This is a genomic window from Pseudomonas sp., from assembly GCF_050739935.1.
GTDB lineage: Bacteria > Pseudomonadota > Gammaproteobacteria > Pseudomonadales > Pseudomonadaceae > Aquipseudomonas.
On the sequence record NZ_JBOICF010000111.1, the window covers coordinates 1 to 89,759 of the forward strand.

Below are 89,759 nucleotides of genomic sequence, written 5' to 3' on the forward strand. Positions count from 1 at the left end.
CCACCGGACAGGTCCACTGTCGTTTCGACTTCTTCACCACAATAGGGACAATCGTAGAGCGCAGTTTCCAGCATCGCGGCCTCCCGAGTGACTTGTGCGTATAATTGCCGGTCTATTTACAGGACCAGCGCGTGTTCGAGCCGTTTTTCGAACCCCGGCCCTACCTATTACCCTAGCCGTTTCCAACAAGAGAGCATGATGGGCGAATTCGATGCCATCCGACCGTACGACGACACCGAAGTAAAAGCCGTACTCGATCGGCTGCTGGGTGACAAGGCGTTCCTCGCGATCCTCACGCATTTCCGTTTTCCGCGTCTGGCCGGCTCCCTGGGCTGGATCCTGCAGCCTGCTATCGCGCGCAAGCTGCGCCGCCAGTTCGCCGGTATCGACTCGGTAGCGGCCTTGCAAGACAAGGTCGAACATTACGTCGACCATACGATCGAACGCGCCACCGATGGTGTGACCTACACCGGTGTTGAGCAGTTCAAGTCCGGGGTGGCCTATCTGTTCCTGGCCAACCATCGCGATATCGTGATGGACCCGGCCTTCGTCAATTACGCCGTCTACCACGCAGGCCTGCCAACGCCGCGAATCGCCATTGGCGACAACCTGCTGCAGAAACCCTTCGTCAGCGACCTGATGCGCCTGAACAAGAGCTTCATCGTGCACCGCTCCATCACCGGACGCCGGGAAAAGATGGCGGCGTATCAGTTGTTGTCGGCGTACATCAACCATTCGATTCGCAACGACTGCCAGTCGATCTGGATCGCCCAGGCCGAAGGCCGCGCCAAAGATGGCGATGACCGCACCGAATCGGCCATCCTCAAAATGTTCCACATGAGCCGCAAGGACGAGCCGTTTGGCGAAGTGATTCAATCGCTGAACCTCACGCCCGTGTCGATCAGCTACGAATACGACCCTTGCGACCACGCCAAGGCCCGCGAGCTGTTCATTCGCGCCACCACTGGCAGCTACACCAAAGCGCCAGGCGAGGATGACGTCAGCATTGCGCTGGGCATCACCGGCTACAAGGGCCGGGTACACGTCAACTTCGCTCCGCCGATCACCGAGGTGTTCGAGGACACCAAACAGCTGGCGATCGAGATGGACCGGCAGATCCTCGGCGGCTATCGTCTGTTCCCGGTGCATTACCTGGCGTATGCGCAATGGGCTGACGCCGATCCGGACCTGAACGTGCCGACCGCCGCCCAAGTGTTCCCGGCCGATGAGCTGGAGCGCGCCCAGGAAGAATGGCAACGAAGACTGAATGGTTGCCCTGAAGAGCACCGTCCGTATCTGGTGCTGCAGTACGCAACGCCAGTGAGGAATCAGTATCGGGTCAAGGCGGGGTTGCCACTCTGATCGCTACCCCCTGAAAACGGCGACTGTTCAGGCGCCGTTTTTTATTGCCATGCCACATGGCATATCGACGGCGCAAAACCTGTGGGAGCGAACTCATTCGCGAGAGGCCCGTGCAGGTGATAGAGAGGCGTCGGATGTGCTGACCAGTCGCGAATGAATTCGCTCCCACATTAGTCAGCCAGCGCCGTTAAATTTTCGTACTCACCCACGACAACAACAGCCCAAACCCAACGCAAGCTGCGCCGATCCGGTAGCTGAAGCGGATCATTCGTAGCGTCGGCACGTCCATCAGATGCATGGGTTCATCGATTGGCGCCTGTTCGGTTAGGTGGTTCAGGTGTGCGGTCTCGCGCTGCTCATGACTGCGCGTGGTGTACAGCAGCCAGATGCCGGGGCCCGCCGCCAGCAGCGCGAACAGGTTGATGACCATCCCGGGGGAATGCTGGATGAGCGACATGGGGCCTCGATGGCGCAGGATCAGGAGCGCCGCGGATTCGTAAGGATCTACTGAATACGGTATCGCCTGTCACCTTAACGTCACCTGAACCGGTCACTGTGTAGCGCCTTGAAGCGCCTCATCTGCCCCATCAGACCGGAGTTCCCATGCTGCACGCCCATAACCAGGATCGCCTTTACCTCATCGCCTCCAGCGATGAGCAACAAGCCTTGATCGATGGCCTGTCCTTCAACGTCCAGGATCGTCACTGGCTGGTCTACTGTGCCTTGGGCGGGCATCAACATCATGACTTGCCCGAGGTCGATCTGTTGACGGGGGTCAGCGTTCTGGATTTTTACCAGGCGGCCTGAGCCTTCCGACTGCCCCACTTCTCCGCCTACTGTGGCAGCGAATTCATTCGCGAAAAATGCTTCAGCCAATAGAGTTTCGTGGATTGTACCGACGCCTCGCGAATGCATTCCGTCCCACGGTAGGTATGCGAAATGCCCACGGTCTACCGCGCATTAAACGCGCATAAAAAAGCCCCGGCATCTTTCGATAACGGGGCTTTTAGATACAGGCTTACTGGCCCAGCAGTCGACCGATGGTCTGATCCTGGAACACGCGGGTCAGCGCGTCGCTGAGTACGTCGCCGATCAGCTTGGTGTTGGTCTCTTCGTTTGGCGCCATGCCGAAACGTTGATCCAGTGAAGCGGCATAACGGCCGTTATAGCTGTGGCCGTTGTTCTGCACATCGGCGCGGAACGTCGAGCTGATATTGGCTTCAGTGACGTACAAGCCTTCCTTGGGCGACTGATATTTCAGTTCGGCCAGGGTGACTGTCAGTTGAGGGCCGTTGCCACTCTGGACCGGGGTGAAACCCAGCAGGCGCACCGCAGCTTCGGCCTGGGCCTGCAGCTGTGGAACCAATTGCTGGCCTTCGACACTGATCGAACTGGTTTCTGGGTACAGACCGCCACGGGTTCCGAGGGTCGGCGAAGGGCGACCGTCGACTACCCGCACCACCACTTGCTGACCGTGCCCGACTGGCGCGAGCTGGGCGTTCAGCTTGGGTTGCGGGTTAAGTGACTGCGGACTGTGGGCGCATCCCACAAGCGTCAGACAGCCGACTGCAAGCAAACCGAACAAAACACGACGCAACATGCTCATCTCTCCATGGGCCAAGGCACAAATTGTGCCGCAGTATAACGACCTCCCGAGGTCGCTCACTAGCGTAAAGATACGACAAAGTGCCACTGTCGCGGTTCCCGCCCTTCCCGCCCTCAACATGATCAAAAGCCTCATCGCGACATCATCGCGCAACAGCAACGTCACGCCGATGTCATCGCCGCACGACATACTTTTCACAACCGTCCAACTCCGGAGTGCTCGCCGTGTACTTTCTGTGGTCCCTTTTTTCGCCGCAAGGCCGCCACCGCCACTACGCCCGCCTCGATCAGCACGGCATCTGCCTGTCGTTCAAGCACTGCTGCGAAGCGCCAAGAGGCCAGGGCTGGGTTGAAATCAGCGAGCCTAACCTGAGCTGGCTGCACCAGCCTCTGCCCCCAAGTGCCCGCGTCAGCCCCCGGATGCGGGCGATTACCGCCCGGCAATTGTTCAGCATCTGATCGAACGGCGAATAAACTCATTTTTTCTGGATCAATTCTGCGCGTTTCATCGCTATAATCTTCCCCCGATTATAAGGACGTCTCCTGATCGGGCCTCGCAGCATCGTTGATACCTGTTATCAACTCCTCCGTATCGCCCACAGAGAGCCTTCCACACAGACATGTGCAGCCCGGTGTGCCCGCTGTGCAGGCGCGAAAACGTCGACTCGCTCGAACCTTTCCCGCAGGCCATTGCCCACACTGTGTTCGAACCTGATCTGTCGGAGCTGCCATCGCGCAGCCCCTTTTTGAGGTTCGCGTCTCCAAAAGAGCGCGAAAAAAACGGGTTTTCACAACTTCACAAGAGTGTGGCGAGCAAATGAATAGTTACGCGTTTGTACATGCACCGTTAGCGTCTGACCCAACCCCCTTGCACAGGACCGACCGCATCGCAGCCTCCACAACCAGAACCTGAAGCCTGTCCACTACGGATTTGGTTGCATGATCGTGCGTGTTGACGATGGTCGAATGGCTGTCTGGTCCGAAAAATGAGTTCATGCTTTCTACCTAAAGCATCAACCAGGTCCTCTCAAGGCGTGCGCTGAATGCAAAAAATTGCGAAGAATCGGACATGACGATCCCGGTTGGGTGGTACGAGGCACTGCGCGAATACGCGCCGCCCGCCCCCCGACAACTGACCTCGGGAACCCATGCCGTCTATTTGGTGCTGCAGATTTTTTGGAGACGCGTTAATGGCGCATAACGAAGCAGTCGATGTGGTACTGGTCGGGGCAGGCATCATGAGTGCCACCCTCGCAGTGCTGCTCAAGGAGCTCGACCCGAGCCTCAAAGTCGAGGTTGTCGAGCTGATGGATTCCGGTGCCGCGGAGAGTTCCAACCCCTGGAACAACGCCGGTACCGGCCACGCTGGCCTGTGCGAGCTGAACTATACGCCGGAAGCGGCTGACGGCTCCATCGACACCAAGAAAGCAATTCAGATCAACACACAGTTCGAAGTTTCGAAGCAATTCTGGGCCTACCTGGCTCGCAAGGGCGACTTCGGCTCTTCGCGCTCGTTTATCACGCCGGTCCCGCACCTGAGCTTCGTGCAGGGCGAAAAAGGTATGGCGTACCTTAAAAAGCGCTACGAAGCACTGCGCAAGCACCATGCCTTCGCCTCGATGGAGTACACCGAAGACAAGGCCAAGCTGACTGAGTGGATGCCGCTCATGATGCCGGGGCGCCCCGCTGACGAGCCAATTGCCGCGACCCGCGTCATGCATGGCACCGACGTCAACTTCGGCAACCTGACCAATCAATTGCTCAAGCATCTGTCCCGCGCACCCGATGCGCAGGTCAAGTACTGCAAGCGCGTCACTGGCCTGAGCCGTAAAGGCAGTGGCTGGAGCGTGACCATCAAGGACGTCAACAGTGGTGGCACTCGCGAAATCGACGCCAAGTTCGTATTCCTCGGCGCGGGCGGCGCGGCACTGCCGCTGCTGCAAATGTCCGGCATCGAAGAAGGCAAGGGTTTTGGCGGCTTCCCGGTGAGCGGCCAGTGGCTGCGTTGCGACAACCCTGAAGTGGTCAAGCTCCATCAGGCCAAGGTCTACAGCCAGGCGGCCGTAGGTTCGCCACCGATGTCGGTTCCGCACTTGGACACCCGCGTCGTCGACGGCAAGACCTCGCTGCTGTTCGGTCCTTATGCCGGTTTTACTACCAAGTTCCTCAAGCATGGTTCGGTCATGGACCTGCCGCTGTCGATCCGCGCCGCCAACATCGCACCGATGCTGGCCGTCGCTCGCGACAACATGGATCTGACCAAGTACCTGATCAGCGAAGTGCGACAGTCCATGGAGCAGCGCCTCGATGCCCTGCGCCGTTTCTATCCGCAAGCCAAGGCCGAAGACTGGCGTCTGGAAGTAGCCGGTCAGCGCGTACAGATCATCAAGAAAGATCCGAAAAAAGGTGGCGTCCTGCAATTCGGCACCGAACTGGTTTCGGCCAAGGACGGTTCCCTTGCAGCGCTGTTGGGTGCATCCCCGGGCGCTTCGGTGACTGTCTCGATCATGCTCGACCTGATCGAGCGCTGCTTCCCGGACAAGGCCAAAACCGAATGGGCCGCCAAGCTCAATGAAATCTTCCCGGCTCGGGAAAAAGCGCTGGAAACCGACGCGCAGCTGTATCAGCGCGTCAGCGCCCAAAGCGATGAGAGCCTGGACCTGGTTTCAAGCAGTCCGGCGGCAAGCTTCGCCTGATTCAGAGACACTTCTGAATCGGTGAAAAAACTGAAAGCCCCGCCCACGCAGCGGGGTTTTCAGTTCCTGAAGGTCAGGCAGCGTCGGTCAGCTCATTCTGACGCGCACGGTGTAGGCTGCCATGGACTTGCTGCCCTTGATGACTGAAGCACTGCATTGCGCCGGCACGGTACCTGAAGACCTTGCACGGGCGAACTTTTCAGGCGATGGATCAAGGCCAAACCATGAGAACGTTGTCTTATGGCCAAGCGTGAACTCGCATTCCCGTGCTCCCTCTCTCATACGAAAGATCGCCAGATCGTTTCGGGGGTTATTCAAAACCAGACTGAACGACGTGGTGGGCGAGTCGTGCGCAATGACGTAAGCGGACAACTCCGTGTCGGGCGGCACCCAGCTTGCAGCTGCCAAATATAAATCAGCGCCGGAGTCATTCCACAGTTCGACGGTTATAGCCATTTTTTTTGGATATGCAGCGTAAGTGAACGATGCGATAGCCATGGTTGCCACAAGCAGCATCATGCTGCCCATGAATCGTTGTTTATGATTCATCTCGACTCACTTTATATTTGCCAATAAGGTATCGCGCAGCGTTAAGGCGCTAAACGCAGTTGGTCTACGTGGGCAACCGTTGAATGAGAAAACGCACGTTCATGCTTTTCTCATAATCCCAATCATCCAGCCTCATCGAGCAAGCGGCCCGTCTCTTGCCTACGCTGGAGGCTTCACTCGACGCACGCGGACCTGTCAGCGTGACCGCACCTTGCACGTAGGTCTGCGTGCCATATTTGATGTCGTACAAACAGGCTACTTGGCTGCCACCACTTCCCGCTGACAATACAAAGTTAATCTGTCCATTATGAGCATTTGCGGGAAAACGAAATTTTATATGCCCCTTCGGTTCGATCACCAGATCATCTTTCGGGAAGGCTCCCACATCCCAACTGTGAGAAAGCAGCTTGACGTCACGGCTCAGAAAACTCTTGATTTCTCCGTTAACGACCATCGTTTGCGCAGCGTGGACACCGGAACAAAATAACGACAACAGCGTGACGAGAGATATTTTTGCATACATGACTTGAATTCCATTTCACAAGATATTAGATCCGCAAGAGTCCTCCATGGAAACTGCAGACCACCAAAATATTGAGCACGATTACTTCATTGTGACCCGTAGATCGTAATTTTTGCCTTGCGCTTTTTTCGTGATAGTCGCCTGACAGTCTGCATGAAAGCTACCGACAGACACGGCTTTGGACCATAGGTAAGTTTCATATTGAGGTATTAGCCAGGCACCCACACGCTTTTGCCCAAGCCCACCGACAAACCGGCAGGTCTTCTCGCCAGCGCTGTACTTAAACCTGACTCGTCCTTTTCGATCGTCCCACACATTGACGCGAAACGTCCCTGAATGATGTTTGGGAATCATGTAGTCAGTCGCCTCATAATTACCAAATGGCCAAGAAGCCCCGGTCAAATGGAGATCTTCTCTCGTTTCATTTACGAGAGTTACATCAAAGCTCACCGGATCTGCAGCGTTCGCCCACCCAGCACATAGTGTAAGACAAAGCAGCGAGGCAAGAGGCGATATATATGTATTCATTACGGAATTCCATTTCAATAAAACGTCCATTGGGCGCACTTGATTGGCGCAGCAAAAGTATGGACCGAATAGAGATCAAAATATGGAAGAACGTTAGATTTGAAGAGCGGGAAGTTTCCGAAACAATTGTAATCAGCTTCGGTTTGAGAGGTTTTTAACTGCGGATTTGATTTGCAAGTGCCTGTCGCCAGGCACTGAAAGACGCCGATCAGCCTCGGGCTTTTTCGATCAATTCGATGTATTCCTCGGCATTGCGCTGATCCTTGATGAGCGCGACGAAGTCGTTACCCTGCTCATCCTTGCCATCCAAATCGTAGCCTGCTTCCTTGAAAAACCCCAGAAAGCGCTCGAAGTCGTGAACGCGCAGGCCGCGATAGGCCTTGATCAGCTTGTGCAGCGACGGCGAAGTCGCATCGACCGGTTCGAAATCCAGGAAGAGTTTTATCTGGGCATCGCCGATTTCATCGCCAATCACCTGCTTCTTATCTTTACGCATTGCTGACTCCAACTGACTTTGCGGGACATTTCACGGGCAGGCAGTTTACCCCTCGCCCGGTCACGGGCTCAACGCGCGCGTACGCTGCCGGTGTGCAAGTCGGCCCAGACATGACCATTGGCGTAGCTGAGGAACTGGCAATACACCTTTTCGTTGCGCAGCAGGTCGACCAGCACGCGGTATTGGCTCGCCGGGTAATACAGGGTCAAGGTTCGGCCGGCCTCGTCGTAAGTCGGCTTTTTCAGGCTTTTGTTTTCGCCATCGAAATGAATCAGCACTTCGGAAATCGTCGCGCCCTTGTTCATGGGCTTGCCCTTGAGGCGCAGGCTCAGTGGGGAGGTGACGGGAATGGGTTGCTGGTTCGACTGACGCTGACTACCGACAACGATCGAGTAGTCGGTGATCTGCAGCAATTGCTGCTGCTCGGGCTCGCCTTCACGCACGGACAATTCGTCGGGTGGCAGGTATTGAGCGTGCATCGGTTCAGCGAATGCGGGGAGTGGCAGGGTCAACAGCAACATCAACGCAGCTGTACTACGAAACGATAACGTCATGGGCGCCTCCCGAAAAAATTGGGAAGCACTCTAGCATGTGAAATGCCGAGTTTACGGAGATCTTGCCGAGCAATCGTGGGGGGAACAGCATCAATTCTGATCCGCCCACGGAACCGTAGGAGCCGGCCGGCTGGCGAAAGCAGCGGGTCAAATACGCATTGATTGCTGACGCATCGCCTTCGCCAGCAAGCCGGCTCCTACAATAAATCGCGAGGTTGCTTACATGCCTTTTACGGCGTAGATCCCGGCGGCATTACGCCAGTAGCCTTTGTAGTCCATGCCATAGCCGAAGATGTAGCGATCAATGCATGGCAGGCCGACGAAATCGGCTTTCAGATCCGGGCGTGCCTTGCGATTGTGATCCTTGTCGATCAGCACGGCGGTGTGCACCGCGCGAGCGCCGGCGTGTTTGCAGAAGTCGATGATTGCACCCAGGGTGTGACCTTCATCGAGAATGTCATCGATGATCAGCACGTCGCGATCGATGAACGAAACTTCAGGCTTGGCTTTCCAGAACAGCTCGCCGCCGCTGGTTTCGTTGCGATAACGGGTCGCGTGCAGGTAGGAGGCTTCCAGCGGGAAGCTCAGATGCGTCAGCAGCTTGCCAGCGAAAATCAGACCGCCATTCATCACGCAGAATACGACCGGGTTGCGGTCGGCAAGGACGCTGTTGATTTGCTCGCCTACGCGGGCGATGGACGCCTCGACTTCGTCGGTGGTGTAGAGGCAGTCAGCCTCGCGCATGACTTGACGGATATGCTCGAGATCAGCGGACATGACGCTCTCCAAGGGGGGCTGTGTAAGGAAAAGCGGGCAAAGGTACGCATCCGTCTTCGTCAGAGCAAGTGTTTCTGGACTAACGTTGCACAAACTCGTCACGAAAAGTGGCTGCGCTCGCCCATGCTGCGTTAAAAACAGGCTCGCAATGCTCATTTAGACCCCTAAACTCCGCTTGCTCGCCTCTTTTTGCCTTGTCTGGCCTTCGCTCGCCGACTTTATTGCGAAGAGTCTCCGTCTCATTAATGTAAGAAACCCGAAGCTAACCGGTAAGACAAGTTACAGCTGAATAGATTAATCTAAGCCGTTTTTTTTGCCCGCCCGCTGGAGCCTTCCCTTTATGCCCATTCGTGAGATCCGCCATCCGCTGATCCGTCACAAGCTCGGCCTTATGCGCCGCGCCGATATCAGCACCAAGAATTTTCGTGAACTGGCGCAGGAAGTCGGCTCACTGCTGACCTACGAAGCGACCAAGGACCTGCCACTGGAAACCTATGACATTGAGGGTTGGGCCGGGACCGTTCAGGTCGAAAAAATTGCTGGCAAGAAGATAACCGTAGTGCCGATTCTGCGCGCCGGCATCGGCATGCTCGAAGGCGTACTCAGCCTGATTCCAGGCGCCAAGGTCAGTGCCGTAGGCGTCGCGCGCAATGAAGAAACCCTCGAAGCGCATACGTATCTGGAAAAGCTCGCGCCGGAGATCGACCAGCGTCTGGCGCTGATCATCGACCCCATGCTGGCCACTGGCGGGTCGATGGTCGCCACCATAGACCTGCTGAAAAAGGCCGGTTGCCGCGACATCCGCGCCATGGTCCTGGTGGCCGCGCCGGAGGGCATTGCCGTCGTCGAAAAAGCTCACCCGGACGTCAACCTTTACACCGCATCCATCGACCAGCGACTGAACGAACACGGCTACATTATTCCGGGCCTGGGCGATGCCGGTGACAAGATTTTCGGCACCAAACAAAAGGACGCCTGATGAAGCAGGATGAGTTCAACGATCCACTGTGGCGTACCGTACTGTCGGGCGCTCAAATGTTGTTCGTGGCCTTCGGCGCGCTGGTGCTGATGCCGCTGATCACCGGGCTGGATCCCAACGTTGCGCTGTTCACTGCTGGCCTGGGCACGCTGTGCTTCCAGGTCGTGACAGGCCGTCAGGTGCCGGTGTTCCTGGCCTCGAGCTTCGCCTTCATCACTCCGATCATTCTCGCCAAGGGCCAGTTCGGGCTGGCTGCGACCATGGGTGGCGTGATGGCGGCGGGTTTTGTCTACACCTTCCTGGGCCTTGCGGTGAAGATTAAAGGCACCGGCTTCATCGATCGTTTGCTGCCGCCGGTGGTGATCGGTCCGGTGATCATTTCCATCGGCCTGGCAATGGCACCGATCGCAGCCAACATGGCCATGGGCCGGACGGGCGACGGCGCGGCAGAGCTGATCCCATATCACACGGCTATCGTGATCTCGATGGCGGCCCTGTTGACGACGCTGATCGTGGCCGTGTTCGGCAAAGGGATTTTCCGTCTGGTGCCGATCATTTCCGGTGTGTTGGTGGGTTTTGCGCTGTCGTTCTATTTCGGCGTGGTCGACGTAGCGAAGATCGCCGCGGCGCCGTGGCTGGACATCCCGCACTTCACTGCACCGGAGTTCAACTGGCAGGCAATCCTGTTCATCGTACCCGTGGCCCTGGCGCCGGCCATCGAGCACATCGGTGGGGTGATTGCGGTCGGCAGTGTCACGGGACGTGACTATCTGAAGAAGCCGGGCCTGCATCGCACGCTGCTGGGTGATGGCATCGCGACGACAGTCGCCGGGGCGTTCGGCGGACCACCCAACACCACGTACGCCGAGGTGACGGGCGCGGTGATGCTAACCAAAAACTACAACCCGAAAATCATGACCTGGGCGGCAATCTTTGCCATCGCGTTGGCGTTCATCGGTAAGTTCGGGGCGCTGTTGCAGAGCATTCCGGTGCCGGTGATGGGCGGGATTTTGTGTCTACTGTTCGGTTCTATTGCCGCGGTGGGGATGAATACGCTGATTCGCCATAAGGTCGATCTGGCTGAAGCGCGTAACCTGGTGATTGTTTCGGTGACGTTGGTGTTCGGGATCGGTGGCGTATTGATCGGCACCGGTAACGGCCCGGATGACTTTGGCATGAAAGGCATCGCGCTGTGTGCCGTAACCGCCATCGTGCTCAACCTGATTCTGCCGGGCAACGATGCCTGGAAGAACAAGCATCTGGACGATCAGCTGCCATAGCCTGAAGGCTTTAAGAGGGGCCTCATGATGAGGCCGCTCTTTCAGGTGTACGGCAATCCACTGTGGGAGCGAATTCATTCGCGAGATTTATTAACAGCCAGCCAATCTCTATCGGCTGTACCATTTTTCGCGAATGAATTCGCTCCCACAGTCAGATCAGTGCCAGACCTCACACTATCGCTGGCGCGCGCTCGCACAGGGTGTTCAACGCCTTGGCCCAGTTCCGATCATCGTTGAGGCATGGGATGAGAACAAGATCCTCCCCTCCCGCCTCCTTGAACTGCTCGGCTCCGCGAATTCCAATCTCTTCCAGCGTCTCGATGCAGTCGGCAACGAATGCCGGGCACATGACCAGAAGTTTCTTCACGCCCTGCCCTGCCAGCTCGGCCAGACGGGTTTCGGTGTAGGGCTCGATCCACTTGGCTTTCCCCAGGCGCGACTGAAACGACACTGACCACTTACCATCTGGAATGCCCATCAGTTTCGCGAACTCGGCTGATGAACGCATGCATTGCGCGCGATAGCACACGGCAAGAACCTCTGGTGTCGCATTCGCACAGCAGTTGCCACTTTTGAAGCAGTGGTTTCCGGTCGGGTCGAGCTTGTTGATGTGTCGCTCAGGCAGACCATGAAAACTCAACAACAAGTGATCGTAATACTGCGCCAGATGCGGCCGAACACTCTGCACCAACGCTTGCAGATACTCGGGCTGATTGAAGAACGGCGGCAGGAGGGCCAGCTCGAAGCTGAGCTTTTTATCGCGGATCACGCGCCTCGCCTCTTCGACCACCGTGGTCACCGTGCTGTCGGCGAACTGTGGATAAAGCGGAGCCAGGGTGACTTTCCGGATGCCCTGCGCGGCCAGACGCGTGAGCACTGTTTCAATCGACGGCTCGCCGTAACGCATCGCCAGCTCGACTGGGCCTTGCGCCCACTCTTTAGTCATCGCCTGTTGCAGGCGTTTGCTCAGCACCACCAACGGCGAGCCTTCGTCCCACCAGATCGAAGCATAGGCATGAGCCGACTGCTCCGGGCGTTTTATCAGAATCAGCGACACCAGCAGACGGCGCACGGGCCACGGCAGGTCGATAACGTAAGGATCCATCAGGAACTGGTTGAGGTAGCGGCGAACATCCGCAACTTCGGTGGAGGCTGGCGAACCCAGGTTAACCAGCAGCAACGCGTGATCGGTCATGCAACACCTTGATGTCAGTGGCGGCCTAAAAGATCTTCCAGGGCCGCGTGCAGATCGGTGAATCGAAAAATGAACCCGGCGTCCTGCAATCGGCTCGGGTGCGCGCGCTGGCCGCCCAACAGCAGGATCGACAACTCCCCCATCAACAAGCGCAAGGCAATCGCGGGCATGGGCATGAACGCAGGACGATGCAGTATCGCCGCCAGCGTCTTGGCGAAATCACGGTTGCGGACCGGTGACGGCGCGCAGGCATTATAAGGACCCTGGGCGTCTTCGCGGTTCAACAGAAAATCAATCGCGGCGATTTGATCGTCGATGTGAACCCAGGGCATCCATTGGCGTCCGCTACCGATCGGCCCGCCCATGCCCAGTTTGAAGGGCGGCAACAGGCGCTGCATCATGCCGCCATCACTAGCAAGCACCAGGCCGGTCCGCAGCAAAACCACGCGAATGTCCAGGGCCTGTGCTCTCTGCGCGGTTTCTTCCCAGGCGATGCACAGGCGACTGGCGAAATCTTCGCTGACCGGCGGGGACGTCTCGTCCAGCTCGCGCTCGCCACCGTCGCCGTACCAGCCGACCGCGGAGCCGGAGATCAGCACGGAGGGTTTTTGCTCGCGACGTTCGAGCCAAGTGATCAGCTGTTCAGTGAGGGTGATGCGGCTGTCCCACAGCAGCATTTTGCGCTTGCGGGTCCAGGGGCGCTCGGCAATCGGCGCACCGGCCAGATTGATGACGGCATCCACAGGCTGGTCGCCAAGGTCGTCCGGATGGGCGATGCCGCGCACGCTGGAACCGCAAAGACGGGCCACTTGATCGGGCCTGCGACTCCAGACCGTGAGTCTATGGCCCTGATCGAGCCAGTGTCGGCACAGGCGACGACCTATCAAGCCTGTACCGCCGGTCAGCAAGATGTGCATGAGTGTGTTCCTCGCGTGGCATTCGTCGCAAATCAGTAGTCTATTTCTTCACAAACAATGCGCTTGTGAACGAAGCGTAGGCCACGCTATAGAGAACGGCGCAAGCGGTGTACGTTCGATTGATCCGTTCGCACAGTTGAACGATTCTGGTGAAACGTCACACTCAAGATTGATCGCAACGCGATCACCGTCCTGAACGTCGAGGGACGATAAGTTATACCGAAAAACAACATTGTACAGGTTTTAACTACGGCGTAGTCTGTGCAGACAAGGTAACGAGGCCCCTATGACTGTACCCATCGCAATCATCGGTACCGGTATCGCCGGACTCTCTGCCGCCCGCGCTTTGCAAGCCGCCGGGCATGGCATTCACCTTTTCGACAAGAGCCGTGGCAGCGGCGGACGCATGTCCAGCGAACGCAGCGATGCGGGTTCACTGGACATGGGCGCGCAGTATTTCACCGCACGTGATCGCCGCTTCGCCGCCGCGGTTCAGCAATGGCAGGCCGACGGCCACGTCGCCGAATGGACGCCCACGCTCTATAACTTCCACGGCGGACAGTTGAGCCTGTCGCCCGACGAGCAAGTACGCTGGGTCGGCACGCCCCGCATGAGTGCTATTACCCGCGCCATGCTCGGCGACATGCCGGTCACATTTTCCTGCCGCATCACCGAAGTCTTTCGTGGCGAAGAACACTGGAACCTGCTCGACGCCGACGGCCGCAGCCACGGTCCGTTCAGCCAGGTGGTGATCGCCATTCCTGCGCCGCAGGCGACGACTTTGCTCGCGGCCGCGCCGAAGCTGGCCAGTGTCGTGGCGGGCGTGAAGATGGAGCCCACCTGGGCTGTTGCCCTGGCCTTCGACACTCCACTGGACACGCCGCTGGAAGGTTGCTTCGTGCAAGACAGTCCCATCGACTGGCTCGCTCGCAACCGCAGCAAACCGGGGCGCGACAGCAAGATGGACACGTGGGTGTTGCACGCTACCAGCGCCTGGAGCCGTCAGCATCTGGACATGGCCAAGGAGCAGGTGATCGATCATCTGCACGGCGCGTTTGCCGAGTTGATCAACTGCGCCATGCCAGCCCCGGCGTTTACCCTCGCCCATCGCTGGCTGTATGCGCGACCGGCGGGCGGGCGGGAAGTCGGTGCATTGTCCGACCCGGATCTGGGCCTGTACGTGTGCGGCGACTGGTGCCTGTCAGGGCGTGTCGAAGGCGCGTGGCTCAGCGGTCAGGAGGCAGCACGCCGCTTGCTCGAGCACCTCAAGTGAATCGCATCAACCCGCGCAAACTGCTGCTGTCGAAGTGGACAGCAGCCCATCCTCGAAATCGCGAAAAGCATTTTCTGGTGACGGAACTCTTCTGCGACGAAGAAGGTACTGTGCTGGAACTTGAGCTGCAGGCGGTGCTAACCAAGCGTAGCGAGCGAACGGCCTGGCAGGCGCTGAAGGATGACGAGCGTTGGTCGATGGGGTGGAAGTGAGTTCCCTGCTTCTCGCTGACACGCTACATCCGCTGTAGGAGCCCGCTTACTGGCGAACTACGTGTGTCAGCTAAATCATTCGTATCTGACCCACCGCGTTCGCTGCCGTCGTAACCTCCGACGTCTCCTACAGGTCCTGCGGCGCATATGAGTGGGATGCACATGCACCCCATTGTAGGAGCCGGCTTGCTGGCGAACCGCGGTGGGCCAGCCAAATCATTCCTATCTGGCCCACCGCGTTCGCTAGGGATGCACAGGTACCATTCCTTGTAGGAGCCGGCTTGCTGGCGAACCCGTCGTGTCAGGCGACTCATTCCTATCTGGCCCACCGCGTTCGCTGCCGTCGTAACCTCCGACGTCTCCTACAGTTCCTGCGGCGCATATGAGTGGGATGCACATGCACCCCATTGTAGGAGCCGGCTTGCTGGCGAACCCTTCCTGTCACGCGACTCATCTGTCACTGACCCACCGCGGTTCGCCAATAAGCCGGCTCCTATGACTGGAAGCCCGCCCCGCCATAACAAACCTTGTACAAATCATTTGACTTGTACAACCTCAAACCTATGATGAACACAAATTGTACAACCACGCAGGCTGTACAAGCTCATCGAGGTTGCCATGCCTGAACCTGCGGACCAAACGCCGGAACAAAAACCCAAGCCCAAACTGGGCGTCAGTGCCTGTCTGATGGGCGTCGAGGTTCGGTATAACGGTGGGCATAAGGAATCGCACCTGCTGACCCGGGCATTAAAAGAATATTTCGATTTTGTGCCTGCGTGCCCCGAGGTCGCCATCGGCCTGGGCATCCCTCGTGAAGCGATCCGCCTGGTGGGCGATCCTGAACACCCCCAGGCAGTGGGCACTGTTCACGAAGACATGAACGTCACCCTGCCACTGGCCGAGTATGGCGAGCACATGGCCAGCGAGATGGATGACATCTGCGGCTACATCTTCATGCAGAAATCCCCCTCCTGCGGCCTGGAACGGGTCAAGGTCTATCGCGAAAACGGCGCTCCCTTCGACGCAGGAGGACGCGGTATCTACGCCCAGGCGTTCTGCGCCAGACACCCCGACCTGCCGGTGGAAGAAGACGGCCGATTGAACGACCCGGTATTGCGCGAAAACTTCATTACTCGCGTCTTCGCCTATGCCGCCTGGCAGCAGTTGCTCAAGGACGGCGTCACCCGTCGCGCGCTTACCGAATTTCACTCGCGCTATAAATATCAACTGATGGCCAACGACCCGATTCAGTACAAGGCACTGGGTAACCTATTGGGCAACATGGGACGCAGCGACCCGACGGAGATCGCGCCACGCTATTTCAGCGAGCTGATGATTGCCCTGAAGAAACCGGCGACCCGTCGCACCCACACCAATGTCCTGCAGCACATTTGCGGTTATCTGCGCGACACCATCAGCGCGTCCGACAAGCAGGAGATCCAGACGGTCATCAATCAGTACCACCAGGGCATCGTGCCATTGGTGGTACCGCTGACGCTGCTCAAGCATCACTTCCGCCAACATCCGGACCCGTACATCGCCTTGCAGGTGTACCTGCAGCCGCATCCGGAAAACCTTAGCCTGCGCAATGCCATCTGAACCATGAAAGATACCCAATCCGGTCCGATCAATGATCTGCAGGACTATGCCGACGCGCTCGAAGAAGGCTGGCTGCCCATTCGCGAAGTCGCCCGCCTGACTGGCGTAAACGCCGTGACCCTACGTGCCTGGGAGCGGCGTTACGGCCTGATCGTGCCCCATCGCACACCCAAAGGCCATCGCCTGTACAGTACCGCCCATGTAGACCGGGTACTGACGATTCTCACCTGGCTCAATCGCGGGGTGTCGGTCAGTCAGGTCAAGCAGTTGATCGATCATCAACAGCCACCGGCGCCAAGCCTTGAAAACGATTGGCACCAACTGCGCCAGAGCCTGTTGCAGGCGATCACCACGCTGTCCGAGCGACGTCTGGACGACACGCTCAATCAGGCCATGTCGCTGTATCCTCCGCGCACCCTCTGCGAGCAGTTGCTGCTGCCGCTGTTGGCAGCGCTGGAGCAACGCTGGCAGGGCCAGTTCGGCGCGCAGCTAGAGCGGGTGTTCTTCCATTCCTGGCTGCGCAGCAAATTCGGGGCGCGCCTGTATCACAACAACCGCCAAGTAAGCGGCGCACCCTTGCTGTTGATCAATCAGTCCGATGTACCGCTGGAGCCGCATCTGTGGCTGACCGCATGGTTGGCGAGCAGCGCCGATTGCCCTGTGGAAGTCTTTGATTGGCCCTTGCCTGCGGGCGAGCTGGGGCTGGCCTGTGAACACCTCAAGCCCCGCGCGGTGCTGCTGTATTCCAGCAGATCACTGAATCTGAGCCAGCTGCCACGTTTGCTGAGCAACATCGACTGTCCGAAATTGATCATCGGACCCACTGTGCGCATTCATTCGGCCGAATTGTCGGTAACTGTCAGGGAGATCGCCGGACTGACCCTCGCCGAAGACCCTTTGACTGCCCTGAGCGCGCTCCAGCGACTGGACCTCATCTAAGGATTGAACAGCACATGCAAATGATCTGGCTGCGCACCGACCTGCGCGTACACGACAACACTGCGCTGAGCGCTGCGATGGAGCAGGGGCCGGTGCTGGCCGTGTACATGATCAGCCCTGCGCAATGGCACAGCCATGACGACGCACCGGCGAAGGTAGACTTCTGGTTGCGCAACCTTTCGGCGTTGAAAGACGAACTGAAGGCCCTGAATGTTCCGCTGCTGATCGTCCATGCCGACACTTGGGACAAGGCGCCCATGGCTCTGTTGGGCCCGTGCAAGACCCACGGTATCGAGCAGATTCACGTCAACGAGGAATACGGCGTCAACGAGGAGAAGCGCGATCGAGCGGTCGAGGCTGAGCTGGGCAAACAGGGCATCGGCTTCACGCGCCACGTCGATCAACTGTTCTTCAAGCCCGGCAGTGTGCTGACTAAAAGCGGCGGCTACTTCAAGGTCTATACCCAGTTCCGCAAGGTCTGCTATGGGCGTCTGCACCATTCGATGCCGTCACTGGTGCGTCTGCCGAAAAAGCAATCGCCCATGCACGTCAAAAGCGACGAGGTGCCCGAGAGCGTCAAGGGTTTCGCGACGCCTGCCCAGGAACTACGTGCGCTCTGGCCCGCCGGAGAGGACGAAGCGCGCAAGCGTCTGGAGCATTTCACCGACGATCAGGTGCATTACTACAATGATGAGCGCGATTTACCTGCCAAGCCCGGCACCAGCCAGCTTTCGGCGTATCTGGCCGCTGGCGTCGTCTCTCCACGGCAGTGCCTGCACGCTGCATTGCGTAGTAATAACGGTGAGTTCGAGACCGGCAATGTCGGCTCGGTGACCTGGATCAACGAGTTGCTGTGGCGAGAGTTCTACAAACATGTGCTGGTCGGTTTTCCTCGGGTTTCCCGTCATCGCGCCTTCCGCCCGGAAACCGAAGCGCTGAAATGGCGTCAGGCGCCCGAAGATCTGCAAGCCTGGCAACAAGGCCGAACCGGACTGCCGATCATCGACGCCGCCATGCGCCAGCTACTGGCAACCGGCTGGATGCACAACCGCCTGCGCATGATCGTGGCGATGTTTCTCACCAAGAATCTGCTGATCGACTGGCGTGAGGGCGAGCGCTTTTTCATGCAGAACCTGATCGACGGTGACTTGGCCGCGAACAATGGCGGCTGGCAATGGAGTTCATCGACCGGTACCGATTCCTCGCCGTATTTCCGCATTTTCAATCCGCTGAGCCAGTCCGAGCGCTTCGACCCCGAGGGGCTGTTCATCAAGAAGTGGGTGCCGGAACTGGCCGACCTGAACAAGCGCGATATTCACGCCCCCACGGCATCGGGCGGATTATTCGCCGTCGATGGCTATCCGGCGCCGATCGTCGACCTTAAATCCAGCCGCGAGCGCGCCTTGACTGCATTCAAATCCCTGCCTCATCGACAAGCAGAAACTCAACACCATGAGTGAATGCCTGCGCGATTAAGTCAATTGGCATTGATTAACGCGCGGTGCGCGGGCCACGCTCAGCATCAGATCAAATCGAGGCCGACAACGGGATCGACTTGCATAAATCTCGACTTGAACGCCGCGTCTGTCAGGCCAGTCCCCGACTACCGGCCCGCTGCTTTACACTGCCGCACATGACTGTCATTCCCCTGCTGCAACTCCCTGCGGAACCCGCCGAGCCCGTCGTCACCTGTTCAACCTGCGCAGCCTGCTGCTGCCAGCTGGAGGTGATGCTGATTACCGAGACTGGCGTGCCTGAGCGTTTCATCGATACCGACGACTGGGGCGGCGAAGTCATGCTGCGCCTGGACGACGGTTGGTGCGCGGCGCTGGATCGCGACACGATGATGTGCACGATCTACGACAGAAGGCCGCTGATCTGCAGGGAATTCGAGATGGGTGCGCCGGAATGCATCACCGAGCGGGAAGGGATTGCGACGGCTTATCTGTAAAAATACAAAAGACTAAAAGACCCCGTATACCACTGTGGGAGCGAATTCATTCGCGATGGGTCGGTATAGCCTACGAAAATTCGCCGTCTGTACTACCCAATCGTGAGTAAATTCGCTCCCACAGTTTCAAGCGAACGGAGCGCTTAGAACGGCATCGTGTAATGAATCGCGTAGCTTTCGATACCGTCGTTGTTTGTGGTCATACCGCCGTTGGAATAGTGAGTGGCACGCAGGCCGACTTCATGACCACCGGCGAATCGCAGACCGAAACCAATACGATCTTCAAACTGGAATGCGCTGCCCAGTTTGTTGCCTTCGACTTCCGTGCGCTGGAACACAGCAGCACCGATACCGGCTTCAACGTAGGGCTTCACACTGTCACCGGAGAATTCGTAAACGAATACCGGAGAAAACGACAGGCTGTTATTACTGGAATTCTTGTCGCCTTCCCAGTACGTATAGGCACCGCTCCAGTAGCCGGTCAGACGACCGACACTCGTCTGCCACCAACTTTTATCCCAATCAAATTGCGCGCCCAAACGATAGGTCATCGTCGATTCGCCGGTTTGCCCCACCGAGAACTCAACCCCATCTGCTTGTGCAATCGCACTTTGCCCCGACAACGCGGCCGCAATCGCAGCCAAACAAAACAGTCGCTTCATCTGAAACATCCCATTTCCGAGTGCAGTTAGAAATTTTTATATCAACAGACTGGCTATAGAAATCCGCCAGTGAACAATAGTTCAGCCTGAACCCGAGCTATTCACGTTTTTTTCACGAAACGAAGCTTCGCACACTGTCAGATTTTTTCCATAGTAAAGGTAGGATGTTTCTGAAATAGTCCGGATCACCGCTTGTCCAGAACTGTGTCGGCTGTGGATGACCGCTCGCCAGAAGCTCTCGCTGGCTGAGCAGACGCTGCAATTGACGCGCTACTGCGGCACCGGTGTCGATCAAGGTAATGGACGCCGGAATCATCTGTCGCAACAGCGGTTTGAGGAAAGGATAGTGGGTGCAGCCGAGGATAATGGTGTCGCAGCCCCCAGCGAGCAGTGGCTCGACATAGCCTTGCAATAGCTGGTGAATAATGGGGCTTGCCAGATCACCGGTTTCAATCAGCTCCACCAGACCGGGGCAGGGTTGGGTGATCACCTGCACATCGGCGGCAAAACGGTCCAGCAATGCGGCAAACTTCGCGCTCTGTAAGGTGCCTGTGGTCGCCAGCACGCCGACGACACCAGTTCGGGTCGCGGCCGCTGCCGGTTTGACCGCAGGCTCCATGCCGACTAAAGGCCAGTCCGGATAACGCTCGCGCAGATCGGACACAGCGGCGACGGTCGCGGTATTGCACGCCAGCACCAGCGCTTTGGCGCCTTGTTCACGAAAGAATTCGGCAATGGCGACGCAGCGCTGGCGAATGAATTCCGGGGTCTTTTCGCCGTAGGGAATATGCCCGCAATCGGCGACATAGAGCAGCGATTCATTGGGCAGCAACTGATGAATCTCGCCCAGCACCGACAACCCACCGACACCGGAATCAAAAATCCCAACCGGCGCGTCGCTGTCTCTAGCCATGCTCGACGATACTATTCATGGGTCGCACCACAGACGCTGCAACCCGGATCACGTTTGACTTTCAACTCGCGGAATCGCGTGCCCAATGCGTCGATCAACAATAGACGGCCGACCATAGGCTCACCGAATCCGGCCAGCAGCTTCAGGGCTTCCAGCGCTTGCAGGCTGCCCACCAGTCCTACCAACGGCCCGATGACCCCTGCTTCGCTGCAGGTCAGTTCGCTTTCACTACCGTGCCCATATAGACAGTGGTAGCACGGACTCTCGGCGCGACGCGGGTCGAACACCGACAATTGCCCTTCCAGGCGAATCGCCGCGCCACTGACCAGCGGCTTGCCTGCCGCGACACAGGCCGCGTTCACCGCCTCGCGAGTGATGAAGTTATCGGAGCAATCGAGCACCAGATCCACGGCCTCGACGGCGGCAGCCAACGAATCCTCGTCCAGTGCCGCGCGATGAGCTACCAGCGCGATTTCAGGATTGATGGCGGTCAGTCGGGTGATCGCCGAGTCGACCTTGCTCTGGCCCACGCTTTGGCTGTCGTGGATGATCTGCCGTTGCAGATTGGTCAGGTCTACCGTGTCGAAGTCCGCAAGATGCAACTCACCCACCCCGGCAGCCGCCAGGTACAACGCCACTGGCGACCCCAGACCACCGACACCGACGATCAGCGCCCGACTCTGCTTGAGGCGCAGCTGCCCGTCGATATCGACTTGCTGCAAAAGGATCTGCCGGCTGTAGCGCAGCAGCTCATTGTCGGTCAGCACGGCGCGCGCCCGAAGGTGATGCGTTCGTGGTCACCCAGATCGCGTCGGGTCTGGATCTGCTCGAAACCATGGCGATTGAGCAATTCGCGCACGGCCGGGCCCTGATCGTAGCCGTGCTCCAGCAGCAGCCAGCCGCCGGGTTCCAGGTGCCCAGGGGCTTGGGAGACGATCAGGCGCAGATCGTCCAGACCGTCCGAGCCGGACACCAGCGCGCTGCTCGGCTCGAAACGCACATCGCCCTCGACCAGATGCGGATCGTTCGAAGCTATATAAGGAGGGTTGCTCAGGATCAGGTCAAAACGCTTGCCTTCGACCGCGCTGAACCAATGACTGGTCAGCACTTGGGCGTTATCCAGATGCAGACGCTGGCGATTGCGCTCGGCAAGTTCGACAGCCTCCTCCACGCGATCGACCGCAGTCACATTCCACTGCGGGCGATCCTTGGCCAGCGACAGAGCGATGGCGCCCGTGCCGGTTCCCAGATCGAGCAGGCGATGAGAGATCGCGCCGGGCAGCAACTCCAGTGCGGTTTCCACCAGCATTTCGGTTTCCGGACGCGGAATCAGCGTATGTGTCGCAACTTCGAGGTCGATATTCCAGAAACCCTGCTGGCCCAGAATGTACGCCACCGGCTCCCCGGCGCGACGACGCTGCAAATAGCCAGCGAAGGCCTGAGCGGCCTCGGTGCTGACAATACGCTCCGGCCAGGTGTGCAGGAAACTGCGCGGCTTGCCCAGGGCAGCCGCCAACAGCAGTTCGACATCCAGGCGGGCTGTCGGAGAATCCGGCAGCTCAGCGTTTCTTAACAAGCTGGCGATGATGGTCATTTACTCACCCAGTGCCGCAAGTTGGTCTGCCTGATATTCGGCAAGCAACGGTTCTATCACTGCATCGACCCCGCCGGCCAAAACTTCATCCAGCGAATACAACGTCAGGTTCACGCGATGATCCGTCACCCGCCCCTGCGGAAAATTGTAAGTGCGGATACGCTCCGAACGATCGCCCGAACCCACCAGTAATTTACGCTCACTGGCGATCGCATTGGCAGCCGCAGCAGTTTGCTGGTCGTTGAGCTTGGCCGACAACCAGGCCATGGCCCGGGCGCGATTCTTGTGCTGCGAACGCTCTTCCTGGCACTCGACGACGATACCGGTCGGCAAGTGCGTGATGCGGATCGCCGAGTCGGTCTTGTTCACGTGCTGACCACCCGCGCCGGAAGACCGGTAGGTATCGACGCGCAAATCCGCCGGGTTGATTTCGATGGCTTGCTGCTCGTCGGGCTCAGGCAACACCGCGACGGTGCAAGCAGATGTGTGGATGCGGCCCTGGGATTCGGTCTCGGGCACACGCTGCACGCGGTGCGCACCGGATTCGAACTTCAGCTTGCCGTACACGCTCTCGCCTTCGACACGCGCGATGACTTCCTTGAAGCCGCCATGCTCGCCTTCGTTTTCGGAGAGGATCTCGACCCGCCAGCCACGACGCTCGGCGTAACGCGAATACATGCGGAACAGGTCGCCGGAGAAAATCGCCGCTTCGTCACCACCGGTGCCGGCACGAATTTCCAGAAACACGTTACGACTGTCGTTGGGGTCCTTGGGCAGCAGCATCTTCTGCAGATCGCCTTCCAGCACCGCCAGTTGATCCTTGGCCTCGCGCACTTCCTCGACCGCCATTTCGCGCATGTCGGGGTCACTGTCCTTGAGCAGCGCCTGGGCGCCTTCGAGGTCACTCTGCACTTTCTGCAGTTGCTTGTAGGTCTGGATCACGGGCTCGATTTCGGCGTACTCACGAGAGTAGGCGCGGAATTTGGTCTGATCGGAAATGACTTCGGCATCACCAAGCAGCGCGGTCAATTCCTCGAATCGATCGCTGAGCACGTCCAGCTTATTGAGCAGTGAAGCTTTCATTGCGGGGGTTTATCCGTGGAGCCCTCATCGAGGGCAAAGAGTTCCTGGGCCATGGCCAGCGCATCGACGCGGCCCTCGGCGGACAGCTTTTTCAATTGCACGCTCGGCGCATGCATCAATTTATTGGTCAGGCCACGCGCCAGCGCCATCAGCACATCTTCGGCATTGCTGCCATTGGCGAGCATGCGTTGCGCCTTTTGCAGTTCTTCGTCGCGCAGTCGTTCGCTCTGCTGACGATACGCCTTGAGCACATCAACCGCCGCCAATTCACGCAGACGCGACATGAAGTCATCGACGCCGACACTCACCAGTTCCTCGGCGGCCTGGGCCGCGCCCTGCCGACTCTTGAGGTTTTCGGCGACGACTTCGTGCAGATCGTCCACGGTATACAGGTAAACGTCGTCCAGCTCGCCGACTTCCGGCTCGATGTCACGCGGGACAGCGATGTCGACCATGAAAATCGGCTTGTGCTTGCGCAGTTTGAGCGCGCTTTCCACCGCGCCCTTGCCGAGAATAGGCAACTGGCTGGCCGTGGAACTGATGACGATATCGCTGTTGACCAGCTCTGCCGGGATATCGGCCAGCAGCACCGCATGGGCGCCGAACTCTTCGGCCAGAATGCTTGCGCGCTCCAGCGTACGGTTGGCGACCACGATACGCTTGACCCCCAGATCATGCAGATGGCGGGCGACCAGTGTAATGGTCTCGCCGGCGCCGATCAGCAAGGCCTGGCTGCGTTGCAGGTCGCTGAATATCTGCTTGGCCAGGCTGACGGCGGCAAAGGCCACCGATACCGGATTCTCGCCAATGGCTGTGTCGGTGCGCACATGCTTGGCCGCGCTGAAGGTCGCCTGAAACAATCGGCCGAGTAATGGACCGATGGTTCCGGCTTCGCGTGCCACCGCGTACGCCGATTTCATCTGACCGAGAATCTGCGGCTCGCCCAACACGAGCGAGTCCAGCCCCGAAGCCACACGCATCATGTGGCGCACGGCCGCGTCTTCTTCGTGCACGTAGGCACTGGCGCGCAATTCTTCGATGTTGAGGTGGTGATAATCGGCCAGCCAACGCAGCACCACGTCGGCGGTGAGCTGATCCTGTTCTATATAGAGCTCGCTGCGATTGCAGGTCGACAGGATGGCCGCCTCGCGGCTCTGGGTCAGACGACACAGCTGCTGCAATGCTTCAACCAACTGCTCAGGGGTAAATGCCACGCGCTCGCGGACATCCACTGATGCAGTCTTATGGTTGATACCCAGAGCAAGAAAGGCCATTCAAGGTCGCTGATGGTGACGTGAAGCCGGCAATTGTCCTACTTCAATAGATTCAGAACAACCACCGCAATACATTCAGAACGTCCGAGAACGGCTATTGTCCCTATAGAGATCCGCTTTGCAGCCATGCACCTGCGACAAATTGTCCAAGCGCGGGCCATAAATGGCGGGTCCTGGTTTTCTAAGTGGGCTGTGGGTTTGCTCCCTGCCTTGTGTCATGATGCTTTCAAACCGCAGGTAAGCCGCCCTCTCTCCTATATGAATAAATCCTCCGCGTTGTTCCTTGCCCTTGTCGTTCTTGGTGGCTGTCAGTCTACGGCCCCTGTTTCCACGGAGCCTGCTGCTCCGGCGAAAGAAGCGACGCCCACGCCTGATGCCAAGCCGCAGGTTTATGGTTCGTTCAGCCAGGAAACGGTTGTCAGTCTGCTGACCGCCGAACTCGCTGGGCAGCGCAATCGGTTCGATATTGCGCTGGACAACTACGTGACCCAGGCGATACAGACTCAGGATCCGGGAATTTCCGAGCGGGCCTTCCGTATCGCTGAGTATCTGGGCGCCGATCAGGCCGCGCTGGATACTTCGATGATCTGGGCCAGGAATGACCCGGACAACCTGGAAGCACAACGCGCCGCCGCCATCCAGCTGGCCCGCGCCGGTCGCTACGACGACTCCATGCGTTATATGGAGAAGGTTCTGCAGGGTCAGGGCGATACCCATTTCGATTTCCTCGCGCTGTCGGCGGCAGAAACCGACTCCGACACGCGCAAGGGCTTGCTCAACAGCTTTGACCGTCTGCTCGCCAAATACCCTAAAAACGGCCAGCTGATTTTCGGCAAGGCGCTGTTGCTGCAACAGGAAGGCGACAGCGCGGCTTCACTCAAGCTGCTTGAAGACAACCCGCCAGGTGAAGGTGAGGTCGCGCCGATTCTTCTGCGCGCACGCCTGCTGCAAAGCATGAATCGTGGCAAGGAAGCGATGCCGCTGCTGGAAAAGAGCATCAAGAAATACCCGGACGACAAACGCCTGCGCCTGACTTACGCCCGCATGCTGGTTGAGCAGAACCGCATGGAAGACGCCAAAGTGCAGTTCTCCAGCCTCGTTCAGCAGTACCCGGACGACGACGAACTGCGTTACTCGCTGGCGCTGGTTTGCCTGGAAAACAAGGCCTGGGATGAAGCGCAAGGCTATCTGGAAGATCTGGTCGCCCGTGGCAGCCACGTCGACTCGGCTCATGTGAACCTCGGCCGCATCTATGAAGAGCGCAGCGATCCGCAAAACGCGCTGAGCGAATATGCCCAGGTCGGTCCCGGCAGCGACTATCTGCCAGCGCAACTTCGCCAGGCCGATATTCTGATGAGCAACGGCAGCACCGCCGAAGCCTCGAAACGTCTGGCCCAGGCCCGTGCCGATCAGCCGGACTACACCATCCAGCTGTACCTGATCGAGGCCGAAACGCTGACCAACAACAACCAGAGCGAGCGCGGCTGGCAAGTGCTGACTCAGGCGCTCAAGCAATACCCGGACGATCTGAATCTGCTCTACACCCGCGCGATGCTGGCCGAAAAACGGGACGATCTGAAGCAGATGGAGACCGATCTGCGGGCGATTCTCAAGCGCGAGCCGGACAACGCCATGGCTTTGAATGCATTGGGCTACACCCTGTCCGATCGCACCACGCGCTACGCCGAAGCCAAGGAATTGATCGAACGCGCCCACCAGTTGAACCCGGACGATCCGGCCGTGCTCGACAGTCTGGGCTGGGTCAATTACCGACTGGGCAACCTCGACGAAGCCGAGCGCCTGCTGCGTGAAGCATTGGAGCGTTACCCCGATCACGAAGTCGCCGCGCACCTGGGCGAAGTGCTCTGGGCCAAGGGCGAACAGCGCGAAGCCCGCAAAGTGTGGGGCAAGGCCCTCGAACAACAACCTGACAGCCCGGTCCTGCGCAGCACCCTCAAACGCCTGACCGGCTCCGAGACTCTTTGATTTATGTTATTGCGCCACATACTCGCATTCAGTTTGATCGCCCTGCTCGCCGGTTGCGCCGGTATCACTTCCCATGAAGCCGTGCAGGGCAAGGGCGACGCCAGCAAATGGCGGGTCAACAAGGAACAGCTCGCCAGTCTTGACGGCTGGCAGATCAACGGGAAGGTCGGCATTCGTGCACCGAAGGACTCCGGCAGCGGCACGCTGTTCTGGCTACAACGCCAGGACTACTACGACATTCGCCTCTCAGGTCCGCTCGGTCGCGGCGCGGCGCGCCTGACTGGCCGCCCCGGCGCGGTTTCGCTGGAAGTCGCCAATCAGGGCCGTTACGACGCGCCTGATCCGGAAACCCTGCTCAAGGACCAACTGGGGTGGAAACTGCCTGTGTCGCATCTGGTCTGGTGGGTGCGCGGCCTGCCCGCCCCTGACAGCAAAAGCAGCCTGACCCTGGACGCTGACAGTCGCCTGTCCAATCTGGAACAGGACGGCTGGCAGATCGAATATCTGAGCTACACCGAACAAAACGGCTACTGGTTGCCTGAGCGGATGAAACTGCACGGCCAGGATCTGGACGTCACGCTGGTCATCAAGGACTGGCAACCGCGCAAATTGGGGCAATGACCATGTCCCGGCCACTGCTGACATTGCCTGCACCTGCGAAGCTAAACCTGATGCTGCACATTCTCGGCCGTCGAGCTGACGGTTATCACGAGCTGCAAACCATTTTTCAGTTTCTCGATTACGGCGATGAACTGAGCTTTGCCCTGCGCGAAGACGGCGAAGTTCGATTGCAGACGGAAATTGCCGACGTTCCCCACGACAGTAATCTGATCGTCAAAGCTGCTCGCACACTTAAAGAGCAATCCGGCTCGCCACTGGGCGTCGACATCTGGCTGAAGAAAGTGCTGCCCATGGGCGGCGGTATTGGCGGCGGTAGTTCGGATGCCGCCACGACGCTGCTGGGTCTCAATCACCTTTGGCAACTGGGCTGGGATGAAGATCGTCTTGCCGCGCTGGGGCTCAAGCTCGGGGCTGACGTGCCGGTTTTCGTGCGTGGACATGCCGCATTTGCTGAGGGTGTCGGCGAAATCCTTACCCCTGTTACGCCCGAAGAACCGTGGTATGTCGTGCTTGTGCCGCAAGTATCTGTAAGTACAGCAGAAATTTTTTCAGATCCACTGTTGACACGTGACACGCCGCCCATTAAAGTGCGCCCCGTTCCCAAGGGAAACAGTCGAAATGACTGCTTACCGGTTGTAGCAAGGCGTTACCCAGATGTTCGTAACGCACTGAATTTGTTAGGTAAATTTACCGAAGCAAAATTAACCGGAACTGGAAGTTGTGTGTTTGGGGCCTTCCCAAACAAAGCTGAAGCTGATAAAGTCTCGGCCCTTCTTACAGAGACCCTTACAGGGTTTGTAGCCAAAGGCAGCAACATCTCGATGTTGCACCGCAAGTTGCAAACACTGCTCTAAGAGAACCGAGTGCCAGGCACTCGTGCAACAGATACAGGGGCGTCGCCAAGCGGTAAGGCAGCAGGTTTTGATCCTGCCATGCGTTGGTTCGAATCCAGCCGCCCCTGCCATTTTCCTATAGTCATCCAGGCATACCCTAAGCCTCCAGGTACTGCGCGTGTCCAAGATGATGGTCTTTACGGGGAACGCCAACCCCGATCTGGCTCGGCGTGTCGTACGTCAGCTGCATATCCCTCTCGGTGACATCTCTGTCGGTAAATTCTCCGACGGCGAAATTACCGCTGAGATCAATGAAAACGTTCGCGGCAAAGACGTCTTCATTATTCAGCCGACCTGCGCTCCGACCAACGATAACCTGATGGAACTCGTCGTGATGGCTGATGCCTTCCGCCGCTCCTCGGCTACTCGTATCACCGCTGTTATCCCTTACTTTGGTTATGCCCGTCAGGATCGCCGTCCGCGTTCCGCACGTGTGGCTATCAGCGCCAAGGTGGTTGCGGACATGCTCACTGTCGTCGGTATCGACCGTGTGCTGACCGTTGACCTGCACGCTGACCAGATTCAGGGTTTCTTCGATATCCCGGTAGATAACATCTACGGCTCCCCGGTTCTGGTGGATGACATCGAAGACCAACGCTTCGAAAACCTGATGATCGTTTCCCCGGATATCGGCGGAGTCGTGCGTGCACGCGCTGTCGCCAAATCCCTGGGTGTTGATCTCGGGATCATCGACAAGCGCCGTGAGAAGGCCAATCACTCCGAAGTGATGCACATCATCGGCGACGTCGAAGGTCGTACCTGTATTCTGGTCGACGACATGGTCGATACCGCAGGCACCCTGTGCCACGCGGCCAAGGCCCTGAAAGAACATGGCGCCGCCAAGGTCTTTGCCTACTGCACACATCCTGTGCTGTCGGGTCGTGCGATCGAGAACATCGAAAATTCCGTGCTGGACGAACTGGTGGTTACGAATACCATCCCGTTGTCCGCTGCAGCACAAGCCTGTGACCGTATCCGTCAACTGGATATCGCACCGGTAGTCGCTGAGGCGATGCGTCGCATCAGCAATGAAGAATCGATCAGCGCGATGTTCCGCTAAGGGCCCTGCCCTTTCGAACCATCCGTTGACGAAAAGCGCCCCGCCCCAACAATCACTGTTGGGGCGGGGCTTTTTTGCCCATACCGTGTTGGCGCTGGTCGCAAACGTCGCTCGGTAATGGCTATTTTGGAGATACAAAATGAACGAGTTTACTCTGAACGCCCAAGCGCGTACTGACCTGGGGAAAGGTGCGAGCCGCCGCCTGCGTCACGCGAAGCAAGTTCCAGCCGTTGTTTACGGTGGTAACGAAGACGCTGCTTCGATCACCATCGAAGCCAAGGAAATGGCCAAGCTGTTCGAAAACGAAGCTGCTTTCAGCCACGTAATCGAACTGAGCGTTGATGGCGCCAAGCAGAACGTGATCGTTAAAGCGATGCAACGTCACCCTGCCAAGCAATTCATCATGCACGCCGACTTCATCCGCGTTGTTGCGGGCCAGAAGCTGACTGCAACCGTTCCTGTGCACTTCATCAACGAAGAAGCGCCGGTCAAGAAAGGCGGCGAGATCTCGCACACTACCACTGAGCTGGAAGTGACCTGCCTGCCTAAAGACCTGCCTGAGTTCATCGAAGTGGATCTGGGCGCACTGGAAGTTGGCGACAACGTCCACCTGTCCGACCTGAAAGCACCGAACGGTGTTGAGTTCGTTGCTCTGGCGCACGGTACCGACCTGGCTATCGCCAACGTCCACGCTCCACGCATCGTTCCAACTGAAGATGCTGAAGAAGGCGCAGCCGAGTAATTCATTACTCGCACGCCGGTTGAACCAGTGATGGTGCGCTGCATCATCACTCTCGACCCAAGGAAGAGCCCCTGACGTGACCGCCATCCAACTGATCGTCGGCCTGGGAAATCCAGGCCCCGAATACGAACAGACCCGGCATAACGCAGGGGCTCTTTTCGTTGAGCATATTGCCAGCGCCCAGCGCGTCAATCTGACCGCTGACCGCAAGTATTTCGGCCTGACGGCTAAATTCAGCCATCAGGGCCAAGACGTTCGTCTGTTGATCCCCACCACCTATATGAACCGTAGCGGCCAATCCGTTGCGGCGTTGGCGGGTTTCTTCCGGATCCCACCGCAGGCCATTCTGGTGGCTCACGACGAACTCGACCTGCCTCCGGGCGTTGCCAAACTCAAACTGGGTGGCGGCCACGGCGGGCATAACGGTCTGCGCGACATCATCGCGCAGCTCGGCAATCAGAACGGCTTTCATCGCCTGCGGCTTGGTATCGGCCATCCCGGCGATGCCAGCCTGGTTTCCAATTTTGTCTTGGGTCGTGCGCCGCGCGCCGAACAGGAAAAACTGGACGCCAGTATCGACTTTGCCCTCGGCGTGCTGCCGGATGTCCTCGCAGGCGACTTCGCCAAGGCGATGCGCGTCCTGCACAGCCAGAAGGCCTGACATCACTCGAGGGGAAACATCATGGGATTCAACTGCGGCATCGTCGGCCTGCCCAACGTCGGCAAGTCCACCCTGTTCAACGCCCTGACCAAATCCGGTATCGCGGCGGAGAACTTTCCCTTCTGCACCATCGAACCGAACAGCGGCATCGTCGCCATGCCTGATCCACGCCTTCAGGCACTGGCCGATATCGTCAATCCGAAGCGTATCCTGCCGACCACGATGGAGTTCGTCGACATCGCCGGTCTGGTAGCGGGCGCTTCGAAAGGTGAAGGTCTGGGCAACAAGTTCCTGGCCAACATCCGCGAAACCGACGCCATCGCCCACGTGGTCCGCTGCTTCGAAGACGAGAACGTGATTCACGTCTCCAACAGCGTCGACCCGAAGCGCGACATCGAGATCATCGATCTGGAACTGATCTTCGCCGACCTCGACAGCTGCGAAAAACAGCTGCAGAAAGTCGCGCGCAATGCCAAGGGCGGCGACAAGGACGCAGTGGTTCAGAAAGGCCTGCTGGAAAAACTCATCGCTCACTTCACCGAAGGCAAGCCTGCGCGCAGCCTGATGAAGAACATGGGCGCCGATGAGAAGGCCGTGATCAAGGGCTTCCATCTGCTGACCACCAAGCCTGTCATGTACATCGCCAACGTGGCTGAAGACGGTTTCGAGAACAACCCGCACCTGGACGTGGTTCGCGCCATCGCCGAAGAAGAAGGCGCCATGCTGGTGCCGGTCTGTAACAAGATCGAGGCTGAAATCGCCGAACTCGACGACGGTGAAGAAAAAGACATGTTCCTCGAAGCGCTGGGCCTCGAAGAGCCTGGTCTGAACCGCGTGATCCGCGCAGGCTACGAAATGCTGCACCTGCAGACCTACTTCACCGCCGGTGTCGAAGAGGTCCGCGCCTGGACCGTCCGCGTCGGTGCCACCGCACCACAAGCCGCTGGCGTGATCCACACCGACTTCGAAAAAGGCTTTATCCGCGCCGAATGCGTCGCCTACAACGACTTCATCCAGTACAAAGGTGAGGCCGGCGCCAAGGAAGCAGGTAAATGGCGCCTGGAAGGCAAGGACTACATCGTCAAGGACGGTGATGTTCTGCACTTCCGGTTTAACGTCTAGCCGCAATTGCAACGTATGTGATCGATCAAGGTCACCGCGGTCCTTGATCCTCCTCGAAAGCCCCCATTATTGGGGGCTTTCGCTTTGTAGCGACGACTCGCTCAACGCCAGCGAGCCAGCACACGTTCGGCGCAGCTGAGTAACGCGCGGATCTGCCGCTGGCGCACTGCGGAGCTGGACCACAATAGCCCGATAACGCGACGAGGACTGGGCACCGGCAGGCTTCGCTTGATAAGAGCATGCCCCTCTGCCCAGGGCCCTGCCCAATCAGGGACCAGGGATACCCCGAGACCCTGTTCTACGAACTGTGCGACATTGTCCAGCGCATTTACTTCGTAGTAACTCGGGATCTCGATCTGCGCTCGGTATAAGTAGTCTTCGGCGATACGTGCCCCCCAATAGCTGCGGTCGTAGCGTATAAGCCGCTCCTTGGCCAAAATAGCGTGCGGGTCATCGGGCATCAGCTGAGAGCTGGTGAGCAAAATTAACGGTTCCTCGTCAAGCGGTTGCCACTGACAGCTTTTTGGAATGCCGAAATGCGGCTCCACCATCAGCGCGGCATCCAATACGTCTTCACAAACCGCAAGATATAAGTTGCTGGAGGAATCCCGTTTGACTGACACCTTGGCGGTTGGGTGATGCTGGTCAAATTCCCGTAGGGTATGAGGCAGTAGACACGAGGCGGCAGAAGCAATGACGCCCAGCCTCAACTGCCCGACCATTTCCTGGCTGGTGGCCAAGCCGCGCAAGTCGTCAATATCGCGTATCACCGCCCGAGCCTGGGCAAATACACGAGCTCCGGCTTCGGTCGCCACAACCGTCCTGCCGACGCGCTGCACCAACGCGGTGCCAAATTCTTTTTCCAGCGCTTTCACGCGCAAGGTGATAGTCCCCGGTGCGAGATTGAGTTGGCGCGCGGCACCGGCGATGGAGCCGTGTTGGATCACCCCGATAAAACTTTTCAAAAAGACAGAATCCACTACCGTCCTCGCCTCTCTTTGCATGAGCCCGCTATAGGCTGATCAGGCGCGCAGATGACTCATTAAAGTCAAGGTCATGTTGCCCTCGCCTTACCGGGTATCTTATCCAGATATCCTGAGATTGAAGCCTGCCCCACCACCATTAGCCACAGTGCGGGCAAAGTCGAGACCCGGCCTGTCGATCAACCTGCATGCCACCCTTCAACATTCGCGCTGGTTGATACACGCCCGCAGTGTGCCGTCCCGCAAAAAGTCTACGACAGTGGTAATCGCCAGGCGCCGCAAGTCTTCAACGCTCTCGGGGCTGAAGAACGCCGCGTGGGGTGTAAGTAGCAAACGCCCATCCAGCCAAGGCTCCCGGGACGCCCAGGCAGCGATTAACGGATGGTCTCGGTCTGCTGGCTCGCTGGGTAACACGTCCAGGCCGGCCCCACTGAGCTGGCCGGATCTCAGCCCATCATGCAATGCGTCCAAATCCACCACCTCGCCTCGGGAGGTGTTGATGATCACCGCGCCAGCGCGGCATCGGCCGATGGTCTGGGCATTGATCAGGTGACGAGTGCTAGTGGTCAGCGGGCAATGCAGGCTGATGACATCGCTGGCGGACAGCAAGGCATCGAACGATGGCGCTTTCTCCAACCCCAACGCCAGATCCTGGCCTGGTGCTGCGAACGGGTCATGGAACATCACCCGCATGCCGAAGGCTTTCGCGCGCAGAGCGACCGCCATACCAATGCTTCCCAGGCCGACAATGCCGAGCGTTTGTCCACAGATCCGACGAATCGTGGCCCCCGTCAGGGCAAAGGGAGACCAGCTTCCCTGGCGAATTTGCTCGTCATAGGCAGCAATACCGCGGCGCAAGGTGAGCATCAGAGCAATGGCATGGTCGGCGATCTCACGAGTACCGTAGTCCGGTACGTTGCATACCGGGATCTTGCGTCGACTGCAGGCTGAAATATCGATGTGATCCGTGCCGACGCCAGCCTGCACCACAACTTTCACGTTCTGCATCTGTGCGATCAAGCCGGCCCCAAGCTTGTTGCGGCTGCGGCAATGAACGATGCCGTCGAGTTCGCTTAGTTCGGATGCACGGAGCTCGAGCTCCTCAGGACGGAATGTCAGAACCTGGGCAAGCTCTCCCGCCACGCTCTGCTCCAACGAGAGATCATCGGAAAACTGAGGATCAATGATGCCAATTTTGTACTGCCTACTCATGGTGACCTTCTTCTATGCACTGGCTCCTCGAATGCGGCGGCACATGAGGCGCAAGGAGTTTCGGGGGAATGAACAACACGACAGAACCTGGCCCGGCATATTCCCGTTGGCAGTGACGCGACGACGCCCCACCTTCCGCGCCAGGGCGTTCGACCGCCCGCCAACTTCATGCGCAGTGCGTTGCAAAATACCCAGGTTTGGATCAGGCGCGACCAATACCGGCGGGGGTGCTGCTGATAATGCGAGTTCACTGACGTTGGCGAATGACACGTTCACTCGACCGAGGTAGAGACCATGTGGCAGCCCGCTTGAGTGTTTGGCTGGCCTCGAATATGACGTGGGCAGGCGCCTCGTCCAAGGTGCAGAAACTGCGTTCAGACCTCAGGTTTTATGAGGTCCGTGGGCGACGTATGTCGCATTGGGCGTAATGATGACCATCGGCAGCGGATCCCTGCCCGTCATTCAAGTTGCCAGCGGCTCGTATGCAAAAAAGCTCCCGGAAGGGAGCTTTTTAAGCGCGATTATTTCAAGCCTGCTCAACCCGCCTTCGGATAATTCGAAGGAAACAGCGCACGTCTTGCCTCCTCATCCAGGTCTTTCTTGAAGGTCAGTTCCTTGCCCACATCACGCGCTCTCACGGCCGCCGGGCGGGCGTCGACGCGTTGGAACCAGCGCTTGAGATAAGGGAAGTCGGCCAGCGCATCTTCCGCCCCCTTCATCACGCGAGGCGCGCGGATCAGCCAACCCCAGGTGGAAATGTCGGCGAGGGTGTATTGATCGCCAACGATGTATTCACGGTTGGCCAGATGTGTGTCGAGGACCTCATAGTGGCGTTCGATTTCCCGACGATAACGGTTTACCGCGTAGTCATTCCCTTCCGGCGCCGCGTACTGGAAATGCACCGCCTGCCCGGAAAACGGCCCCAGCCCCGATGCAATGAAGAACAGCCAGGAAAGCAATTCCGGCTTGTCTTCGGGGGCACCCAGAAACTGCCCGGTCTTCTCGCCCAGATAAAGCAGGATCGCGCTGGAATCGAACACCCGCACTTCTTTGCCACCCGGACCTTCGGTGTCGATGATGGCCGGGACCTTGCCGTTGGGGTTCACGGCGCGAAACTCGGGCAGATGCTGCTCGCCCTTACTGGTGTCTACGGGCACCAGTTCATAGGGCAACCCCGACTCCTCGAGAAACAGAGCGACCTTGGCAGGATTGGGTGTCGGATGGAAATAAAAGCGAATCATGGCGTTCATCTCTTGTGGGCGTGAGTCGAAAAAGAAAACGATCTTGCGTTTTAGAACGATTGTTTTAGATTAGGCGAACCGGGAAGCAGTTCGCAACACCCGTGTTTGCCTCGCCAGGAAGTCAGTAATGGCCAGACCAAGAGAATTCGACGAAGCCATCGTCCTCGATGCCGCAATCCAGTGTTTCTGGGGCAAGGGCTTCGAAGCTACATCGATGCGCGATCTGATCGACCGCATGGGCATCACCGGTGCCAGTGTCTACAACGCCTTCGGTGATAAACGCTCGTTGTATCGCCGGGCGCTGCAGCACTACCTGGAAAGCAGCTTCGGCGAGCGGGTTCGCCGACTTGAAAGCACCCTGCCGCCTCGACAGGCGATTGAAATGTTTTTTGTGGAGGTCATCGATCGTTCGATGAACGACTCGTTGCATCGCGGCTGCATGATGGTGAACTCGGCCCTTGAAGTCGCGCCCGATGCCCCTGAGGCACAAGAAATCGTCAATGACTTCCTGACTCGCGCCGAGGGCTTTTTCCACCGCTGTGTACAGGCCGGTCAGAACGACGGCAGCATTTCCCGCGCACAACCCGCCGCAGACCTGGGCCGGTTGTTGCTCGGTGTCTTGTTGGGCATTCGTGTTCTGGCACGCGCCAAGCCTCAGCGCCCGTTGCTGGAGAGCGTCGTCAGGCCTGTCCTGGCTTTGCTCGATGCAGATGTGCCGGCCATGGCATCTGCTCCCACTCATCCTCCCGTCATGGAACAAAACCGATGATCGAGCTCTATTACTGGCCCACGCCCAACGGGCACAAAATCACCCTGTTCCTCGAAGAGACCGGTCTGGAATACCGCATTCACCCTGTGGATATCAGCGCTGGCGATCAGTTCAAGCCTGAATTTCTGGCGTTCTCGCCGAACAACCGGATGCCGGCGATCATCGACACCGCGCCGGCAGACGGCGGCGAACCGATCACGGTTTTCGAGTCCGGCGCGATTCTGTTGTATCTGGCAGAAAAGACCGGCCAGCTCATGCCTGCCGATGTTCGCGGCAAGAAAACCGTGACCGAATGGCTGATGTGGCAAATGGGTGGATTGGGGCCGATGGCCGGTCAGAATCATCACTTCGGCGTGTATGCGCCGGAAAAGCTGCCGTATGCGATAAACCGCTACGTCAACGAAACGAACCGCTTGTATGGCGTGCTGAATCGCCGACTTGAGGGCCGCACGTTCATCGCCGGGGATGACTACTCTATCGCCGACATCGCAGCGTATCCGTGGGTCGTGCCATGGCAGCGTCAGCAACAGAACCTGGACGACTTCCCGAACCTCAAGCGCTGGTTCTACGCGATCCAGGCCCGCCCTGCGACGGCGCGCGCATATGCCAAAGGCGAAGCGTTGTCTCAGAACCGCGCCTCGGTAACCGAGGAAGGCAAGAAGATTCTGTTCGGGCAGACCTCAGCAGGCGTGAACAAGCAGCCCTGAATTCATCTGTTGGCGTCGTCCTGGAGTCGTGCGTTGATCCAGGCGATAAATGCCTGCACAGCGGGTTTACGCACTGTTTCCGGCAGGCATACCAAGTGAAAACCGCGTTGTCGCTTCAGTACCGCTGGCGACAGCAGGTACATTTTCCCGTCCGCCACGTCCTGTTGGACGTAACGACGTTGCGACAACCCCACGCCCATGCCGTCGAGCACGCCCTGATAGATCAGCGACATGTCGTCCAGCGGCACCCGATGGGACGGGATCACCTCGCCCAGTCCAGCCACTTCGAACCAGTCAGGCCAGTCGTCCAGCCTAAGGGTATGCACCAGCAGCGAGGAAGAAGCGAAGGCTTCTTCGGCAGACATGCTGGCGAAACGATCACGCATCGCACTATTGCCGACGGCCACCATCTCATCGCTGAACAGCGGGGTGACGTGCAGTCCCGGTCATTGACCGTCGCCATAACGGACTCCCAGGTCCACCGAATCGCGAGCGAAATCGACGGCGTCAAACGCAGCGGTGAGGCGCAGTTCGACGTGCGGATGAGTGCGTTGGAAATCGGGTAACTGCGGAATCAGCCAGCGCACCAGAAAGGTTGTGTAGGCGCGCAAGGTCACGGGTGTACGGCTTTTGTTGCCGATCAGTACCTCTGTGGCATCGGCGATCAGTTCGAAAGCCCTCCCCAGCGAGCGCGCATATTGGCGACCCTGGGCTGTCAGAATCAGCAAGCCGCCCTCGCGCTCGAACAGCGTGACACCGAGAATGTCCTCAAGATTCTTGATGTGGCGCCCCACTGCAGTGGGTGTCACCAACAGCTCTTCCCCGGCCTGGGTCAAGGTGCCCGCTCGCGCGACGGTTTCAAAGGCGCGCAACGCGTTGAGCGGCGGAATTCGACGCACGTTGATCTCTCCTGGCAGGTTGGAAGGCAGAGCAAAAATACCGAGCGAACAAATTGTGCGCCCTTGGCAAAGGAAATGTCGATGGTGCGCGTCAGGGGCCGCCGAGTATTGTGCAAGGCACCAGAAGCAGCCTACTGCCACCATGTCAGCGTGCTGGTGCTGCCCTTCACCGGACAGCCAGACCAACAAGAAAAACAGTGGAGAAACCACATGCCCGCCCCCTCCTGTGCGCGTTTTCGCGTCGCCACAGACGCGCATCTGCATTGCCATATCGATGATGCCTACACCGATCCCTGGAGCACGCCTGATGATGTGCTGATGATCCATGGCATCGCCGAGGACGGACGCATCTGGGCGCCATGGGTGCCTTATCTGGCACGCCAGCACCGGGTGCTTCGGCCCGATTTACGTGGTTACGGCCAGTCGTCGCCACTCCCTGAGCAGACAACGTTTTCGATAACGGACTGGGCGGACGATCTGCAAGCGCTGCTGGACAGCGTGGACTGCCGACGCGTGCATCTTGTGGCGACCAAGCTCGGAGCGCAGATCGCGTTCGAACTGGCGCAGCGCGGCGATCCGCGGATCGTTTCCATGACGCTAGCCGGCATGCTCCCCTCCCCGAGCCGAGCGCTGAGCCCATGGCTGGACGAATGGGTTGCGCTGGTGGAAAACCACGGTGTGGAGACCTGGACCCGCGCCACCATGCAAGGACGGATGGCCGACGCCCTGTCGCCGGCCGCGCTTGGGTGGTGGATCGCGCTGATGAGTGCAGCCCCTTCGCGCACCGTCGTGGCCAGTTTGCGCATGCTCTCGACACTGCATGGGCCGAGCGCGCCAGAGTCAGTGACCTGCCCGACCCTGTTCATCGTCGCCGGCCAAAGCCCCTCTCCTTCCGAGGCCACCGGCACCTACAGCCAGCGGCCGGCCCAGGCCGAGATCGAGCAATTGCAGCGGCGCGTGCCTCACTCCTCGCTGATGCCCATCGCCGCCAACAGTTTTCATATCGCCGCCACCCACCCGGATGCCTGCGCACGCGCGACGGCGGCCTTCATCGAACACACCTTGGCGAATCCCCAATGACCCCGCTCAGCGCTCCACAGTCATCAGAAGAAGAGGTGAGCATGACCCCACAGACCCAGACCAGTCGCCTACGGCAGATCAAGACCGTACTGCGCGTCACCAGCGGCCATTTCCTGGAAATGTTCGACTTCATCCTGTTCGGTTTCTACGCTCCGCACATCGCCAGAGCGTTCTTCCCGTCCAGCGATGAATTTGCCTCGCTGATGCTCACGTTCGCCACTTTCGGCGCCGGTTTTTTGATGCGTCCTCTCGGCGGAATCATTCTTGGCGGATATATCGACCGTGTCGGAAGGCGCAAAGGCTTGATCGTCACCCTGGCGATGATGGCCGTGGCGACGTTGATCATCGGCTTCACGCCAGATTACTCCGCTATCGGGCTGTTTGCCCCGCTGCTGGTGCTCTTCGCGAGACTGCTGCAAGGTTTTTCCGCGGGTGCGGAGTTGGGCGGCGTAGCGGTCTATCTCGCAGAGATGTCCACTCCGGGTCACCGCGGTTTCTACGTGGCCTGGCAATCGGTCGCGCAGCAGGTCGGAGTGATTCTGGCAGCGCTGCTGGGCTATGCGCTGAATGCCTGGATGGCGCCTGACGTGCTCGCCTCCTGGGGTTGGCGAATTCCGTTTGTGATCGGCTGCCTGATGGTGCCGTTTCTGTTCATCATCCGCAGGTCACTGGAAGAATCTGGTGAGTTTCTGGCCCGCAAGAAACGTCCCGGAACTCGGGAAATCTTCACTCAACTGGGTCACAACTTCGGCACGGTGTTGACCGGCATCCTGTTGGTATCGATGACCAACGTGTCGTTCTACCTGCTTGCCGTCTACACCCCGACCTTCGGTGACAAGGTGCTGCATCTGTCGACCGCCGACAGCCTGCTGGCAGCGCTGGGCGTGGGTATCTCGAATGCCTTCTGGCTGCCGATCATGGGCGCCTTGTCGGACCGCGTCGGTCGTTGGCCGGTACTGATCGGATTCTCGATTCTGGCGATCGCCACCGCATATCCGGCCATGTCGTGGTTGGTTCAGACACCGAACCTGACGCACCTGCTGATCGTGTCGCTGTGGTTGTCGTTCCTGTATGCCGGCTACAACGGCGCGATGTACATCGCACTGGCCGAAGTCATGCCGCCGGAAATACGCACAGCAGCATTCTCTCTGGCGTTCGGGGTGAGCGCCGCGGTATTCGGTGGCTTCACGCCTGCCATCGCGACCTGGCTTGTAAGTGTGCTGAACAACCGCGCGGCACCTGGCATCTGGATGAGCGTAGGCGCCGCTTGCGGACTCATTGCCAGCCTTATCTTCGCGTACCGGCAATCGCAACGGCGCGCTGCAGCTACCGCACAAGCACAAGCCTGAATTCTTTGCGTGTTAGGAGAAACCTGAAATGTCCCAGCCAACATCCTCAAGCATCAGCCAGCGATTCGCCCGTTTCATTTGTGCGAGCGTGCGCGACAGCGTGCCAGCGAACGTTGCGCAGCTGACGCAAGATCGCATCCTCGATACGCTCTCCACAGCCATTGCCGCCACAGACCTGCCAGTTCCCACTGTGGCCGCACAGCTGGTGGGGAATAATGCCGGACCCGCCTCCATCATTGGCCGCACAGCCACGGTGCCGGCCGTCGATGCCGCATTCATCAACGCTTTGCTGGTCAACGGCCGCACGCAGGACGATTTTCTCTGTAAGTCGCACCCTGGTGCCGTCACGCTACCGGCCGCCCTGGCGATTGCCGACGAATTCGGCGGTTCGGGCGCTGACCTTATCGACGCTGTCGCAGTGGGCTACGAAGTAGTCGGCCGTATTTATCTGGGGGGCCCCGCCATGCTGCCCCAGTTCCGTGCCACCGGCGTCGCCGGGACCATCGGCGCTGCCGCCAGCGCAGCAAGAATGCTCAAGCTCGACGAAGCGCAGACAGCGAACGCTCTTGGTTGTGCAGCCGTGTTCGCGTCAGGTTTCGGGGCCGGCTTTCTGACCGGCACTATGGATGTGAAGCTGAATGTGGGCATGGCTTGCCGCAACGGTGTCACCGCGGCACTACTGGCGCGTGCGGGTGCTACCGCCAGTCCGCTGGCCTTCGAGGGCGAGGCCGGTTTTTACCGTGCATTCGCCCGCTCGCTCGATCATATCGATGCAGCAACGGCCGATCTTGGGGAGCGTTATCTGCTCGAGGATACCGTCTACAAGGAATATCCGATCTGCATCTTCATTCAAACCCCGGTCGCCCTGACCTTGGCGCTGGCTGCCCGCAGCCACATTGAGCCCGACAGGATCGATCGCGTCACGGTCACCGTTTGCGACCTGACCTACACCAACCCGGGGTTCACCAATCTGCCGCCTTATGCCAGCTCATTGAAGGCGAGGGTCAGCGCCAGATTCTGCATCGCCGCCGCTCTGCTGGGCCGACCTATCGACGAGTTCGGCTTCTATGAAAACTACGCCGACGCGCAGGTGCTGGCATTGGGTGAGCGTATCGATCTGGTGCTGGACCCTGCGCGCCAGGACACGGTGACGATTGAGATAGAGCACAACGGCGAGCGCTTGTTTATCGAAGGTTCCGAAGGCGCGACCCTCAAACCCAGCCGAGAGAAGGTGGTCGCGAAATACCGTCGCCTGGCAGAACCGGTCCTGGGCAACAACGCCGCTCGGGTGGAACAACAGGTGCTGGACCTGCCTGCAATGAACGATCTGCGAGAGCTCACCACCCTCCTTCGCGGGTGAGCCGTTATCCGAACCTGAACGCTTTTTTCTCATCACATCGACGGAGTACACATTATGAAAGGCTGGAGAGCACGACTCGGATTTCTGGTACCGCCAGGTAATCCGACGGTCGAACCGGAAATGCAGGCGCTAGCGCCTCAAGGGGTCTCGCTGCACTTCACCCGTATGACAGCCAGCGGCGCAGCCGGTACACATGAGGGCCAGGAAGAACGCAACCTCAGCCAGGTCGACAGCATCGAGTCATGCGCCACACTGCTGGCCATGGTTTCACCGCAGGTCATCGTCATGGCGCATACGGCAACCAGTTATACGCTGGGACGCTCGGCCGAGGCGGAGTTGATCGAGCGTATCGAGCGGCTCAGCGGCACTCGGTTCATCACGGCCTTTGGCAGTGTGCTGGCGGCGCTCGAACACCTGAATGTGCGCCGCATCGCCTATGCCACCCCATACAACGAAACCACCACACAGCAAGGCAAGCGACATCTGGAGGCTCACGGCGTTGAAGTGGTGAGTCACGGCCAACTCGCCAACGTGCGCAACATCTATGAAGAAAGCGATGAGCGTGCTTACGCCATCGCGCGAGCTGTGGATCGCCCCGATGCCGAAGCGGTATTTTTGAGCGGCGTGGGCATGCCGACGCTGGATGCACTGCAAACGCTGGAAAACGATTTGGGCAAACCGGTGATTTCAGCTGCCTCAGCGATGATGTGGAACGCTTTGCGAATCGCCGGCGTCTCCCAGCCCCAGCCGGGTTATGGTCGTTTATTGGGCTGAACCGTCGTCAGACGTTTTCTGCTCTGTCAGCGTTGCTCCCTGATAGGTAACGCTGACAGATTGTCTCACTGCTCATCTCACCGTCCAGTTCCCATAGCAGTTGCGGCGTTCGCAAAACCGTACCGCCGGCAAACCGAAGGGCTAAAGAACCCAGGCATCGCCCGCTATCCCAATTGGAACCTTGAGGTATTGTCGCTCAGCGCCCGACTGCCTTTGCTCAGCGTGTCCGCGGCATGATTCACCGCTCGCGCACCATCGAGCAGACGCCCCGCGGCCTGATCGACCTGCTGGATATTGCCGCTGACTTCATCAGCCGTCGCAGCCTGTTCTTCCACGGCGGTCGCGATCTGCGCCAGCGTGTCGGTGACGATCTGCACCGCGCTGGCAATTTCGCCCAGTCGCTCGCCCAGACCGGTCACCGATTGCGCATCGGTAACGGCCTGACCACAAGCTGCCTCCATCAGACTGACCGCCTGGCTCACGGTGGAACGCAAGCTGTCGACCGTCCCGGCGATCTGCGCGGTGGAAGCCTGGGTCCGTTGCGACAAACTGCGGACTTCGTCAGCCACGACCGCAAAACCCCTGCCCTGCTCGCCCGCCCGTGCCGCTTCGATCGCCGCGTTCAGCGCCAGCAAATTGGTCTGCTCGGCAATCCCGCGAATGGTGTCGACCACTGACTGGATCTGTTGCCCCTGTTCGCTGACCTTGCCCAGCGCGTTGGCGGTATCAGTCAGCTTCTGATTGAGCTGCTGAATGCTGGCCGTGGTGCGCTGACTGTCGCGGCTGCTGTCTTCGGCAATACGGCGGGTTTGCTGCGCGCTGCCGGAAGCCTCCTCGCAGCTTTTGGCAACGCCCAGTGAAGTCGCGGCCAATTGGGTCGCGGCGGCGGCAATCTGGCTGATCTGTTGCTGCTGATCTTCGACCTCATTGAGCGTGCTGCCAGACTGCGAATTGAGCGTCAGGACCGCCGAACCCAGTTGCTGGGTCTCGTGATTCACGCCCAGCAGGCTGGTACGCAACTGCACAACGGCCACGTTCAACGCTGTGCTGATCGCGGCCAGTTCATCGCGTCCTTCCACGGCCACCTCAACGCACAGATTGCCGTCACGCAACGACTCGGCCAGGGTCGTGATGCCCTTGGCACTGCGGCGAATCGAGGCCTGCAGGCACATGAACAGGTAGAGCGCGGCCAGTGCCAGAATGCTGAACGTAGCCGCGACCGGAATGAACTGCTTGATCGCGCGGTCGTGATAGTAATCCAGGCGGCTGTCCAGTTCGGTCAGCGACTGACTGCGCAACGCGGCGAGGGCTTCCAGCGTGGTGTCGACACTGCGCTCGAACGCTGCCGTGTCCAGTTTGATCGTGCCACCAAACACGCCTTCATCCAGCACCTTCAGCTCGCTGTCCAGACGCTGGAGGCTGTCGTTGTATTGGCGGGTCCAGGTTTCCATGCCCGGATAAGCCTTGCCTTGCAGCGATGCCACCGCTTTGACCAACTGATCGCGGGCATCCCCAATACGGCTGCGCAGATCGCGCATCTGCAAACGGCTTTGCAGCGAGAATTGCCCGGATGCGATGGACGACTGACCGATGCCGGCCATGCGACCGACGCGCTCGATCAAATCCGGCGCCTGCTGGGTAGCGACCTGCATCAGCAAATAGGTTTCGAGCCATGGATCGAGGATCAGGCCGTTGTCCATGGCGATCTGCTCGCGCAGGCTTTGCAACGCCGTCAGTGCAGAGGTGAAACGGTCGTAGCCATCCGGCCACCAACCGATCGTGCGTAACGACGCTGAATCCATGCCTTTGACCAGCGCCTGCAAGGCCTGATAGCGAGCCATGGTGTCCGGGCTGGCATTACGCCCCTTGAGTTCATCTGCCAGCCTGGCCAGCGTCTGATTCAGGGCCGGGTCGGCGGCATCGAGCGCAGCCATGGCGGCTTTCGCTGCCGGGGTCGGGTCATGCAGGATGTCAGCGGCTTTCCAGCGGGCCGCGAGATTGCGCTGCGAGGTCAGTTGGGAATCCAGAGCATCCAGCGCCAACAGCTGACGTACGCCGGATTGTTCGCCTGAGATCACCGCGAGCTTGCTGCGATAATCCTGTCCGATCATCCATAGGCTACCCGCCAGCGGCAGAATAAAAAGAAGGAAAAGCACCTGAAACTTACGTGCGAAACCAAGACGTCCGAGCAGGCGGATACCTGGCGACAAAAGACTTTGCATGTCCGACTACTCCTCACGGACAACCCGCCGCCGCAGCTCGTGACCACGACAGATGTTGCCTCACATTCTTACCGGCAAAATGCCATGTCTTTGATTCAAAAACGACAACCGCCTGTCCCCTGCGCGCAGATTGATCGGCGATTATTCTCGCGACGCACCAACATGCCGCGCGGAAACAACGTATGGCGAGGCATAAGCAAGAAATGGACCGATAGCATGAGGCCATCTAAATGGGCACAAGGACGAGAACGGTGCACAAACCATGCACAAAAGTGGGGCAAAACCACTCAGAGCACGTGACAAAACTGTCACCAGGGTGACGGGGTGCACCGGCTTTGCTGATGACGCTGAAGCGAAAACCCTAACCGATTGATCACACGCATAAAATTTTCAACGGGACGCTTGACACGTCCTCGATCTAAGCGAATAATGCGCGCCACTTGGCTACATAGCTCAGTTGGTTAGAGCATAGCATTCATAATGCTGGGGTCCGGGGTTCAAGTCCCTGTGTAGCCACCAAGTACCTGTTTACAGATGTCTTCATGAGTCTCTAAACAACCCCAAGAAGCCCGCATTGTGCGGGCTTTCTTGTTTCTGACTGTTTATATCTGTCCATACCTATATCTTCCCTCCGTGTATCCCGCTGTGTATCCTCGCGAAATAATTGAACCGAGGGGATACACGCCCAAATGAAGCGAACAGAGATAAAGCGCCGCCCGCTTTCCGACACCACCCTGTCTGGCCTAGAGCCTGATGTGAAGGAGTACCGGGAGCTGGACGGAAACAGCCTTTATTTCCGAGTGAAGCCGGATGGGCAGAAATCCTGGCAGCTCCGATACAAGAAGCCGGACGGCAAATGGTCCTGGCTTGGCTTGGGCGGTTACCCCGATGTCAGCGGATCACTCGCACGGCAGAAAGCTGCAGATCTGCGCTCAGACGCTGCCAGCGGTAAAAATCCGATCGTTACGAAGCAGGCCCGAAAAAAGGCTGAGGAAGCAAGTTCCGTTGAGACCTTCGAGCCGCTCGCCCGCGAGTGGTATAACTCGCGCCTCAGTAACTGGGACGCAGGCACGGCTAAACGCATCATTGGCGCCCTGGAGCGTCACGTGTTCCCTGTCTTCGGCAAACGCCAGTACGTGGATATCACTCCACTAGAATGGATGGAGTTTCTGCGCGGGATGGAGCAGCAAGGCATACTTGAGCAGATGAGCCGAGTTAGAGCCTACTGCCGTGATGCGTATGATCTGGCGCGAGTAACCGGTCGGGCAACGCACAATCCGCTCGATGGGCTTCAGAAATATCTTCAATCCGGCAAAGCCGAAAACTACGCTCATGTATCCCTTGAAGAACTCCCCGATCTGATTCGCGCGATAGCCGCATACCCGCACGCGCACGATGTGCGTCTGGGCCTGCGGTTGCTGAGCCTTTTCTCAGTGCGCCCGAGCGAGCTGCGCGAGGCGCGGTGGTCTGAGTTCGATTTCGTGAAGAAGGTGTGGACAATCCCGGTCGAGCGCAAGGGTCGGAAGAAAGGACTGGAGCACTTGGTCCCTCTCTCATCCCAGGCCATCGAAGCGCTGGAGGAACTGCGAAAGTACACCGGCAGCTATCCCCTGCTCTTCCCTGGTCGGAGCGATCACACCAAACCACGAAGCGACACCGTCTTTCTCATGGCGCTTAGGCGCATGGGCTACGAAGGTCGACAGACTGGCCACGGCTTCCGTCACATCGCATCAACGGTGCTCAACGAGAACGGTTTCGATGAAAACCATATCGAGGCCCAGCTATCGCACAAGAAACCGGGGGTTGCTGGCGTTTACAACAAAGCCCAGTACCTGGCCCAGCGCACGATCATGATGCAATGGTATGCCGATCATCTGGACAAGTTAGCAGCGGGCAATGTAGTAGCAATCAGGAGCGCTTGAAATGGATAACTTCGACGACTTTGATAACTTCGACGATTTGCCAGACCTTGGACATTGGAAGTCAGCTATGGAGTTCAGCGTGGAGCAAGCTGCACTTCTATTAGCAATGATTGATCCGTTCGATTATGAAAGCTTGCTCAAGGCAAAAGCTTCTAGAGTACCGCGATGGAAGAATGCGGCGGGCCATGCTATTGGAATTGTTTCAGCTATTCGCCAAGGCTTGATATCTCCAGTTGTTTGTAAGGGATTCAAACTAGAAGAAATGAGCGACTGGAACGGCAACAAATTCATGGAGCGCGTGCTGCAGACAGTTCGAGCGTCGGATCGTGATGCCGAGATAAGCATGCCGGATACCATCATCACGCGAGCTTCGCTTATTGCCTGGATCGAGAGCGAGAAGGTTCAGTTCACAAAGCCTCCAAAACCCATCACTAAAACCGTAGCCGTGCAAACCATCGCCAAGGTGATTGAGTCAGCCGCGCCACAACCAGCTCCACTAGCCTTGCCCTTATACAGTCACTCGTCAGAAGGTTTGGATCTGGTACAGGAGACCATCAAGCACTTCTGGGCAACCTATGACGAGGACGACATTAGCACCGCACCATCAAAGGAAGACATCCTCAAATTTCTAACAAGCAAGGGAGCATCCGGTCGTATGTCGGAGGCAGTTGATCTCATCCTACGGCCATTCAACCTACGGACTGCACATCTTAGAAATCGCAAAGCGCCCACCCGAGAAAACGAGTAAAACCGGGGGTTCCAGCCATGGTGCCCACCCGACAGAGTGGCTTGGGCGGGCAATATAGCCCGCCGTCGTGTGCCATGCACTGCACACCCAAGCAGGGTTGATTACCAACCGTCACCCACTGCCAACCTGCTTCCCGTCTTCATCCACATCGGGAAACAGATATGAGCAACATCATCCACGTAACTCCGGCCAGCGCTGACGCGCGCTCTACTTATGACCCGGCCACCACCATCATCCGAATGGACGAGCTGGAGGCCATCACCGGCATTAAGCGCCCTACCGTCTATAAGCGCCTCAAGGACGATCCAACATTCCCCAAGCCGGTGCCGCTGAGCAACAGCAAATCGCGCGGCGCTCCTGTGGGCTGGGTTCTGGCAGAGGTTCAGGCCTGGGTTCGCCAGCGAATTGCTCTGCGTGAGGTGGCCGCATAATGGACAAAAAAAAGGCCAACCATAAGGCCAGCCGCAAAGAATTTCCCCTTCAGAATACCAGCATCAATGCTCAACTGGCACGGCTCGTTGAGCGCCTACGCGCTGGCCAGTCTGACACCTTCACCATCACCCGCGAGCTGAACATATGCCGCCCCGGCGCCCGCATTTGCGACCTACGTAATCGCGGCTTCAAGATCCTGACGAACTTGGTCAGCCTCACTGATGAGTGGGGCCGTACTCACCCCCGTGTTGCTATGTACACCCTGATCGCCGAGCCTGGCGCGGAGGTAGCAGCATGACAGCAAAGATCATCCGCATGGACTTCGAAGGCCAGCCCGTAGCGTTCAACGCTGAAGGCTGGATCAATGCCACTGAGATAGCCGAGCGGTTCGGCAAGCGTCTTGACCACTGGCTGGAGAACAAAGACACCTTCGAGTACATCAAGGCCTTGGACGAGCTCATCACCGGGCAGGAATCGGCAATCGTAAATACCCGGGATTCCGGGTATTTGAAAACACGTCGTGGCAATGCTGGCGGCACCTGGGTTCATCCAAAGCTGGCCGTCATCTTTGCTCGCTGGTGCAAACCGAGGTTTGCCGTCTGGTGCGACATGCGAATCGACGAGCTGATCCGAGGCGAACTAAACACCAAGGCCATCGCCCGTCGTCAGGCGGCCGTGGGCTATCGCTGTCTGTGCGATGCGTTGTCGATCACCCGCGAGTCAGCGGGCAAGTCTCCAAAGCCTCACGTTTTCATGAACGAGGCCCGTCTCATCAACGAGGTGATCACCGGCAATTTCTCCGGGCGCGATCGCGACCAACTGAGCCAGGCTGAGCTGGAACTGATCATGCTGGTGGAAGGCCGAGACGTGTTGTTGATTGGCCAGGGCAAAGATTACGCGTCTCGCCGGACCGAGCTGAACGCCTATGTCCAGCAGTTACGGGCTAAAAGCTTGGGGAGGGTGGCGTAATGGTGGCGACATCTCTAAAGAACCCCGACCAGTGGCCGATATATGTGGTTGCAAGCAATCGTTCTCTCGGTTACCTTGCCGCTGTCGTTGTAAATCCAACGACCGGGCGTAGGAACCCGAAGAAATCAAGGCGCACAGGCGCCCCATCACGATTGCAGGCGCTTTTTTTGTGCCCGCTATCCAGTGTTATGGCGGCCGTGCGTGGGCAAGCTTCGGCTTGGTCGGATTCCTTGATTTCCGATATTCCTACCCCGCGCACGGCTGCCACCCAATCCCGTAGGAAGGATCGTGGCAGCTTCTCTAATCAAGGAGCTCGACCAATGACCAGCATCATTCCGTCCAAAATCCGCGCATACGCTCATCGCCGCATGGCCCTGAGTGCTCTCCGCGCAAACTCATCCCTCTCCGTTCGCTTGAAGCGCTTCAACCATCACATGAGCATCGTCCGCGCCCTGGAAGCGCAAGGCGGTGCGGCATGAGCGCGAAACTCAAAACCCTCTTGGAAATAGCCGACGGCTCTTTCAATCAGTTGGATGCGTGTCGCGAAACATTGCGGCAGTTGGAGTCGCTTCTATGGACCTTGAAAACCGAACTGGGCGAATCCCGGATCGGGCGCCTTGCAGCGATCGGCGCATACGTCGCGCTGGATCGCGGCGACCTCGTCGAAGCTGATCTTGGCCACTGGCGTGAGCAACTGGAAGCTTTGGAGGTGTCGGAATGAGCCGCCTTAGTGTCCTCGCCAATCGCCTCGAAAGTGGCGTGTTGGTGATCAACCGTATCTCCAAGATTTTGACCGACAACCTGTCCAGGGAGGGAAGCCGCCCAGAACCACAACTGGACATTCTTGATTCCGATGCGCTGTTGCGTGCCGTGGAGCTGATCAGCACTCAGGCTTACGACGACTTCTGCGAACTGATGAACGACTACCTACCGGCGGCAGGGGAGGATGCGCAATGAATCTGCACGCCCAACAAGATGCGGTGGTCGAGCTGCTCGCCGAGCTTCGCGAGACCCTGCTCGTTTTGGCCTTTGCCTCAGCCGTCATCGCTAGCCCCAGCACAAACCCAGTGAAGGCGCGGATCGTCGCAACGATGTCGCAGTACACCGCAATGGTCTGGGCCGATCTTCTGACTGCGGAAAATTCCGTAATTGGGGGTGAGCAATGAGCGCGAAAGTCAAAACTCCAACGATGGGAGAAACGGCTGAGCAGGCCTCGTTCCAACTGGCGTGCGCTAAGTCTTTCGCCGACTGGATTGCCTCAGTTGTCCACGCCATTCAGCTCGATATAAAGCACAACAAAGGGCACAACGCCGCCGGCTTGATCGAACTTGCGCAGTATCTGGCAGATAGGAATCAAGCCGATATCGGCCATGCCTGCGCCGAAGTCGACGCGGCAATCGAAGCTGCCGGAGGTGCGCAATGAGCCGCAACTTGTTCGACATCGCTTCCACCGGCCTTGAAGACTTGTATGAAGTGCAAGACGCATTTAGCAACCTTCAAGCGATCTTTGAAGTCATGGTGAAAGCCTTTCCGGCTGACAGCACAACAGCAGCTCTTGGTGAGCTTGGGCTGCTTGAAATTGAGGCCTGGGCAAACAAGGTCTGCCAGTGGTCTGAATGTATGGATAACGAACTGGATGGTTTTCCTGACGAGGCGAAAGCGTATCAAGCGAAACATCTGTGTCGCGAGGCACTGCGCGCTGGAGGTGCGGCATGACCAATCTAGTCAGCTTGCTACTGGCGGAGCGTGCGCACAGCGCTATCTGGGGAGCGGCGCTCAACGAGATGCGCATCAAACGCGATCTGCCGCCACGGATCGCCTCGCGAGACGTGGGTACTGCCGCGGACGGCGATAGTCACCACGCGGCGCAGTGTGCGACCAATATGGCCATCTTCGGTATCCCGTTAGTTCTGCCTGGCGATTCTATTTCAATCGTTCAACACGATAGGCAGACAGTGATCGATGTGATTGAGGCCGAACGCACTTTCGCCATTCGTTGGTGGACGGCGCTCAACGACTTGCGCCGCAACGACCAAATGCCAGGTTGGGTATTGAATCTGTCAGTCGGGCATGAGCCTGACATGGATCAGTGGCGTGAGAAGACCAGCGCAGTGAACTTTGCTTTGTTCGATACCGATTACGTACGCGAGTCGACGACAACCGCGAGAGCCGCAGCGCCTCGGCTCAAGGAGATGCTGACTTAAAGAACGAAAGTTTCGTAGTTAGCCAAATCTGGCCAAGCACTAGTTCGACACAGAGGTTTAACGTCATGAAATTAAAAACGGAGCACTTGCTCCGGCGAGTTCGGCTTGCTCCGAGAAAGCCAAAACACTGTATTTCGTCAGTCATCCGAAGTGCGAAAAGCCCTTGCTCGGGCCATTTCTAACTGCCGCTGACGCGGAGTGCGGACGGCAGGTGATGCGCAGCCAGGACGCCACAGTTACATCGAGCCAGACCGAGGTCGATCACATCACCTGGTGGCACGCCAAGAACAATGGCGACGTCGTCCGCACCTTCGCCGGAGGTACAAGCAATGAGTAAAACAAAACCTGCTCGTCGTATCGCGATCCATGAGGCCGGTCATGCGCTGGCGTATTGGTGGAACGGTCAAGGCATTTACACCGCCACCGCTCGTACCGTTGTTGAGATGCGCGCCGGGCCAATGCTTAGCCGCAAAGGCTATCCGATGGATGTGGCTGGTGTGGTGGAGGCTGCTGACTTCATTAACCCATCGGTATGGACGCAGGAAGAGGCAGCGTCACACTCCATGTTTACCGAGATGGTGGAGCGCGACCTACTTCACTGTTATGCCGGTCCGATGGCCGAGGCTACTTACCGCCGCGCCAAATTCGGAAATGTCCTTATGGCATCGGGTGAAGCTGACTTGGCTCAGGTCGACGCACTGCTCGATCTACTACCACTTGAGACACGGGACGCCATAGACGACCGTGCGTTGTTTCGATCTGGTCGATTGGTCCGCCGCTACTGGGCGGCGATTACCGTAATCGGTGATTTGCTTCAGGAGCACGGCACTGTTGACGGGGAGGATCTGACAGCCACGATATCTTCGTTCACCGGCGAGACTCCTGGATTCCGTGAAAACTAGTTGTCCAGCCTGGATCAGCGAGGTTCTCGCCATGGGTGATGTGATCCAGCTCGACCCGTTTACCAGCGTCATCCGTGACGACGTGCCGGCGCACATCGATACATACGGCCAGATGATGCTGATTGTCGCCTTCAGCGCTCTCGCGAAGCTACGTGACAGCGCCTCCAACGACCACAGCCGCAAACATGTCGACGCCATCGTTAAGCAGCTCGGCGCGCTTCTGTCGCGGTATGAGCCGGATGGCGTGGCATGAGTGCCCGGTTCGTAGCCCTCAGTGGTCGAGCATTCTGAATGGGAAAGAAGAGCCACCTGCCGTTCGATAAAGCCGGAGGGGTCGTCGCCATACAGCGTCGAATGCTGTCCTCGTCAGCTTATCTCGGTCTGTCTGCCCAGGCGAAGGTGCTCATGACGCTCATGCAGCGTCACTGGACACCAGCAGGGCCAGTTGGCTTTGGGGTAAGGCAGGCTCAGGCAGAGATTCCATGCTCAAGGACTATCGCGCTGCGAATCTTTGAGGAGTTGGCGGAGGGTGGATTCATCGTGCTGGTCGACGAAAGCCTTTTCTGCTCAAGAGCTCAATCCAAGACCCGAACCTGGCGACTCACTTGGCTGCCGTGCTGGAACCAAAAGGCTCCAACTAACGACTGGGAACGATCCCGAATTTCGATTTCTACCGGTCCATAAATGGTACCTGTGACCATGCCACAGGTACTAAATATGGACCATATGAGCCCTATAACGTGTCCACAGGTACCATTTTTAGTACCTGTGGAGGGTGTTTTCACATGCCACAGGTACCAAATATGGACCACTCCTACTTAAACCATACCCATACCCTTTCTACCAACCTGATCAAGAGCGCTCGGGGAGTCAGAACATGATCCCGAAACTAGTCACTGCCCTTTACGCCATTTTGACCAAGCCCAATGCCAGCGCAGGCTCTCAACTGATCGCATCTCGCCGGATCTGTCGCGCGTGGACTTCAGTGCGCAACGAAATCGGCCACCAGCGGCGCGGCTACCAACGGGCAGCGGAAAAAATGCGCCGGTCACCGCCCTATGCAATGTCGGACTTGGAGTTGCTTGAGGACTTTGCATATAGCTATCGCAAGGAGGAGATGGACGAAGCCCAGGCATCGTTGGTGAGATTCGGCTACGCCATGGCCAACGATGGGAGTGGTGTTGCGGCATCCCTGGGCTTCGATCGACTGTGCGACATCCTCAACGTGAATCCGGTTGAGCGAGCCGCAATTCATCCGCTCCGTCGCAAGACGCTACGAAACCTGATCTTTGATGCGCGCGTCGAGGACAGTGCTGACATCAAAAATATCTACTGGGCATCTGGCGGGCCGCTCTGCGAGGCGTTCTACGCAGCGTATTGCGATGAGCTTCTGCAGAAGACTCTCAGAGGTATGCAATATCAACAGACGCCACCCCAAGCGTCTCAGGCGGCACCTAGTACCGGGGAGGCTGGCCCTCTGTCCGTCTATTCCGCCGCCTTGGTAATGATCCACTAATCACCCCTCAGACTCGGAGCTTGACCATGACGCAACAGACTCACCGGAAACGACCAGCAACAAAGAGCTGCCTCTCGCACAGCTAACCCCGCAGATGAAGGCGGGTACGTTCATCAGCGTCATCAAACCCTACACCGACCGAAGCGGCCAAGAGATTATCGAGGATGTGAAGCACCAGATCGGGTTGGTGCTGGGCGGGGATCTGACTCGGCCGCAGGCAATGCTGGCCGGGCACGCTGAAGCGCTGGATGCGCTGTTCTACAACCTGCTCTCACAAGCGCAGCGGTCGAAAGATCCCGAGGTGGTAGGGGCATTCCTCAGCGCTGCCGTGAAAGCTCAAGAGGGCTGTCGGTCGGCGGCAGAAGGCCTGGCAACAATCAAGCAACTGACCAGCACCAGCCAGTAGCAATCTAGTTTGGTGGTTTTCCCCATCCTTGATTGGGGTTTTTCCGCAACCTGTCAGAGCTGGGCATCTGAGCTGACGGGGGATTGGTCGCATAAGCGCAACAGGGGGTTACACGTGCCAACACTGCAACAGGGGGTTACAGCAGATCAGCGCCAGCAAGTCATCGATCTGAGGCGTCGTCATTCGCTCAGGGAGGTAGCCAAGGCGACAGGCCTGAAGGTCGGAACCGTCAAAGCGATCGTGTCCAGATCTGGAGCGTTTCGTGATAACGAGGCCCATCGCGCGATGTTCACCCTGCCGCCGATCAAGATTAGCCAGCAGAAGCTTCCGGATGTTCAAGAGCTGCCACCGCAACAGAGGGTTACGGGAGACAAGGAGGTCGATGCTTTGCTCTGGCTGCGCAGCGTGATTGCCACGGGGCAAGCAGGGCCGATCGCCACAGCACTGGAAGCGGCGAAGAGGATCACGACACCGCTGAAAGCGCTGGAGGATCGGTACACCGACTTTCTGAGGATCAACAACCCGGGAAACCCGTTCGCTACGTTTGCATCGATTGGGTTCTCCGATCTGGAGCGGTTGGCTGAACGATCGATGACGGAGCACCAGCGGCGGACGGAGGCCGTGGCGCGATTCGGCGGTGACATTTGGCTCGACACTGAGCCAGAAGGGTTCTGTATCGAGGCGTTGCGCGGGCTACCGAGAGAGGGACAGTTCGGCGGTTACGACAAGGCCCAGGCGAGCGAGCGTTTCAAAGATCATCCGGAACTGATGCCAAATACGCTGCCAGATTGCTTGCGCGAACTGGAGTATTGGAACCAGCTTTATCTGCTCCGCAACGCAGTTGATCGGGATGCCAGCGACGGCCCGGAGGAAGCCAGTGCCAGGGATTGGTTTGTGTTCGGCCTGTTGGCAGATATACGGCCTCGGGACAAGCAGGAGGCGCTGGCGGTGTTCCGGTATCTGATGGCCAGCGAGCGTGACGATATGGCGGAGAGTGAGGCGATTCTCTGCAACCTGATCAGCTAACGGGAGGCTCCCTCTAGTTACGTTTGAAGGTGCCTGTCATGATGGAGCCAGGCTCAATCGAGCGCCCTCCCATAGCCAACTGATCACACAAGGCAATCAAGTGAGCCAAGGAAATTTCTTTGCAGTCGGTGCCAATGAGTTTGCGAAGGCATGCGAACTCGGCATTCGTCCCGCCGTAGCGCTATTGGTCCTGGCGTGCGGCACACAGAAAGACAACGCCACTACGTCTTGGAGTGCCCAAGCCGTCTTTAACCATACAGGCATGGCGTGGAGGCGGGCGACAGAGGCGATAGACAAGCTTGTTGAAGCGAAACTGGTCTCTGTAATACGGGGAGGAAAAAAACCTCGGTACAAGCTTTCCAAGCCTTCCGAACTGAATTCTTTCATTTGGCTCCCTAGAGAAATTATCGAGGGAGCTGGCGCCGAAACACCGCCAGTGCGTCGTTTACGAGAGCGCGGCAACGCTCTCCTGTTCCAGAAATTCATTGAGCTGTATTCGATCCATGACCTAACTGCGGACGGTGGGCTACCCAGGACACTCGTTCGGGTTGACTACGAGCGGAAAATTCTTGGCCCCTGCGGCATTTTTGTCATGTATGGGTTTACTAAAAAGCCTGCTACGTCCAACGCGATAGGCCCGTTAAGCACTCTTCATCAGATGGAGGATGAAGATAAAAACAGAGGTGCGTGGGTTGTTCTCAAGCCGCTTCAAGAAATGGGGCTGCTTGAAACTGTGGATTACATGGCCGAAACCAGCGACTACGAATCCGAATTTCTGTATCAGGTAAACGACGAGACGTGTGCCGCAATGATTGGTTTGTCTTGTCACCTGAACGAAAATGGTGGTCAGGGTTTCGCTCGAAGCCTCGACGCCTATCTCCCGGATGTTGGCCTCGCAATCCGCGATCTGAAGGACGCTACTATGATCGGGGTTTATCGGTTGAAATACAGACCGAAGACAGCCAAAACCACAGTCTGGTACGCCACCGAAAAGGCACAGACTGAAAAATTCGTAGCTGGCGTGCAGAAGCTGTGTGGCCTAGATGTTGATATCAAAGAGCTTCAAGGTATCTCAAAGCGAATCAATGGGTATCAATGAGCAGTAATGTTGATATCAAGGAATATCAAAGGGACGTAATGGCAGGTCGAATGAGCGCCATCCGACAACCGATTTAAGCAGGTGATGAGATGAAATCTTGGGAGCAAGCGTTCGCCGCTTTGGGCCAGCAACACAGCCAACAGCAGCGTATCAGGGCTAAGAATATTCAGACCCGTATGCTGGCAGGTGGGTGTATTTTGCTTCATTTTCCTAAACGCCCACCGCGCAATGGTGACTGATCACGGCGCAGTATTAGCCGCGCTTTACAGACCGTGCGCCACAAAACGCCAGATGCTCAAATCGTGGCGCGTGACGGTGCGTCGTGACGTTTCAAATGTGAGCCAAGATCATGACAGATCGAGGCCGATGATATGGTCCGATTCGGATCGTTTGGCCTGTTTCGTTGAGCGCGGTGATGACCGTGTTGATTTTCACACAGTGTGTCGAAATCAACACACTGTGGCGTTGTCCACACATTCGGGCGCGGTACCGAGAAAATCGGAACGACTCGCGATTCATCCACTGACCGCGCTTCAAACGGCAGCAGTGCCGAAGTCATCCGTATTCATGATGAATATCGTTGTTGGGGCTACGGCGGTCGAATCGTCCCACCGCGACCGAAATTTCCGACTCTGCTGAAATGCCCCCAGATCTGGGGCCAGTGAGATGTGAGCAGATGTGCTCACATCAGAGCACGTCTCTGAGGGTACTAAGCGTGAGGGAGCGTCACTGCAGGTTCGAAGCAAGGAAGCGCTCGACGTCATCTATCATCCCTTTGACGTCTCCAGCATTGAATTTTTCCGTGTCTCCGTGTGCGGCAGCGTTTCGGATGCCTGCCATCGCGGTTATGCGCTTCTGCTGGATCGAATTGTAAACCCCAGCTTTGGTTAGATCTGCGTTCATCTTATCCAGCTTTCCGTGCTCAATATCATGATCGGTGCAAAGGTTTCGGACGTTTGTTTCGAGAACGACGCCAGCAATGACTGCCGCTGCGGAAGCGTATCCAGCAGACAGCAGTTCTCCGGCTTGTTCGAGTTCGCTACCGAAAACCTCGGCCTGAACCAAGTTACGAACAGTATTCAGATATCCCCCCTCATAATCCTCTTTGGCGGCGAGGAATATGGCTTTGACGCGCTGGAGCTCTTCAAAACTGTTTGAGAACGATCTTGGCTTCTCCGCTTCAACGAACGTCTGCATGTGGTGGGATTCTTCACCGCAGACGTTGGAGATGAGCGATTTTGCCTTAACCTCCCAGCCCAACAGCGCGTTGGCATCGATGGACGGATATGAACCACTGAATTCGCTGTACTTCATAACCTTAGTGGATTCCAAGGTCGTAATTTGAGTCTCCAGCTCGGAGAATCTTTTTCCAAACAGCTTAGTCATCGTGAACTCCCTTTCTCGGCGGTAATTATTTGCGAGAGCTGATATTGCCCGGCAAGCGATCACGTTCGCAATCCTGTTAAAGCGGCCCCGTTCCAAATTTATGGGTCGATGATGGAGGCGTGAATATCGGACTTCCGCCATCTGCCCACGCTCAGATTGTTCTATAGCGCTACCGGCACTTCCCCAGGCAGGGCTTGGTATCGCCGCTTCAAACGGCGATACCAACGGACGTTCAACGTCCGTTGACGACGCGAGCAGGGCGCGTGGCCAAGCGTTAACGAACTGTGCCCAAGCGGTGGAAGGTCGTCAGTCAGCGACTTCACTAGCATCATGTAACCTTGCTCGGTGAAAAGCGTAACGTCCTCATGGGCCTTGGGGGAGAGTTCCAGAATTTTGTGCATACGAATTTCGTTCGCACAAACCTTGAGATAGTCCAGCCCTTGAATCAGGCGCTTCCGATTCTCATTGAAGTTGTGACGTGCCGTTTCCTCTGGACGCTCATGCACCCAGTCAATCATTGCGAAAGTGACAACTCGAGATTTCCCACCACCCCGATCCGGGGTAGTGCGAGATGGACCAAATCATCCCACCGAGACCGAAACGTCTCACTCGACAGAGCTGACGTCCCGCACTCATTGCGAAGCATTGGGCTTAAACGAGTGCCACCGGCCGGCTTTTAAGCGACGAGTCACGAGCGCCTTAAATTCAAATGGCGCTCTCGGCAGCTTTCGGGTGTGGCGCCTGCGGTTACAGGTAGCGCAGGCGGCGGCAATGTTTTCCCGGCGATTTGTACCACCATCGCATTGGGCTTGAAGATGCTCAGCCGTACATCGGAGCGAATGTGCCTGGCGAATCGTGATACCTAGGCTGCGAGCGAAGTCATCAGGTGATGACAGCCACATCTGATAGCCGCAGTAGTAGCAGCGATGGGCTTGGGCTTGGAATGCGTGAGAACGATTTTTTGCGACTGTACTGGCCATAGGCGCTCCTGTAATTGAACAGAAGCCGACTGCCAGTAACTGGACGGGTCGGCACCATCTCGCTCAGCGAAGATGGCCCAACGACTGCCCCTAAGGGTGCAGACACTTGAAAATTACCCCAGCGCGGGGGTATTTCGCAACTATCCGATACCCGCCCAACCCGCCCCAAACTAGAGGCGTGGACGATGTGAGCAAATTTGCTCACATCTAATTTCCTCCTCGAAACTACCCACGGCCTGTGTTGATATCTGTGAGTTTCGGTACCTATAACTTCACTGCCGAAAGCGATTCAATGAATTCAGCGATATTTTGCTGAACGGATCGATTCAATGCTTCTTTGGCGCGCACCAGCCCTGAGAACGCGTAGCCGCCTGAAACCGATCCCTCGGTATAGATCTCTTTCTCAAACAGCGTTTTGCCGGTGCGTCGACTCACGATTGAGTAGCGAGCTCTTGAAGGCGTGAGCATCGTGATGCCGCCTGCGGGCGGATCGAGCTGCAAGATCTTCACGAAAATGTTGACCTTCTCATCGGCGTCATCAGTAAAAATCCCAGCCTTGTTGATCGCTTCCGTCAAAGATTTTTCCCACAAAACTGGGAAGCCCTCTCCGTAAGTTGGGATCTCACCCTTGATCTCGTTTGGAAGGCCGTATGAGATAGATACAGCCCTGAGATCGAAAGCCTGTTTCGCTTTGGCTTGCTGGACATTGGGAACTGAAAAATTGGTAGGTGGAGCGGATACGCACCCAGTCATGAGCGCACCAAGCGCGAGGAGAATTACCATCTTTTTAAACATTTGGATTTCCCTATCTGAATGGCGGCGTTATGCCACCGGCGTAGCGTTATACAACGTTGATTCCTTGGAGCCAAACTTTGAGAGCCGGTTAGCTTCCGGTGGGGTCGCTAGGGCAAGTAGCGCACTAGAAGCCCAGTCGATTAGCTCCGGGTTTTACAAACTTCTCGCAAAAGGGCATCCGTCAATCGCCAAGCCCTTTCTCTGTGGCATATCGGGGAAGGGATGGTGATGTTGGCCATACCTAGCGGTGTCGAAACTACCAATATCGATCGACTCGACTGATCTTGATAGCTTCGAGCGCCGCGCGCCCACCGGAATACGTCCAAGTTTGGACGCATCCGTCCTCAATTTGAGGGCGAAGGTGAAACGTCCGAAATACCTGTTTTAAAGGATATGGCGACACTCCAGGAGATGGTCGACACCTTGTCTCCAGTGTCGGATTGGCAGGCGCTCACTTCACCCTGCTTAAGTCTAGAACCCACACAGGGGGCTCTGGCTCGACATTAGCTTTGGTCGAATCCTTGATTCCGAGGACTGCGGCCGCAGTCACACATGGCCAACCGTTGACCTTGATAGTGTGTCGAATTTTGTTGAGCTTGAGGTTCTCAATCTGCGCAGCCCTGCGGCTTGCACCCGTCAACTCGCAGACCTGCTCGTGGGTTAGAAAATCGATGTCTGCCATCTCATTGCCTCAGTTGGTGGCCCAAGGGTAGTTTCTGATTGTCGCAAGCTGATTCATGCCTAGCCTGAGCATTAGGTGGCGCCTCCAAGGATAGCGCGCTCACTGGCGCCGTCTCCCTTGAGGGGTGTCTGTTCAGGTGCGACAGCTTTACCGAGCAGTCCGCACAGCCCGATTCCCATCCGCCCTCGGTCACATATACCTAGGCCCATCACTTCACAAGGGGCCAACCATGTACGACATCACCAACAACCATTACGTCTGCTCTGCCGCTATGCCCGTGTGTGTTGGCGGACAGATCAAGCCTGCTCGGGAGTGGGCGCTGATCCACGGCATCAAGTGGCAAACACTCAAAATGCGCCGGTATCGCGGGCTTGGCTGGAATGAAGTTTTCGGTGTGGTTCGCAGAGGGCGCCCACCGGCCAAGCAAGTAGCCTGATCAGCCTCGGCCAGTTGTTGCATGGCGGGCGCCAGTCACATTTTCTAATTGTGACTGACGACCTTCCCACACGGAGCCAAACCAATGGCGAGCACCGACAACCCGGGCGACATGCAATCAACGCTTGATGCTTTGAGCGGAAAAAAGAAACAGACCTCTTTCGACCAAACCAACCTGCCTGCGCAGTATCAGACACAGAGCCTAGAGCAAGCTGCGCCAGGAGGCCCAATCGGGCGAGCCAGCCAGCAACTGCAAAGCACTCCCGCGGCGACAGGGCAGAGTCTGAGGGATGCTTACCAGCCTGGCACCAACGGTAAAAGCGCCATCTACTCCAGTGTTGGCGCTCATGGCGAGCCATCCTTCAGCAGCGCCCCTAATTCGCTTGAATCGCTGAGCCCCAGCTTTCAAGCCTCGAGTTCACAGACAGGCCAACCTCCAGCGCCTCAGCCTAATGGACTAGCGCAGGCGTGGAGCCCAACCGCGCAATCCGCCAGCCCAGCGCCGACATCGCTTGAAGATCTCGCTCCGGGTGGGCGACCGGCGCCCGCTGCGCCGAAGCCTGCTCCATCTCTTGCTGATGCCAACCTCAACGCAACGCCAGGACAGGCGCTCACCTCTCTTGATCAGATCATGCCCGGTACCGCCTCAGCGCCAGCGCAGCCGATTAGTCAGCCCGCCAGCCTGACTGATGCTCGTCCTGGTGGCCCAGTTACCGATCCAGCGGCATCGGCAACGCCGCCCTCGGCTTTGCTTCGCCTTGAAAGCGCGCGCGCTCAGCAGCCAGGTGGTTTAGCGGCTCAGCAAGCCTCTGACGCAGCTAAAGCCCAGGCGACCGTAAGTCAAAGCTCGCTTGCGGCCGCAAGCCTTGTCGCGCCTAAACAGACGTCACAGCCAGCACCGGTCGGAGTGCTGCCCACTGCGACATCGCCCAAATACCCTGTCGGCCAACAGGCGGTATCAATGGCCGCAAACCAACCAGCGCCCGCCCCCACGCAACCGGAAGCACCCACGCCAGCGCCTTCCGGCTATCAGCAGACCGGTGTGGGTACGGGCAGCAACCAGATAGCCATGAAAATTGGTGACGACGGCGTGCCCATGTTTACGAATGACGCCGCGGCTGTTGCGGGCGCCGCACCGGCAAACCAGAATCAGGCTAGAGGCTCGTCTCCATCAGATCTGAATCAGAGCTTCGCCTCATTGGGTTCTGCCAAAAATATGTATGACGGTATTGGTCAGTTCAGCCAAGCCGAGGCAGGCGATGCCCAATTGGCTATGGGGCGATGGCAGAAAGCTGCCGATCTGCGTAGCGCGTACCGGGCACAAGACCGCCTGGAGAAGGCTCAGGGCGAGAAATGGCAGGCCGATCACACAAACGTCGTTCACGACAGTAGTCGCCCAATCACCCAACGAGAGTTAAAAACTGACGCTGAATACGCGGGAATGAAAGATCGTGCCGCGAGAAACGTCGACCTAGCTCAGGGCTATTTGAGTAATCAGCAGGCTAACCAGCAAACGGGCATGCAATTACGACAGGCTCAGCGGCTTGAGGATGCGTTGATGATGGCCACTGCGCCAAACGCAACTGCGGAGCAGAAACAGGCCTATCAAACCCTGACCGACCCGACCAATGAGAAAGGTCTCGCTCGACAGCTCACTCAGGCCAAGATCAACGAAGCGAATGCTTCAGCAGACAAACAGCGCAACTCCATCAACAAGGCGGGAAACCTCCCCGTCGGCCTTCAGAAGCTTGAAGATGGCGATATCGATGCGGTGAGCAATGTTCAAAGCATCAACACCCAAATGGGCAATATCCTCGGCCAGCTCGATAACGGCAGTCTTGTGCTCGGACCGCTTGAGAACCGAAAAAACGCAGCGCTGAATGCTGCTGGTCAAAGCAATCCGCAAAGCGTGAACTACGCATCGTTCATGTCGTCACTGGAAAAGATCCGTAACGACAGCCTCCGATTGAACAAGGGGCCACAGACTGAGGGTGATGCTGTTCGTGCCTGGAACGAACTGCTCGCCAACGTCAACGATCCCAAGGTCGTCAAGCAGCGTCTTGGAGAAATCCAGACTATGAACAACAAAGCAGCTCAGGTGCGACTGGGCATGATCAACAGCCGACGCAAAAATCAGGGCGTTGCTCCCCTGAACATCGAGGACATCCTAGGCGGTTCGCCGCAAGCGTCTCAGGCAGCTCAGCCTCAACAGTCAAGTGGTACGGCGGCTCCCGCACAGCAGGCGGGACAGGGGGCAGGTGCGCAAGCTCCGACAACTCCCCAGATCAAGAATGACGACGACTACAACAAACTGCCTTCCGGTACCCAGTTCATCGATCCTCAAGGCATGCATCGGAGGAAGCCATAATGGCTGCCTGGGAAAGCGCACCACTGATCGACCAGCCAAGCGCTGCGCCTGCAAATCTTAGTCAGCAGTCCGGAACTCAGCTGGCCTGGGCGTCGGCACCACTGATTGTTCAACAACCGTCAGCACAGAGCGCGCCATCTGAGCAGCCAGCCGATGGCGGGATTTTCAGCGACAGCAAAGGCAACGTCGGCGCGGGCACCGCCGCCATTCGCAGCGTTGGCGACATGCTGACGTCTGGGCACCAAGATGAAATTTTGGCGGGGCTTGATGCGGCAGTTCAGCCACTGATTCCAATTCCTGAAAATGGCTCGTCTGCCGACACCTGGCGCCAGCGCTATGACGAGAACGTTGCAAATCAGAGGGCACAACTCAAGACCGGGCAGGAACAGCACCCAGTAGCTTCAGCCATTGGTGGTGTAGCTGGTGCGATTTTGCCTGCGATTGCGACTATGGGGGCATCGCTGCCAGAGTCGGCCGCACTTGCTGCTGGCAAAGCCACGCTAGGTCGCACCGCTCTGAAAAGCGCGGGCATTGGCGCGGCTCAAGGAGCTGCTTACGGGTTTGGGTCGGGTGAAGGCGATGTGATCGACCGCTTGCCAGGTGCTGGCGAGGGAGCGCTGATCGGCGGTGCTGTGGGCGCAGTCGCTCCGGCTGCCATATCTGGCCTGGGTGCCGTGGTTCGCAAGGTAGTGCCACAGCGCCTGCTGCCAGGTCAGGCAGGCACCTCGGTGGCACAGGGAGCAGAGGATGAGATACAGGCCGCGGCTCAGGCTGGAACGCCTGCGGCGGGTTCGGCCGCTCCGCCAACCGGCCCAGTGGGCGCCGCTCTCGACACTAGCAAAAGTGCCGCCCAGCACGTTTACGACACCGTGAATGCCCCAGCCAAAAAACAGGATTTTGCTGTAGCTGATTTGGCCGACTACGTTGCGCCCCAAAAGGACGTAGTGGATGCAATGGCGCGACTCGGCATTCATAACCCGACGCCGGGTGAGATCACGGGCAATGCCGAGTTTCGGGGCCTTCAGGGCGCTCTCGCCGCTCAGCCGAGTACCCCCATCGCCGCCCAGGCAGCGATCAATCGCAAGCAACTGGCGAACGCAGCTGACGATCTGATCAACGAGTACGGCGGTTCTACCGACAAAGCTGCGTTCTCAATGGACTTCCACGACAAAAGTGTTGCCGCCATCGATGGTCTGCGTAAAGAGGCGTCGGGGCTATACGATCAGGTGTCGAGCGCGCTGCCAGAATCCACGCGCGCCGCAGCCGACGGTGCCTTGGCTCACATTCAGGCCAATCTCGCCAAAGTCGGCGGCGACGTTACGCTGCTGCCGGACTATCAGCAGCGAGCCTACAAAGTCCTGACGGCTGATCCCGACGTTGGAAAGCCGCTCCAGTCAGTTGCGGGGCTCAATCTTGCGGCGCGCCACGTGGACATGGCCAAGAGCGTGAGCCAGGCTGCCGACGACTTCGTGACACGTAATGGCGGTTCACTGGATAAAGCGCGCTTTTCGGATGACTTCAAACAGCAGGGGGTAGCTGCTCGCGACGCGCTTGAGGCCCAGTCCAACGGTCTGTATCAGCAGTTGAATCAGGCCATCCCCAAAACCACATCGGCACCTGCCAAATCGACAGTGGCCTATCTCGCGGGCAAGCTTGTCGAGCTCGGTGGCCGTGAAGAGCTGATGTCTCCGGCAGAGCGCATGACGCTAAATGCCCTGTCGCCCAGGCTCGAAAACGGCTCTGTCGTGGAGCCAACGTACACCGCGCTCGACACCGCGAGACGGCAAGTCGCTAACGGTTACAAGGGGCGGGGGATCTTCGCGGACAGCGACAGCCACGACCTTGACCGACTTTACGCAGTGCTGAGTCAGGATCAGCAGAGAGCAGTCGAGGCCGCTGGGCCTCAGTTCGGCGAAATGTTTTCACAGGCCAAAGGTTTGGTCGGTCAACGCAAGCAGCTTGAAGATGGCCTCAAAGCGACGCTGGGCAAGGATCTGTCAGGCTCGGTCGGCAACGCGGTGGGAGCGGCCGTTAAGAAGCTTTCGACCGGAGACTTTCAAGCCTTCGACCGAACGTTGGCCAACATCCTCGAAGGCATGAAGTCTCAGGCGGTTGTCACCGGTATTGGCGATGCGTTCTCGGGTGGCAAGGGTAGAGGTATGAACATTCCCGCGATGACTGATTGGTATCGGTCGCTGCAAGGCAATCCGGCAGCACTGGCGAGATTGGAGTCGCACCTTACACCTGATGCTGCTCAGCAGTTGCGGGATCTCAATACCAGCGCCAGCCATCTGAGAGGGTTGGCCGACGGGTCGATCCAGGACAATTCATTGCGCGTGCCGACCTTCAAGGTGCTGGATGACCTGCGCCGCTCGATCCAGGCAAGGGCGCACAGTGGCCATTTCGCTGATCCTGAAGACATTGAGCTTCAGAGGTTTCACGACGCCATTTTGAGTGACCAGCAGAAAGTAGCAGACGCTCATGGCGTAGGAGTTCCATTCGCCTCCGCGCGCTACATGGAGTTCAAAGGCAAAAATGCACAGGACAACCTGACCGACCTGCTTGGCCGCAAGCTCGAAAGCTCTATCACTTCAAAAATGAAGCCAGCTATCGAGCAGTTGCGCACCGGCAATACGGCCGCATTTGAAGCAATGATGCGCAAGATCCCCAAGGAACAGCAGCAGTCAGTTGCGATGACAGCTCTGAGCAGTGGTTTCACAAAAGGCTCGCGCACCTCAGAAGACGTAACGCCGAAGGGATTGGTTGACTGGTATGACGGTCTGCTCAAGAACAAGGCGGGGCTGGATCTGCTTTATAAGTACATGCCTGAAGGTGCGCAACAGCGGCTTGAGGACGTGGTGAAGTCTGCTCGGGCGATGGCTGCCGCTGACGCCGAGGTGAGGCGTACCGGCATTTCGAAAGATCCCTTCAAGGATCAGGACACTGCTGGGCAGCGCACGGTAATCGGCCGAGTGCTCGGGCTCGTAAAGCCAATCGCATTGGGTGAAGCCGCTGGGCACGTCACCGGCATTCCGGGTCTTGGGACCGCTGCCGCCCTGTACTCGGTCCTGCGCAAGCCTAAAACGCCGACTCTAGAAGCCGCCATGCAGCTTTTCGCAGGTCATAGGCTGCAGGACGCGATCAGGGCAATCACAAACTCGAACGGCGAGCTTCGTCCTAACGTGGTTGCCAGGCAGAAGCAGCTTGTTCGAACGATGGCGTATCGCAAGTGGGAGCAGAGCATGAGCAAATCTGCGCGGACACGAATCGCGACTGTTGGGCCTTTGGTGTACCTGACCGAGCCAGACCAATAACCATTGCTGGAGCGCCATGGATGGCACTACGATGGCTCATTAGTCAGGGGGGCGCCATGGACAGGGTAAAGATCAAGTTTGCATACAAGGCTGGGTTTAGAAGGCTTTGGCTGGTGTTGTCAGTGCTTTGGATTATCGGTTACGGCGGCTTAGTAATCGACTTCGGCAACAGAGTGCCTGACGCAAGCGGGCTAATGACCACGTTCATTCCCGTTGTCATGCTCTACTTACTCGGTGCGGCAACAGTCTGGGTCGTTGAAGGCTTTGCCCAGCCTGACAAATAAGAAATCACAAGGATGTGCCAATGGCTAGCCTCGTTTTGATATTGATCGGCATGCTGACCGCTGCCGTATCGAGTTTCGCCTTCGGCTCCGCGCAGCCGGTGGATATGCGCGATTATCTGTGCACAATTCAGCGGGTGACGTCCTCTCTTTACGCAGCCGGCGACCGGCATGAGCTCGATAAAAAGGTCTATGTCGGCAAGACGTTCACAGTCAACCGACTTACCGGCGCCATGAGTGGAGCGTTACGAAGCTCTCCAGTGGCGCAGCCTATAATTATTGATTACGGCTCGTCAGAAAATTCGTTCAAGGTCGTCACTGCGATGAATCCTCAGCAGAGCCCCGGACCTGGAACGTTTCTGGAGACGCTGGTGGTTTCCGAGTTTATCGAGTCAGCCCAGAAGCCATTTGTAGTGGCGTCCGGCGAGACCATATACCTAGGCGTCTGCGAGCACTTGTAAAGTGCGGCCTGCTTCGACAGTCACATTCCGTTCCAGTCACATAACTTCGGTCGCATCTGGATTACCCGAGATGGCCGACTATGCATGCCCTCACCTCTGATTATTCCTCAGTGGTCATTCCGCGCAGGCCGATCCGTAGCACGACCTGTGCGGGCGCGACGTTGATCACCCTTGATGGTGAGACCTTTCCTGCAGTTGTATGGGCAGCTCGGCGCGGTCTGAAGTGGCAGACCGTGAAGATGCGAAGGATGCGGGGCGCCGACTGGCATGAGGCGCTGAAGCCAGAACTGCGTAAAACCACATTCATGTCCCGCTGGCGTATGCACAACTAACCTATCCCACACGTACGGTGCTCAGCTTGCACCTGGAGATTCCAAACGTGAGCATCGCGGATACCACGAACGAACTTTTCTCTCTCGCACAACAGGCACTAGGTTACGCCTCGGGCAGTGCGGGACGAATCAACGTTTCGGCAAAGCCTACACTTAAGGAGACGCCTTTCTCCTACACAGTAGGCAACCTCAAGCTACAGGAGCCGCCTAAGTTCAGCGATTTGTTCGGCGGCACGGACAATGCGGCGGTGAACATAGCCAGCGTCAACGGCGATGTCGCGGCCTGGCTGGAAACCTACTTCCCTTCGATCAACGGCAGCTTCAAAGATGTACCCGAAGACTACCTAGTCAGCGTTATCGGTGGTGTGAAGCCATTTGGCGCAGAGCAGACGATCTTCGACTCGGTTTGGCAACAATCACAGAGTCGAGCTGAACGTACTGTCAGATCAGAGCGCGCTACCTTGTCTGCAGGGTTTTCATCACGTGGTTTTACGCTGCCCGCTGGCGCACTTCAGGCCATTGATGCCCAGTCCGAGATTCGCGTAGTTAACGCAGTGCTCGACGTCAATCGTGAGCAAGCGGTCAAGAATGCTGACATCCGGAATCAGATCCTGCAGCAGGCGGTGCAACTTTCTACCCAGTTGAAGCTGGGAATCCTGAATACGGCCGCCGATCTGTTCCGCGCCTACACCACCCTGTACCAGCTGGATTCGCAGTCCGCGCAGATCAAGGCATCAGCGTACCAAAGCTTTTACAGCGCGCTCTCCAGCTATCACAGCGTCGAAGTGAATATGGAGCAGTTGAAGCTTCGGGCCGCGGAAACGAAAGCTGGGGTGGACGGCGGAATTGATAAAAACCGGATTAGTAATTATGCGGCCAACTCCACCGGCAAGGCGCACGCCAAGGCGGCGAACGCCTTCGCCAGCATCGCGAATGGTGCTGCCGGTGCTGCTGGGACGCTCGAAGCCCACATCACCACGGGCAAGCCGGCGTAATGACGAAGAAGGCGGCCCCAGACTGGGAAGCGATCGAGCGGGCGTATCGGGCTGGCGCTGGGTCGCTGCGCGCGCTCGCTCAGGCGCACGGTACTAAAGAGGGCACAATCCGCAGTCGGGCCAAGACTCAAGGCTGGCAGCGAGACCTCACTGAGCAGGTGCGCACAGCCACCCGCCAGAAGATTTCACGCACAACTTCACGCAGTGATCGCTCGGAGCCGGATCTGCGTGAAGATGCCCAGGTGGTGGCAGATGTCTCCGACAAGCGCGCGGGCGTCGTCGTTGCTCAAATCGGTCGGTTGGAAGAATTTGGCGAGATTGCCAGCCGGCTCAGGCATTCGCTCAGAGAAACCGAAATCGTGCCCGACAACCAAGCCGAATTCGCTCGATCACTGAATGTCGCCGTTGACGCTGAGCTCAAGCTGATCAAGGCCGAGCGCCAGGCTTACGGGATTGACGATTCAAACCATGAGGAGCCGTATGAGGAGCGGTTGGCGCGGTTGATGGCGGATCACTGATCCGGGCAAGGTCGTTACGCCGCGGCCGTCGGCGCTGCCCAATCCAGCGCATCAGCCGCTACCTCGATCGCCAGCACTGCGTCAGCCGCTAGCATTGGCTCGCGAGCGGGGCCGCTGAGGATTGATTGCATCGCGGCTTCGCACAGTGAATCGACGTCCAGTCCTCGCTTCTGTACTTCACTGAGAACTGTCTTCAGCGCTAGCTCAAGCGCCTTCAGTCTTTCGTCGTATATGACGGATTACCTCCTTGGATAGAGATTGAAGCGTAGTCCGATTCAGATCATATGGTCTGTGTCACACGTCAGAAAATGCATGACTACTACTCGGGTGGTTTCGGCGGCGGCGCCTCCCACGCCAACAGCGTACCGATGCTGTCAGTGCTCGCAAGTAGACTCTTCGCCTCTTGCACTTTCTGCAGCAGCTCTGTTCGCGCTTCGTCGCTCAGGGCGGCAGAGCGGGATGTGATGTCCTCGAAGAAATCCTGCAGCTTCCTGTCATCGCTCCATTTACCGATGATTTCTAGAAGATTCTGCAGGGCATCTTCGCGAGCTTTGATAATCAGCGAACGCTCATATTTGGCGCGCCAAACCACTTGTTCTGCCTGCCAGCGTTTATGCTCCTCGTCCGCTTTTCGGTTGGCCTCTATGATTTTCGGGGCCAATGTTCTGGCTGTTCTGGTTAGTGAGCCGACGATTTCGGTAATTTGCATAGAAAGCGTGGCTTTCTCCTCCGTCCAGGTATGCGCCCATTCTGCTTGGTGATATGGGCTGTAAGCTTTCAAGCAGAGCTTTCCGGACGCCGAATAATGGGTGCTCACATAATGTGAAGAGGTTTGCGCCCATCCACCACGCTTCGGTTTGTTTATTTCGCTTGCCGGAATATACCGGCCACCTACAAAGACCATCTCTTTTGAATCCGTCTGCTCGAAGATAGTCAGCCCGATGGCTGTGCCTCCAATGAAGACCAGAGTCGGCCTGCCTGGATACCAGAGATTTGCTTCGAGAACAGAACGCTTAAGACGCCCGTCGGCATCCCCGAGTTGCTGGCGAGAGTAACTGCCGTCGCTGTGTGCCACTGAAACCCGATACCGCGCCTTGCGCAGGCTATTAGCAAGCTTCACCAAGAAAGCCGCAGCCCTCCGGAGGGTATGCTCAGTAACTATCAGATCAGCGAGGCTTCTCTTTGCAGGTTTCAAATACCCGTCACCTGCCACCTTGCCGCTGGTGAATGCGGAAAGCGACCCCAGCAGTAGTGATCGGTACTCGCGAGCATCCTTGGGAGTTGCGTCGGTGGTTGAGGTGATTTGCGGACCAGTTAGGACATCTCCCTTTTTCCAATCCGAACGCTGGCCCGGCTTGAGCTTCGGGAGGGGAGGAATTTTAGGATTCTGTCCCGACTGCTTTCTAGCCCAATAGCCTCGCGGCGGGCACGGGATTCCCAAGCGTACGCAGACACGTCGAAGGAATACGGCAGAGACACCGTATTTTGGTGCCAAGGCGAGCATGGGGGTTTCCCATACCTCGGCGTATAGTGCTTCTCTCTGGACGCGATCCTGATCCATATCCGACCTCTAATGCCGCGTGGGCCTTTCATCTCCTCACTTGGGACAGGCCTTACTCTCGACTACGATTAAAGCACCGTGACCAATGTCCGGGAGGTCAGCTTGGTATCCATTACTTACGGCGCTCGCTGCGCCAGGCTGGCCGTTAGCTTTTTCCAGCTTGACGGCATCCATAAAGCTTAATGCTCAGGCATTCGACGGCAGCGCGCCTGCTGCTGGAAAACTCAATAATTGAGCTGTCCTCTGATGCGCCTCTGCGTGAAGGTGCCCGCCGGTGTTCATCGTCTCAACTGCCTTTCTCGCATCGCGCTCGAATTTATAGCCTTTGGCATCTTCGGGGTTCAACGACATCTTGATCGCTTTGCCGCCGCTGATGAGATAGAACAGTTTTCCAGGCGCTTTGGCATACTTGATCGTCACTACCCAAGTCCCAAGCGGGGCCTTTTCCAGCTTTGGCAGTGGTTCATAATCTACCCGGCCATCCACTGTCGTCAGTCTTACAGCGATCGCGAGGTCGGACTGCCTGCGCGCCGCAGCCGTGCGTGCTTCCTTCTCCGTCCCAAACCTGATCGCGCATGCCGCATCGTAGTGCCAGAGACTTGGTCCGGTGTCGATCAGATAGCCTTCTCGAAAGTCGCTGTACACGGCGAACTGATTACTATCGTCCATGCTCACTCCATGTGTTGATAACGGTTTTGGGGCCGCGAGTGTCCTATGTTGGCCTACCAGCTTTCAAGAGGCATGGCCTTTTTCCCAACTGGAGACAAGAGCGGCACCGACTGGTAAGCAGAGCGGTACGCAGGCTTTACGCGGGTTTGAGCGCCAGAGTAATAGCGGGGTTAACACTGTTAACACTCCCACGCATGAACGCGGCTCAGGTTTCCATGTGCCAGGTTGCCACTGAGGTTTCCACACTTTGGCAACCTGTGGGGACGAAGGTTACGCGGATTGAGTGGTCGCCCATGGGGGTCACCGACTTGGTCACCACGGATGCGCCAGTCCGCAGGCTGCTTCAGATGGTCCAGATTTGGGTCATGCCTGAATATGAGTACGTATCTTGGGCGTTGATTATAAGTATGGGGAAGTCCGCTACTCTGAATTCATCATTGCGCAAGGGGACCTTTATGAAAGGCGCTTCGATGTTTCTCACGGCGACCGATCTGCATGATCTGACCGGGCAGGCTCGGCCTGCTTCCCAATCGCAATGGCTTCGCTCCAAATCAATACCGTTCATCATGGGAGGCGATGGGCTGATAAAAGTGTCCAAAGAGGCTCTTTTACTGGCAATGGAGAAAGAACTTGTTCAGCCGGGTGACATGCCAGGCGCAGATATTGCCCGAATAGATCCATGGGATAAAGTCGAAGAAAAACAGATGGCCGAGCTACTCGGGATTACCTACCGAGCACTTCAAGGGCGCCGGGCTAGGGAAGTTATACCCAAAGATGTCTGGTGCTGCGTAGGAGGCAGGATCATGTACAGCCTGAAACGATACGACGACTGGCTCGAAAGTCTCTGGCCCGCGTACATTTCACCTAATGCGTCTGCGGTCCCGCCACGCACGGCGAGAAAGCGGCATTCTGGTGAGCCGATCTACAAGCTTGTTTGAGAGCGGTCAGAGGCTCGTACCAAAAGTGAAAACTCTATTCCTCCTCATGGCCCAATACGACGGCCAGGTCATAATCCCTCTGGAGCGCATCTGCTCCGATTACTTCACTCACCTGACGCCCGAAAAGCTGAAGCGCAAAGTTCTCGCCGGCGCGATTGATCTGCCGATCGTCGCTCTGGAGCACAGTCAGAAGTCCGCGCGAGGCATACACGTAAACGACCTTGCCGATTATCTGGATGCTCGACACAGATCCGCGAAGGCGGAGCATGATCGACTCATGGGACGAGCACCGAACTGCAGGCGCTGAATCAAACACTCTGGCCCAGGACATGAAGACCGAATCTGAAGATATCCCGATCGAGTTTATCCGCCTGCCCGAAGTGAAACGCCTCACGGACCTGAGTACCGCGACGATCTAACGAACGGCGAACAGCGGTGATTTCCCGAAGCAGGTGAAGCTCGGCGCACAAGGTGTAGCTTGGGCGAAGTCAGAGGTGCTGACGTGGAGTCGACACAAGGTCGACAAATCTCGTAAGCCAGCCGAGGGTGGATGAAATGGCAGACGCGGGGGGTATTGATCGTTTCTTGCGGCTTGAAGAAGTCCTTCACCTTACGGGCCTGGGCCGGAACACGGTTTATAGACGAATCAGGGAGGGTACATTCCCGAGACAGATCAGGATCGGACCTAACTCTGTCGCCTGGCGTCAGTCGGAGATCAGTCAATGGATGTCTGACCCAAACCGCCTTGCTCTAGATAAAGCGAACCGCGATGCCTAAAGAAATCTGGTATAGGACGACTGACCGCTCGTCAGAGTGTAGAATCCGCGCTTTCGATGCGGGCAATTGGGCGTCAAAATCAGCCCAGCAAAAAGCACCGTGTATCCCCATATGTATCCCTAGCGAAACGTCATTTGGTTAAATCCAATAAAATCAGTAAATTACCTTGCGGGTTCAATTGACTGTGTACCACCAAGTACCTCAACAAAGCCCGCCTTGTGCGGGCTTTGTTGTTTCTGGCTATCCGGGCCGCTGCGCCCAACGACCGAAAGGCTCGGGATACGCGGTATCCATCATCAAATCATCACCACCCGTGCGTTTCGCGTTTCTAACCCAGTAGCGGTTCCAGTTAATGAAGCAATGGATGTTCAATGTCTGATTCCCATACCGACGTAGCAGTGCCTGCCCTTTCCTCCAAGCAGGCTTACGAAGACGCCATCAATCTTTCACAACATGTGCCGCAGGCGAAAACCATTAGTGAAATGGTCCTCGACGCCTTTCAGAGCGCCAAGGAAAGCGATCAGATTCGTGAACTGCGCGCCGCCATCCGTCAGGCGCATGACCGTTTCGACGATGACCAGGCCTACGAACTGATGGGTCAGCTCAAACAGTTGAAAGACGCCGAAGCCGCCGACATGGCGGCATTGGAAGACTTGAGCACGAAATTCCCGATCAGCCGGATTCTGTCCAGTTACAAGGATGATCCGAGCTTTCAGGAGCTGGTCTACAGCTTGGCATTGAAGGTGTTGAACCAGACGCACCAGGCCGTCAGCAATCCGGGCAGCGGCAAGAGCAAGGCCACGCGGGCGAAGAAGGAAGCGGAGGTGTTTGTCATCAGCAAAGACGGCGCCAGCGTTACCCTGCCGCTGCGCACGCCACGCTCGAAAGCCAACGCCGACCGTGAAGCCTTCGAATTCCTCGGATTCTCATTCGTCGGCGAAGGCGATGAAGCCGAGTTGCAGAGCGAAGTGTTTGTCGATAAAGACGGCAACGAACAGCCCGCCACGCGCAAGAATATCATCGCGGCGATTCAGCAGCAGAGTGCGTTTGAAGGGTTTAGCGCGATTCAGCAGTGAGCCTGGAGTCGTTCGAAAGCTGAGAGTTATGCGACATAGCTCTCAGCGTCTCTTCGCGGACTCGTAGACATCCCCACGTTCCCGCTTTTCGACAGCGACAACCGTCACTACAACACGCTGATCTTCGACGCGGTAGACCAACCGATACCCCGCGCTGCGCAGCTTGATTTTGTAATGGTCAGGCATGCCATGCAGAGCATCTGCGGCGACTCTTGGTAGCTCCAGCCGTGTGATCAGTTTTTTCTTGAGCTGGTCGCGCAATGTCGAGCCAAGCTTTTCCCATTCTTTTAGAGCAGACGGCAGGAATTCGAGCTTAAAGGTCATCAATGCTCACCGGCACCGGCACCTCATGCTCCCGAGATTTGATCAGCTCGGCCAGATCCAGGTCATCCAGACGCTCCATCATCGCCTCGAAGACCTCGGTCGGCACCATATAGCCCATCACTTTATTGTGGTTAAGCACCGCGATGGGTAGGCCATGCCCGCCCTTGAGAACTGCAGATGGATTCTTCTTCAGTTCGGACACGCTTACTGCGATGTCAGCTAAAACGTTTTGCATATTCATGGCCCTCAAAACAGGTCGCTATATTGGTCTTTTTCAGCGCTCTTAACAATCAGTCGACGTGCGCATACCAACCGAGAATCAAATTTCCAACATCCTTTTTTGCAGGGCTGAGCGTCTTTCCTACACTTCTAATCGCGAATTCTTAGCAATCTCCCGACGTCATCCTCTTTCTCCTGGGCGCTCTTCACAAGGAACCCAAACTCGATGTCCGATTCCAAGCACCCCCGCAGTGGCGGCCAGATTCTCGTCGAAGCGTTGATCCGCAATGCCGTCGACACTCTCTACTGCGTCCCTGGCGAAAGCTATTTGCCAGTGCTCGACGCGCTGCACGACGCCCGATCGATCCGCACCATCGTCATCCGCCACGAGGGCGCGGCTTCGAACATGGCGGATGCCTACGGCAAGCTCACGGGGCGGCCCGGTATCTGTTTCGTGACGCGCGGCCCCGGCGCGACCCACGCCAGTAACGGCGTGCACACCGCCAGGCAGGATTCGACCCCGATGATTCTGTTCATCGGGCAGATCGAAAGCGGCTTCAAGGGCCGCGAAGCATTTCAGGAAGTGGACTACGTGCAGATGTTCAGCGGTCTGGCGAAGTGGGTGACCGAAATCGACAGCATCGTGCGCATCCCGGAAATCATCAGCAAGGCCTTCAGCATTGCCCTGTCAGGTCGCCCGGGGCCTGTAGTGGTCGCGCTGCCGGAAGAGGTGCTGTTCGGCACGGCAGAGGTGGAAGATGTGCAACCTGCCCGCATCATCCCTGCGGCGCCGGACGCGAGTGCCCTCAATGAACTGCGCGAACTGCTCGCAGCGGCGGAACGACCGCTGGTGATCGTCGGCGGTACAGGCTGGGATGCGGATTCGACCAGAGCCCTGCAGCGCTTCGTGCACGCCAACCATCTACCAGTGGCCGCATCGTTCCGTCGCCAGGATCTGTTCGACAACCGCGATCCGCATTATGTCGGGCAACTGGGCCTGGGCACTTCGCCGAAACTACTGGAGCGGGTGAAGAATAGTGATCTGCTGCTGGTCATCGGCTCGCGACTGAGCGAAACGGTGTCCCAGAGCTACACGCTGATTGAAAGCCCGACCCCGAAGCAGCCGATGATCCATGTGCATCCTGACCCACAGGAATTGAACCGGGTTTACCGTCCCCGACTGCCGATTCTGTCATCGCTGCGCAGCTTTGCTCACGCCGCCGCGGCCCTTGAGCCTGTCGCCAGCGACGTCTGGAGTAGCTGGACCGATGCAGCCCGAGCCGACTATCTGGAGCACTCCACCCCGCCGCTGCCACACCCGCAATCGGTCGGCGTGGACATGGGCTCGGTGGTCGCGCACCTGAACGAAGTGCTGCCGGACGACGCAATCATCACTAACGGCGCTGGCAACTATACGGTTTGGGTTCACCGTTTCTATCGCTATCGCCGACCGGCCACGGAACTGGCACCCACCAACGGAGCGATGGGTTATGGCTTCCCCGCGTCCATCGCCGCGAAACTGCATGATCCACGCAGAACCGTGGTCTGCTTTGCCGGCGATGGCTGTTTCATGATGTACCCTCAGGAACTGGCCACGGCAATGCAATACAACGCGCCGATTGTGGTCATTGTGGTGAACAACGGCATGCTTGCGACGATTCGCATGCATCAGGAGCGCGAATATCCGGGGCGTGTTTCGGCCACCGAGCTGGCCAACCCGGACTTCATCGCCCTGGCCAAATCCTTCGGTGCACATGCCGAGCGAGTCGAACACAGCGACGATTTCCCGGCAGCCTTTCAGCGCGCTCAAGGGGCAGGGGTTGCGGCGCTGATCGAGTTGCGTGTTGACCCGCGGCAGATCACACCCCAGGCCCGTCTTGATTGAAAGGTCAACAGGCTGAGTTTTAAAGCGAAGCCTTTCGGGCTAAAAAGAGGCTGAGCAGCCTGCCACGCGCGCGAATCGTTGCGCCGAAATCCAGTGGCATCGCCGACGCCGCCGCCATGATATTGCGCTGTCCGTCGTGGGAAGCGCTGACCAACACAGTCGGACCATGGTTGAGTAAACGATAGAATTTAGCGAGAGGGAATGAGCGACGATGGAAGGCGGACTTAAGAAAAATCCTGATAGAGAAGAGGCTTTGTCAGGGAATTACAGGGTTTGTCATTGCAGTAAAGCGCTGCCGCTCTCGGTATCGCTAAAACTGTCGCAATCCTGAACCGGCAAAAAATAGCCCTTCCCTCACGCCTGAAAATAGTGATGTAATAATATAACAAAACATTTCAGGCATTCTTTTCGTGAAATCCGTTCCTCGACTCCCCCCGAATATTGCGACTTCCGCGCTTGCTCAGTCCGCAGGCAAGCGAATGTTGGTCTCATTGGTTTTGCTCGCGCTGCTGTGGATCGGCATTGCGTGGGCGGTGGCGATTCCATGAGTGCGGCGATCGGTCTGCATGACCTGACCGTCACCTACGAACGGCGCCCGGCCGTGCACCACGTCAGCGGGCGCTTTGCCGCGGGCAGCCTGACGGCAATCGTCGGGCCCAATGGCGCGGGCAAATCGACACTGATCAAAGCCATCGCCGGTACGTTGAAGCCTGCGCTCGGGCGCGTTGATCGCGGCAGTCTGGCGACGCGGCACATCGGCTATTTGCCCCAGGCGGCGGAGATCGATCGCAGCTTCCCGCTGAGCGTCGCCGATACCGTGATGATGGGCGCCTGGCGCAGCATCGGCGCCTTTCGCGGCGTCACGCGCAAGCATGCCGAACAGGCGCGCGAGGCCCTGCTGGCAGTGGGCCTGGAAGGTTTTGAACAACGCAGCATCAGCTCGCTGTCGTCCGGGCAGTTTCAACGGGTGCTGTTCGCCCGCCTGCTATTGCAGGACGCTTCGGTAATTCTGCTGGACGAGCCTTTCACGGCCATCGACGCCCGCACTACCCGCGACCTGCTCAAGCTGATCAGTCGCTGGCACGGCCAGGGCCGCACGGTGATTGCTGTTCTGCACGACATCGAACAAGTGCGTCAGCATTTCCCCAGCACCTTGTTGCTGGCCAGAGAGACGATCGCCTGGGGCAACACCGCCGATATCCTTCACGTCGATAACCTGCGCCGCGCCAAGAACATGGCCGAGCACTGGAATCCGGATGCGCAGCCATGCGCAATCGATGAGGAGTCGATTCTGTGACGTTTTACAGCTTGTTGATTCAGCCCTTCGTCGACTTCGGCTTCATGCGCCGCGCACTGGTGGCGTGCCTGGCGCTGGGCATCGGCTCAGGCCCTGTCGGTGTGCTGCTGATGCTGCGTCGCATGAGCCTGGTGGGCGACGCCATGAGCCACGCCGTCCTACCGGGCGCGGCGGTGGGTTTTCTGTTCGCGGGGTTGTCGTTGCCAGCGATGGGGTTTGGCGGCTTGATCGCCGGACTCGCCGTAGCCTTGTTATCGGGACTGGTGAGCCGCTTTACCACACTGCGAGAGGACGCCAGTTTTGCCAGTTTCTACCTGACGTCATTGGCCGCGGGCGTACTCATTGTGTCGCTGCACGGCTCCAACGTCGATCTGCTGCACGTGTTGTTCGGCACGATCCTGGCGATCGACGATCAGGCGATCTTCATGGTCGGCGCCATCGCCTCGTTCACGGTGATTCTGCTGGCGTTGATCTACCGCCCGCTGATTCTGGAATGCTTCGACCCCGGATTCCTGCGCGCCGTCGGCGGGCGTGGCTCGCTGTATCACGTGCTGTTTCTGCTGCTTGTCGTGCTCAATCTGGTGGCCGGTTTCCAGGCCCTTGGTACGCTCATGGCGGTGGGCATGATGATGCTGCCCGCCACCGTCGCACGTTTCTGGTCGAGTTCTCTGACCGGAATGATCGTGATTTCCACAGTAGTCGCAACGCTGTCTGGCTTTATCGGCCTGATCGTTTCCTACCACGCCAGCGTCGCCTCTGGCCCGGCCATCGTTCTGACCGCCAGCGCCTTCTACTTGTTCTCACTGCTCTTTGGACGCAGCGGTTTCCTGCAACGTCTGTTTCCGAGGGTTCATCTGTCCGGCTGATTGACCTCTCACCACAAGGAAAACATCATGAAACGTTTGACGCTTCTGACCGCCGCACTGGCGTTGTCGGGCCTGGCCAACTTCGCCCAGGCAAAAACCCTGGAAACCGTGGCATCGTTCACCGTCATCGCCGACATGGTGCATAACGTCGGAGGCGATCACGTGCATGTCACCTCGTTGATCGGCCCCAATGGCGACCCGCACGTTTACGAGCCAACGCCCAACGACGCCCAGGCCTTGAAGAAAGCCGACCTGGTGTTCGTCAGCGGCCTGCACCTTGAAGGCTGGCTCGACCGACTGATCACCGCATCAGGCTACAAAGGTGAGCCGGTGGTGCTATCCAGCGGCATCATGACCCGCAGCATGGAAGAAGACGGTGAAAAAATTACCGACCCCCATGCCTGGAACAGCGCGGTAAACGGCATCGTCTACGTCAGAAACATCATCAAAGCGCTACAGAAGGCGGACCCAGACAACGCCGCCGACTACAAGGCCAATGGTGAGAAATACATCGTTCAACTGCAGGATATGGACGCCTACGCTCGCGCACAAATCGCTGCGATCCCGGCCGCACAGCGCAAGGTGCTGACTTCCCACGATGCCTTCGGCTATTTCGGCGATGCGTACGGCGTGACCTTCCTGTCGCCGCTGGGCTTTTCCACTGAGACCGAAGCGTCCGCCGCGGATGTCGGCAAGCTGATCACGCAGATCAAGCAGGAGCATGTCAGCGCCTACTTCTTCGAAAACTCCAGCGATCCACGTCTGGTGCAGCAGATCGCAAACGCCAGCGACGCGCATCCCGGCGGCGAGTTGTATGTGGAAGCGCTGTCGCCTGCCGACGGTCCCGCCGCGACTTACGTGAAGATGTTTCGGTACAACGTGGACAAGATCACCGCGGCAATGAAGGGCAAATAATTCTCCGCTACCTGAAATTGGATAGACTCGCCCGCGCCGAGGCGGCAATGCGCCACGGGCGTAGTCTAAGAAGCCCATTCAACTTGTTCGGCGGGACGTCTACGCTCTCCTCGATCAGATCGACCATCCAATCGCCGAAATCCATATCCAGTTCGATCTCGGGATAGCGTTCGCAGGCATCGAGCAGTGCGCTCAGGCTTGATCGAAATACCCGTCCAAGAACAGGACGCGTAGCGGCAGGTCAATCTTGTATGCTGGCCCCCAATCGCCAGCTTGCATTGAAAGGAGATTCGATGACCGACCTCTGTTTCGCGCCTTTCCAGGATCTGGCCGACAAGCTGATCCCTCATACTGTCGCCGAACGGGCTGATGGCTCTCATGACATCTCGCACCTGCACCGGGTCTGGAGCAATGTCTGCGCGATTCGAAACAAAGAAGGCGGCGATCATCAGATCCTGCTGGCGGCGACCTTGTTGCACGACTGCGTATCGGTGGAAAAGAACTCGCCGTTGCGCTCCAGTGCGTCACGCCTCGCGGCCGCCAAAGCCACCGAGTTGCTGGCGGAAATGGGCTGGGATGAAGAACGCATCCAGGCCGTCGCCCACGCCATCGAGGCTCATAGCTACTCGGCGAACATCACCCCGACCACCCTCGAAGCAAAAATCCTCCAGGACGCCGACCGCCTCGACGCCATCGGCATGCTCGGCGTCGCCCGGCTGTTCTATGTCTCTGGACGCATGGGCAGCTACCTCTATGATCCGGCCGACCCCCACGCGCAAAACCGCCCGCTGGACGATAAACGCTATGCGGTCGATCATTTCAAAGCCAAGGTCTTCAGCCTGGCAGAGGGCTTTCAGACCAGTACCGGGAAGCAAATGGCGCAGGTCAGGCATGAACGGGCCGAGCGGTTTTTGCTGGAGTTTATGGATGAGATTGGACAAATAGAACGCTGAGGCATTTACCCACGCGTCGGAACACGACCCAGACCCTCGACGCAATCACAACAAATCTGAAATATTTCTGCTCGATGTCATAAAGACATCACGGAACCTCTTTATAACCGAATCTCCGGTGTATTCGTCGATGGGATTTGTGCTGTGGAGAGGTTAATGCGTGGGTTGTTTCGTCCTTCGTCCAGACCAGCGTTTTTGCGACGCTTGCGGATTGCTCAGCGTCTGGTGCTGTGCTTCGGGATAACGGCGTTGTTGCTGGTGGCGCTTGGCGTGTTTTGTCTGCTACAGATGCAGAGCATCCGCGATCAGGGCGAGGCAGTGGAAAGTGGTTCGCTGCCGAGCATTGCCATGGCCGACGCGATCGCCATTGATCTGATCAAGCTGCGCGGCGAAAGCGCCAGGCTGATTGCCAACGCTGATGATCCGGGCGCGGTGGTCAACAGCAAGATCAACGTCGAGCAGTTGAAGAACGAAGTCGAAAAAGGTTTCAGCGATTACCTTGCCCATGCAACCGACAACACCGAACGCGACTCGATCAAGGCGCTTCAGGAGGCGTACAACGCCTTCATGCCGGGACTGCACGACGAAATCGGCCTGATTGAACAACGCAAACTCGACGACGCACGGATGCTGCTCAATACCACGCTGAGCATGCAGGGCGATTTGATGGACATGCAGGTGCAGTTGCTGCGTGAGCTGAACAAACAAAGTGCCGCAGCAGCAGTGGATGGCGCAGGCAACCGTTTTCAGCAGACGCGCATCATCGCCATCAGCGCCATTGTGCTTGCGCTGGTCCTGACCTTGCTGCTGGCCTGGCGCCTGAGCGTGAGCATCATTCGTCCGCTGCGCCAGTCTTTGCAGATCGCCAGCACCATCGCCGAGGGGGACTTGAGCCCGCAACCTATCCCGGAGGGGAAGGACGAGGCCGCGCAGTTGTTGAAGATGCTGGGCCAGATGCGCAGCAACCTGCATGGCACCATTGACCAGATTTATGCCGCAGCCGGTCAGTTGAGCCAGTCGGTGCAGGAAATGGGCGCGATTGCCGAAACCAGCGCGAAAAATCTGCAGATGCAGAACGATGAAATAGAACAAGCCGCTGTAGCCGTTAATCAGATGAGCCAGGCCGCGGTGGAAGTCGCCGACAATGCCAGCAGCACCTCCACCGAATCGAAAGCCTCGAACGAAGCCGCCGCCGAAGGCCGTATGCGCCTGACCGGGACCATCGACTCAATCAAGGAGCTGACCGACAACGTCCTCGACTCTTCGCATCAGGCCGATGGTCTGGTAGAGCGTACGTTGAGCATCAGCAAGATTCTTGAAGTGATTCGCGCCATCGCCAACCAGACCAATCTGCTGGCCCTGAACGCGGCCATCGAAGCGGCGCGCGCAGGCGAGGCAGGTCGCGGGTTCGCTGTCGTCGCCGACGAGGTCCGCTCACTTGCACAACGCACCAGCGCCTCGACCACCGAGATAGAAAACCTGATCAACGCTGTTCAACAGAGCACCCAGGAAACCGCCGAAACCCTGCGGATCACGGCGGCCCAGGCCAACCAGACCCTGGAACAGGCTGCGGCGACCAGCCAGGCGCTGACCGTGATCATCAGTTCGACCTCCACCATCAGTGATCGCAACATGTTGATCGCCAGTGCCGCCGAACAACAGGCTCAAGTGGCCAACGAGGTGGACCGCAACCTGAGCAGCATTCGCGATCTGTCGACTCAATCGGCATCGGGCGCGCAGCAGACCACAGTGGCAAGCAACGCGCTGGCGATGCTGGCGACGGATTTGAATTCGATGGTGCAGCGGTTCGTGCTTTGACTCTGCTGCAGGAGCGCGCTTACCCGCGATTGCGGTGCACCCGTCGCTATGACGCTTCAGATAAAACGCCGTCGCGGGCAAGCGCGCTTCTACATTCGGTCAATTTCTCCTAACGATCACGGTCGCGCTCAATCAATTATTCCCCCAGCGGGCGCAACCGATACTGCGGCGGTAATTGCTCAAAACCGCTGATGGTGGTGTTCAGGCTTTTCCAGCGACCGTCCTTGATGCCATAGATGCAGCCGTGAATCGACAGCTTCTGCCCGCGATGCCAGGCGTTCTGAACGATGCTGGTGTGTCCGACGTTGGCCACTTGTTGGATCACGTTCAGCTCGCACAGACGATCGACCTGCTCTTCCTCGGTCGGCAGTTTGCTGAGCAGTTCGCGGTTCTCGTAATACAGGTCACGAATGGTCCGCAGCCAGCCGTCGATCAGGCCGAACTGGCGATCTTGCATCGAAGCACGCACGCCGCCACAGCCGTAGTGGCCGGTGACCAGGATGTGTTTGACCTTGAGTACATCGACTGCGTACTGAATCACTGACAGACAGTTCAGGTCGGTGTGCAGCACCACGTTGGCTACATTGCGGTGGACGAACAGATCGCCCGGCAACATGCCGACGATTTCATTGGCGGGGACACGAGCGTCCGAACAACCGATCCAGAGGTATTCAGGCGTTTGCTGGCGGGCCAGTTTGGCGAAGAATTCGGGGTCTTCTTCCTTGATGGCTGCTGCCCAACGTTCGTTGTTATCGATCAGATCTTGTAATTCGTTCATACGTTGATGCCTCGGAAATGATGCCCAGCTATGACTGGCTATCGGCGCTTCGGGTCACGCCCTTTTGCCATTACCGGTCGAGAAACGGAGTGAATCTTCGTCGCGGTGTCCGGTCCACCCAACTATGACCGCTCACAATGAGGATTTGCCATGAACGATCCACGCCGCCCTTTCGGTGCCACCCAGCCCGAACCCATCGACGATAATGAAGACCGCATGGGTTCGATGGAAGAGCTCAATTTTAATGACAATAACGAACCCAGCGGGCGAATCGGGGACACCATCCCGGCAGACGAGCTGGAAAACTACATTCCCGACGAACGTGTGCGTGAGGCTGGGATGACCGGCGCGTCAACCGACGATCACAACCCGACCGACGACGATATGAGTCCAGAAACCCTGATTGACGAAGATGGCGCGCGGTCTGCCCGTGAGGCAGGCGAAGGCGGTCCCGCTGACTCCAATCTGAGCGTGGTCGATGAGGACGATATTGGCGGGGGCAACGGGCTGGATGAAGAGGAAATGTCGATTCTCGATCCGCTGGACGGCAAGCCTGGGGTGTGATCGGGGATCCTGGATCATAAGCCGCCCAGGACGCGGATTCCTTTGGGAGCGAGCCTATTCGCAAGGCGTAGGCATGACTGGCCAATCAGTGTTGGCAGTAATACCGTTTCGCGAATAAATTCGCTCCCACAGAGGATCGGCGTCGGGGCTTAATCAGTCAACGTGCAAGCCATCACCAGCGCATCCTCGCGCCCGCCTACGGCCGGATAGTAATCGCGACGCCGACCCACCTCATTGAACCCATAGCGCTCATACAACCGATACGCCGACTGGTTGCTGGCTCGCAGCTCAAGAAAGCATTCGCGACCGTTCAACTCATAAGCGCGCTTCATCAGCTGATCCAGCAGCAACAGCCCCAGACCACGGCCCTGGCTTTCCGGCTTGACTGTAATGTTGAGCAAGTGCGCTTCGTCGATGATCACGTTGATCACACCGTGACCGACCTGCTGATTGCCTTCGAACATCAGCCAGATTTCGTAGGACTTGAGGCCGTCCAGAAAAATACCGCGGGTCCACGGATGGCTGAACGCTGCGTATTCTATCTTCAGTACCGCATCCAGATCAGCTTCGGTCATGCGGCGAAACGTTACGGCTTCACTCATTTACGCTCTTCCAACGTCCCATCAATTGACGCATGGCACGCCAAACATCGGCCTTGCGCTGAGGCTCGTCCATCAATAATTCCAGACCTGGCAGCGCCCAGGCCGAACCCAGGCCTTCAACCTGGATTTCTAGATTGTAGGACTCGGCGTCAACCTCACCGGCAAAACGCAGCGCGGGCAGCCCGGTCAGCCACAGACAGGTGCAAGGTGCTTCCTCGATTCGAGCATAGAGAAAGCCCTGAACGAAATCCCGCGCCGCTTCTGGCCCTTGGTCCATCTGCCCGCGTACCAGCAACGGCCAGCGCACTGGCTCGCCGATGATCTGTGGGCTGTCGGGGAGACCCGCGGCGCGCAGCATGTCCTTGAGCAACAGATAGGAAGGGTCACGACTCTGGAACGGCTCGCCAGTCGCCAGTTCGACCAGCAGCAGGCAACTGCCGGCACGGAGCAATTGCAGGGCGAAGCGCGGTGGTGGAACGGCGGGCGCCTTCGCCACCTCCGCGACGGGCTCCTCCTCGATAGGCTTGACCGCCGATTTGACAGCGGAAGCCGGACGCGGAACCTCGATCTTCGGCCGCTCCACCGTGCGAGCGACTGGCGCCGCAGCGGCCACAGTCTCGGTGCGCGCTTGCGCAGGGCCAGCCGACTGCGGCGTCTGTACGACCTCGTCCTCAAACACCGGCAACGGCGCGAGCAGCTCCGGACGCGAAGGTGCGGCAAAGGGCAGTTCGGTGCGCGGCAGCCAGCTGACCACCTGCATGGCGGTCAGATAAGCGCGGCGGCGAGGCTCATTGAGCAAGGGACAGCCACCTGTGGAAAAAGTCAGAAGGAGGATTCTACAGACCTTCGACGATTCCCGCCGCAGTTGATCGACTGGGGGTGAAAACCAGTGGCTGCGATGCAGTACAATTGCCGCTTTTATTTGCCAACCAGCGGCCATCCAATGATCGAACCTAAGCGCGTCCTGCGCGCCCTTGCCGAACACTGGGCGCTCCTCGAGCCACTGTGCGAACACTTCGACCAAGGCACCCTGAGCCTGAGCGAACTGCGCCTGCAACTGGCCGCCCAGCAACTGGAAAGCACGCCCCAGGACATCACCAACCTGTTGGACGTGTGGATTCGTCTCGACATTCTGGTTCCCGTGGCCAAAAGCCCGAACCGTTTCGAACTGAATGCGCAGATTCACGACTTCCTGTCCTACCTGCGCCGCGAACACCGCCTGGGCCTGTGCCTGGAAATCGAAGCCTACCTGCGCCATCTGGAGCGGCTGGCAGGTTACATCCAGGAGGCCTTCGAAGCCCGCGATGCCAATGATCTCGCGCGGCAACTTCGCCTGCTCGACATGCGCGTGCGCGATGTGCTGAAAAAGCTCGCCAACGACGAGCAGGCGCTGGTTTCCGTTGCCGAACGTGCCAAGACCAGCGACCGGCAGATCCCGTTGCGTCAACGCTACGCCGAAGTGCTGGCGACCTGGGACGAATACGTCGAGCCGATGATCCAACTGGTGAATGCCGATGGCGCTTTCGAGCAAGGCGTGCGCAAGGTGGAGAACGTGCTGCTGCGCATGCTCACCGATCAGCAACGCCTGGGGCATCTGGTCGACGACGACATGCTGCTGCGCACTCACGCGCGTATCCTCGAAATGCAGACCAGCGCGCAACTGACCCTGCGTCATGCCCGCGAGCTGCTGCTGCCGTTGCGCGAAGAAGCACGTCGCCACAACGCCGTGACCCGTGGCGCCGCGCTGGCGCTGTCGGCCATTCGCCGCAGAGGCATCGACGCTGTGCCCCAGGCAGCGATGCCGATGTTCACTCGCCCGCAAAGCACGTTTCTCGGGAGTGCCAACCAGGTCGAGGCTTATGTCTACGCGCTGGCGCGCTTCGAGCCCAAACCCGCGCGCTTCCCCAAGGCCAATATCACCCGCAAGGGCGAGCCTGCCCGAGCGCCGCGCACAGTCAAGGAAATGGTCGAGCGCTGCGAAGAGGCCCTGCCAATGCCGGATCTGATGGTCTGGCTGCTGGAGCAGGAGCCGACGGGTGCGACCGACGAATTGCTGTACTGGTTCTCGCGCCTGTCGCGGGAAAAACGCTTCAAGCGCGAGCGACTCGATCGCCGCGAATACCTGACCCAGGAGCACCGCGTCAGCCTGCGCTCCTTCGCTCTGCTCTCAAGCAAAGACGCCACCCCAGAGAATTCCGAGGGCACCGCCCATGCATCTTGATCTATCCGAACTGTCCCAGCTCGCGCCGATCTTTCGCGAGCTGTTCAAGGGTTACCACGTCAGCCGCCGCGATCCTGAGCTGTATGCTCAACTGTCCAACTTCCAGGATCAGTACCGCACTTTGTTCAAGGCGCTGGGTTTCGAGCTGATCTGCGACACTCGCGGCTTCTATTACTTCGTGCCTGATCTGGCGGCCGCGCAGGTCAACAAGACCGCGCAACGGCTGGCTCTGTTTACGTTCATCCTCGTCGAGCATCTGGCCGATCAGGGCCGCGACCCGGTTGCTGTGCTCGACGGCGGCAGCCTGGGTCGCGACGAGCTTCCATCGTTGCTGGAGAAGTACCGCGACCTGTTTCTGCAGGCCGAAGTACAGACACAGGAAGAGCTGGAAGAAAAGATCATGCGCCGCATGACCCAGCTCGGCTTCGCCTCCGAAGAAGTGGGCATTTACCGTTTCCTGCCGCCGATGCATCGCTTCCTCGATGTCTGCCTGTCGGTTCAGCAGGATCGCGATCTGGCCGCCAGTCTGCACAGCGATTTGCCGTTGCCAACGCCGGTGCTGATCGACGACGACAGTGATGAAAAGCTGCTGCAGACCGACGACCCGCTCGATCTCGCCGAATTTGACGAAACAGAAGAAACCGAAGAGCAGGCCCTGGCCCGCGCGATCGCCGAAGAACAGGAGCTTGACGCATGACCCAGGAACGCTACGGCATCCGCCGCTTCGCCCTGCTGAACACAGCCGGTTACAGCCTCGGGCTGTTTCCGCTGGAACATCCGCTGTCGGTTTACGGTGCCAACAACCTGGGCAAGAGTGCGTCGATCAACGCGCTGCAATTCCCGATTCTGGCGCGCATGTCGGACATGAGTTTCGGCAAATACAGCCTCGATCAGTCGCGCCGTTTCTACTTTGCGTCTGACACCAGCTACATCCTGGTTGAAGTGTCCCTGCCCCACGGTCCTCACGTCATCGGCGTGGTCGGTCGCGGTCCCGGCGGTGGCTTTGGCCACCAGTTCTTTGCCTACGCGGGCAAACTCGATCTGGCGCACTATCAGAAGAACGACACCTGTCTGCGTCAGAAAGAGCTGTTCACCAATCTGGAAAGCCAGGGCCTGAAAGCCTACGAACTCAAGCCCGATGAGTTGCGTCGCTTGCTGGTCGGCGGGCACACGTCGATTCCGCTGGATCTGACGCTGATCCCGTTACGTTCGACCAGCGAACAGAGCCTTAAAACCTTCCGTGCGCTGTTCATCAACCTGCTGCACATGCGCGAAATCACGGCCGCCAAACTCAAGCAGTTGTTCCTCGATGCCTTCGAGCACAGCCTGCGGTCGGGTAGCGTCGATTACATTGCCGCGTGCGAAGAAGCCTTCCGCGACGTGCGCCGAATGGAGCAGGACTACAACGCACTGGTTCTGGCAGGCCCCTTGGTCGAAGCCTTGGCCAACGGTGTCAAGCAACGGGACATCCTGCGCGGCAGGCTACATCGCTTGTCGCCGCTGCTCGACTCGCTGCTTGGCACTTGGCAGGACTACTCCAACGCGCGCAAGGAAGAGTTGGTCATTCAGGCCGAACACTACCGTGGCGAACAGGACGCTCTGCAGAACGATCAACGCGGCGGCACTCAGGAGCTAATGCGACTGGAGCGTGAGATCAGCAATATCCAACGCTGGATAGGCGAACTGGCCGTGTTGAAAAACCGCTTCGCGTTGGTGGACGACGTTCGCGTTCTAGAGCAGCAACTATTGGCGGCGAAGGACGCTCACGACGAACTGGCCGGTGCGTTGGCTCAGTCTCGTCAATTCAGCGCCGAGGATCTGGATGAGCGTTTGCGTGATCTGGAAAAACGTCTGAAGTCGGTCAAACAGCAACTCGATCATGCCGACAACAACAGCTATGCCCGCCTGCGCGAAGAGTTCTCGCAACCGGATGTCGAGCGTTTAATGCGGCTGTTCAACAGCGCGCTGTTTAGCCTGCCCTTAGGTGAGCAAGGCATTGCTCTGGATGACGGCGAGGCATGGGTCAAATCTCTGGAAGCGATTCTGGATGGCTTCAAGGGCGAGCGCTTCGAAGTGCCGGGGCTGTCGATCAATCTGTCGCATATCGAGCCACCTGCATTGCAGGCATTGGCCGATCGTGCGGCGCTTCGTGATCAGAAAGAACGCCTGGAGAAAGAACTCAAGCAGCTGAAAACCCAGCAAGCGGTCGCCGCTGATCGGGCAGCGAGCAAGACCCAGACCGAAGCGCTTTATCAGCAAGTGCTGGATGCACAGAAGGCGTTGGAAGATTTCCGTCGCACTCAGACTCTGAGCGCCGAAGAAGCCGAAAAACTTGAGCAACTGGCGCAGATGGAAGCCGCACAGGATGAACTCAAGCGCTCCAGCGATGCGTTCACCGAGCGCGTCCAGCAACTGTCGGCGAAACTGCAGCTGGTCGGTCGCCAGATTGGCGATCTGGAATCCAAGCAACGCACATTGGACGACGCGCTGCGTCGCCGTCAGTTGTTGCCAGCGGACTTGCCATTCGGCACGCCGTTCATGGAGCCGGTGGATGACTCACTGGAAAACCTGCTGCCACTGCTCAATGACTATCAGGACAGCTGGCAAGGTTTGCTGCGCTGCGATGGTCAGATTGAAGCGCTGTATGCTCAGGTACGCCTCAAAGGTGTCGCCAAGTTCGACAGCGAGGACGACATGGAGCGCCGTCTGCAGCTGCTGATCAACGCGTATGCACACCGCACCGATGAGGCTTTAACGCTTGGCAAAGCCCGCCGCGCAGCAGTGACCGACATCGCCCGTACGCTGCGTAACATCCGCAGCGACTACGATAGCCTCGAACACCAGTTGGCTTTGTTCAACCGCGAGATCAACCGTCGTCAGGTTTCCAACCTGGAAAGCTTCCGTATCGTGCTCGCACCAAACAAGGAAGCGCTCAAGCATATCGATCAGATTATCCACAGCGCTGGTCAGTACGAGGAAGGTGAAACGCTGTCGGTGTTCGATCTTAGCCAGAGCGCGGAGCAGGACAACAAGAACGAAGAGGCAAAGGAGTACTTGGCACGTCTGGTGGCCGCCAACCACAACCAGCTGGGCCTCAAGGACCTGTTCGAGTTGGCGTTCGAGATCACCAAGGTCAACAGCCAGCCAGTGATCCACACCGACATTGATGGCGCAGCGTCCAACGGTACGACCATGACCATCAAGGCGCTGACCAATATGTACCTGCTGCTGCACTTGATGGATCGTGACCAGGCCGGTCGTGTGCGCCTGCCGTATTACCTGGACGAAGCGGCGGACATCGATGAACGCAATCAGTCTGCGCTGCTTGAAACGAGCCTGCAGTTGGGTTTCGTACCGATTCTGGCAAGCGTCAAGCCTCAGGTATCGGCGCATGTCGCAATCGATCTGGAAGGCGGCAGCGGCCCTGCGGGCATCTACATTGATGAGGCTGACTGGAAGTACATTCGTCGTCGCGACGAGGTGAGTACAGTGAAGGCGGTTGAAGTGGCGGAAGTGGCTGCTGAGTAAGCTGGACTGAACGTAAAGAAGAGCCCTGCAGCGATGCGGGGCCTTTTTTTGGGCGTTATAAAAGCGGCTGCGTCGGCGACGCCGTGCTGCTGCGCGATGGTCTCAGGCAACTTGTGGGAGCAAATTCATTCCGAGAGGGAGGTTCAGGCTGTACATCTCTATTGCCTTACGGGCCTATCGCGAATGGATTCGCTCCCACAGCTCGAGAACGAATCAGAGAAATTTTTTCGGGGCAAAAAACAAAACCCCATCTGCTTTCGCAAATGGGGTTCTGGAATTTAATCTTGACGATGACCTACTCTCACATGGGGAAACCCCACACTACCATCGGCGATGCATCGTTTCACTGCTGAGT

Annotated in this window: 101 protein-coding genes, 2 tRNA genes and 3 pseudogenes; 69 read left to right on the plus strand and 37 right to left on the minus strand. The window is 58.0% G+C overall.

Going from position 1 to position 89,759, the window contains the following annotated elements:
- On the minus strand, positions 1-74 hold a 74-nt coding region (locus ACRER8_RS21885; protein WP_431748370.1), incomplete at its 3' end, for a CPXCG motif-containing cysteine-rich protein.
- 124 nt (positions 75-198) lie between these two features.
- Here ACRER8_RS21885 and ACRER8_RS21890 point away from each other — a divergent pair.
- Positions 199-1,362: a 1-acyl-sn-glycerol-3-phosphate acyltransferase gene (locus tag ACRER8_RS21890; protein WP_431748277.1), complete on the plus strand. Its 1,164-nt coding sequence runs from the start codon at positions 199-201 to the stop codon at positions 1,360-1,362.
- 187 nt (positions 1,363-1,549) lie between these two features.
- Here ACRER8_RS21890 and ACRER8_RS21895 read toward each other — a convergent pair whose 3' ends face one another.
- Positions 1,550-1,819, minus strand: coding sequence for a hypothetical protein (locus ACRER8_RS21895; protein ID WP_431748278.1), 270 nt, complete (start codon positions 1,817-1,819; stop codon positions 1,550-1,552).
- 146 nt (positions 1,820-1,965) lie between these two features.
- Here ACRER8_RS21895 and ACRER8_RS21900 point away from each other — a divergent pair, with 146 nt between their 5' ends.
- The gene (locus ACRER8_RS21900) at positions 1,966-2,169 is read left to right on the plus strand and encodes a hypothetical protein (protein WP_431748279.1); all 204 of its coding nucleotides are present in this window, start codon (positions 1,966-1,968) and stop codon (positions 2,167-2,169) included.
- A gap of 211 nt (positions 2,170-2,380) precedes the next feature.
- Here the strand turns inward: ACRER8_RS21900 and ACRER8_RS21905 are convergent, their stop codons facing one another.
- Entirely contained in the window at positions 2,381-2,962 is a 582-nt protein-coding gene (locus tag ACRER8_RS21905) for a YajG family lipoprotein (protein WP_431748280.1), read from the minus strand.
- Between the two features lie 230 nt (positions 2,963-3,192).
- Between ACRER8_RS21905 and ACRER8_RS21910 the strand changes: the two genes are divergently transcribed.
- Together ACRER8_RS21910 and mqo are read left to right on the plus strand one after the other, a co-directional pair.
- On the plus strand, positions 3,193-3,426 hold the full coding sequence (locus ACRER8_RS21910) for a hypothetical protein (RefSeq protein ID WP_431748281.1): 234 nt from the start codon (positions 3,193-3,195) through the stop codon (positions 3,424-3,426).
- A 731-nt stretch (positions 3,427-4,157) separates the two neighbouring features.
- Complete coding sequence (mqo, locus tag ACRER8_RS21915) at positions 4,158-5,663, plus strand: malate dehydrogenase (quinone) (protein WP_431748282.1); 1,506 nt, start codon at positions 4,158-4,160, stop codon at positions 5,661-5,663.
- An 87-nt stretch (positions 5,664-5,750) separates the two neighbouring features.
- On the opposite strand, the gene ACRER8_RS21920 is transcribed toward mqo, so the two are convergent.
- From ACRER8_RS21920 to ACRER8_RS21945, 6 genes are all read right to left on the minus strand, one after another.
- A complete protein-coding gene (locus tag ACRER8_RS21920; protein ID WP_431748283.1) occupies positions 5,751-6,212 on the minus strand; it encodes a hypothetical protein in 462 nt (153 codons plus the stop codon).
- Positions 6,213-6,276: 64 nt separating this feature from the next.
- Positions 6,277-6,735 carry a hypothetical protein gene (locus ACRER8_RS21925; RefSeq protein ID WP_431748284.1) on the minus strand — a complete coding sequence of 153 codons (459 nt, stop codon included), beginning with the start codon at positions 6,733-6,735 and terminating at the stop codon, positions 6,277-6,279.
- A gap of 81 nt (positions 6,736-6,816) precedes the next feature.
- Entirely contained in the window at positions 6,817-7,263 is a 447-nt protein-coding gene (locus ACRER8_RS21930; protein WP_431748285.1) for a hypothetical protein, read from the minus strand.
- Positions 7,264-7,471: 208 nt separating this feature from the next.
- Positions 7,472-7,759, minus strand: coding sequence for a PA4642 family protein (locus tag ACRER8_RS21935; protein ID WP_431748286.1), 288 nt, complete (start codon positions 7,757-7,759; stop codon positions 7,472-7,474).
- Positions 7,760-7,827: 68 nt separating this feature from the next.
- Positions 7,828-8,313, minus strand: coding sequence for a hypothetical protein (locus ACRER8_RS21940; RefSeq protein WP_431748287.1), 486 nt, complete (start codon positions 8,311-8,313; stop codon positions 7,828-7,830).
- Between the two features lie 219 nt (positions 8,314-8,532).
- Positions 8,533-9,090 carry a hypoxanthine-guanine phosphoribosyltransferase gene (locus ACRER8_RS21945; protein ID WP_431748288.1) on the minus strand — a complete coding sequence of 186 codons (558 nt, stop codon included), beginning with the start codon at positions 9,088-9,090 and terminating at the stop codon, positions 8,533-8,535.
- A 340-nt stretch (positions 9,091-9,430) separates the two neighbouring features.
- Between ACRER8_RS21945 and upp the strand changes: the two genes are divergently transcribed.
- Together upp and ACRER8_RS21955 are read left to right on the plus strand one after the other, a co-directional pair.
- Positions 9,431-10,069 carry a uracil phosphoribosyltransferase gene (gene upp / locus ACRER8_RS21950; protein ID WP_431748289.1) on the plus strand — a complete coding sequence of 213 codons (639 nt, stop codon included), beginning with the start codon at positions 9,431-9,433 and terminating at the stop codon, positions 10,067-10,069.
- Complete coding sequence (locus ACRER8_RS21955) at positions 10,069-11,349, plus strand: uracil-xanthine permease family protein (RefSeq protein ID WP_431748290.1); 1,281 nt, start codon at positions 10,069-10,071, stop codon at positions 11,347-11,349. Before upp ends, ACRER8_RS21955 begins: the two co-directional genes overlap by 1 nt.
- A 169-nt stretch (positions 11,350-11,518) precedes the next feature.
- Here the strand turns inward: ACRER8_RS21955 and hemH are convergent, their stop codons facing one another.
- Positions 11,519-12,544 (minus strand): ferrochelatase, encoded by a 1,026-nt coding sequence (gene hemH, locus ACRER8_RS21960; RefSeq protein WP_431748291.1) that lies wholly within the window; start codon positions 12,542-12,544, stop codon positions 11,519-11,521.
- Positions 12,545-12,558: 14 nt separating this feature from the next.
- Positions 12,559-13,461, minus strand: a complete 903-nt coding sequence (locus ACRER8_RS21965; protein ID WP_431748292.1) for a TIGR01777 family oxidoreductase — start codon at positions 13,459-13,461, stop codon at positions 12,559-12,561.
- A 286-nt stretch (positions 13,462-13,747) separates the two neighbouring features.
- Here ACRER8_RS21965 and ACRER8_RS21970 point away from each other — a divergent pair, with 286 nt between their 5' ends.
- The 6 genes from ACRER8_RS21970 (at position 13,748) to ACRER8_RS21995 (ending at position 19,435) form a co-directional block, all read left to right on the plus strand.
- Entirely contained in the window at positions 13,748-14,734 is a 987-nt protein-coding gene (locus tag ACRER8_RS21970; RefSeq protein ID WP_431748293.1) for an NAD(P)/FAD-dependent oxidoreductase, read from the plus strand.
- Positions 14,731-14,946: a TIGR02450 family Trp-rich protein gene (locus ACRER8_RS21975; RefSeq protein ID WP_431748294.1), complete on the plus strand. Its 216-nt coding sequence runs from the start codon at positions 14,731-14,733 to the stop codon at positions 14,944-14,946. Before ACRER8_RS21970 ends, ACRER8_RS21975 begins: the two co-directional genes overlap by 4 nt.
- Before the next feature lie 618 nt (positions 14,947-15,564).
- A complete protein-coding gene (locus tag ACRER8_RS21980) occupies positions 15,565-16,545 on the plus strand; it encodes a YbgA family protein (protein WP_431748295.1) in 981 nt (326 codons plus the stop codon).
- A 3-nt stretch (positions 16,546-16,548) separates the two neighbouring features.
- A complete protein-coding gene (locus ACRER8_RS21985) occupies positions 16,549-17,484 on the plus strand; it encodes a MerR family transcriptional regulator (protein WP_431748296.1) in 936 nt (311 codons plus the stop codon).
- Between the two features lie 14 nt (positions 17,485-17,498).
- Positions 17,499-18,944 (plus strand): deoxyribodipyrimidine photo-lyase, encoded by a 1,446-nt coding sequence (gene phrB, locus ACRER8_RS21990; protein WP_431748297.1) that lies wholly within the window; start codon positions 17,499-17,501, stop codon positions 18,942-18,944.
- Positions 18,945-19,117: 173 nt separating this feature from the next.
- Positions 19,118-19,435, plus strand: a complete 318-nt coding sequence (locus ACRER8_RS21995; RefSeq protein WP_431748298.1) for a YkgJ family cysteine cluster protein — start codon at positions 19,118-19,120, stop codon at positions 19,433-19,435.
- A 143-nt stretch (positions 19,436-19,578) separates the two neighbouring features.
- Here the strand turns inward: ACRER8_RS21995 and ACRER8_RS22000 are convergent, their stop codons facing one another.
- The 6 genes from ACRER8_RS22000 to hemA form a co-directional block, all read right to left on the minus strand.
- Positions 19,579-20,097 (minus strand): acyloxyacyl hydrolase, encoded by a 519-nt coding sequence (locus tag ACRER8_RS22000; protein ID WP_431748299.1) that lies wholly within the window; start codon positions 20,095-20,097, stop codon positions 19,579-19,581.
- 112 nt (positions 20,098-20,209) lie between these two features.
- Complete coding sequence (gene murI, locus ACRER8_RS22005; RefSeq protein WP_431748300.1) at positions 20,210-21,010, minus strand: glutamate racemase; 801 nt, start codon at positions 21,008-21,010, stop codon at positions 20,210-20,212.
- A gap of 11 nt (positions 21,011-21,021) precedes the next feature.
- Positions 21,022-21,777, minus strand: coding sequence for a molybdopterin-synthase adenylyltransferase MoeB (locus ACRER8_RS22010; RefSeq protein WP_431748301.1), 756 nt, complete (start codon positions 21,775-21,777; stop codon positions 21,022-21,024).
- On the minus strand, positions 21,771-22,604 hold the full coding sequence (prmC, locus tag ACRER8_RS22015; RefSeq protein WP_431748302.1) for a peptide chain release factor N(5)-glutamine methyltransferase: 834 nt from the start codon (positions 22,602-22,604) through the stop codon (positions 21,771-21,773). The genes ACRER8_RS22010 and prmC overlap by 7 nt, the downstream gene beginning before the upstream one ends.
- Positions 22,605-23,687: a peptide chain release factor 1 gene (gene prfA, locus ACRER8_RS22020; protein WP_431748303.1), complete on the minus strand. Its 1,083-nt coding sequence runs from the start codon at positions 23,685-23,687 to the stop codon at positions 22,605-22,607.
- Complete coding sequence (hemA, locus tag ACRER8_RS22025) at positions 23,684-24,961, minus strand: glutamyl-tRNA reductase (protein ID WP_431748304.1); 1,278 nt, start codon at positions 24,959-24,961, stop codon at positions 23,684-23,686. Before hemA ends, prfA begins: the two co-directional genes overlap by 4 nt.
- 258 nt (positions 24,962-25,219) lie before the next feature.
- On the opposite strand from hemA, the gene ACRER8_RS22030 reads away from it, so the two are divergent.
- The 8 genes from ACRER8_RS22030 to ychF all read left to right on the plus strand — a co-directional run bounded on the left by ACRER8_RS22030 (position 25,220) and on the right by ychF (position 32,046).
- Positions 25,220-26,947, plus strand: a complete 1,728-nt coding sequence (locus ACRER8_RS22030; RefSeq protein ID WP_431748305.1) for a tetratricopeptide repeat protein — start codon at positions 25,220-25,222, stop codon at positions 26,945-26,947.
- A 3-nt stretch (positions 26,948-26,950) separates the two neighbouring features.
- Complete coding sequence (gene lolB, locus ACRER8_RS22035; protein WP_431748306.1) at positions 26,951-27,568, plus strand: lipoprotein insertase outer membrane protein LolB; 618 nt, start codon at positions 26,951-26,953, stop codon at positions 27,566-27,568.
- Positions 27,569-27,570: 2 nt separating this feature from the next.
- Complete coding sequence (gene ispE / locus ACRER8_RS22040) at positions 27,571-28,422, plus strand: 4-(cytidine 5'-diphospho)-2-C-methyl-D-erythritol kinase (protein WP_431748307.1); 852 nt, start codon at positions 27,571-27,573, stop codon at positions 28,420-28,422.
- A gap of 35 nt (positions 28,423-28,457) precedes the next feature.
- Positions 28,458-28,532: transfer RNA gene (locus ACRER8_RS22045), tRNA-Gln, on the plus strand.
- A gap of 47 nt (positions 28,533-28,579) precedes the next feature.
- The gene (locus ACRER8_RS22050; protein ID WP_037018241.1) at positions 28,580-29,521 is read left to right on the plus strand and encodes a ribose-phosphate pyrophosphokinase; all 942 of its coding nucleotides are present in this window, start codon (positions 28,580-28,582) and stop codon (positions 29,519-29,521) included.
- Between the two features lie 139 nt (positions 29,522-29,660).
- Positions 29,661-30,263 (plus strand): 50S ribosomal protein L25/general stress protein Ctc, encoded by a 603-nt coding sequence (locus ACRER8_RS22055; RefSeq protein ID WP_431748308.1) that lies wholly within the window; start codon positions 29,661-29,663, stop codon positions 30,261-30,263.
- 76 nt (positions 30,264-30,339) lie between these two features.
- On the plus strand, positions 30,340-30,924 hold the full coding sequence (gene pth / locus ACRER8_RS22060) for an aminoacyl-tRNA hydrolase (RefSeq protein WP_431748309.1): 585 nt from the start codon (positions 30,340-30,342) through the stop codon (positions 30,922-30,924).
- A gap of 21 nt (positions 30,925-30,945) precedes the next feature.
- Entirely contained in the window at positions 30,946-32,046 is a 1,101-nt protein-coding gene (ychF, locus tag ACRER8_RS22065; RefSeq protein WP_074753529.1) for a redox-regulated ATPase YchF, read from the plus strand.
- 101 nt (positions 32,047-32,147) lie between these two features.
- Here ychF and ACRER8_RS22070 read toward each other — a convergent pair whose 3' ends face one another.
- The 3 genes from ACRER8_RS22070 to ACRER8_RS22080 form a co-directional block, all read right to left on the minus strand.
- The gene (locus ACRER8_RS22070; protein WP_431748310.1) at positions 32,148-33,026 is read right to left on the minus strand and encodes a LysR family transcriptional regulator; all 879 of its coding nucleotides are present in this window, start codon (positions 33,024-33,026) and stop codon (positions 32,148-32,150) included.
- A gap of 201 nt (positions 33,027-33,227) precedes the next feature.
- Positions 33,228-34,241, minus strand: a complete 1,014-nt coding sequence (locus tag ACRER8_RS22075; protein ID WP_431748311.1) for a C-terminal binding protein — start codon at positions 34,239-34,241, stop codon at positions 33,228-33,230.
- A 536-nt stretch (positions 34,242-34,777) separates the two neighbouring features.
- The gene (locus tag ACRER8_RS22080) at positions 34,778-35,482 is read right to left on the minus strand and encodes a glutathione S-transferase family protein (RefSeq protein WP_431748312.1); all 705 of its coding nucleotides are present in this window, start codon (positions 35,480-35,482) and stop codon (positions 34,778-34,780) included.
- 127 nt (positions 35,483-35,609) lie between these two features.
- Here ACRER8_RS22080 and ACRER8_RS22085 point away from each other — a divergent pair, with 127 nt between their 5' ends.
- Together ACRER8_RS22085 and ACRER8_RS22090 are read left to right on the plus strand one after the other, a co-directional pair.
- The gene (locus ACRER8_RS22085) at positions 35,610-36,251 is read left to right on the plus strand and encodes a TetR/AcrR family transcriptional regulator (protein ID WP_431748313.1); all 642 of its coding nucleotides are present in this window, start codon (positions 35,610-35,612) and stop codon (positions 36,249-36,251) included.
- A complete protein-coding gene (locus ACRER8_RS22090; RefSeq protein WP_431748314.1) occupies positions 36,248-36,958 on the plus strand; it encodes a glutathione binding-like protein in 711 nt (236 codons plus the stop codon). The genes ACRER8_RS22085 and ACRER8_RS22090 overlap by 4 nt, the downstream gene beginning before the upstream one ends.
- A 2-nt stretch (positions 36,959-36,960) precedes the next feature.
- Here ACRER8_RS22090 and ACRER8_RS22095 read toward each other — a convergent pair whose 3' ends face one another.
- Both ACRER8_RS22095 and ACRER8_RS22100 read right to left on the minus strand, forming a co-directional pair.
- Positions 36,961-37,398 (minus strand): LysR substrate-binding domain-containing protein, encoded by a 438-nt coding sequence (locus ACRER8_RS22095; RefSeq protein ID WP_431748371.1) that lies wholly within the window; start codon positions 37,396-37,398, stop codon positions 36,961-36,963.
- 6 nt (positions 37,399-37,404) lie between these two features.
- On the minus strand, positions 37,405-37,857 hold the full coding sequence (locus ACRER8_RS22100; protein WP_431748315.1) for a LysR family transcriptional regulator: 453 nt from the start codon (positions 37,855-37,857) through the stop codon (positions 37,405-37,407).
- An 81-nt stretch (positions 37,858-37,938) separates the two neighbouring features.
- Here ACRER8_RS22100 and ACRER8_RS22105 point away from each other — a divergent pair, with 81 nt between their 5' ends.
- Genes ACRER8_RS22105 through ACRER8_RS22120 form a run of 4 tightly spaced genes read left to right on the plus strand, consistent with a single transcriptional unit; the run spans position 37,939 to position 42,420 of the window.
- Complete coding sequence (locus ACRER8_RS22105; protein ID WP_431748316.1) at positions 37,939-38,937, plus strand: alpha/beta fold hydrolase; 999 nt, start codon at positions 37,939-37,941, stop codon at positions 38,935-38,937.
- Between the two features lie 41 nt (positions 38,938-38,978).
- Positions 38,979-40,286: an MFS transporter gene (locus tag ACRER8_RS22110; RefSeq protein ID WP_431748317.1), complete on the plus strand. Its 1,308-nt coding sequence runs from the start codon at positions 38,979-38,981 to the stop codon at positions 40,284-40,286.
- 28 nt (positions 40,287-40,314) lie between these two features.
- Entirely contained in the window at positions 40,315-41,646 is a 1,332-nt protein-coding gene (locus ACRER8_RS22115; RefSeq protein ID WP_431748318.1) for an MmgE/PrpD family protein, read from the plus strand.
- Positions 41,647-41,700: 54 nt separating this feature from the next.
- A complete protein-coding gene (locus ACRER8_RS22120; RefSeq protein ID WP_431748319.1) occupies positions 41,701-42,420 on the plus strand; it encodes a maleate cis-trans isomerase family protein in 720 nt (239 codons plus the stop codon).
- A 164-nt stretch (positions 42,421-42,584) separates the two neighbouring features.
- Here ACRER8_RS22120 and ACRER8_RS22125 read toward each other — a convergent pair whose 3' ends face one another.
- Positions 42,585-44,642 (minus strand): methyl-accepting chemotaxis protein, encoded by a 2,058-nt coding sequence (locus tag ACRER8_RS22125; RefSeq protein ID WP_431748320.1) that lies wholly within the window; start codon positions 44,640-44,642, stop codon positions 42,585-42,587.
- Positions 44,643-45,084: 442 nt separating this feature from the next.
- On the opposite strand from ACRER8_RS22125, the gene ACRER8_RS22130 reads away from it, so the two are divergent.
- The 19 genes from ACRER8_RS22130 (at position 45,085) to ACRER8_RS22220 (ending at position 55,866) form a co-directional block, all read left to right on the plus strand.
- Positions 45,085-45,161, plus strand: a tRNA-Met gene (locus ACRER8_RS22130).
- Between the two features lie 170 nt (positions 45,162-45,331).
- Positions 45,332-46,564, plus strand: coding sequence for a tyrosine-type recombinase/integrase (locus ACRER8_RS22135; RefSeq protein WP_431748321.1), 1,233 nt, complete (start codon positions 45,332-45,334; stop codon positions 46,562-46,564).
- Position 46,565: 1 nt separating this feature from the next.
- Entirely contained in the window at positions 46,566-47,312 is a 747-nt protein-coding gene (locus ACRER8_RS22140) for a hypothetical protein (protein WP_431748322.1), read from the plus strand.
- A 161-nt stretch (positions 47,313-47,473) separates the two neighbouring features.
- A complete protein-coding gene (locus ACRER8_RS22145; RefSeq protein WP_431748323.1) occupies positions 47,474-47,743 on the plus strand; it encodes a helix-turn-helix transcriptional regulator in 270 nt (89 codons plus the stop codon).
- Positions 47,743-48,042, plus strand: coding sequence for a helix-turn-helix domain-containing protein (locus tag ACRER8_RS22150; RefSeq protein ID WP_431748324.1), 300 nt, complete (start codon positions 47,743-47,745; stop codon positions 48,040-48,042). Before ACRER8_RS22145 ends, ACRER8_RS22150 begins: the two co-directional genes overlap by 1 nt.
- Entirely contained in the window at positions 48,039-48,713 is a 675-nt protein-coding gene (locus ACRER8_RS22155) for a KilA-N domain-containing protein (protein ID WP_431748325.1), read from the plus strand. Before ACRER8_RS22150 ends, ACRER8_RS22155 begins: the two co-directional genes overlap by 4 nt.
- 320 nt (positions 48,714-49,033) lie before the next feature.
- Positions 49,034-49,192: a hypothetical protein gene (locus ACRER8_RS22160; protein ID WP_431748326.1), complete on the plus strand. Its 159-nt coding sequence runs from the start codon at positions 49,034-49,036 to the stop codon at positions 49,190-49,192.
- Complete coding sequence (locus tag ACRER8_RS22165) at positions 49,189-49,434, plus strand: hypothetical protein (protein ID WP_431748327.1); 246 nt, start codon at positions 49,189-49,191, stop codon at positions 49,432-49,434. The genes ACRER8_RS22160 and ACRER8_RS22165 overlap by 4 nt, the downstream gene beginning before the upstream one ends.
- The gene (locus ACRER8_RS22170; RefSeq protein ID WP_431748328.1) at positions 49,431-49,670 is read left to right on the plus strand and encodes a hypothetical protein; all 240 of its coding nucleotides are present in this window, start codon (positions 49,431-49,433) and stop codon (positions 49,668-49,670) included. Before ACRER8_RS22165 ends, ACRER8_RS22170 begins: the two co-directional genes overlap by 4 nt.
- Positions 49,667-49,879, plus strand: coding sequence for a hypothetical protein (locus tag ACRER8_RS22175; RefSeq protein ID WP_431748329.1), 213 nt, complete (start codon positions 49,667-49,669; stop codon positions 49,877-49,879). Before ACRER8_RS22170 ends, ACRER8_RS22175 begins: the two co-directional genes overlap by 4 nt.
- Positions 49,876-50,136: a hypothetical protein gene (locus ACRER8_RS22180; RefSeq protein WP_431748330.1), complete on the plus strand. Its 261-nt coding sequence runs from the start codon at positions 49,876-49,878 to the stop codon at positions 50,134-50,136. The genes ACRER8_RS22175 and ACRER8_RS22180 overlap by 4 nt, the downstream gene beginning before the upstream one ends.
- The gene (locus ACRER8_RS22185; protein ID WP_431748331.1) at positions 50,133-50,429 is read left to right on the plus strand and encodes a hypothetical protein; all 297 of its coding nucleotides are present in this window, start codon (positions 50,133-50,135) and stop codon (positions 50,427-50,429) included. The genes ACRER8_RS22180 and ACRER8_RS22185 overlap by 4 nt, the downstream gene beginning before the upstream one ends.
- Complete coding sequence (locus ACRER8_RS22190; protein WP_431748332.1) at positions 50,426-50,917, plus strand: hypothetical protein; 492 nt, start codon at positions 50,426-50,428, stop codon at positions 50,915-50,917. The genes ACRER8_RS22185 and ACRER8_RS22190 overlap by 4 nt, the downstream gene beginning before the upstream one ends.
- A gap of 329 nt (positions 50,918-51,246) precedes the next feature.
- Positions 51,247-51,819 (plus strand): hypothetical protein, encoded by a 573-nt coding sequence (locus ACRER8_RS22195; protein ID WP_431748333.1) that lies wholly within the window; start codon positions 51,247-51,249, stop codon positions 51,817-51,819.
- A 31-nt stretch (positions 51,820-51,850) separates the two neighbouring features.
- Positions 51,851-52,072, plus strand: a complete 222-nt coding sequence (locus ACRER8_RS22200; protein WP_431748334.1) for a hypothetical protein — start codon at positions 51,851-51,853, stop codon at positions 52,070-52,072.
- Between the two features lie 624 nt (positions 52,073-52,696).
- Positions 52,697-53,335 carry a hypothetical protein gene (locus tag ACRER8_RS22205; RefSeq protein ID WP_431748335.1) on the plus strand — a complete coding sequence of 213 codons (639 nt, stop codon included), beginning with the start codon at positions 52,697-52,699 and terminating at the stop codon, positions 53,333-53,335.
- A gap of 94 nt (positions 53,336-53,429) precedes the next feature.
- On the plus strand, positions 53,430-53,741 hold the full coding sequence (locus ACRER8_RS22210; protein WP_431748336.1) for a hypothetical protein: 312 nt from the start codon (positions 53,430-53,432) through the stop codon (positions 53,739-53,741).
- 114 nt (positions 53,742-53,855) lie between these two features.
- The gene (locus ACRER8_RS22215) at positions 53,856-54,767 is read left to right on the plus strand and encodes a hypothetical protein (protein WP_431748337.1); all 912 of its coding nucleotides are present in this window, start codon (positions 53,856-53,858) and stop codon (positions 54,765-54,767) included.
- A gap of 100 nt (positions 54,768-54,867) precedes the next feature.
- On the plus strand, positions 54,868-55,866 hold the full coding sequence (locus tag ACRER8_RS22220) for a hypothetical protein (RefSeq protein ID WP_431748338.1): 999 nt from the start codon (positions 54,868-54,870) through the stop codon (positions 55,864-55,866).
- A 726-nt stretch (positions 55,867-56,592) separates the two neighbouring features.
- Here the strand turns inward: ACRER8_RS22220 and ACRER8_RS22225 are convergent.
- The 5 genes from ACRER8_RS22225 to ACRER8_RS22245 form a co-directional block, all read right to left on the minus strand.
- Positions 56,593-57,252: a DUF4145 domain-containing protein gene (locus ACRER8_RS22225; protein ID WP_431748339.1), complete on the minus strand. Its 660-nt coding sequence runs from the start codon at positions 57,250-57,252 to the stop codon at positions 56,593-56,595.
- Positions 57,253-57,413: 161 nt separating this feature from the next.
- The gene (locus tag ACRER8_RS22230) at positions 57,414-57,770 is read right to left on the minus strand and encodes an ORF6N domain-containing protein (protein WP_431748340.1); all 357 of its coding nucleotides are present in this window, start codon (positions 57,768-57,770) and stop codon (positions 57,414-57,416) included.
- Positions 57,771-57,884: 114 nt separating this feature from the next.
- Positions 57,885-58,232: an HNH endonuclease gene (locus ACRER8_RS22235; protein WP_431748341.1), complete on the minus strand. Its 348-nt coding sequence runs from the start codon at positions 58,230-58,232 to the stop codon at positions 57,885-57,887.
- A 264-nt stretch (positions 58,233-58,496) separates the two neighbouring features.
- Positions 58,497-59,027, minus strand: coding sequence for a UDP-N-acetylglucosamine acyltransferase (locus tag ACRER8_RS22240; RefSeq protein WP_431748342.1), 531 nt, complete (start codon positions 59,025-59,027; stop codon positions 58,497-58,499).
- Between the two features lie 451 nt (positions 59,028-59,478).
- Positions 59,479-59,709 carry a DUF4224 domain-containing protein gene (locus ACRER8_RS22245; RefSeq protein WP_431748343.1) on the minus strand — a complete coding sequence of 77 codons (231 nt, stop codon included), beginning with the start codon at positions 59,707-59,709 and terminating at the stop codon, positions 59,479-59,481.
- 229 nt (positions 59,710-59,938) lie between these two features.
- Between ACRER8_RS22245 and ACRER8_RS22250 the strand changes: the two genes are divergently transcribed.
- Together ACRER8_RS22250 and ACRER8_RS22255 are read left to right on the plus strand one after the other, a co-directional pair.
- A complete protein-coding gene (locus ACRER8_RS22250; RefSeq protein ID WP_431748344.1) occupies positions 59,939-60,145 on the plus strand; it encodes a hypothetical protein in 207 nt (68 codons plus the stop codon).
- A 960-nt stretch (positions 60,146-61,105) separates the two neighbouring features.
- Entirely contained in the window at positions 61,106-62,512 is a 1,407-nt protein-coding gene (locus tag ACRER8_RS22255; protein WP_431748345.1) for a hypothetical protein, read from the plus strand.
- Positions 62,513-63,012: 500 nt separating this feature from the next.
- Here the strand turns inward: ACRER8_RS22255 and ACRER8_RS22260 are convergent, their stop codons facing one another.
- A complete protein-coding gene (locus ACRER8_RS22260) occupies positions 63,013-63,486 on the minus strand; it encodes a hypothetical protein (protein WP_431748346.1) in 474 nt (157 codons plus the stop codon).
- 180 nt (positions 63,487-63,666) lie between these two features.
- Here ACRER8_RS22260 and ACRER8_RS22265 point away from each other — a divergent pair, with 180 nt between their 5' ends.
- The 5 genes from ACRER8_RS22265 to ACRER8_RS22285 all read left to right on the plus strand — a co-directional run bounded on the left by ACRER8_RS22265 (position 63,667) and on the right by ACRER8_RS22285 (position 68,413).
- Positions 63,667-65,826: a hypothetical protein gene (locus tag ACRER8_RS22265; RefSeq protein ID WP_431748347.1), complete on the plus strand. Its 2,160-nt coding sequence runs from the start codon at positions 63,667-63,669 to the stop codon at positions 65,824-65,826.
- A 56-nt stretch (positions 65,827-65,882) separates the two neighbouring features.
- Positions 65,883-66,110 (plus strand): hypothetical protein, encoded by a 228-nt coding sequence (locus ACRER8_RS22270; protein ID WP_431748348.1) that lies wholly within the window; start codon positions 65,883-65,885, stop codon positions 66,108-66,110.
- Positions 66,111-66,130: 20 nt separating this feature from the next.
- Complete coding sequence (locus ACRER8_RS22275) at positions 66,131-66,568, plus strand: hypothetical protein (protein WP_431748349.1); 438 nt, start codon at positions 66,131-66,133, stop codon at positions 66,566-66,568.
- Between the two features lie 379 nt (positions 66,569-66,947).
- Positions 66,948-67,895, plus strand: a complete 948-nt coding sequence (locus ACRER8_RS22280; protein WP_431748350.1) for a hypothetical protein — start codon at positions 66,948-66,950, stop codon at positions 67,893-67,895.
- Positions 67,895-68,413, plus strand: a complete 519-nt coding sequence (locus tag ACRER8_RS22285) for a hypothetical protein (protein ID WP_431748351.1) — start codon at positions 67,895-67,897, stop codon at positions 68,411-68,413. Before ACRER8_RS22280 ends, ACRER8_RS22285 begins: the two co-directional genes overlap by 1 nt.
- 319 nt (positions 68,414-68,732) lie before the next feature.
- Here ACRER8_RS22285 and ACRER8_RS22290 read toward each other — a convergent pair whose 3' ends face one another.
- A complete protein-coding gene (locus ACRER8_RS22290) occupies positions 68,733-69,974 on the minus strand; it encodes a hypothetical protein (RefSeq protein WP_431748352.1) in 1,242 nt (413 codons plus the stop codon).
- A gap of 186 nt (positions 69,975-70,160) precedes the next feature.
- A complete protein-coding gene (locus ACRER8_RS22295; protein WP_431748353.1) occupies positions 70,161-70,643 on the minus strand; it encodes a hypothetical protein in 483 nt (160 codons plus the stop codon).
- A 293-nt stretch (positions 70,644-70,936) separates the two neighbouring features.
- Between ACRER8_RS22295 and ACRER8_RS22300 the strand changes: the two genes are divergently transcribed.
- The 6 genes and pseudogenes from ACRER8_RS22300 to ACRER8_RS22325 all read left to right on the plus strand — a co-directional run bounded on the left by ACRER8_RS22300 (position 70,937) and on the right by ACRER8_RS22325 (position 73,434).
- Positions 70,937-71,581: a DUF4224 domain-containing protein gene (locus tag ACRER8_RS22300; protein WP_431748354.1), complete on the plus strand. Its 645-nt coding sequence runs from the start codon at positions 70,937-70,939 to the stop codon at positions 71,579-71,581.
- Positions 71,582-71,606: 25 nt separating this feature from the next.
- On the plus strand, positions 71,607-71,888 hold the full coding sequence (locus ACRER8_RS22305) for a pyocin activator PrtN family protein (protein ID WP_431748355.1): 282 nt from the start codon (positions 71,607-71,609) through the stop codon (positions 71,886-71,888).
- Positions 71,848-72,000 (plus strand): hypothetical protein, encoded by a 153-nt coding sequence (locus ACRER8_RS22310; protein WP_431748374.1) that lies wholly within the window; start codon positions 71,848-71,850, stop codon positions 71,998-72,000. The genes ACRER8_RS22305 and ACRER8_RS22310 overlap by 41 nt, the downstream gene beginning before the upstream one ends.
- A 21-nt stretch (positions 72,001-72,021) precedes the next feature.
- Positions 72,022-72,135, plus strand: a pseudogene (locus tag ACRER8_RS22315) (AlpA family phage regulatory protein); the annotation flags it as partial.
- Position 72,136: 1 nt separating this feature from the next.
- Positions 72,137-72,358: a helix-turn-helix transcriptional regulator gene (locus ACRER8_RS22320; RefSeq protein WP_431748356.1), complete on the plus strand. Its 222-nt coding sequence runs from the start codon at positions 72,137-72,139 to the stop codon at positions 72,356-72,358.
- Between the two features lie 371 nt (positions 72,359-72,729).
- On the plus strand, positions 72,730-73,434 hold the full coding sequence (locus tag ACRER8_RS22325) for a hypothetical protein (protein ID WP_431748357.1): 705 nt from the start codon (positions 72,730-72,732) through the stop codon (positions 73,432-73,434).
- A gap of 42 nt (positions 73,435-73,476) precedes the next feature.
- Here ACRER8_RS22325 and ACRER8_RS22330 read toward each other — a convergent pair whose 3' ends face one another.
- Together ACRER8_RS22330 and ACRER8_RS22335 are read right to left on the minus strand one after the other, a co-directional pair.
- Entirely contained in the window at positions 73,477-73,758 is a 282-nt protein-coding gene (locus ACRER8_RS22330; RefSeq protein WP_431748358.1) for a type II toxin-antitoxin system RelE family toxin, read from the minus strand.
- Positions 73,748-73,993, minus strand: coding sequence for a type II toxin-antitoxin system Phd/YefM family antitoxin (locus ACRER8_RS22335; RefSeq protein WP_431748359.1), 246 nt, complete (start codon positions 73,991-73,993; stop codon positions 73,748-73,750). The genes ACRER8_RS22330 and ACRER8_RS22335 overlap by 11 nt, the downstream gene beginning before the upstream one ends.
- Positions 73,994-74,203: 210 nt before the next feature.
- On the opposite strand from ACRER8_RS22335, the gene ACRER8_RS22340 reads away from it, so the two are divergent.
- A complete protein-coding gene (locus tag ACRER8_RS22340; protein WP_431748360.1) occupies positions 74,204-75,862 on the plus strand; it encodes a thiamine pyrophosphate-binding protein in 1,659 nt (552 codons plus the stop codon).
- An 85-nt stretch (positions 75,863-75,947) separates the two neighbouring features.
- Here the strand turns inward: ACRER8_RS22340 and ACRER8_RS22345 are convergent.
- Positions 75,948-76,097, minus strand: a pseudogene (locus tag ACRER8_RS22345) (flavin reductase); the annotation flags it as partial.
- Positions 76,098-76,406: 309 nt separating this feature from the next.
- Here ACRER8_RS22345 and aztA point away from each other — a divergent pair.
- The 6 genes and pseudogenes from aztA to ACRER8_RS22375 all read left to right on the plus strand — a co-directional run bounded on the left by aztA (position 76,407) and on the right by ACRER8_RS22375 (position 81,711).
- Positions 76,407-77,159 (plus strand): zinc ABC transporter ATP-binding protein AztA, encoded by a 753-nt coding sequence (gene aztA, locus ACRER8_RS22350; RefSeq protein WP_431748361.1) that lies wholly within the window; start codon positions 76,407-76,409, stop codon positions 77,157-77,159.
- Between the two features lie 44 nt (positions 77,160-77,203).
- Positions 77,204-78,025: a metal ABC transporter permease gene (locus ACRER8_RS22355; RefSeq protein WP_431748372.1), complete on the plus strand. Its 822-nt coding sequence runs from the start codon at positions 77,204-77,206 to the stop codon at positions 78,023-78,025.
- Positions 78,026-78,052: 27 nt separating this feature from the next.
- Complete coding sequence (locus ACRER8_RS22360; RefSeq protein ID WP_431748362.1) at positions 78,053-78,940, plus strand: metal ABC transporter substrate-binding protein; 888 nt, start codon at positions 78,053-78,055, stop codon at positions 78,938-78,940.
- A gap of 293 nt (positions 78,941-79,233) precedes the next feature.
- The gene (locus tag ACRER8_RS22365) at positions 79,234-79,893 is read left to right on the plus strand and encodes an HD domain-containing protein (protein ID WP_431748363.1); all 660 of its coding nucleotides are present in this window, start codon (positions 79,234-79,236) and stop codon (positions 79,891-79,893) included.
- Positions 79,894-80,049: 156 nt separating this feature from the next.
- A pseudogene (locus ACRER8_RS22370) lies at positions 80,050-80,853 on the plus strand (MCP four helix bundle domain-containing protein); the annotation flags it as partial.
- A 108-nt stretch (positions 80,854-80,961) separates the two neighbouring features.
- Positions 80,962-81,711, plus strand: coding sequence for a methyl-accepting chemotaxis protein (locus ACRER8_RS22375; RefSeq protein WP_431748373.1), 750 nt, complete (start codon positions 80,962-80,964; stop codon positions 81,709-81,711).
- A gap of 136 nt (positions 81,712-81,847) precedes the next feature.
- On the opposite strand, the gene can is transcribed toward ACRER8_RS22375, so the two are convergent.
- Positions 81,848-82,489 (minus strand): carbonate dehydratase, encoded by a 642-nt coding sequence (can, locus tag ACRER8_RS22380; RefSeq protein WP_110949859.1) that lies wholly within the window; start codon positions 82,487-82,489, stop codon positions 81,848-81,850.
- Positions 82,490-82,639: 150 nt separating this feature from the next.
- On the opposite strand from can, the gene ACRER8_RS22385 reads away from it, so the two are divergent.
- On the plus strand, positions 82,640-83,053 hold the full coding sequence (locus ACRER8_RS22385) for a serine kinase/phosphatase (protein WP_431748364.1): 414 nt from the start codon (positions 82,640-82,642) through the stop codon (positions 83,051-83,053).
- A gap of 149 nt (positions 83,054-83,202) precedes the next feature.
- Here ACRER8_RS22385 and rimI read toward each other — a convergent pair whose 3' ends face one another.
- Both rimI and ACRER8_RS22395 read right to left on the minus strand, forming a co-directional pair.
- A complete protein-coding gene (rimI, locus tag ACRER8_RS22390) occupies positions 83,203-83,655 on the minus strand; it encodes a ribosomal protein S18-alanine N-acetyltransferase (RefSeq protein WP_431748365.1) in 453 nt (150 codons plus the stop codon).
- Entirely contained in the window at positions 83,648-84,454 is an 807-nt protein-coding gene (locus ACRER8_RS22395) for an energy transducer TonB (RefSeq protein ID WP_431748366.1), read from the minus strand. Before ACRER8_RS22395 ends, rimI begins: the two co-directional genes overlap by 8 nt.
- Positions 84,455-84,598: 144 nt before the next feature.
- Here ACRER8_RS22395 and mksB point away from each other — a divergent pair, with 144 nt between their 5' ends.
- The 3 genes from mksB to mksF are packed head-to-tail and all read left to right on the plus strand — an operon-like array spanning position 84,599 to position 89,404.
- Positions 84,599-85,876: an Mks condensin complex protein MksB gene (gene mksB, locus ACRER8_RS22400; RefSeq protein ID WP_431748367.1), complete on the plus strand. Its 1,278-nt coding sequence runs from the start codon at positions 84,599-84,601 to the stop codon at positions 85,874-85,876.
- Positions 85,866-86,573 (plus strand): Mks condensin complex protein MksE, encoded by a 708-nt coding sequence (mksE, locus tag ACRER8_RS22405; protein ID WP_431748368.1) that lies wholly within the window; start codon positions 85,866-85,868, stop codon positions 86,571-86,573. Before mksB ends, mksE begins: the two co-directional genes overlap by 11 nt.
- Entirely contained in the window at positions 86,570-89,404 is a 2,835-nt protein-coding gene (gene mksF, locus ACRER8_RS22410; protein ID WP_431748369.1) for an Mks condensin complex protein MksF, read from the plus strand. Before mksE ends, mksF begins: the two co-directional genes overlap by 4 nt.
- The last annotated feature ends 355 nt before the right edge of the window (positions 89,405-89,759 follow it).

Excerpts from the sequence above, each read along its gene's own strand:
- ACRER8_RS21890 (WP_431748277.1), top strand. The coding sequence starts at position 199 with ATGGGCGAATTCGATGCCATCCGACCGTACGACGACACCGAAGTAAAA.
- ACRER8_RS21895 (WP_431748278.1), bottom strand. The coding sequence starts at position 1,819 with ATGTCGCTCATCCAGCATTCCCCCGGGATGGTCATCAACCTGTTCGCG.
- ACRER8_RS21900 (WP_431748279.1), top strand. The coding sequence starts at position 1,966 with ATGCTGCACGCCCATAACCAGGATCGCCTTTACCTCATCGCCTCCAGC.
- ACRER8_RS21905 (WP_431748280.1), bottom strand. The coding sequence starts at position 2,962 with ATGTTGCGTCGTGTTTTGTTCGGTTTGCTTGCAGTCGGCTGTCTGACG.
- mqo (WP_431748282.1), top strand. The coding sequence starts at position 4,158 with ATGGCGCATAACGAAGCAGTCGATGTGGTACTGGTCGGGGCAGGCATC.
- ACRER8_RS21920 (WP_431748283.1), bottom strand. The coding sequence starts at position 6,212 with ATGAATCATAAACAACGATTCATGGGCAGCATGATGCTGCTTGTGGCA.
- ACRER8_RS21925 (WP_431748284.1), bottom strand. The coding sequence starts at position 6,735 with ATGTATGCAAAAATATCTCTCGTCACGCTGTTGTCGTTATTTTGTTCC.
- ACRER8_RS21930 (WP_431748285.1), bottom strand. The coding sequence starts at position 7,263 with ATGAATACATATATATCGCCTCTTGCCTCGCTGCTTTGTCTTACACTA.
- ACRER8_RS21935 (WP_431748286.1), bottom strand. The coding sequence starts at position 7,759 with ATGCGTAAAGATAAGAAGCAGGTGATTGGCGATGAAATCGGCGATGCC.
- ACRER8_RS21940 (WP_431748287.1), bottom strand. The coding sequence starts at position 8,313 with ATGACGTTATCGTTTCGTAGTACAGCTGCGTTGATGTTGCTGTTGACC.
- ACRER8_RS21945 (WP_431748288.1), bottom strand. The coding sequence starts at position 9,090 with ATGTCCGCTGATCTCGAGCATATCCGTCAAGTCATGCGCGAGGCTGAC.
- upp (WP_431748289.1), top strand. The coding sequence starts at position 9,431 with ATGCCCATTCGTGAGATCCGCCATCCGCTGATCCGTCACAAGCTCGGC.
- ACRER8_RS21955 (WP_431748290.1), top strand. The coding sequence starts at position 10,069 with ATGAAGCAGGATGAGTTCAACGATCCACTGTGGCGTACCGTACTGTCG.
- hemH (WP_431748291.1), bottom strand. The coding sequence starts at position 12,544 with ATGACCGATCACGCGTTGCTGCTGGTTAACCTGGGTTCGCCAGCCTCC.
- ACRER8_RS21965 (WP_431748292.1), bottom strand. The coding sequence starts at position 13,461 with ATGCACATCTTGCTGACCGGCGGTACAGGCTTGATAGGTCGTCGCCTG.
- ACRER8_RS21970 (WP_431748293.1), top strand. The coding sequence starts at position 13,748 with ATGACTGTACCCATCGCAATCATCGGTACCGGTATCGCCGGACTCTCT.
- ACRER8_RS21980 (WP_431748295.1), top strand. The coding sequence starts at position 15,565 with ATGCCTGAACCTGCGGACCAAACGCCGGAACAAAAACCCAAGCCCAAA.
- ACRER8_RS21985 (WP_431748296.1), top strand. The coding sequence starts at position 16,549 with ATGAAAGATACCCAATCCGGTCCGATCAATGATCTGCAGGACTATGCC.
- phrB (WP_431748297.1), top strand. The coding sequence starts at position 17,499 with ATGCAAATGATCTGGCTGCGCACCGACCTGCGCGTACACGACAACACT.
- ACRER8_RS21995 (WP_431748298.1), top strand. The coding sequence starts at position 19,118 with ATGACTGTCATTCCCCTGCTGCAACTCCCTGCGGAACCCGCCGAGCCC.
- ACRER8_RS22000 (WP_431748299.1), bottom strand. The coding sequence starts at position 20,097 with ATGAAGCGACTGTTTTGTTTGGCTGCGATTGCGGCCGCGTTGTCGGGG.
- murI (WP_431748300.1), bottom strand. The coding sequence starts at position 21,010 with ATGGCTAGAGACAGCGACGCGCCGGTTGGGATTTTTGATTCCGGTGTC.
- prmC (WP_431748302.1), bottom strand. The coding sequence starts at position 22,604 with ATGACCATCATCGCCAGCTTGTTAAGAAACGCTGAGCTGCCGGATTCT.
- prfA (WP_431748303.1), bottom strand. The coding sequence starts at position 23,687 with ATGAAAGCTTCACTGCTCAATAAGCTGGACGTGCTCAGCGATCGATTC.
- hemA (WP_431748304.1), bottom strand. The coding sequence starts at position 24,961 with ATGGCCTTTCTTGCTCTGGGTATCAACCATAAGACTGCATCAGTGGAT.
- ACRER8_RS22030 (WP_431748305.1), top strand. The coding sequence starts at position 25,220 with ATGAATAAATCCTCCGCGTTGTTCCTTGCCCTTGTCGTTCTTGGTGGC.
- lolB (WP_431748306.1), top strand. The coding sequence starts at position 26,951 with ATGTTATTGCGCCACATACTCGCATTCAGTTTGATCGCCCTGCTCGCC.
- ispE (WP_431748307.1), top strand. The coding sequence starts at position 27,571 with ATGTCCCGGCCACTGCTGACATTGCCTGCACCTGCGAAGCTAAACCTG.
- ACRER8_RS22055 (WP_431748308.1), top strand. The coding sequence starts at position 29,661 with ATGAACGAGTTTACTCTGAACGCCCAAGCGCGTACTGACCTGGGGAAA.
- ychF (WP_074753529.1), top strand. The coding sequence starts at position 30,946 with ATGGGATTCAACTGCGGCATCGTCGGCCTGCCCAACGTCGGCAAGTCC.
- ACRER8_RS22075 (WP_431748311.1), bottom strand. The coding sequence starts at position 34,241 with ATGAGTAGGCAGTACAAAATTGGCATCATTGATCCTCAGTTTTCCGAT.
- ACRER8_RS22080 (WP_431748312.1), bottom strand. The coding sequence starts at position 35,482 with ATGATTCGCTTTTATTTCCATCCGACACCCAATCCTGCCAAGGTCGCT.
- ACRER8_RS22085 (WP_431748313.1), top strand. The coding sequence starts at position 35,610 with ATGGCCAGACCAAGAGAATTCGACGAAGCCATCGTCCTCGATGCCGCA.
- ACRER8_RS22090 (WP_431748314.1), top strand. The coding sequence starts at position 36,248 with ATGATCGAGCTCTATTACTGGCCCACGCCCAACGGGCACAAAATCACC.
- ACRER8_RS22105 (WP_431748316.1), top strand. The coding sequence starts at position 37,939 with ATGGTGCGCGTCAGGGGCCGCCGAGTATTGTGCAAGGCACCAGAAGCA.
- ACRER8_RS22110 (WP_431748317.1), top strand. The coding sequence starts at position 38,979 with ATGACCCCACAGACCCAGACCAGTCGCCTACGGCAGATCAAGACCGTA.
- ACRER8_RS22115 (WP_431748318.1), top strand. The coding sequence starts at position 40,315 with ATGTCCCAGCCAACATCCTCAAGCATCAGCCAGCGATTCGCCCGTTTC.
- ACRER8_RS22120 (WP_431748319.1), top strand. The coding sequence starts at position 41,701 with ATGAAAGGCTGGAGAGCACGACTCGGATTTCTGGTACCGCCAGGTAAT.
- ACRER8_RS22125 (WP_431748320.1), bottom strand. The coding sequence starts at position 44,642 with ATGCAAAGTCTTTTGTCGCCAGGTATCCGCCTGCTCGGACGTCTTGGT.
- ACRER8_RS22135 (WP_431748321.1), top strand. The coding sequence starts at position 45,332 with ATGAAGCGAACAGAGATAAAGCGCCGCCCGCTTTCCGACACCACCCTG.
- ACRER8_RS22140 (WP_431748322.1), top strand. The coding sequence starts at position 46,566 with ATGGATAACTTCGACGACTTTGATAACTTCGACGATTTGCCAGACCTT.
- ACRER8_RS22145 (WP_431748323.1), top strand. The coding sequence starts at position 47,474 with ATGAGCAACATCATCCACGTAACTCCGGCCAGCGCTGACGCGCGCTCT.
- ACRER8_RS22150 (WP_431748324.1), top strand. The coding sequence starts at position 47,743 with ATGGACAAAAAAAAGGCCAACCATAAGGCCAGCCGCAAAGAATTTCCC.
- ACRER8_RS22155 (WP_431748325.1), top strand. The coding sequence starts at position 48,039 with ATGACAGCAAAGATCATCCGCATGGACTTCGAAGGCCAGCCCGTAGCG.
- ACRER8_RS22160 (WP_431748326.1), top strand. The coding sequence starts at position 49,034 with ATGACCAGCATCATTCCGTCCAAAATCCGCGCATACGCTCATCGCCGC.
- ACRER8_RS22165 (WP_431748327.1), top strand. The coding sequence starts at position 49,189 with ATGAGCGCGAAACTCAAAACCCTCTTGGAAATAGCCGACGGCTCTTTC.
- ACRER8_RS22170 (WP_431748328.1), top strand. The coding sequence starts at position 49,431 with ATGAGCCGCCTTAGTGTCCTCGCCAATCGCCTCGAAAGTGGCGTGTTG.
- ACRER8_RS22175 (WP_431748329.1), top strand. The coding sequence starts at position 49,667 with ATGAATCTGCACGCCCAACAAGATGCGGTGGTCGAGCTGCTCGCCGAG.
- ACRER8_RS22180 (WP_431748330.1), top strand. The coding sequence starts at position 49,876 with ATGAGCGCGAAAGTCAAAACTCCAACGATGGGAGAAACGGCTGAGCAG.
- ACRER8_RS22185 (WP_431748331.1), top strand. The coding sequence starts at position 50,133 with ATGAGCCGCAACTTGTTCGACATCGCTTCCACCGGCCTTGAAGACTTG.
- ACRER8_RS22190 (WP_431748332.1), top strand. The coding sequence starts at position 50,426 with ATGACCAATCTAGTCAGCTTGCTACTGGCGGAGCGTGCGCACAGCGCT.
- ACRER8_RS22195 (WP_431748333.1), top strand. The coding sequence starts at position 51,247 with ATGAGTAAAACAAAACCTGCTCGTCGTATCGCGATCCATGAGGCCGGT.
- ACRER8_RS22200 (WP_431748334.1), top strand. The coding sequence starts at position 51,851 with ATGGGTGATGTGATCCAGCTCGACCCGTTTACCAGCGTCATCCGTGAC.
- ACRER8_RS22205 (WP_431748335.1), top strand. The coding sequence starts at position 52,697 with ATGATCCCGAAACTAGTCACTGCCCTTTACGCCATTTTGACCAAGCCC.
- ACRER8_RS22210 (WP_431748336.1), top strand. The coding sequence starts at position 53,430 with ATGAAGGCGGGTACGTTCATCAGCGTCATCAAACCCTACACCGACCGA.
- ACRER8_RS22225 (WP_431748339.1), bottom strand. The coding sequence starts at position 57,252 with ATGACTAAGCTGTTTGGAAAAAGATTCTCCGAGCTGGAGACTCAAATT.
- ACRER8_RS22230 (WP_431748340.1), bottom strand. The coding sequence starts at position 57,770 with ATGATTGACTGGGTGCATGAGCGTCCAGAGGAAACGGCACGTCACAAC.
- ACRER8_RS22235 (WP_431748341.1), bottom strand. The coding sequence starts at position 58,232 with ATGGCCAGTACAGTCGCAAAAAATCGTTCTCACGCATTCCAAGCCCAA.
- ACRER8_RS22240 (WP_431748342.1), bottom strand. The coding sequence starts at position 59,027 with ATGTTTAAAAAGATGGTAATTCTCCTCGCGCTTGGTGCGCTCATGACT.
- ACRER8_RS22245 (WP_431748343.1), bottom strand. The coding sequence starts at position 59,709 with ATGGCAGACATCGATTTTCTAACCCACGAGCAGGTCTGCGAGTTGACG.
- ACRER8_RS22250 (WP_431748344.1), top strand. The coding sequence starts at position 59,939 with ATGTACGACATCACCAACAACCATTACGTCTGCTCTGCCGCTATGCCC.
- ACRER8_RS22255 (WP_431748345.1), top strand. The coding sequence starts at position 61,106 with ATGGCCGCAAACCAACCAGCGCCCGCCCCCACGCAACCGGAAGCACCC.
- ACRER8_RS22260 (WP_431748346.1), bottom strand. The coding sequence starts at position 63,486 with ATGAATGCCGAGTCGCGCCATTGCATCCACTACGTCCTTTTGGGGCGC.
- ACRER8_RS22265 (WP_431748347.1), top strand. The coding sequence starts at position 63,667 with ATGGACTTCCACGACAAAAGTGTTGCCGCCATCGATGGTCTGCGTAAA.
- ACRER8_RS22270 (WP_431748348.1), top strand. The coding sequence starts at position 65,883 with ATGGACAGGGTAAAGATCAAGTTTGCATACAAGGCTGGGTTTAGAAGG.
- ACRER8_RS22275 (WP_431748349.1), top strand. The coding sequence starts at position 66,131 with ATGGCTAGCCTCGTTTTGATATTGATCGGCATGCTGACCGCTGCCGTA.
- ACRER8_RS22285 (WP_431748351.1), top strand. The coding sequence starts at position 67,895 with ATGACGAAGAAGGCGGCCCCAGACTGGGAAGCGATCGAGCGGGCGTAT.
- ACRER8_RS22290 (WP_431748352.1), bottom strand. The coding sequence starts at position 69,974 with ATGGATCAGGATCGCGTCCAGAGAGAAGCACTATACGCCGAGGTATGG.
- ACRER8_RS22295 (WP_431748353.1), bottom strand. The coding sequence starts at position 70,643 with ATGGACGATAGTAATCAGTTCGCCGTGTACAGCGACTTTCGAGAAGGC.
- ACRER8_RS22300 (WP_431748354.1), top strand. The coding sequence starts at position 70,937 with ATGGGGGTCACCGACTTGGTCACCACGGATGCGCCAGTCCGCAGGCTG.
- ACRER8_RS22310 (WP_431748374.1), top strand. The coding sequence starts at position 71,848 with ATGATCGACTCATGGGACGAGCACCGAACTGCAGGCGCTGAATCAAAC.
- ACRER8_RS22320 (WP_431748356.1), top strand. The coding sequence starts at position 72,137 with ATGGCAGACGCGGGGGGTATTGATCGTTTCTTGCGGCTTGAAGAAGTC.
- ACRER8_RS22325 (WP_431748357.1), top strand. The coding sequence starts at position 72,730 with ATGTCTGATTCCCATACCGACGTAGCAGTGCCTGCCCTTTCCTCCAAG.
- ACRER8_RS22330 (WP_431748358.1), bottom strand. The coding sequence starts at position 73,758 with ATGACCTTTAAGCTCGAATTCCTGCCGTCTGCTCTAAAAGAATGGGAA.
- ACRER8_RS22335 (WP_431748359.1), bottom strand. The coding sequence starts at position 73,993 with ATGCAAAACGTTTTAGCTGACATCGCAGTAAGCGTGTCCGAACTGAAG.
- ACRER8_RS22340 (WP_431748360.1), top strand. The coding sequence starts at position 74,204 with ATGTCCGATTCCAAGCACCCCCGCAGTGGCGGCCAGATTCTCGTCGAA.
- aztA (WP_431748361.1), top strand. The coding sequence starts at position 76,407 with ATGAGTGCGGCGATCGGTCTGCATGACCTGACCGTCACCTACGAACGG.
- ACRER8_RS22355 (WP_431748372.1), top strand. The coding sequence starts at position 77,204 with ATGCGCCGCGCACTGGTGGCGTGCCTGGCGCTGGGCATCGGCTCAGGC.
- ACRER8_RS22360 (WP_431748362.1), top strand. The coding sequence starts at position 78,053 with ATGAAACGTTTGACGCTTCTGACCGCCGCACTGGCGTTGTCGGGCCTG.
- ACRER8_RS22365 (WP_431748363.1), top strand. The coding sequence starts at position 79,234 with ATGACCGACCTCTGTTTCGCGCCTTTCCAGGATCTGGCCGACAAGCTG.
- ACRER8_RS22375 (WP_431748373.1), top strand. The coding sequence starts at position 80,962 with ATGCAGAACGATGAAATAGAACAAGCCGCTGTAGCCGTTAATCAGATG.
- can (WP_110949859.1), bottom strand. The coding sequence starts at position 82,489 with ATGAACGAATTACAAGATCTGATCGATAACAACGAACGTTGGGCAGCA.
- ACRER8_RS22385 (WP_431748364.1), top strand. The coding sequence starts at position 82,640 with ATGAACGATCCACGCCGCCCTTTCGGTGCCACCCAGCCCGAACCCATC.
- rimI (WP_431748365.1), bottom strand. The coding sequence starts at position 83,655 with ATGAGTGAAGCCGTAACGTTTCGCCGCATGACCGAAGCTGATCTGGAT.
- mksB (WP_431748367.1), top strand. The coding sequence starts at position 84,599 with ATGATCGAACCTAAGCGCGTCCTGCGCGCCCTTGCCGAACACTGGGCG.
- mksE (WP_431748368.1), top strand. The coding sequence starts at position 85,866 with ATGCATCTTGATCTATCCGAACTGTCCCAGCTCGCGCCGATCTTTCGC.
- mksF (WP_431748369.1), top strand. The coding sequence starts at position 86,570 with ATGACCCAGGAACGCTACGGCATCCGCCGCTTCGCCCTGCTGAACACA.